The organism is Streptomyces sp. NPDC050738, assembly GCF_040654175.1.
In the GTDB taxonomy this organism is placed as follows: domain Bacteria; phylum Actinomycetota; class Actinomycetes; order Streptomycetales; family Streptomycetaceae; genus Streptomyces.
In genome coordinates this window covers 392102-503820 of the sequence record NZ_JBFAHN010000001.1, presented here as the reverse complement: position 1 = coordinate 503820, position 111719 = coordinate 392102, and the positions used below count along the sequence as shown (strand labels likewise).

The 111719-nt window shown below is 71.1% G+C and carries 103 protein-coding genes and 1 tRNA gene (2 of these 104 running past the window's edge); 41 read left to right on the top strand and 63 right to left on the bottom strand.

Annotated elements, in window-relative coordinates:
- Together AB0H78_RS02395 and AB0H78_RS02390 are read right to left on the bottom strand one after the other, a co-directional pair.
- Positions 1-74 carry the beginning of an FHA domain-containing protein gene (locus AB0H78_RS02395; RefSeq protein WP_363232326.1) on the bottom strand. The gene continues 451 nt to the left of window position 1, outside the view, so the window shows 74 of its 525 coding nt (coding positions 1-74); its start codon is at positions 72-74; its stop codon lies off the left edge, out of view.
- A gap of 10 nt (positions 75-84) precedes the next feature.
- Positions 85-927 carry a DUF3662 and FHA domain-containing protein gene (locus tag AB0H78_RS02390; protein WP_363232325.1) on the bottom strand — a complete coding sequence of 281 codons (843 nt, stop codon included), beginning with the start codon at positions 925-927 and terminating at the stop codon, positions 85-87.
- Positions 928-1233: 306 nt separating this feature from the next.
- Between AB0H78_RS02390 and AB0H78_RS02385 the strand changes: the two genes are divergently transcribed.
- Positions 1234-1316: transfer RNA gene (locus AB0H78_RS02385), tRNA-Leu, on the top strand.
- 113 nt (positions 1317-1429) lie between these two features.
- Here the strand turns inward: AB0H78_RS02385 and AB0H78_RS02380 are convergent.
- Both AB0H78_RS02380 and AB0H78_RS02375 read right to left on the bottom strand, forming a co-directional pair.
- Positions 1430-2194: a polysaccharide deacetylase family protein gene (locus AB0H78_RS02380; protein WP_363232324.1), complete on the bottom strand. Its 765-nt coding sequence runs from the start codon at positions 2192-2194 to the stop codon at positions 1430-1432.
- Positions 2195-2411: 217 nt separating this feature from the next.
- Positions 2412-2849, bottom strand: a complete 438-nt coding sequence (locus AB0H78_RS02375) for a MarR family winged helix-turn-helix transcriptional regulator (protein WP_363232323.1) — start codon at positions 2847-2849, stop codon at positions 2412-2414.
- A 164-nt stretch (positions 2850-3013) separates the two neighbouring features.
- Here AB0H78_RS02375 and AB0H78_RS02370 point away from each other — a divergent pair, with 164 nt between their 5' ends.
- From AB0H78_RS02370 to AB0H78_RS02360, 3 genes are all read left to right on the top strand, one after another.
- Positions 3014-4423: a DUF2252 domain-containing protein gene (locus tag AB0H78_RS02370; RefSeq protein ID WP_363232322.1), complete on the top strand. Its 1410-nt coding sequence runs from the start codon at positions 3014-3016 to the stop codon at positions 4421-4423.
- A gap of 66 nt (positions 4424-4489) precedes the next feature.
- The gene (locus AB0H78_RS02365; RefSeq protein ID WP_363232321.1) at positions 4490-5350 is read left to right on the top strand and encodes a hypothetical protein; all 861 of its coding nucleotides are present in this window, start codon (positions 4490-4492) and stop codon (positions 5348-5350) included.
- Positions 5351-5396: 46 nt separating this feature from the next.
- Positions 5397-5741, top strand: coding sequence for a rhodanese-like domain-containing protein (locus tag AB0H78_RS02360; RefSeq protein ID WP_363232320.1), 345 nt, complete (start codon positions 5397-5399; stop codon positions 5739-5741).
- A 10-nt stretch (positions 5742-5751) separates the two neighbouring features.
- Here AB0H78_RS02360 and AB0H78_RS02355 read toward each other — a convergent pair whose 3' ends face one another.
- The 6 genes from AB0H78_RS02355 to paaA form a co-directional block, all read right to left on the bottom strand.
- Positions 5752-6885, bottom strand: coding sequence for an acyl-CoA dehydrogenase family protein (locus tag AB0H78_RS02355; protein ID WP_363232697.1), 1134 nt, complete (start codon positions 6883-6885; stop codon positions 5752-5754).
- A gap of 92 nt (positions 6886-6977) precedes the next feature.
- A complete protein-coding gene (locus AB0H78_RS02350) occupies positions 6978-8027 on the bottom strand; it encodes a 2Fe-2S iron-sulfur cluster-binding protein (RefSeq protein WP_363232319.1) in 1050 nt (349 codons plus the stop codon).
- Entirely contained in the window at positions 8028-8534 is a 507-nt protein-coding gene (gene paaD, locus AB0H78_RS02345; RefSeq protein WP_363232318.1) for a 1,2-phenylacetyl-CoA epoxidase subunit PaaD, read from the bottom strand.
- Positions 8528-9232 (bottom strand): 1,2-phenylacetyl-CoA epoxidase subunit PaaC, encoded by a 705-nt coding sequence (gene paaC, locus AB0H78_RS02340; protein ID WP_363232317.1) that lies wholly within the window; start codon positions 9230-9232, stop codon positions 8528-8530. Before paaC ends, paaD begins: the two co-directional genes overlap by 7 nt.
- Positions 9229-9516 (bottom strand): 1,2-phenylacetyl-CoA epoxidase subunit PaaB, encoded by a 288-nt coding sequence (gene paaB / locus AB0H78_RS02335; protein ID WP_206962829.1) that lies wholly within the window; start codon positions 9514-9516, stop codon positions 9229-9231. Before paaB ends, paaC begins: the two co-directional genes overlap by 4 nt.
- Positions 9513-10448 carry a 1,2-phenylacetyl-CoA epoxidase subunit PaaA gene (gene paaA / locus AB0H78_RS02330; RefSeq protein ID WP_363232315.1) on the bottom strand — a complete coding sequence of 312 codons (936 nt, stop codon included), beginning with the start codon at positions 10446-10448 and terminating at the stop codon, positions 9513-9515. Before paaA ends, paaB begins: the two co-directional genes overlap by 4 nt.
- 126 nt (positions 10449-10574) lie before the next feature.
- Here paaA and AB0H78_RS02325 point away from each other — a divergent pair, with 126 nt between their 5' ends.
- The 3 genes from AB0H78_RS02325 to AB0H78_RS02315 are packed head-to-tail and all read left to right on the top strand — an operon-like array spanning position 10575 to position 13301.
- The gene (locus AB0H78_RS02325; RefSeq protein ID WP_363232314.1) at positions 10575-11333 is read left to right on the top strand and encodes a DUF5819 family protein; all 759 of its coding nucleotides are present in this window, start codon (positions 10575-10577) and stop codon (positions 11331-11333) included.
- Positions 11330-12514 (top strand): HTTM domain-containing protein, encoded by a 1185-nt coding sequence (locus AB0H78_RS02320; RefSeq protein ID WP_363232313.1) that lies wholly within the window; start codon positions 11330-11332, stop codon positions 12512-12514. Before AB0H78_RS02325 ends, AB0H78_RS02320 begins: the two co-directional genes overlap by 4 nt.
- A gap of 10 nt (positions 12515-12524) precedes the next feature.
- Positions 12525-13301 (top strand): TrmH family RNA methyltransferase, encoded by a 777-nt coding sequence (locus AB0H78_RS02315; protein ID WP_363232312.1) that lies wholly within the window; start codon positions 12525-12527, stop codon positions 13299-13301.
- 28 nt (positions 13302-13329) lie between these two features.
- Here AB0H78_RS02315 and paaN read toward each other — a convergent pair whose 3' ends face one another.
- The gene (paaN, locus tag AB0H78_RS02310) at positions 13330-15012 is read right to left on the bottom strand and encodes a phenylacetic acid degradation protein PaaN (RefSeq protein ID WP_363232310.1); all 1683 of its coding nucleotides are present in this window, start codon (positions 15010-15012) and stop codon (positions 13330-13332) included.
- A gap of 123 nt (positions 15013-15135) precedes the next feature.
- Between paaN and AB0H78_RS02305 the strand changes: the two genes are divergently transcribed.
- Genes AB0H78_RS02305 through AB0H78_RS02295 form a run of 3 tightly spaced genes read left to right on the top strand, consistent with a single transcriptional unit; the run spans position 15136 to position 18033 of the window.
- Positions 15136-16647, top strand: coding sequence for a 3-hydroxyacyl-CoA dehydrogenase (locus tag AB0H78_RS02305; RefSeq protein WP_363232309.1), 1512 nt, complete (start codon positions 15136-15138; stop codon positions 16645-16647).
- Complete coding sequence (locus AB0H78_RS02300; protein WP_363232307.1) at positions 16644-17243, top strand: TetR/AcrR family transcriptional regulator; 600 nt, start codon at positions 16644-16646, stop codon at positions 17241-17243. Before AB0H78_RS02305 ends, AB0H78_RS02300 begins: the two co-directional genes overlap by 4 nt.
- A gap of 34 nt (positions 17244-17277) precedes the next feature.
- Positions 17278-18033 carry a hypothetical protein gene (locus tag AB0H78_RS02295; RefSeq protein WP_363232306.1) on the top strand — a complete coding sequence of 252 codons (756 nt, stop codon included), beginning with the start codon at positions 17278-17280 and terminating at the stop codon, positions 18031-18033.
- Here the strand turns inward: AB0H78_RS02295 and AB0H78_RS02290 are convergent.
- Complete coding sequence (locus AB0H78_RS02290) at positions 18014-18526, bottom strand: Lrp/AsnC family transcriptional regulator (protein ID WP_363232696.1); 513 nt, start codon at positions 18524-18526, stop codon at positions 18014-18016. The two genes, AB0H78_RS02295 and AB0H78_RS02290, sit on opposite strands and share 20 nt — an antisense overlap.
- 187 nt (positions 18527-18713) lie before the next feature.
- Between AB0H78_RS02290 and pdhA (AB0H78_RS02285) the strand changes: the two genes are divergently transcribed.
- The 3 genes from pdhA (AB0H78_RS02285) to AB0H78_RS02275 are packed head-to-tail and all read left to right on the top strand — an operon-like array spanning position 18714 to position 22143.
- Positions 18714-19844, top strand: coding sequence for a pyruvate dehydrogenase (acetyl-transferring) E1 component subunit alpha (pdhA, locus tag AB0H78_RS02285; RefSeq protein ID WP_363232305.1), 1131 nt, complete (start codon positions 18714-18716; stop codon positions 19842-19844).
- Positions 19841-20851 carry an alpha-ketoacid dehydrogenase subunit beta gene (locus AB0H78_RS02280; protein WP_363232304.1) on the top strand — a complete coding sequence of 337 codons (1011 nt, stop codon included), beginning with the start codon at positions 19841-19843 and terminating at the stop codon, positions 20849-20851. Before pdhA (AB0H78_RS02285) ends, AB0H78_RS02280 begins: the two co-directional genes overlap by 4 nt.
- Positions 20851-22143, top strand: a complete 1293-nt coding sequence (locus AB0H78_RS02275; RefSeq protein ID WP_363232303.1) for a dihydrolipoamide acetyltransferase family protein — start codon at positions 20851-20853, stop codon at positions 22141-22143. Before AB0H78_RS02280 ends, AB0H78_RS02275 begins: the two co-directional genes overlap by 1 nt.
- 52 nt (positions 22144-22195) lie before the next feature.
- Here the strand turns inward: AB0H78_RS02275 and AB0H78_RS02270 are convergent, their stop codons facing one another.
- The 10 genes from AB0H78_RS02270 to AB0H78_RS02225 all read right to left on the bottom strand — a co-directional run bounded on the left by AB0H78_RS02270 (position 22196) and on the right by AB0H78_RS02225 (position 33715).
- Positions 22196-23173 (bottom strand): NAD(P)H-quinone oxidoreductase, encoded by a 978-nt coding sequence (locus tag AB0H78_RS02270; protein ID WP_363232302.1) that lies wholly within the window; start codon positions 23171-23173, stop codon positions 22196-22198.
- Between the two features lie 10 nt (positions 23174-23183).
- Entirely contained in the window at positions 23184-24278 is a 1095-nt protein-coding gene (locus AB0H78_RS02265) for a potassium channel family protein (RefSeq protein WP_363232301.1), read from the bottom strand.
- Positions 24275-25591, bottom strand: a complete 1317-nt coding sequence (locus tag AB0H78_RS02260) for a molybdopterin molybdotransferase MoeA (protein ID WP_363232300.1) — start codon at positions 25589-25591, stop codon at positions 24275-24277. Before AB0H78_RS02260 ends, AB0H78_RS02265 begins: the two co-directional genes overlap by 4 nt.
- A complete protein-coding gene (locus AB0H78_RS02255) occupies positions 25588-26442 on the bottom strand; it encodes an NTP transferase domain-containing protein (RefSeq protein ID WP_363232299.1) in 855 nt (284 codons plus the stop codon). The genes AB0H78_RS02260 and AB0H78_RS02255 overlap by 4 nt, the downstream gene beginning before the upstream one ends.
- 76 nt (positions 26443-26518) lie before the next feature.
- On the bottom strand, positions 26519-27076 hold the full coding sequence (locus tag AB0H78_RS02250) for a bacterial proteasome activator family protein (protein WP_363232298.1): 558 nt from the start codon (positions 27074-27076) through the stop codon (positions 26519-26521).
- A 105-nt stretch (positions 27077-27181) separates the two neighbouring features.
- Positions 27182-30046 carry an ABC transporter permease gene (locus AB0H78_RS02245; protein WP_363232297.1) on the bottom strand — a complete coding sequence of 955 codons (2865 nt, stop codon included), beginning with the start codon at positions 30044-30046 and terminating at the stop codon, positions 27182-27184.
- On the bottom strand, positions 30043-30795 hold the full coding sequence (locus tag AB0H78_RS02240) for an ABC transporter ATP-binding protein (RefSeq protein ID WP_363232296.1): 753 nt from the start codon (positions 30793-30795) through the stop codon (positions 30043-30045). The genes AB0H78_RS02245 and AB0H78_RS02240 overlap by 4 nt, the downstream gene beginning before the upstream one ends.
- Before the next feature lie 89 nt (positions 30796-30884).
- Positions 30885-31526: a PadR family transcriptional regulator gene (locus AB0H78_RS02235; protein ID WP_363232295.1), complete on the bottom strand. Its 642-nt coding sequence runs from the start codon at positions 31524-31526 to the stop codon at positions 30885-30887.
- 40 nt (positions 31527-31566) lie between these two features.
- A complete protein-coding gene (locus tag AB0H78_RS02230; RefSeq protein WP_363232294.1) occupies positions 31567-31983 on the bottom strand; it encodes a hypothetical protein in 417 nt (138 codons plus the stop codon).
- 82 nt (positions 31984-32065) lie between these two features.
- The gene (locus tag AB0H78_RS02225) at positions 32066-33715 is read right to left on the bottom strand and encodes a protein kinase (RefSeq protein ID WP_363232293.1); all 1650 of its coding nucleotides are present in this window, start codon (positions 33713-33715) and stop codon (positions 32066-32068) included.
- A 256-nt stretch (positions 33716-33971) separates the two neighbouring features.
- Here AB0H78_RS02225 and AB0H78_RS02220 point away from each other — a divergent pair, with 256 nt between their 5' ends.
- Positions 33972-35474 (top strand): protein kinase, encoded by a 1503-nt coding sequence (locus AB0H78_RS02220; protein WP_363232292.1) that lies wholly within the window; start codon positions 33972-33974, stop codon positions 35472-35474.
- Between the two features lie 4 nt (positions 35475-35478).
- On the opposite strand, the gene AB0H78_RS02215 is transcribed toward AB0H78_RS02220, so the two are convergent.
- From AB0H78_RS02215 to AB0H78_RS02205, 3 genes are all read right to left on the bottom strand, one after another.
- Positions 35479-36483, bottom strand: a complete 1005-nt coding sequence (locus tag AB0H78_RS02215) for a phosphotransferase (protein WP_363232695.1) — start codon at positions 36481-36483, stop codon at positions 35479-35481.
- A gap of 36 nt (positions 36484-36519) precedes the next feature.
- Positions 36520-36939 carry a pyridoxamine 5'-phosphate oxidase family protein gene (locus AB0H78_RS02210; RefSeq protein ID WP_363232291.1) on the bottom strand — a complete coding sequence of 140 codons (420 nt, stop codon included), beginning with the start codon at positions 36937-36939 and terminating at the stop codon, positions 36520-36522.
- A gap of 90 nt (positions 36940-37029) precedes the next feature.
- The gene (locus AB0H78_RS02205) at positions 37030-37689 is read right to left on the bottom strand and encodes a response regulator transcription factor (RefSeq protein WP_363232290.1); all 660 of its coding nucleotides are present in this window, start codon (positions 37687-37689) and stop codon (positions 37030-37032) included.
- Between the two features lie 338 nt (positions 37690-38027).
- Between AB0H78_RS02205 and pdhA (AB0H78_RS02200) the strand changes: the two genes are divergently transcribed.
- From pdhA (AB0H78_RS02200) to AB0H78_RS02175, 6 genes are all read left to right on the top strand, one after another.
- Positions 38028-39185, top strand: coding sequence for a pyruvate dehydrogenase (acetyl-transferring) E1 component subunit alpha (gene pdhA / locus AB0H78_RS02200; protein WP_363232289.1), 1158 nt, complete (start codon positions 38028-38030; stop codon positions 39183-39185).
- Positions 39186-39187: 2 nt separating this feature from the next.
- On the top strand, positions 39188-40168 hold the full coding sequence (locus AB0H78_RS02195) for an alpha-ketoacid dehydrogenase subunit beta (protein WP_363232288.1): 981 nt from the start codon (positions 39188-39190) through the stop codon (positions 40166-40168).
- Between the two features lie 14 nt (positions 40169-40182).
- On the top strand, positions 40183-41568 hold the full coding sequence (locus tag AB0H78_RS02190; protein ID WP_363232287.1) for a dihydrolipoamide acetyltransferase family protein: 1386 nt from the start codon (positions 40183-40185) through the stop codon (positions 41566-41568).
- A 66-nt stretch (positions 41569-41634) separates the two neighbouring features.
- On the top strand, positions 41635-43086 hold the full coding sequence (locus AB0H78_RS02185) for a M1 family metallopeptidase (protein WP_363232286.1): 1452 nt from the start codon (positions 41635-41637) through the stop codon (positions 43084-43086).
- 74 nt (positions 43087-43160) lie between these two features.
- Positions 43161-43814 (top strand): GntR family transcriptional regulator, encoded by a 654-nt coding sequence (locus AB0H78_RS02180; protein WP_363232285.1) that lies wholly within the window; start codon positions 43161-43163, stop codon positions 43812-43814.
- On the top strand, positions 43811-45115 hold the full coding sequence (locus tag AB0H78_RS02175) for an MFS transporter (protein WP_363232284.1): 1305 nt from the start codon (positions 43811-43813) through the stop codon (positions 45113-45115). Before AB0H78_RS02180 ends, AB0H78_RS02175 begins: the two co-directional genes overlap by 4 nt.
- A 27-nt stretch (positions 45116-45142) precedes the next feature.
- On the opposite strand, the gene AB0H78_RS02170 is transcribed toward AB0H78_RS02175, so the two are convergent.
- Positions 45143-45967 (bottom strand): maleylpyruvate isomerase family mycothiol-dependent enzyme, encoded by an 825-nt coding sequence (locus AB0H78_RS02170; protein WP_363232283.1) that lies wholly within the window; start codon positions 45965-45967, stop codon positions 45143-45145.
- A gap of 145 nt (positions 45968-46112) precedes the next feature.
- Between AB0H78_RS02170 and AB0H78_RS02165 the strand changes: the two genes are divergently transcribed.
- Positions 46113-46907, top strand: coding sequence for a carbon-nitrogen family hydrolase (locus AB0H78_RS02165; protein ID WP_363232282.1), 795 nt, complete (start codon positions 46113-46115; stop codon positions 46905-46907).
- Here the strand turns inward: AB0H78_RS02165 and AB0H78_RS02160 are convergent.
- Together AB0H78_RS02160 and AB0H78_RS02155 are read right to left on the bottom strand one after the other, a co-directional pair.
- Complete coding sequence (locus AB0H78_RS02160) at positions 46867-47376, bottom strand: hypothetical protein (protein WP_363232281.1); 510 nt, start codon at positions 47374-47376, stop codon at positions 46867-46869. The genes AB0H78_RS02165 and AB0H78_RS02160 overlap by 41 nt on opposite strands.
- A 113-nt stretch (positions 47377-47489) precedes the next feature.
- On the bottom strand, positions 47490-47999 hold the full coding sequence (locus tag AB0H78_RS02155) for an LURP-one-related family protein (RefSeq protein WP_363232280.1): 510 nt from the start codon (positions 47997-47999) through the stop codon (positions 47490-47492).
- A 75-nt stretch (positions 48000-48074) separates the two neighbouring features.
- Between AB0H78_RS02155 and AB0H78_RS02150 the strand changes: the two genes are divergently transcribed.
- Entirely contained in the window at positions 48075-49865 is a 1791-nt protein-coding gene (locus AB0H78_RS02150; RefSeq protein WP_363232279.1) for an NHL domain-containing thioredoxin family protein, read from the top strand.
- 7 nt (positions 49866-49872) lie between these two features.
- Here AB0H78_RS02150 and AB0H78_RS02145 read toward each other — a convergent pair whose 3' ends face one another.
- The 5 genes from AB0H78_RS02145 to AB0H78_RS02125 form a co-directional block, all read right to left on the bottom strand.
- Positions 49873-50580, bottom strand: coding sequence for a DUF4232 domain-containing protein (locus AB0H78_RS02145; RefSeq protein WP_363232278.1), 708 nt, complete (start codon positions 50578-50580; stop codon positions 49873-49875).
- 89 nt (positions 50581-50669) lie between these two features.
- Complete coding sequence (locus AB0H78_RS02140) at positions 50670-53315, bottom strand: transcriptional regulator (protein WP_363232277.1); 2646 nt, start codon at positions 53313-53315, stop codon at positions 50670-50672.
- A gap of 60 nt (positions 53316-53375) precedes the next feature.
- On the bottom strand, positions 53376-53597 hold the full coding sequence (locus AB0H78_RS02135) for a DUF6458 family protein (RefSeq protein ID WP_363232276.1): 222 nt from the start codon (positions 53595-53597) through the stop codon (positions 53376-53378).
- An 86-nt stretch (positions 53598-53683) separates the two neighbouring features.
- Positions 53684-54979 carry a M18 family aminopeptidase gene (locus AB0H78_RS02130; protein ID WP_363232275.1) on the bottom strand — a complete coding sequence of 432 codons (1296 nt, stop codon included), beginning with the start codon at positions 54977-54979 and terminating at the stop codon, positions 53684-53686.
- 94 nt (positions 54980-55073) lie between these two features.
- Positions 55074-56900, bottom strand: coding sequence for an acyl-CoA dehydrogenase (locus AB0H78_RS02125; RefSeq protein WP_363232274.1), 1827 nt, complete (start codon positions 56898-56900; stop codon positions 55074-55076).
- 123 nt (positions 56901-57023) lie between these two features.
- On the opposite strand from AB0H78_RS02125, the gene AB0H78_RS02120 reads away from it, so the two are divergent.
- From AB0H78_RS02120 to AB0H78_RS02110, 3 genes are all read left to right on the top strand, one after another.
- Positions 57024-57488 (top strand): SseB family protein, encoded by a 465-nt coding sequence (locus tag AB0H78_RS02120; RefSeq protein WP_363232273.1) that lies wholly within the window; start codon positions 57024-57026, stop codon positions 57486-57488.
- Between the two features lie 187 nt (positions 57489-57675).
- A complete protein-coding gene (locus AB0H78_RS02115; protein WP_363232272.1) occupies positions 57676-58638 on the top strand; it encodes a pirin family protein in 963 nt (320 codons plus the stop codon).
- A gap of 105 nt (positions 58639-58743) precedes the next feature.
- Complete coding sequence (locus AB0H78_RS02110) at positions 58744-59826, top strand: AI-2E family transporter (protein WP_363232271.1); 1083 nt, start codon at positions 58744-58746, stop codon at positions 59824-59826.
- Here AB0H78_RS02110 and AB0H78_RS02105 read toward each other — a convergent pair.
- Complete coding sequence (locus AB0H78_RS02105; protein ID WP_363232270.1) at positions 59766-61886, bottom strand: SpoIIE family protein phosphatase; 2121 nt, start codon at positions 61884-61886, stop codon at positions 59766-59768. The two genes, AB0H78_RS02110 and AB0H78_RS02105, sit on opposite strands and share 61 nt — an antisense overlap.
- A 104-nt stretch (positions 61887-61990) precedes the next feature.
- On the opposite strand from AB0H78_RS02105, the gene aspS reads away from it, so the two are divergent.
- Positions 61991-63757, top strand: a complete 1767-nt coding sequence (gene aspS / locus AB0H78_RS02100; RefSeq protein ID WP_363232269.1) for an aspartate--tRNA ligase — start codon at positions 61991-61993, stop codon at positions 63755-63757.
- Between the two features lie 62 nt (positions 63758-63819).
- Here the strand turns inward: aspS and AB0H78_RS02095 are convergent, their stop codons facing one another.
- The 14 genes from AB0H78_RS02095 to AB0H78_RS02030 all read right to left on the bottom strand — a co-directional run bounded on the left by AB0H78_RS02095 (position 63820) and on the right by AB0H78_RS02030 (position 79070).
- Positions 63820-65064, bottom strand: coding sequence for a zinc ribbon domain-containing protein (locus AB0H78_RS02095; RefSeq protein WP_363232268.1), 1245 nt, complete (start codon positions 65062-65064; stop codon positions 63820-63822).
- A 6-nt stretch (positions 65065-65070) separates the two neighbouring features.
- Positions 65071-65646, bottom strand: a complete 576-nt coding sequence (locus AB0H78_RS02090) for a phage tail protein (RefSeq protein WP_363232267.1) — start codon at positions 65644-65646, stop codon at positions 65071-65073.
- Positions 65643-67595: a putative baseplate assembly protein gene (locus AB0H78_RS02085; RefSeq protein WP_363232266.1), complete on the bottom strand. Its 1953-nt coding sequence runs from the start codon at positions 67593-67595 to the stop codon at positions 65643-65645. Before AB0H78_RS02085 ends, AB0H78_RS02090 begins: the two co-directional genes overlap by 4 nt.
- Complete coding sequence (locus tag AB0H78_RS02080; protein WP_363232265.1) at positions 67595-68023, bottom strand: GPW/gp25 family protein; 429 nt, start codon at positions 68021-68023, stop codon at positions 67595-67597. The genes AB0H78_RS02085 and AB0H78_RS02080 overlap by 1 nt, the downstream gene beginning before the upstream one ends.
- Before the next feature lie 21 nt (positions 68024-68044).
- Positions 68045-69949, bottom strand: coding sequence for a VgrG-related protein (locus tag AB0H78_RS02075; RefSeq protein WP_363232264.1), 1905 nt, complete (start codon positions 69947-69949; stop codon positions 68045-68047).
- Complete coding sequence (locus AB0H78_RS02070) at positions 69946-70668, bottom strand: LysM peptidoglycan-binding domain-containing protein (protein ID WP_363232263.1); 723 nt, start codon at positions 70666-70668, stop codon at positions 69946-69948. Before AB0H78_RS02070 ends, AB0H78_RS02075 begins: the two co-directional genes overlap by 4 nt.
- A gap of 1 nt (position 70669) precedes the next feature.
- Positions 70670-71107 (bottom strand): phage tail protein, encoded by a 438-nt coding sequence (locus tag AB0H78_RS02065; RefSeq protein WP_363232262.1) that lies wholly within the window; start codon positions 71105-71107, stop codon positions 70670-70672.
- Between the two features lie 50 nt (positions 71108-71157).
- Positions 71158-71652 carry an extensin gene (locus AB0H78_RS02060; protein ID WP_363232261.1) on the bottom strand — a complete coding sequence of 165 codons (495 nt, stop codon included), beginning with the start codon at positions 71650-71652 and terminating at the stop codon, positions 71158-71160.
- Positions 71653-73922: 2270 nt separating this feature from the next.
- Complete coding sequence (locus AB0H78_RS02055) at positions 73923-74081, bottom strand: DUF6760 family protein (RefSeq protein ID WP_363232259.1); 159 nt, start codon at positions 74079-74081, stop codon at positions 73923-73925.
- Positions 74078-74494, bottom strand: a complete 417-nt coding sequence (locus AB0H78_RS02050; protein ID WP_363232258.1) for a hypothetical protein — start codon at positions 74492-74494, stop codon at positions 74078-74080. The genes AB0H78_RS02055 and AB0H78_RS02050 overlap by 4 nt, the downstream gene beginning before the upstream one ends.
- Positions 74494-74937 (bottom strand): phage tail protein, encoded by a 444-nt coding sequence (locus AB0H78_RS02045; protein ID WP_206968826.1) that lies wholly within the window; start codon positions 74935-74937, stop codon positions 74494-74496. Before AB0H78_RS02045 ends, AB0H78_RS02050 begins: the two co-directional genes overlap by 1 nt.
- A 69-nt stretch (positions 74938-75006) precedes the next feature.
- Positions 75007-76593 carry a phage tail sheath subtilisin-like domain-containing protein gene (locus AB0H78_RS02040; RefSeq protein WP_363232257.1) on the bottom strand — a complete coding sequence of 529 codons (1587 nt, stop codon included), beginning with the start codon at positions 76591-76593 and terminating at the stop codon, positions 75007-75009.
- 42 nt (positions 76594-76635) lie between these two features.
- Positions 76636-77832, bottom strand: coding sequence for a DUF4157 domain-containing protein (locus tag AB0H78_RS02035; RefSeq protein ID WP_363232255.1), 1197 nt, complete (start codon positions 77830-77832; stop codon positions 76636-76638).
- Between the two features lie 152 nt (positions 77833-77984).
- Entirely contained in the window at positions 77985-79070 is a 1086-nt protein-coding gene (locus AB0H78_RS02030) for a hypothetical protein (RefSeq protein ID WP_363232254.1), read from the bottom strand.
- Between the two features lie 218 nt (positions 79071-79288).
- On the opposite strand from AB0H78_RS02030, the gene AB0H78_RS02025 reads away from it, so the two are divergent.
- The 3 genes from AB0H78_RS02025 (at position 79289) to AB0H78_RS02015 (ending at position 84328) form a co-directional block, all read left to right on the top strand.
- Entirely contained in the window at positions 79289-81307 is a 2019-nt protein-coding gene (locus tag AB0H78_RS02025; protein WP_363232253.1) for a BTAD domain-containing putative transcriptional regulator, read from the top strand.
- A 9-nt stretch (positions 81308-81316) separates the two neighbouring features.
- Positions 81317-82882: a peptidoglycan-binding domain-containing protein gene (locus tag AB0H78_RS02020; protein WP_363232252.1), complete on the top strand. Its 1566-nt coding sequence runs from the start codon at positions 81317-81319 to the stop codon at positions 82880-82882.
- A gap of 72 nt (positions 82883-82954) precedes the next feature.
- A complete protein-coding gene (locus AB0H78_RS02015) occupies positions 82955-84328 on the top strand; it encodes a hydrogenase expression protein (protein ID WP_363232251.1) in 1374 nt (457 codons plus the stop codon).
- Positions 84329-84341: 13 nt separating this feature from the next.
- Here AB0H78_RS02015 and AB0H78_RS02010 read toward each other — a convergent pair whose 3' ends face one another.
- The 3 genes from AB0H78_RS02010 to AB0H78_RS02000 are packed head-to-tail and all read right to left on the bottom strand — an operon-like array spanning position 84342 to position 87655.
- Entirely contained in the window at positions 84342-86363 is a 2022-nt protein-coding gene (locus AB0H78_RS02010) for an ATP-binding protein (RefSeq protein WP_363232250.1), read from the bottom strand.
- On the bottom strand, positions 86363-86995 hold the full coding sequence (locus AB0H78_RS02005; RefSeq protein WP_363232249.1) for a DUF4255 domain-containing protein: 633 nt from the start codon (positions 86993-86995) through the stop codon (positions 86363-86365). Before AB0H78_RS02005 ends, AB0H78_RS02010 begins: the two co-directional genes overlap by 1 nt.
- On the bottom strand, positions 86996-87655 hold the full coding sequence (locus tag AB0H78_RS02000) for a response regulator transcription factor (RefSeq protein WP_363232248.1): 660 nt from the start codon (positions 87653-87655) through the stop codon (positions 86996-86998).
- A 167-nt stretch (positions 87656-87822) separates the two neighbouring features.
- Between AB0H78_RS02000 and AB0H78_RS01995 the strand changes: the two genes are divergently transcribed.
- From AB0H78_RS01995 to AB0H78_RS01975, 5 genes are all read left to right on the top strand, one after another.
- A complete protein-coding gene (locus AB0H78_RS01995; RefSeq protein WP_363232247.1) occupies positions 87823-88794 on the top strand; it encodes an intradiol ring-cleavage dioxygenase in 972 nt (323 codons plus the stop codon).
- Between the two features lie 141 nt (positions 88795-88935).
- Positions 88936-89436, top strand: coding sequence for a SigE family RNA polymerase sigma factor (locus AB0H78_RS01990; protein WP_363232246.1), 501 nt, complete (start codon positions 88936-88938; stop codon positions 89434-89436).
- Positions 89429-90130, top strand: a complete 702-nt coding sequence (locus tag AB0H78_RS01985; protein ID WP_363232245.1) for a hypothetical protein — start codon at positions 89429-89431, stop codon at positions 90128-90130. The genes AB0H78_RS01990 and AB0H78_RS01985 overlap by 8 nt, the downstream gene beginning before the upstream one ends.
- On the top strand, positions 90127-90879 hold the full coding sequence (locus AB0H78_RS01980) for a L,D-transpeptidase family protein (protein WP_363232244.1): 753 nt from the start codon (positions 90127-90129) through the stop codon (positions 90877-90879). The genes AB0H78_RS01985 and AB0H78_RS01980 overlap by 4 nt, the downstream gene beginning before the upstream one ends.
- A gap of 77 nt (positions 90880-90956) precedes the next feature.
- Entirely contained in the window at positions 90957-91226 is a 270-nt protein-coding gene (locus tag AB0H78_RS01975) for a DUF1905 domain-containing protein (protein WP_363232243.1), read from the top strand.
- Positions 91227-91288: 62 nt separating this feature from the next.
- Here the strand turns inward: AB0H78_RS01975 and metG are convergent, their stop codons facing one another.
- The 3 genes from metG to AB0H78_RS01960 form a co-directional block, all read right to left on the bottom strand.
- A complete protein-coding gene (metG, locus tag AB0H78_RS01970; protein WP_363232242.1) occupies positions 91289-92896 on the bottom strand; it encodes a methionine--tRNA ligase in 1608 nt (535 codons plus the stop codon).
- Positions 92897-92989: 93 nt separating this feature from the next.
- Positions 92990-94354, bottom strand: a complete 1365-nt coding sequence (locus tag AB0H78_RS01965) for a VWA domain-containing protein (protein WP_363232241.1) — start codon at positions 94352-94354, stop codon at positions 92990-92992.
- A gap of 140 nt (positions 94355-94494) precedes the next feature.
- Positions 94495-94782, bottom strand: coding sequence for a barstar family protein (locus AB0H78_RS01960; protein WP_363232240.1), 288 nt, complete (start codon positions 94780-94782; stop codon positions 94495-94497).
- Positions 94783-94890: 108 nt separating this feature from the next.
- On the opposite strand from AB0H78_RS01960, the gene AB0H78_RS01955 reads away from it, so the two are divergent.
- Entirely contained in the window at positions 94891-97368 is a 2478-nt protein-coding gene (locus AB0H78_RS01955) for an FtsX-like permease family protein (RefSeq protein WP_363232239.1), read from the top strand.
- On the opposite strand, the gene AB0H78_RS01950 is transcribed toward AB0H78_RS01955, so the two are convergent.
- Positions 97328-98281 carry a LysR family transcriptional regulator gene (locus tag AB0H78_RS01950; protein ID WP_363232237.1) on the bottom strand — a complete coding sequence of 318 codons (954 nt, stop codon included), beginning with the start codon at positions 98279-98281 and terminating at the stop codon, positions 97328-97330. The two genes, AB0H78_RS01955 and AB0H78_RS01950, sit on opposite strands and share 41 nt — an antisense overlap.
- 176 nt (positions 98282-98457) lie before the next feature.
- Between AB0H78_RS01950 and snpA the strand changes: the two genes are divergently transcribed.
- Positions 98458-99108, top strand: a complete 651-nt coding sequence (gene snpA, locus AB0H78_RS01945; protein ID WP_363232236.1) for a snapalysin — start codon at positions 98458-98460, stop codon at positions 99106-99108.
- Between the two features lie 6 nt (positions 99109-99114).
- Here snpA and AB0H78_RS01940 read toward each other — a convergent pair whose 3' ends face one another.
- The 5 genes from AB0H78_RS01940 to AB0H78_RS01920 form a co-directional block, all read right to left on the bottom strand.
- Positions 99115-101040: an FUSC family protein gene (locus AB0H78_RS01940; protein WP_363232235.1), complete on the bottom strand. Its 1926-nt coding sequence runs from the start codon at positions 101038-101040 to the stop codon at positions 99115-99117.
- Between the two features lie 10 nt (positions 101041-101050).
- The gene (locus tag AB0H78_RS01935; protein WP_363232234.1) at positions 101051-102082 is read right to left on the bottom strand and encodes an endonuclease/exonuclease/phosphatase family protein; all 1032 of its coding nucleotides are present in this window, start codon (positions 102080-102082) and stop codon (positions 101051-101053) included.
- A gap of 95 nt (positions 102083-102177) precedes the next feature.
- Entirely contained in the window at positions 102178-102654 is a 477-nt protein-coding gene (locus AB0H78_RS01930) for a hypothetical protein (RefSeq protein WP_363232233.1), read from the bottom strand.
- Positions 102651-103169, bottom strand: a complete 519-nt coding sequence (locus tag AB0H78_RS01925; protein WP_363232232.1) for a hypothetical protein — start codon at positions 103167-103169, stop codon at positions 102651-102653. The genes AB0H78_RS01930 and AB0H78_RS01925 overlap by 4 nt, the downstream gene beginning before the upstream one ends.
- A gap of 75 nt (positions 103170-103244) precedes the next feature.
- Positions 103245-104129, bottom strand: a complete 885-nt coding sequence (locus tag AB0H78_RS01920) for a hypothetical protein (protein WP_363232231.1) — start codon at positions 104127-104129, stop codon at positions 103245-103247.
- A 127-nt stretch (positions 104130-104256) separates the two neighbouring features.
- Between AB0H78_RS01920 and AB0H78_RS01915 the strand changes: the two genes are divergently transcribed.
- Positions 104257-104652, top strand: a complete 396-nt coding sequence (locus tag AB0H78_RS01915; protein ID WP_363232230.1) for a hypothetical protein — start codon at positions 104257-104259, stop codon at positions 104650-104652.
- An 88-nt stretch (positions 104653-104740) separates the two neighbouring features.
- Positions 104741-105799 carry a MerR family transcriptional regulator gene (locus tag AB0H78_RS01910; RefSeq protein WP_363232229.1) on the top strand — a complete coding sequence of 353 codons (1059 nt, stop codon included), beginning with the start codon at positions 104741-104743 and terminating at the stop codon, positions 105797-105799.
- Positions 105800-105803: 4 nt separating this feature from the next.
- On the opposite strand, the gene AB0H78_RS01905 is transcribed toward AB0H78_RS01910, so the two are convergent.
- Complete coding sequence (locus AB0H78_RS01905) at positions 105804-107081, bottom strand: hypothetical protein (protein WP_363232228.1); 1278 nt, start codon at positions 107079-107081, stop codon at positions 105804-105806.
- Between the two features lie 120 nt (positions 107082-107201).
- On the opposite strand from AB0H78_RS01905, the gene AB0H78_RS01900 reads away from it, so the two are divergent.
- Positions 107202-107765 carry a GNAT family N-acetyltransferase gene (locus AB0H78_RS01900; RefSeq protein WP_363232227.1) on the top strand — a complete coding sequence of 188 codons (564 nt, stop codon included), beginning with the start codon at positions 107202-107204 and terminating at the stop codon, positions 107763-107765.
- Between the two features lie 12 nt (positions 107766-107777).
- Here the strand turns inward: AB0H78_RS01900 and AB0H78_RS01895 are convergent, their stop codons facing one another.
- Together AB0H78_RS01895 and AB0H78_RS01890 are read right to left on the bottom strand one after the other, a co-directional pair.
- On the bottom strand, positions 107778-108869 hold the full coding sequence (locus AB0H78_RS01895; RefSeq protein WP_363232226.1) for a magnesium and cobalt transport protein CorA: 1092 nt from the start codon (positions 108867-108869) through the stop codon (positions 107778-107780).
- A gap of 47 nt (positions 108870-108916) precedes the next feature.
- Positions 108917-109507, bottom strand: a complete 591-nt coding sequence (locus tag AB0H78_RS01890; protein ID WP_363232225.1) for an acetate uptake transporter — start codon at positions 109505-109507, stop codon at positions 108917-108919.
- A gap of 61 nt (positions 109508-109568) precedes the next feature.
- Here AB0H78_RS01890 and AB0H78_RS01885 point away from each other — a divergent pair, with 61 nt between their 5' ends.
- A complete protein-coding gene (locus tag AB0H78_RS01885) occupies positions 109569-109838 on the top strand; it encodes a hypothetical protein (RefSeq protein ID WP_363232224.1) in 270 nt (89 codons plus the stop codon).
- 192 nt (positions 109839-110030) lie between these two features.
- Positions 110031-111719, top strand: the 5' portion of a protein-coding gene (locus AB0H78_RS01880; protein ID WP_363232223.1) for a VCBS repeat-containing protein. 438 nt of this gene lie beyond the right edge of the window; only the first 1689 of its 2127 coding nucleotides appear in the window; the start codon lies at positions 110031-110033; its stop codon lies off the right edge, out of view.

Sequence of the window (111719 nt, the reverse complement as noted above, 5' to 3'; positions counted from 1 at the left end):
ACGGCCACGATGACGAACAGCCACAGGACGGCCAGGAAACCTAGCCGCATGACCGTCAGGGTCAGCTCTGACATTGCCCCCGCTTCACCCTTCGGCTTGCCTGTAAACGATGGTGGTGTTGCCCACGACGATCCGTGAGCCGTCGCGGAGCGTAGCGCGGGTGGTGTGCTGCCCGTCTACCACGATGCCGTTGGTGGATCCGAGATCCTGGATCGTCGAGGGCGTTCCAACCCGGATTTCGCAGTGCCGGCGCGATACGCCGGGGTCGTCGATCCGCACGTCGGCTTCGGTGGAGCGGCCGAGTACGAGAGTGGGGCGCGAGATCTGGTGGCGGTTGCCGTTGATCTCGATCCAGCGCCGCGTCTGGGCGCTGGGCATGGGGCCCGGGGCGGCCGGACGGCTCGCGGGTGCGGGCCGGTGGGGCACAGGGGCCGCCGGCGGAGGCGCGGCGGGCATCGGCGGGGCCGCGGTGGGCGGGTAGCCGTATCCGCTCGCGGCAGGACGCCGGGGCGCCGCGGCCGGCGGACCGGCGGGCGCGCTCTGCTGGTTGGTGCTGGAGGCGAGTGTGCGGCTGCGGACGCGGTACAGGCCGGTGTCGAGATCGTCGGCCTTCTCGAGGTGGACCTTGATGGGTCCCATGAAGGTGTACCGCTGCTGCTTGGCGTAGTCGCGTACCAGTCCGGAGAGCTCGTCGCCCAGCTGACCCGAGTACGGGCTGAGCCGTTCGAAGTCAGGGGTGGAGAGCTCCACGATGAAGTCGTTGGGTACGACGGTCCGCTCGCGGTTCCAGATCGTGGCGTTGTTGTCGCACTCGCGCTGGAGGGCGCCCGCGATCTCGACAGGCTGGACCTCGGACTTGAACACCTTCGCGAAGGTGCCGTTGACCAGACCTTCGAGGCGTTGCTCGAACTTCTTCAGGACTCCCATGAGGCACCTCCTCCGTCGTTGTCGTCCTCGTACTGCTTACTGATCGTATCCACGCGTCGGGAAATCGGCTGGTTCCCCTTGTCTGCCCAGTGGATGAGTGTCACCTCTCACACGGATCGTAGAGGCGGCTCCTGTCAGTGTCCCGCACAAGCGGCGTACCTAGGAGGAGTGGGGGCGAGAGGAGCTCGTTCCCTGGGTGGGGTCCCCGAAACAACAGATGTGAATCCACCCTGTCCAGCGTGCTAATCTTCCGTTTGTCGCCAGGCGCTCCCACAGCCAGTGAGAGAGCCCCACAGCTTCACTCTTGCGCGAGTGGCGGAACGGCAGACGCGCTGGCTTCAGGTGCCAGTGTCCTTAGGGACGTGGGGGTTCAAATCCCCCCTCGCGCACAACGACTAAACGGTCGTCATCGTGATCACGATGGCGGCCGTTTTGCTGTGCGTTCTTTCTCACTCGAGGCCCCGGCTCGCGCTCGGGGCCCCGGCTCGCACTCGACGAGGGCTCAGCGGACCGGGAAGCCGAAGGTGTAGCCCTGCTCCTTGAGTCGGGGGAGCAGGCGGCGCAGGGCTTCGAGGGTCTGGGCGCGGTCGCCGCCCGCGTCGTGGAAGAGGAGCGTCGGTCCGTTGGGCAGTTCCCGCTCGACGGTGGCGACGATGGCGTCCGTACCCGGGCGCTCGAAGTCCTTGGTGTCCACGTTCCAACCCAGCGGGCGCATGCCCCGGGAGGCGGCGAGCTTGCGGCTGTACGGGGTGAAGGCTCCGCCGGGCGCCCGGTAGTACATCGGCCGTATGCCCCCGGACGCCTTGGTGATCATTCGCTCGGCGTCGAGTATCTGCTGCGACTGGTAGGTCTGGGACTGCTTGTCCATGGCGGTGTTGTGCGAGACCGAGTGGTCGCACAGCCGGTGCCCGTCGGCGACCACCTTTTTCACGAGGTCCGGATGGGCCTGCGCCTGGGTCCCCACCATGCAGAACGTGGCCTTCACTCCGTACTCGCGCAGCACGTCGAGCACTTGTGGGGTCCAGACGGGGTCGGGGCCGTCGTCGATGGTGATGTTGAGGCCGCGCGCCCCCTTGTCCGAGGAGTGCGCGATGGACTCTGCGACCGGCTTGACGGCACTGCTCTGCGCGGCTGCCCTGGGTGGGGTGTCGCTCGCGGTGCCGGCCTGTGCGGTCCACATCGAGGCGCCGGTGGCGAGCAGTGTCACCCCGAGCGCTGCGCCGATCATCTTGCTGTACCAGCCGCGCCCGCCGCCGTGCTGTGCCATGCCCGCCCCTTTTACGCAGTCCCTCGTCGTTCCCCGGTCGTCCTGCGACCAACTGACAGGACGATGCGCAGGGGCCAAGGGATGCGTCTGTTACTGATCAGGGACACTTCCGGGCGAGATTGCACGTGTTTCACGTGAAACATGTGCGGAGTCGGGGCGGTGATGTGGGCTGCTCTGCCGTGCTGCCGTGCTGCCGTGCTGCCGTGCTGCCGTTCTGCTATTCGGCGGAGTTGTAGCGCAGCAGGTATGCGGCGAACCGGTCGAGGTCTTCCTCGCTCCAGTCCGCGAGGCGGTCGTGGACGGCGGCGCGGCGGCTGCTCTGGGTGGTCGCAAGGCTGCTGATACCGGCATCGGTGGCGTGCAGTACCTGGACGCGCTGGTCGTCGGGGTCCGGGCAGCGCTCGACCAGGCCGAGCTTCTCCAGCGTTGCGATCTGCCGGCTCACCGTGGATTTGTCGAGCATGTAGTGGGCTGCGAGGTCGGTGGCTCGGCAGCCCTGTTGATCGTCGATGTGGGCGAGCAGGGTGTACGAGACCAGGGGCAGATCCGGGTGGAGGCGGGCGGCCGTCGCGCGGGCGCGGCGGGCGAACGCGGTGAGTTCACGCTGGATGGTGTCGACGGATGTGTCGCGTGCCCGGGGGTCGCCGCCGGTCATTGAGGTGCCCTTCTCGATATTGGTTGCATAGTACAACTCACCCGAGGGGTTGCCTTGTTTTGCACATTCCGGTGCTTGTCCACAGGGGGCGACGGGTTTTGGTGAGCGGCGGTACGGTCGTGGGCAGTTGATGTTGGGCGGGGTCGTTCGAGGGTGGGGACTTCATGAGCGAGCGCATGCGGGTGCCGGTGGTGGCCGGGTTCGCGAAGAGGGCCATCGAGGCCGATGGGCCGAAGGGGTCGCCCAAGGAGGCGGGCAAGGAGCTCAGGTCGCGGGTGCCCCGGGCCTCCCACGATTCGCTGGTACCGGCACAGGGGCGGCCCGATGCGGTGCAGGCCGTCGCGGAGTCCAACCGGGGCCGTGTGCCGGCGCTCACGCCGATACGGGTGGGTCGGATGGCCGCCACTCCCTTCGCCTTTCTGCGCGGTGCGGCAGGGCTGATGGCTCATGACCTGGTGGGGACACCCGTGACCGGGGTGGGCGCGCAGATATGCGGCGACGCACATGCGGCGAACTTCGGGCTGTACGGCGATGCGCGCGGCCGCCTCGTGATCGACCTGAACGACTTCGACGAGACGGTGGTCGGGCCCTGGGAGTGGGACGTCAAACGGCTGGCCGCCTCACTGGTGCTGGCCGGGCGTGAGGCGGGGGCGGGCGAGGACACCTGCAGGGCCGGGGCGGTCCATGCGGTCGGGGCGTACCGCAGGACCATGCGGCTGCTGGCGAAACTTCCGGCGCTGGATGCGTGGAACGCGATCGCCGACGAAGAGCTTGTCTCGCATGCGGATGCGACGGATCTGCTGGGCACGCTGGAGCGGGTGTCGGAGAAGGCCCGTAAGAACACCAGCGCGCGCTTCGCCGCCAAGGCGACCGAGGAGAGCGGGGACGGCGGGCGCCGCTTCGTGGACGCGGCGCCGGTGCTGCGGCGGGTGCCCGATGCGGAGGCCGCGGCCGTGGCTGGTGCGCTGGAGGAGTATCTGTCCACGCTGTCGCACGACAGGCTGCCGCTGCTCGCCCGCTATGCGATCCACGACGTGGCGTTCCGGGTGGTCGGCACCGGGAGCGTGGGGACGCGGTCGTATGTGGTGCTGCTCCTGGACCACCGGGGCGAGCCTCTGGTGCTGCAGGTGAAGGAGGCGCGCGCCTCGGCGCTGGTGCCGTATCTGCCGGCGGCCGGGTTCCGCATACCCCTGGTGGAGCACGAGGGCCGGCGGGTGGTCCTCGGACAGAAGCGGATGCAGGTGGTCAGCGACATTCTGCTGGGCTGGACGACCGTTCAGGGCAGGCCGTTCCAGGTGAGGCAGTTCAGGAACCGCAAGGGGAGCGTGGACCCGGCCGCGCTCGCGGCCGATCAGGTCGACGACTACGCGCGGATGACCGGGGCGCTGCTCGCCCGGGCCCATGCGCACAGTGCGGACCCGCGGCTGATCGCCGGGTACTGCGGGAAGAGCGAGGAACTGGACGAGGCGGTGGCCGGATTCGCGGTGGCGTACGCGGACCGTACGGAAGCCGATCACGCGGATCTGGTGGCGGCGGTGAGGGACGGGCGGATCGAGGCCGAGCTGGGGGTGTGACGGCGGGCGGCGGACGTCTTGGGTCCTGTTCGGCATGAGCTGTGGGACAGGGCCTAGGCTGGGTGGGTGACGGAGGATGCCACCGGGGGAACGACGACCCGGAACGAGACGGACGGGCAGCAGGCCGGACAGGCCGCTGGGCAGGCCGGCGAGCAGCGGCCCGAGGCGCGGCTGGAGAAGGCGGTGCGCGCGGCCGAGCAGGCGCTGATCGAGTTCGAGATCGCGGTGGAGACCTTCCGGGTGGAGGTGGAGAACTTCTCCCGGCTGCACCATCAGAGACTCGGCCCGATGTACGCACGGCTCGACGAGCTCGATGCGCTGATCGCCGAGGCCAGGGCCACGCGCAGCGGTGACCCGGAGGACCTGCGCAAGGCGCAGGAGGCGCGGGCCATGGTGATGCCGATGCCCGGGATCGAGGAGCTGTTCAACGACTGGCTCGACTCCGACGGGCTGTCGCCCGAGGCGGAGGCGATGCTCAATGAGCAACCGGTCCAGCCGCCCAAGCGCGTGCGGCCCAGCGAGGAGGCACGCAGGCTCTATCGCGAGCTGGCCCGCAGGGCGCACCCCGATCTGGCGCAGGAGGAGACGGAGCGGGAGCGGCGGGAGGAGTTCATCACGCGGGTGAACGCCGCTTACGGGCGCGGGGACGAGCGGTTGCTGCGGGAGCTCGCCGAGGAGTGGGCCGCGGGGCCCGTTCCGCAGGAGGCGCAGCCCAGTGAGAGCGAGGAGCTCTATGCGCGCCTGGAGTGGCTTTCGCGTCGCAAGGAGCTGCTGACGCTGGTCGCCCATGAGTTGGAGGAGAGTGCGATCGGCGCGATGCTGCGGATGGCGCCGGACGATCCGGACCGTCTTCTGGAGGAGATCGCCGAGCAGCTGCTCGGGCAGGTCTCCGAGCGCGAGGCGGAGCTGGCAGGGCTGGTGCAGTAGCGTTCCCGGTGACTTTGTCGGGTACGTACGAGAGAAGGCACTCCTCATGAATTTCGCCGCGCTGCCTCAGGTGGATGTCGCTGCCGTGCCGACCGACGGCCTGGTGCTTGATGTCCGGGAGGACAACGAGTGGGCCGCCGGGCATGTGGAGGGTGCGCTGCACGTCCCGATGAGCGAGTTCGTGGCGCGGTTCGGTGAGGTGACCGAGGCGGTGGCCGACGGGCGGCAGGCCTTTGTGATGTGCCGGGTCGGCGGGCGGTCGGCCCAGGTCACGCAGTACCTGGTGCAGCAGGGCATCGACGCCGTGAACATCGATGGCGGGATGCTGGCCTGGGATGGTGCCGGGCGTCCGATGGTCGCGGAGAGCGGAAGCCCGGCCTTCGTCCTGTGAGGCGGCCGGCCTAGCCGAGCGGGTGGGCGGCCAGGAGATCGCCCAGCGACTCTTCGTGGGCTGCCGCCGGGCCGAGGGAGAGCTCCAGCTGCTTGGCCCAGGCGTGGTAGCGGTGCAGGGGGTAGTCGGTGTCCGCGCCGAAGCCTCCGTGCAGGTGCTGTGCTGTCTGGACCGTGCGGCGTACTCCGTCGGAAGCCCAGATCTTGGCGACCGCGATGTCACCGGACGCGGGGAGCGCACCGGATGCGCCGGTGGAGATGCGCCAGGCCGCCTGCCACAGGGTGACCTCCATGGCGCGGAGGTCGATGTAGCGGTCGGCTGCCTGTACGGCCACCGCTTGGAACGTGGCGACCGGGAAGCCGAACTGCTCGCGTTTGCTGGTGTATTCGCCGGTCATCCGCAGGACGCCTTCGCCCAGACCGAGCGCGAGCGCGCAGGTGCCGGTGGCGAGGACGTTGCGCAGGTACTCCCATGCGCCTTCGCTCTCGATGAGGTCGCGGTGGTCGACGCGTACCGAGTCGAGGTGCACCTCGGCGAAGCGTTCGCCGCTGGTGGAGACCTGGTCGGCGAGGGTGAGGCCGTCCTGCACCCGGGGGACGACGGCGAGGACGGTGTGTCCCTCGGCGGTGTGGGCGGGGATCGCGATGAGGTCCGCAGTCTGGGCCCAGGGGACGCCGGTCTGGACGCCGTCGAGTATCCAGGCGCCGTTCTCCTGGCGGGCTGTGACAGCCAGTTCGGCCGGGTCGTGGCCGGTGCGTCCGTTGGCCCCGACGGTCAGGACGAGCTCGCCGCGGCCGACCGCGGGGAGGATCGCCGCGCTCAACTCGGCCGGTGCGTAGGCCTGTACGGCCATGGCGACCGCGCTGGTCTCCAGGAGCGGTATGCGGGCGAGAACCTTCGCGGACTCGCGCAGGATCAGGCAGAGCGCGATCGCGTCGAGACCCGCGCCGCCGTGTTCGGGGGCCAGGAGAAGGCTCAGCAGGTCGGCGTCGGCGAGCTTGCCCCACAGCGGCCGGTCGAAGTCGTCGGCCACCGCGCCCGGTGTGAGCGCGGGGCTGGGGACCTGGTCGGGTGCCACGCCCGCGAAGACCGCCTTCGCCGCCTCCACGGCCGCCTGCTGTTCCTCGGTGAAGTCGAAGTCCACAGCCCAGTCCTCCCGCAACGCCGATATCTGATGAGGCGTCAGATTAGGGGAAGCGGCCGGGATGTGGAACAGGTACAGCATGGGGAACAGGCTCAGCGGTCGAAGTCCAACTCCACCTCAGGCGTGAGCGGGTGCGACTGGCAGGCCAGTACGTATCCCTCGGTGGTCTCCTCGGGCTCCAGCGCGTAGTTGCGGTCCATCCGGACCTCGCCCGAGACCAGGAAGGCGCGGCATGTTCCGCAGACTCCGCCCTTGCAGGCGTACGGGGCGTCGGCGCGGGCGCGCAGCACCGTCTCCAGGAGCGAATCCCCGTCCCTGACCGGCCAGTTGCCCGACCTGCCGTCGAGCGTCGCGGTCAGCGTGGAGTGCGTCGGGGAGCCGGCCGGCGGCGTCGTGGCGGATGCCGTTCCGTCGTCCACATGGAAGATCTCCTGGTGGATACGGGACCGGGCCACCCCGAGCCCGCGCAGTGCCCGCTCGGCGCCCTGGACCAGGCCGAAGGGGCCGCAGAGGAACCAGCCGTCGATGTCCGCCACCGGCAGCAGCGCAGGCAGCAGGCCGGTCAGCCGCTTCTGGTCGAGACGGCCGGACGGCAGCCCCGACTGCTGATCCTCGCGGGAGAGCGCGGTGACGAGCTGGAAGCGGTCGGGCCAGCGGTCCTTGAGGTCGGCGACCTCGTCCAGGAACATCGTCGATGCGGCACTCCGGTCGCTGCGGATCAGAGTGAAGCCCGACCGGGGCTCGCGCGCCAGCAGGGTGGAGGCGATCGACAGGACCGGCGTGATGCCGCTGCCGCCGACGACTGCCGCGAACTGTCCTGGGCGCGGGGCGAGGACGAAGCGGCCGGTGGGTTCCATGACGTCGACCGTGTCGCCCACGGCCAGTTCCTTGAGCGCGTACGTCGAGAACTCGCCGCCCTCCACCAGCCGGATCCCCACGCGCAGTTCAGGGTCGTCGGTGGCCGGGGCGCAGATGGAGTACGTACGCCGGATCTCCTCGCCGTTCACGATGCGGCGCAGGGCGATGTGCTGGCCGGGCGTATGGCGGAAGGCCTTGCGCAGCTCGGGCCGCACGGCGAAGGTGACGGCCACTGCGTCGTCCGTCAGCTGCTCTACCGCGCTGACCCGGAGCGGATGGAACATCTACAGCTCCTTGAAGTGGTCGAAAGGTTCCCGGCAGGAGGCGCAGCGGCGCAGCGCCTTGCAGGCCGTGGAGGAGAAGCGGCTCAGCAGCTCGGTGTCGGTCGATCCGCAGTGCGGGCAGCGGATGGCGAGGGAGAGCGCGACCGGGCCCGCGGAGTGTCCTGCGGGTCCGCCAGGGCGCGGGGGAGCGATGCCGAACTCCGCCAGCTTGCGTCGGCCCTCCGCGCTGATGTCGTCCGTGGACCACGCCGGGGCGAGCACCGTACGGACCGAGACGTCCGGTATTCCGTGTGCCTTCAGGACCTGCTCGATGTCCGAGCTCATCGCCTCGATCGCGGGGCAGCCCGTGTACGTCGGGGTCAGTTCGACCACGACCTTGCCGGGGCCCAGGACTTCGACCGAACGCAGTACGCCGAGATCCTGGAGGGTCAGCACCGGGAGCTCCGGGTCGGGAACGGAGCCGGCCAGAGCGCGCAGTTCCTCTTCGAGCGGGGTCGTCGTCACCATGTCGCCCCCGGGTGGCTGCGGTGCAGATGCTGCATCTCGGCGAGCATCAGGCCGAAAGGTTCGGTGTGCAGCCCTTGGCGGCCCGCTCCCGCCGACCAGGATCCGGACTGCGGCCCTTCGGGGAGGGTGAGCGTCGCCCGCTCCAGTACCGAGGAGACGCTTGCATGCCAACCGGCCTGCAGGGACTGGACGTCCACCTCGTCCAGCCCTTCGACGGGCTGGAACATCTCGCCGGTGTACCGCCACAGCGCGGCCAGACCCCGCTGCATCCGCTCGTGGCTCTCGGCCGTGCCGTCGCCGAGCCGCAGCGTCCACTGTTCGGCATGGTCGCGGTGGTAGGCGACCTCCTTGACCGCCTTCGCCGCCAGCGGCGCGAATTCCCCGTCTCCGGAGGCCAGTTGTCCGTACAGCAGGTGCTGATAGGTGGAGAAGAAGAGCTGGCGGGCGATGGTGTGCGCGAAGTCGCCGTTCTCCTGCTCGACCAGCTGGAGGTTGCGGAAGGTGCGTTCCTCGCGGAGATAGGCCAGTTCGTCCTCGTCGCCGACGAGCGAGAGGAGGATGCGCGCCTGGCCGAGAAGGTCCAGGGCGATGTTGGCGAGGGCGACTTCCTCCTCCAGTACGGGAGCGTGTCCTGCCCACTCCCCCAGCCGGTGTGAAAGAACCAGGGCGTCGTCGCCCAGTGCCAGAGCAGCGCTCACAGGTGCTGCACCCCCTCCGGGATTTCGTAGAAGGTGGGGTGGCGGTAGGGCTTGTCGCCCGCGGGCTCGAAGAAGGAGTCCTTCTCGTCGGGCGAGGAGGCGGTGACGGCGGTGGACGGCACCACCCAGATCGAGACGCCCTCGCTGCGGCGCGTGTAGAGGTCCCTGGCATTGCGCAGGGCCATCTCCGCGTCCGGGGCGTGCAGGGATCCGGCGTGGGTGTGGGAGAGGCCGCGCCGCGAGCGTACGAACACTTCCCACAGCGGCCAGTCGGTCGCGGTCATGACGCCGTCCCCTCTTTGTGCTCTTGGTGCTTGGCGGCGTACGCGGCAGCCGCGTCCCTGACCCACGCGCCCTCTTCGTGTGCGCGGCGCCGCTGGGTGATGCGCTGTTCGTTGCAGGGGCCGTTGCCCTTGAGGACTTCCTTGAACTCGGTCCAGTCGATCTCGCCGGTGGGCAGCGTCAGGCCCAGGGCTTCGGCCTGGGGGCCGCAGATCTCCACGAAGCGCCGGCGCAGTTCGTCGTTGGAGTGCCGCTTGATCTTCCAGGCCATCGACTGCGCGGAGTGTCCTGATTCCTCGTCGGGCGGGCCGAACATCATCAGTGAGGGCCACCACCAGCGGTCCACCGCGTCCTGCGCCATCGCGTGCTGGGCGGGCGTGCCCCGGCTGAGGGCGAGGAGCAGTTCGTATCCCTGGCGCTGGTGGAAGGACTCCTCCTTGCAGATACGGACCATCGCGCGGGCGTAGGGGCCGTACGAACAGCGGCAGAGCGGGACCTGGTTGGTGATGGCGGCGCCGTCCACGAGCCAGCCGATCGCGCCGACGTCCGCCCAGGTCAGGGTGGGGTAATTGAAGATCGATGAGTACCTCTGGCGGCCGGCGTGGAGCTTGTCGAGAAGCTCCTCGCGGCTGGTGCCCAGCGTTTCGGCGGCGCTGTAGAGGTACAGGCCGTGCCCCGCCTCGTCCTGGACCTTGGCCATCAGGATCGCCTTGCGGCGCAGTGAGGGGGCGCGGGTGATCCAGTTCGCCTCCGGCTGCATGCCGATGATCTCGGAGTGCGCGTGCTGGGCCATCTGCCGGACCAGGGAGGCACGGTAGGCGTCGGGCATCCAGTCGCGCGGTTCGATGCGCTCGTCGGCGGCCACCGCTGCGTCGAATGCCGCCTGACGGTCCGCCTCGTCCGTCCTGTCAGTCCCGTATGCCACTGTTGCCATTGCGGCCCCCTACCGACCGATCGTTCGGTTCATTGACTTCAATGGTGGGGCGGCGGCCCCTAGGGTGTCAACCCTGTGGATGACTGATCGAGTGGCGGACCGGATCGGGGCGGGGCGGGGATGGAAGTGCAGGACGAGAGGGCCGAGGGGTCCGAACGGGCCCGGACGCCCGGCGAGGACGGCCGGGACGGGCATGCGGACCGGGACGGCCAGGCCGGGCGGGACGGCCACGACGGCACCGCAGCGCGCGGCATAGCCGGGCTCTCGCGGCCCTACCAGGCGGTGGCGGCTCTCGCGCTCGCCTGCATCGTGGTCCTCGCCGCGGTCCACCTGGCGATGGTCTTCCTGGCGGTCGCGCCCTCCAACACCGTCTCCAAGGCGCACGGCGCGGAGATCGACGACTGGGTCCTTCCCGAGTTCGAACGCAACTGGAAGCTCTTCGCCCCCAATCCGCTGCAGCAGAACATCGCGGTCCAGGCACGCGCGGAGATCCAGGCCAAGGACGGCAGCGGGCGTGCCACCACCGGCTGGGTCGATCTCTCCGCCAAGGACGCGGCAGCGATCCGCCACAACATCCTCCCCAGCCACACCGATCAGAACGAACTGCGCCGCGGCTGGGATTTCTACGTCAACTCCCACGACGCGGACAACCGGCCCGTCGGCGAGCGCGGCCGGCTCTCCGAGCGCTACATCCGCCGCATCGCGCTCCTGTACCTGGGCGAGCCGAAGTCCGGCGGAACCATCGAGCGCATCCAGATACGGTCGGCGACGGCCTCGGTCGCCGCCCCGCCGTGGAGCACGGAGAAGATCGACACCAAGACCTACTACCGGGCCCTGCCCTGGTGGACGGTCATCCCCGCGGACCGTTCGGAGACCGGCAGATGAGCGCCCCCGACACCCGGGCCGCGCGCGCCCTCCAGAAGATCACCGCCGCCGCCCTCGGCCCGTACCAGAGCGCCGTCGTCCGTATCGGCGTCTCCGCGACCTGGCTGCTCTTCCTGCTCCGTGAGCTCCCCCACCGCCGTGAGCTGTACGGACCCGACGGCCCCTGGGACTGGGGCATGGGGCAGGAGCTTCTCTCCGGCAACCACGCCTTCACCGTGCTGTTGTGGTCGGACTCCATGGCGTGGTTCGAGGTCGTGTACGCCCTCGCCGTGCTGTCGAGCCTGCTGCTGCTGCTCGGCTGGCGGACCCGAGCCATGTCGGTGCTCTTCATGGTCGGGGTGCTGTCCCTGCAGAATCGGTCCATCTTCATGGGCGACGGCGGGGACAACGTCATCCATCTGATGGCCATCTATCTGGTCCTCACCCGCTGCGCCCAGGTCTGGTCGCTGGACGCGCGGCGGGCGGCGCGGCGGGCGCCCGGTGCCCCCGACCTGGTGGGACCGGCGCTGTGGGTGGTCCTGGGGTCCGTCCTGCTGGCAGGGACGGCGCTGGGCGAGCTCGGCTCGCAGGTGTGGCTGGTGGTGCTGTTCTGGCTGCTGTGGATCGCACAGGGCCTGTGGTGGGCCGTATGCCGATACGCGCCGGACGAGCCGCGCACGCTGGCGGACGTCATCGGCAATCTGGCGCACAACGCCACGATGGTCGTGATCATGGCGGAGGTCTGTCTGGTCTACTCCTCGGCCGGCTGGTACAAGATCCAGGGTTCCCGCTGGCAGGACGGCACCGCGCTCTACTACCCGCTGAAACTGGACTACTTCACGCCCTGGCCGGGGCTGTCCTCGCTGCTCGCGACCAGCGGTGTGATCGTGATGCTTCTGACGTACGGCACCGTGATCGTGCAGGTCGCCTTCCCGTTCACGCTCTTCAACCGGCGGGTCAAGAACGTCCTGCTGGTCATGATGATGCTGGAGCACGCGGGCATCGCGCTCCTGCTCGGGCTGCCGTTCTTCTCGATGGCGATGATCGCGGCTGACGCGGTGTTCCTGCCGACGGTCTTCCTGGTCTGGCTCGGTGAGCGGGCCGGGCGGGTGGTCGCCCGCCCGAAGGCGGTGTTGCCGGGTCCTCGGCAGGCCGCCGACGCCGAGGAATCCGAAGCGGTCCTGCCGGGGGCCCGCACGTAGGCTTCGGTCCGTGAGTGCGGATGCGGCGGTACGGGAGTGGCGGGTGCGGGCCGGACAGGGCGCGATCCTGCTCGACGGCTTCCACGCCGTCAAGCACGCGGTGCGGTTCGGGGCGGAGCTGCCGATGGCGCTCGCCGCCGACAAGAAGGCCGTACTGGCCCTCGCCGATCAGCTCGCGCCCGATGTGCGTGACGCGCTCGATGCGCTGGTGGTGGAGACCGACGAGGCGGCGCTGCGCGGACTGGTGCCCCGGCTGCACCCGACGGGCGTGGCGGCTCTCGCGGTACGCCCCGACCGCGCGGCCCAGCTCGCGGTGCTGGCCCGCAGGCCGCGCACCTCGCCCGTCGTCGTACTGGACGAGCCGCGCAACCTGGGCAATGCGGGAGCGGTGATCCGGCTCGCGGCCGGTTTCGGGGCGACCGGGGTGGTGACCACGGGCGACCTCGATCCCTGGCATCCGACCGTGGTGCGGGGTGGCGCCGGTCTGCACTTTGCCACGGCCGTGGAGCGGATGGCGGTGGCCGAGCTGCCGCCGGGACCCGTCTACGCGCTGGATGCCGAGGGGGAGGACATCCGCGACGTCGTTCTGCCCGACGACGCGGTGCTCGCCTTCGGATCGGAACGGTCGGGACTCTCGGCGGAACTGCGCGCGCGGACCGACCGCTTGGTGTCCCTGCCGATGCGGGCGCAGGTCTCCAGCTACAACCTGGCGACGAGTGTGGGCATGACGCTCTTCCACTGGTCGTCGACCGGGTCGGGCGGGCGCCGCGGCCCCGGTCGGGTCTGAGACCGCGGCACCGCCTTTTCCGTACGCGTCATGCCTGCCTGCGGACCTCCACCACCCGGAAGCGGTTGGCCACGAAAGCCCCGTCGCACAATGCGGAGTTGGCCGCCGGATTGCCGCCCGAACCGTGGAAGTCGGAGAAGGCCGCGGTCTGGTTCACGTACACCCCGCCCGTGAGGTTGAGGGAGAGCTGGGCCGACTCCTCCAGGCAGACCTCCTCGACGGCACGCTCGACGTCCGTCGAGGTCGTGTACGCCCCCACTGTCATCGCGCCCTTCTCGCGCACCGTGCGGCGCAGCAGTTCGAGGGCGCTCGCCGTGGAGTCCATCGCCACCGCGAAGGCGACCGGACCGAAGCACTCGGTGAGATAGGCCGCCTCGGCGTCGGTCGACTCCCAGTACTTCTGCGCGCCGTCCAGCTTGACGAGGACCGGCGTGCGGACGACCGCGTCCGGGAAGTCCGGATGCGTGATCTCCCGGGAAGGGAGGGCCACTTCGCCCAGTGCCGATGCCGCCTCGAGCCGAGCCTTCACCTCCGGGTTGACCAGGGCGCCGAGCAGTGCGTTCGCCCGGGCGTCGTCTCCGAGGAGCCCGCCCACCGCGCCCGCGAGGTCGGCGACCACCTCGTCGTACGACTTGGGGCCGGCGTCCGTGGTGATGCCGTCCCGGGGGATCAGGAAGTTCTGCGGGGTGGTGCACATCTGGCCGCTGTAGAGCGAGAGCGAGAAGGAGAGGTTGGAGAGCATCCCCTTGTAGTTGTCGGTGGAGTCGATGACGACGGTGTTGACGCCGGCCTTCTCCGTATAGACCTGCGCCTGACGGGCGTTGGTCTCCAGCCAGTCGCCGAACGCGGTCGAGCCCGTGTAGTCGATGATCTTGATTTCGGGGCGCAGCGCGAGCGTCTTGGCGATGCCCTCGCCCGGTCGCTCGGCGGCGAGGCAGACCAGGTTCGGGTCGAAGCCCTGCTCGGCGAGGACATCCCTGGCGATCTGGACGGTGAGCGCCAGCGGCAGCACCGCGCGCGGGTGCGGCTTGACCAGGACCGGGTTCCCGGTGGCGAGCGAGGCGAAGAGTCCCGGGTAGCCGTTCCAGGTGGGGAAGGTGTTGCAGCCGATCATCAGGGAGATGCCGCGTCCTGCCGCGGTGAAGGTCTTGCGGAGTTCGAGCGGGTCCCGCTTGCCCTGCGGCTTCGCCCAGTCGGTCACCAGCGGGGTCCGCGTCTGCTCGGCGTAGGCGTACGCCACCGCCTCCAGGCCGCGGTCCTGTGCGTGGGGCCCGCCCGCCTGGAACGCCATCATGAAGGCCTGGCCGCTGGTGTGCATCACCGCGTGCGCGATCTCAGGCGTACGCGCACTGATGCGCGCCAGGATCTCCAGACAGACCAGGGCCCTGGCCTCGGGTCCCGCCTCGCGCCAGGCGCCCATGCCGGCCCGCATCGCCGGGAGCAGGACCTCCAGGTCGGGGTGCGGGTAGGTGACGCCCAACTCCGTTCCGTACGGGGAGACTTCACCGCCCACCCAGTCGTCCGTCCCCGGCTGGCCCAGGTCGATCCGGCTGCCGAGCAGGGCGTCGAAGGCCGCCTTGCCGTCGCCCTCGTACGCCTTGGGGTGCTCGGGATGCGGCGACCAGTACGCACGCGTACGGATCGCATCCAGGGCCTGGTCGAGCGTGGGCCGGTGGGATTCGGTCAGAGCGGTCAGATCGGTCAGCGGCATTGCGGGCCAACTCCTCGCTGAGCTGGGCAGGGACGGGCGGTCACAGCTAGAGTAACCGAACGATCGGTCGGGACAAGGGGGTCCGTCAAACCTGTGGACAACTCGGTAGGGGAGGATCTCCGTATGACCATCGCCATCGATCAGCACCGCACCGTCGCCGTCGTCGGCACCGGCACCATGGGCCAGGGCATCGCCCAGGTCGCCCTCGTCGCCGGGCACCCCGTGCGCCTCTACGACGCTCTGCCCGGCCGCGCCGAAGAGGCCGCGACCGCCATCGCGGCGCGACTGGACCGGCTGGTCGAGAAGGGGCGTCTGACCGCCGCCGACCGGGACGCGGCCCGCGCCCGGCTGCTGCCCGCGGCCGAGCTCGCGGAGCTCGCCGACGCCGCCCTCGTCATCGAGGCGGTGCTCGAACAACTTCCCGTGAAGCAGGAGCTGTTCACCGCCCTCGAAGAGATCGTCGACGAGAGCTGTCTGCTGGCCACCAACACCTCGTCCCTCTCTGTCACCGCCGTCGCGGGCGCGCTGCGCACCCCCGCCCGCTTCGTCGGCCTGCACTTCTTCAACCCGGCCCCGCTCCTCCCCCTCGTCGAGGTCGTCTCGGGTTTCGCGACCTCCGAGGAGTCCGCCGCAGCCGCGTACGAGACCGCGAAGGCCTGGGGCAAGACGCCTGTCCGGTGCACCGACACCCCCGGCTTCATCGTCAACCGCATCGCCCGCCCGTTCTACGCCGAGGCCTTCGCGGTCCACGAGGAGCGGGCCGCCGACCCCGCCACGATCGACGCCGTCCTGCGCGAGTGCGGCGGTTTCAAGATGGGCCCCTTCGAGCTCACCGACCTCATCGGCCAGGACGTGAACGAGGCCGTCACCCGGTCCGTCTGGGACGCCTTCTTCCAGGACCCCAAGTTCCGCCCCTCGCTCGCCCAGCGCCGCCTGGTGGAGTCCGGCCGGCTCGGGCGCAAGTCGGGCCACGGCTGGTTCCCGTACGAGAAGGGTGCTGCGCAGCCCGTCCCGCACACGGCCCCGCCCGAGCAGGCCCCCGCAGCCGTCACCGTCGTCGGAGACCTCGGTCCCGCCCGCGAGCTGACCGCGATGATGGAGGAGGCGGGCATCGAGGTGAAGTCCGTCGAGACCGGTGGCCCGTACATCGCGCTCCCCTCCGACGGGCAGCTCGTGCCCGCCGACGGCCGTACGTCCGTCGAGTACACCGACGTCGTCTACTTCGACCTCGCCCTCGACTACAGGGGCGCGACCCGCATCGCCCTCTCCGCCTCCGATGACACCTCAGTAGAAGCCCTCGCGGAAGCCGTCGGCCTCTTCCAGAAGCTCGGCAAGGACGTCAGCGTGATCGGCGACGTACCGGGGATGATCGTCGCCCGTACGGTCGCCATGCTGATCGACCTCACCGCCGACGCCGTCGCCAAGGGTGTCGCCTCCGCCGAGGACATCGACACCGCGATGCGCCTGGGCGTCAACTACCCCCTCGGGCCTGTGGAATGGAACAGGCGGCTCGGCAAGGACTGGGCCTACGACCTGCTGCACCTGATGGACGAGCGCTGCCCGACCGGGCGCTACGCCCCCTCTCTCGCCCTGTTCCGCCAGGGTTACGGAGCCGACGAAGAGGCCGCCTCATGACCACCCCCAAGAGAGACACGTACACCCCCGAGACCCTCCTCACCGTCGCCGTGGCCGTCTTCAACGAGCGAGGATACGACGGCACGTCGATGGAGCACCTCTCCAAGGCCGCCGGTATCTCCAAGTCCTCGATCTATCACCACGTCGCCGGCAAGGAGGAGCTCCTGCGCCGCGCGGTGAGCCGTGCCATCGACGGGCTCTTCGGAGTGCTGGACGAGGAGGGTGCGGCGCAGGGGCGTGCGATGGAGCGCATGGAGTACGTCACGCGCCGTACGGTCGAGGTGCTGATGGCTGAACTGCCGTACGTCACGCTGCTGCTGCGCGTACGTGGCAATACGAGGACCGAGCGCTGGGCGATGGAACGGCGCCGCGAGTTCGACCAGCGGGTCTCGGATCTGATGAAGGCGGCAGCCGCCGACGGCGATCTCCGCTCTGACGTGGACATTCGTCTTGCGACGCGGCTGTTGTTCGGGATGGTGAACTCGCTGGTCGAGTGGTACCGGCCGCACCCGGACGGCGGCGTGGAGGCGGACCAACTGGCCGAGACCGTGGTCCGCCTCGCCTTCGACGGGCTGCGGGCGGCGCCGGGCCGTTGACCGCTCGCACCGATCGCGATCATGATCCTGCGTCATGGTCGCTGTCGTACGTCTTCATGCCCTGATCTGTGCCGGAGTGCTGCTCGCGGGCGCCTCGCTGACCGCCTGCGGGGGAAGCGACGGCAAGGACTCCGCGCAACCGAGCGCGTCCGCTTCCGCAGCGGCGGACTTCGGTTGCCTCACCCCTGCCGAGGCGAAGACGGGATCCGTCTCCTTCAAGAGCAAGGGCGCCGAGTCCACGGACACGGCCGGCTTCCTGACGGGCCAGGGCACCACCGGGATCCTCCTCGCCCACCAGGCCGACGGCGACGTCTGCCAGTGGGTGGCCAAGGCCAGGGAGCTGGGCAAGAGCGGCTATCGCGTCCTCGCCGTCAACTCCACGGGCTCCGAGGTGCCCGAACTGGTCGGCGCCGCCGCCTACTTGCGCAGCAAGGGGGTGACGAAGCTGCTCCTGATGGGCGCGTCCAAGGGCGGCACTGCCGTCGTCGAGGCGGCCACCGTGCTCAAGCCGAAGCCGGACGCGGTCGTCTCGCTGTCCGGGCCCACGCTGTACGGCGACATGGATGCCGCGAAGGCCGCTCCCCGGCTGACCTCGCCGGTGCTCTACATGGCGGGCGAGGGCGACACCGAGTTCGCGCAGGCGGCCCAGGAGCTGCACAAGGCGAGCAAGAAGGCCCCGGAGAACAAGCTCTACGACCTCAAGGGCGTCTCGCAGCACGGGGTTTCGCTGCTCGACGACCCGAAGAACTGGGCGACGGTGCAGGCCTTCCTCAAGAAGTACGGCTCGTAGGGTCCGGCGGGGCGGCGCCCGGGTCCAGATCCGTCTCCTCGAAGACCAGCAGAGTGCGCGTGGACAGCACCTCCGGTATCGACTGCAGCTTGGTCAGCACGAGCTCGCGCAGCGCCCGGTTGTCCGCGCTGTGCACCAGCAGCAGTACGTCGAAATCGCCGCTGACCAGGGCGATATGGGCCGCACCGGGGAGCTCCTGGAGCTGGCGGCGCACCGTGCGCCAGGAGTTCTGGACGATCTTCAGGGTGATGTACGCGGAGGAGCCCTGGCCTGCGCGTTCATGGTTGACCCGGGCGCTGAAGCCCCGGATCACCCCGTCGTCGATGAGCCGGTTGATCCGGGCGTAGGCGTTGGCGCGTGAGACGTGGACGGACTCGGCCACGGAGCGGATCGAGGCGCGGCCGTCGCTCTGCAGCATCCGCAGGATGGAGCGGTCGATCGCGTCGAGCGGCCGCGCGGGAGCCGCATCGGCGGCCTTTTCCGCGTCGGCCATTTGTTCATCTGCCACGTCCCCCCGCCTCCTTACCATGGACGACCTGCCTCTATCTCAGGCTGTGGAGAACCGTTTGTCCACAGGCTGGAGGTGCCTGTAGCCAAAATGCGCTCTCGACCGAACAATCGGTAGGTGAGGCGCATCACATTTCGCTGCGCCTTCCCGCTCCCACGAGGAGGTGTCCGACATGACGGTCCAAGAGCTGCCCGGTGCAGCCGCAGTGTCGTCCGGCTATCCGGCATTCACGTTCCGCACCGACCCCGCACCGCTGCTCCCGGACCCCGAGCCGTACCGGGTGCTCGGTCTCGGTACGGATTCCCCGCTCGACCCCGATCTCATGCGCCGGCTGTACGAGGGCATGGTGCGCGGCCGCCGGTACAACGCCCAGGCGACCGCCCTCACCAAACAGGGCAGGCTCGCCGTCTACCCCTCCTCCACCGGTCAGGAGGCCTGCGAGATCGCGGCCGCGCTGGTCCTCCAGGAGCAGGACTGGCTCTTCCCGAGCTACCGCGACACCCTGGCGGCCGTCGCGCGCGGCCTGGACCCCGTGGAGGCCCTGACCCTGCTGCGGGGCGACTGGCACACCGGGTACGACCCGCGGGAGCACCGGATCGCCCCGCTCTGCACACCGCTCGCCACCCAGCTCCCCCATGCGGTGGGCCTCGCGCACGCCGCCCGGCTGGCCGGGGACGACGTGGTGGCGCTGGCCATGGTCGGTGACGGCGGGACCAGCGAGGGCGATTTCCACGAGGCGCTGAACTTCGCCGCCGTCTGGCAGGCCCCGGTCGTCTTCCTCGTACAGAACAACGGCTTCGCGATCTCCGTGCCGCTGGCCAAGCAGACCGCGGCCCCCTCCCTGGCCCACAAGGCCGTCGGGTACGGAATGCCGGGCCGGCTGGTCGACGGGAACGACGCGGCGGCGGTGCACGAGGTGCTGAGCGAGGCGATGCTCCGGGCCAGGTCCGGCGGCGGTCCGACGCTGGTCGAGGCGGTGACGTACCGCATGGAAGCCCATACGAACGCCGACGACGCGACCCGCTACCGCGGCGACGCGGAGGTCGAGGCCTGGCGCGCACACGACCCGCTCGCCCTGCTGGAGCGGGAGCTGACGGGACGCGGGCTGCTCGACGAAGAGGCGATACAGGCCGTGCGCGAGGGCGCCGAGACGATGGCGGCGGATCTGCGGGCGCGGATGAACGCCGACCCGGTGCTCGACCCGGCGGACCTCTTCGCGCAGGTCTACGCGGAACAGACCACCCAGCTGCGGGAGCAGGCCGAACTGCTCCGCACCGAACTCGAAGCCGAGGCGGAACGATGAGCACGGCGACCACAGCGGCGCGCACGACGCCGGCCGGACCCGCCACCATGGCGCAGGCCCTGCAGCGTGCGATGCGCGACGCGATGGCCGAGGACCCTCGGGTGCATGTGCTCGGGGAGGACGTCGGGACGCTGGGCGGTGTCTTCCGGGTCACCGACGGGCTCGCCAAGGAGTTCGGCGAGGACCGGTGCACCGACACCCCGCTCGCCGAGGCGGGGATCCTGGGGACGGCCGTGGGCATGGCGATGTACGGGCTGCGGCCGGTCGTCGAGATGCAGTTCGACGCGTTCGCGTACCCGGCCTTCGAGCAGCTCATCAGCCATGTCGCGAAGATGCGCAACCGCACGCGTGGCGCGATGCCGCTGCCGATCGTGGTGCGGGTGCCGTACGGGGGCGGGATCGGCGGTGTGGAGCACCACAGCGACTCCTCCGAGGCTTACTACATGGCGACCCCGGGACTCCAGGTCGTCGCCCCGGCCACGGTCGCCGACGCCTATGGGCTGCTGCGAGAGGCCATCGCCTGCGACGACCCGGTGGTCTTCCTGGAGCCCAAGCGGCTCTACTGGTCGAAGGCCGACTGGTCGCCGCACCCCGTCGAGCCCATCGGCAGGGCGGTCGTCCGGCGCACCGGACGCAGCGCCACGCTCATCACGTACGGACCCTCCCTGCCGGTCTGCCTGGAGGCGGCCGAGGCGGCCAAGGAGGAGGGCTGGGACCTGGAGGTCGTCGACCTGCGGTCCCTGGTGCCCTTCGACGACGAGACGGTCTGTGCCTCGGTACGGCGCACGGGCCGGGCGGTCGTGGTCCATGAGTCGGCCGGTTTCGGGGGTCCTGGCGGGGAGATAGCCGCGCGGGTCACCGAGCGGTGCTTCCACCACCTGGAGGCGCCCGTGCTGAGGGTCGCCGGATTCGACATCCCCTACCCGCCGCCGATGCTGGAGCGGCACCATCTGCCGGGTGTGGACAGGGTCCTGGACGCGGTGGCGCGACTGCAGTGGGAGGCCTGATGCCACAGGTACTGGAATTCCGGCTGCCCGACCTCGGCGAGGGGCTGACCGAGGCGGAGATCGTGCGCTGGCTGGTGGCGGTGGGCGATGTGGTGGCCATCGATCAGCCGGTGGTCGAGGTCGAGACGGCGAAGGCGCTGGTCGAGGTGCCGTGCCCGTACGGAGGCGTGGTGACGGCCCGCTTCGGCGAGGAGGGGTCGGAACTCCCGGTCGGCTCGCCCCTGTTGACGGTCGCCGTGGGTTCGCAGGAGGAATCCCCGGACCCGGACGGCGGTTCCTCCGGCGACGACTCCTCGGGGAACGTCCTGGTGGGGTACGGCACGGGGTCGCCTGCGGCGCGCAGGCGGCGTATCAGGCCGGCCGCCGCCCAGGCCCCGACCGCTCCGGCCCCGGCCCCGACCGCCCTGGCTCGGGCAGGGACGGTGAGTGCCGCGTCCGTGCGGACCGCCCCGGCGGCAGCCGGCGCGGGCCCGATCCCGGTGATATCTCCCCTTGTGCGCCGCCTCGCCCGCGAGAACGCCCTCGATCTGCGGGAGTTGACGGGTTCAGGCCCCGAGGGGCTGATCCTGCGCTCCGACGTCGAGCAGGCGATACGGCGCCCCGACCCGTCCCGTATCCCTCTGCGGGGCGTACGCGGCGCCGTCGCCGACAAGCTCTCCCGCAGCCGGCATGAGATACCGGACGCGACGTGCTGGGTGGACGCGGACGCGACCGAGTTGATGGCGGTGCGGGCGGCGATGAACGCGGCCGGCTCCCCCAAGATCTCGGTCCTGGCCCTGCTCGCCCGCATCTGCACGGCCGCGCTCGCCCGCTTCCCCGAGCTCAACTCCACCGTGGACACGGCGGCCAGGGAGATCGTCCGCCTGCCCTCCGTCCACCTGGGCTTCGCGGCCCAGACGCAGCGCGGTCTGGTCGTGCCGGTGGTCCGGGACGCGGGCGGCCGCAGCACGGAATCGCTCAACGAGGAGTTCGGGCGCCTGACGGAGGCGGCCAGGGAGGGCGCGCTCACCCCCGCCGACCTGACCGGCGGCACCTTCACCCTGAACAACTACGGGGTGTTCGGCGTCGACGGCTCCACGCCGATCATCAACCACCCGGAGGCCGCGATGCTCGGGGTCGGACGGATCGTGCCCAAGCCATGGGTGCATGGCGGCGAACTCGCCGTCCGGCAGGTGGTCCAGCTGTCGCTGACCTTCGACCACCGGGTGTGCGACGGGGGAACGGCGGGCGGCTTCCTCCGCTACGTGGCCGACTGCGTCGAACAGCCGGCGGTGCTCCTGCGGGGGCTCTAGAAGGCGACCGCGGGTCCCGCCGCGAACGTACAGCGGGACCCGCGTCGTACCTCTACGCCCTGAGCAGGATCTTGCCCACGTGCGTGCCCGTGTCCAGGGCGCGGTGGGCCTCCGCGGCCTGGGACAGGGGCAGCTCCTGGTCCACGACCGGGCGTACGCGGCCCGCCGGGATCAGCGGCCAGACATGTTCCCGTACGGCGGCGACGATGGCCGCCTTCTCCCCCAGCGGCCGGGCCCGCAGCGAGGTGGCCGTCACGGCCGCCCGCTTCGCCATCAGCGCCCCGAGGTTCAACTGGCCCTTCACACCGCCCTGCATCCCGATGATCGCGAGGCGTCCGCTGAGTGCCAGGGCGGCCACGTTCCGCTCCAGGTACTTCGCCCCGACGATGTCGAGGATGACGTCCGCCCCGGCCCCGTCGGTGGCCTTGTGGATCTCCTCCACGAAGTCCTGTGCGCGGTAGTCGATGAGGATGTCCGCACCGAGCTCGGCGCACCGGGCGAGCTTGTCAGGCCCGCCCGCGGTGACGGCCACCCGCGCACCGATCGCCTTGGCCAGCTGGATCGCCATGGTGCCGATGCCGCTCGCGCCGCCGTGCACCAACAGGGTCTCGCCGGGCCGCAGATGGGCCACCATGAAGACGTTCGACCACACCGTGCACACGACCTCGGGCAGCGCCGCAGCCATGGCCAGGTCGACCCCGTCCGGCACGGGCAGCAGCTGCCCCACCGGGACCGCCACCTGCTCGGCGTACCCGCCACCGCTCAGCAGCGCGCACACCTCGTCGCCGACCGCCCATCCCGCGACGCCGGAACCGAGCGCCGTGATGCGCCCCGAGCACTCCAGGCCGGGATAGGGGGAGGCGCCGGGCGGCGGCTCGTAGAAGCCCTGCCGCTGCAGCACATCGGCACGGTTGACGGCCGCGGCCACCACCTCGACGAGGACTTCGCCCTCGCCGGGCACGACATCGGGGACTTCGGTCCAGACAAGCGCCTCGGGACCGCCGGGCTCGGGGATCGTGATCGCATGCATGCCCGCGAGGCTACTCCCGGCCGCCTGCCCCGTGCTCGACGGCTCCGGCCGCCGCCGACACCCGCACGATCGCGATCAGCCGGTCCATGGCCTGCAGGGGGCTCGCCTCGGGGCTGTCGTACCCCAGGAGCCGGTGCCCGCGCTTCACGGTCACCACCAGGTCCTCGACTTCCCGGACGTGTCTGCCGACCTCGGGCTTGCGCACCGGCCGCTCGACCAGGTCGAGGCCGCTGCCCTGCTGGATCAGGTCCTCCATCACCGTGCCCGCGCTGGGGCTGAGAACGGACAGACCCAGCAGCCGGCCCGCCGCGCTGGCGCTCGTGATCACCGCGTCCGCACCGGACTGCTTCAGCAGCGGTGCGTTCTCCTCCTCGCGGACCGCGGCCACGATCTTGGCGCCCCGGTTGAGCTGGCGTGCCGTCAGCGTGACCAGCACGGCGGTGTCGTCGCGCTGGGTGGCGATGACGATCTGGCGGGCCCGCTGCAATTCGGCCCGCAGGAGTACGTCGCTGCGCGTGGCGTCTCCGACCACTCCGACGAACCCGTCCGCGTTCGCCGCCTCGATGACCTTCGGGCTGGGGTCGACGACGACGATCTGTTCCTTCTTCAGGCCCGTCGCGCACAGGGTCTGGATCGCCGAGCGGCCCTTGGTGCCGAAGCCGATGACGACGGTGTGGTCACGCAACTGGGTCCTCCAGCGTTTCAGCCGGAACTCCTCCCGGGTCCGCTCCGTGAGGACCTCGAGAGTGGTGCCGACCAGGATGATCAGGAACAGCACGCGCAGCGGCGTGATCAGCAGGATGTTCGCCAGCCGGGCGGTGTCGCTGTACGGGACGATGTCGCCGTAGCCCGTGGTGGAGAGGGTGACCGTCGCGTAGTAGAACGCGTCGAGCAGGTCGACCTTGCCGTCGGCGTTGTCGTGGTAGCCGGAGCGGTCGAGCCAGACGATCATCGCGGTGCTCACCAGGACGAGCAGCGCGATCACTACGCGCCTGGCGACCTGGCGCATCGGGCGCTCGACGACGCGTCGCGGGAGCTTCACGCGCCGCGTGGTCAGGCCCTCGCCGACCGGGCGGTCGAGGGCGTCGTGGCCGGAAAGTTTCACGTGAAACACTCCCCGGTCCACGGCAGATCGATGACGGCCAGCTCCTGGCCGGCCCGCGCACCGCCCGGCGGGACGACGGCGAGCCCGTCCGCGCCCGCCATTCCCCGGAGCATCGCGGGCCCGTTGAAGTGCAGTGGCACGGCTTCGTCCCCGTGGTGCACGACGGGGACGAGGCGGGTGTCGTGCGGGTGGCCGTGCACCGCGTCCCGTACTGCCGAGGTGTACGGCACCGGGGCTTCGCGCCCGGAGAGCGTACGCAACAGGGGCTCGGCCAGGGTGAGCAGGCCCGAGACCGCTGCGAGGGGGTTGCCGGGCAGGCCCACGAGGTGGCGCCCGGGTGCGAGGCGGGCCAGCAGCATCGGGTGGCCGGGGCGTACGGCGACACCGTCGACCAGGAGCTCCGCGCCTGCCTTGCGCAGGGTCGGGTGGACGTGGTCGACGGGGCCCGAAGCGGTGCCGCCGGTGGTCACGACCAGGTCGGCCTCGGAGGTCGTCACGGCCTTGTGGAGTGCGCGCGCGTCGTCGCCCAGACGACGGGTGGCGGTGACCTCGGCGCCCAGCGAACGCAGCCAGGGCCCGATCATCGGCCCCAGTGCGTCGCGGATCAGCCCGTCGTGCGGAAGCCCCTCGGCCAGCAACTCGTCACCCAGGACGAGGACTTCGACGGTGGGGCGGGGGACGGTGAGCAGCGTGTCGTACCCGGCGGCCGCGGCGAGGCCCAGCACGGCGGGGGTCACCAGCGAGGCCGTGGGCAGCAGATGGTCGCCGGAGCGGCACTCCTGACCGCGCGGGCGGATGTCCTGACCGGTGACGACGTCGCGCAGGGCGTACAGCTGACGCCCGGCCTCGTCGGTGCGGGCGTGCTCGGAGCGGATGACGGCGGTGGCGTCGGCCGGGATGCGGGCACCGGTGGCGATGCGTACGGCCTCCCCGTCGGGGAGCGGGCCGGGCGCGGCACGTCCGGCGAGGATGCTGTCCTGCCGGATCTGCCAGGGGCCCGGACCCGCCACGGCCCAGCCGTCCATCGCGGAGGTGTCGAAGGACGGCAGGTCGGTCAGCGCGGTGAGGGGCTCGGCGAGGATCTGCCCGAGGGCGTCGTCGAGCGGGGTGCGCCGGGTCCGTACGGGCGTGGAGCGGCCGGCCTGCGCGGCGCGGGCGCGGGCCTCGGGCCAGGGGGTGGCCCGGTGGCGCTCGGGCGCGGCCCGGTGGCGCTCGGAGGAGGCCGGCTGCGGCAGGGCGGGCGGCGGCGCCGTGTTCACCAGGGCGAGGGCCTCGTCGACACCGTCGTCCTGGAGGCCTTGTGCGTCGCTCATCCGGCCTCGTTCGCTTCTGCCGCCCACTGGTTGGCGAGGGCCGCGGCCTTGCGGGCCGCCTCGGCGACGGCTTCGGGGCCGTCCTTCTCGGCCTTGGCCGCCGCGTATCCCACCAGGAAGGTGGTCAGTGGAGCGGCGGGCCTGGCGACACCGTGTGCGGCATCGCGGGCCAGGTCGAGGAGGACGCCGGTGTCGACGTCGAGCTCGATGCCGAGTTCGGCCTTGACTGCGGTGATCCATTCATCCAGCACGTGTCCATGCTCCCTGATGCGGGCCCTTGCCGTGGCGATGTCCTCCCAGGTGTCGCAGTCGAAGGACGCGAGGGACGTGGCAGGGTCGGCGGCGACGCGGGCGAGGTCGAGTTCGGCGGTGAGCAGCCGGAGGGGCAGGCCCGAGAGGGCGCCGTGCTCGGCGGCGAGAAGCGCCAGTTCACGGCGGAGAGGCTCCGCGCGGTAGGCGGCGACGAGGGGTTGGTCGCGGCCGCCCGGGTCCGTGAGCAGGGCGGCTTCCTGTCTGCCGCCGTCGAGCGCGGCGAGCAGCGTCGTCACGGTCTGCTCGTCCAGGAAGGGCAGATCCGCGGAGAGCACGAGGAGCAGGTCGGCGCGGGTGGCGCGGACACCGGCGTCCAGTGCGGCCAACGGGCCGCCGCCCGGCGGGTCTTCACGTACCCAGAGCACAGCTCGTGCGGTCGTACGCCGGTCGCCGACCACGACGGTCGATCGCGCCCCGGAACAGGCCGCGAGCACCCGGTCGAGCAGGGCGCGGCCGCCGACGGTGAGCCCGGGTTTGTCGGCCCCGCCGAGCCGTCTGGCCGCTCCGCCTGCGAGAACGACGGCGTCGTAGGTGGTCATCCGGTGAGTATGGGGTGCCGAAGGGGCGGGGGGAACGGGGCAGCGCCCGCTGTTCCTCCCGCCCCTGGCGTCGTCTCTAGAGGTACGGCCCCGAGCGGACCGCTCCGTGGCCGTCGTCATCGTCGTCGTCGTGACCGCCCGTGCCGGGGGGCAGTGCGCGGCGCATCTGTTCCAGCTGGGCCCGTGCCGCCATCTGCTGGGCGAACAGGGCCGTCTGGATGCCGTGGAAGAGGCCTTCGAGCCAGCCCACCAACTGGGCCTGCGCGATGCGCAGTTCGGACTCGGAGGGGATCGCCTCGTCGGTGAAGGGGAGGGAGAGGCGTTCCAGTTCCTCGACGAGCTCGGGGGCGAGACCGTCCTCCAGCTCCTTCACCGAACTGGCGTGGATGTTCTTGAGGCGGACCCTGCTCGCCTCGTCCAGAGGAGCCGCACGGACTTCCTCGAGAAGTTGCTTGATCATGCTGCCGATGCGCATGACCTTCGCGGGCTGTTCGACCATCTCTGTCACTGGGACCTCGCGCGACTCGTCACCACTGCCGGTCCCGCCGCCGAGCGCCATCCCGTCCTGTCCCACCACTAGGACCTGCGGGTGCTCCTGCGACCGTTCCGACCGTTCACTCCTCGGCATCTCCATGCCGTCATTCTCTCGTACACCTGACTCACCTGACGGTGTGCCCCCGTACGAGGGTGATCCACCCTCGTACGGGGGCACAGGAGGCCCGGGATCCGGTCGTACGGGTCAGACGGCCGCCCGCCGGGACAGTGCCCCGTTCGAGCGCGTGACCAGCGCCGCCAGCAGCGCCGCGCCCAGCGGGACGGCGATGAGCAGCGCGGCCAGGGTGGCCCAGGGGACGACGACGGGGACGTACGGAATCGGGTTCGACCCGCCGTATCCCTGGTCGAGCATGTCCTGGTAGAAGCCCATCTCCTGGCGCTTCTCGGTGAACCTCAGCCCGATCGCGGGCAGGACGCCGGCCGCCGAGCCGAGCACCACACCCATCACGGCCACCACCCCGCACTGGAATCCGCTGAGGGTACGGCGCACCCTGGGTGCCGCTCCCACCGCGGCGAGCGTCTTGAGGTCGGCCTCGGCGTCCGCCTGGGCGAGGCCGGTGGCGATGCCCGCGGCGCCGATCGTGATGAGTCCGGCGAAGATGGTCAGCGCCAGCAGGACGATGTTGCTCTCGGCGGTGTAGCCCTCCTCGATGTGCAGGTTGATCTCGGCGCCGATCTGGTCGATGTCGCTGTCCAGACGCTGCTTCTGGGCGCTGCCGGGCATCTGGTCGGTCGTGAAGTACGCACCGAACGGGACCGTGGTGAGGCCCGCGGCCTTCGCCGTGGACGGCGGCATGATCAGGGAGACGCCGTAGGTCCTGGGGGATCCCGACGCCTGGTGTGCGGCGAAGGACTTGATCGCACCGGGGGCGTCCTTGCCTTTGGACGCGGCTTCGTCGGCGGCCTTGGGGTCGGTGATCAGACGGACGTCGATCGTGCCCCGCGAGGTGAGGCTGGGCTTGTCGAAGGAGACGATCTTCCCCTCGGACAGGGCCTGTTCCGACGCCGGATCGTTGATGCCCAGCACCTTCAGCAGCTTCGCGTCGGCGACCAACAGACCGTTGTCGACCTCAAGCATGCCGTCGTTCGTGCGCAGGCAGCGCCAGTCCTTGCTGAGCTTGCGGCGCTCCTCCACGCTGAACTTCGCCGAGGGATCCGTGCCGTCCGCGGACGGGGCGTACAGCGGGCAGACGTTGGCCTTGGGCACGGCGACCTCATAGCGTCCGCAGCCCGGCGCATCGCTGTACGACTCGCAGGTCACCTTCCCGACGACGACCCGGTCCACATCGGCCCGTACATCCACCGGCAGGTCCTTCTGCACCGCGTTGCGCACCTGCGGCACATCGCGCCCACCGGCCTCGGAGGAGGTCACGGCGACCGCACCGTAGGGCAGCGTGGCCGTGTAGGCGGCCTTCTGCTGGGCCTCGCTGCTCGCCGTGTACGTCGCCACCGCGACCGTGCCCGCGACGGCGGCCAGCACCGCGGCCACCGCGGGAGCCGTACGGCCCCGGTTGCGTACAGCGTCGCGCAGCGCCAGCCGCGGGGAGAGCGGCAGGATGCTGCCGGCCCGGCCGAAGAGGCCGACCAGGGCCGGGGTGAGTGCGACCACGCCCAGTTCGGCGACAGCGCTGCCGCCCCCGACGATCAGCGAGGAGCTGGACATCGTGGATCCGTACAGGGCGATCGCCGCACCGAGGAGGACCGCGATCAGGCCGAGCGCCGGCAGTACGCGGTTGGAGCGGCGCACCCCGCGACGGCCGGTGAGCGAGGCGAGGACGGTCTCGCGGGACGAGGTGATGGCGGGCACGACCGCCGCCATCAGGCCGGTGAAGACGGCGAGCAGCCCGATGCCGAGGAGTTCCAGCGGCCGTACGTCGAAGCTGCCGAAGCGCTTGCCGATGTAGTCCTCCAGCAGCGGCTGGAGCGCGAAGGTGAGCAGGAGGCCGAGGACGGTTCCCACGACCGCGGCCGCGATGCCGATCACCAGACCGCCGGAGAGCACGATGGCCCGGATGTGCCTGCGCTCACCGCCGTTGGCGCCCACGAGGCCGAGCTGACGGCGCGAGCGCCGGGCGCCGACCGCGAACGCGGGGCCTGCGAGCAGGCAGATCTCCAGGATGGCCAGGCCCACGATGGTGGCGAAGGCCGCGACCAGCTCGGCCTTGGCGGCGTTGCTGCTTTCGTAGCTGCTCCAGTCGGGCTTCTGGAACAGCGGCACCTCGGAGCGGGCGGGCGGGTTCAGGGCCACCAGTCGCGAGGTGACCATCGCGCCCTTGGTGTTGGCCTCCTTGACCATGTTCCACGTGAAACCACCGGCCACGGTGACCAGTTGAGTGGTGCTCTTGTCCGACGTGGGCAGATCGACCGCCTTGAGCGCCTTGTTGAGCGGGTCGATGAAGGTGCCGGGAAGCGCGTTGATCTGATCGGTCTTGAGCTCGCTGGGCAGTTCGTAGGCGCCGACGATCGTGTACTTCGTGCCTTCCACCCCGCGTACGGAAAGCAACGATCCGACATCCAGCCCGCTGGACTTCAGGAACTGGGTGGTCGCGGCGACCTCGCCGGCCTTCTCGGGGAAGCGGCCGTCGGTGAGGCTCATGATGCCCTTGGCCATCGGGTCCGTGGCCTTCAGCTCACGGATGTCCGCGTACAGCAGCCCGTGCGTGGTGCGGAACTTGCCCGAACTCGTCGAATCCTCAAGGGTTTTGGCCCCTGCCGGGATGATCTTGGAGAGATCGGTCTTTCCCTCGGGCCAGGAATCGCCGTCCTTGATGTCCTTCGCCGGCTGGTTCTGATTTCCGTCGGGGTCCTGGAAGAGGGCGACGCCGCCCATCTCCGGGTCACGTACCCGCGCATCGGCCCGCCCCAGGGACCGGTCCATGGCCTGCTCGGTGGAGAGGTCGGAACTGCGCAGGGTCAGATCGGCGGCGCTCACGCCGAGGATCGGCAGCGCGATCATGGCGAGGACGAGGAAGCTGCGTCCCTTGTAGCGCCAGGCGTCGCGGCGGGCGATACGGATCGCGGCGCGCCAGGAGTGGAACCAACGGTTCACAGTTCGGCCGCCTGGCCGGTCAGGAGCGATTCGGCGTCGCTGCGCACGGTCTGGTCGACGACGCCGCCGTCGCGGAGGAAGACCACCCGGTCCGCCCAGGCCGCGAAGCGCGGCTCGTGCGTGACGAGGACCCCGGCCGCTCCGCCGTCGCAGCGGGCACGCAGCAGGGCCAGTACGGATTCACCGGTCTCGGAGTCCAGCGCACCGGTCGGCTCGTCCGCGAGCACGAGGCGCCGGTCGCCGACCAGGGCGCGGGCGATGGCGATGCGCTGCTGCTGGCCTCCGGACATCTCGTCGGGGAAGCGGTCGGCGAGGTGCGCCAGGTCCATCTCCTCGAGTGACGCCATGGCTTCGGTACGGGCCTTGCGCGCCGATACGCCGTCGAGTTCACGCGGCAGGGCGACGTTCTCCGCGGCGGTGAGCGCGGGGATGAGGTTGTAGTCCTGGAACACGTAACCGATGGAGCGCCTGCGCAGCGCGGCGAGCACCTTGCGGCTCGACGTGGTGATGTCGGTCCCCTCGACGATCACCTGACCCGAGGTCGGGTTGTCGAGGCCGCCCGCGATGGTGAGCAGGCTGGACTTCCCGGAGCCGGACGGGCCCATGACGGCGACGAGTTCACCGGGGAAGACATCGAGGTTGATACCGCGCAGGGCGTGCACCTCGGTGGCGCCGCTGCCGTGCACGCGGGTCAGTTCCTTCAGCTGCAGCACCGGCTGCCGGGGCGGCTGTGTCGGGTGGTCGGACATGGTGAGGGGTCCCCCCTGGACGTGCGGACGTACGGACGGAAGAGCGGCCGGCGCTCAGCGGTGAGCGGTCGACGGCCGGTGGTGAGCGGTCAGCGGCCGGTGGTGCGGGGCGCCGTGGAGGCGGCGGATGGTGCGGCCGCCGTGCGGTCGGCGTTCTGCCCCGTCCCCCGCGCGACCGCCGCCGAGAGCCTGATCAGCCGCGCCTCGCAGTGGTCGAGCCAGCGGGCCTCGGCCTCGGTCTGGAAGATCAGCTGTTCCAGGACGAGCAGCCAGGCCACGTCGTCGCGTTCCTGTGTGCCCGCGGCACCGGCCTTCTCGATGGCGGTGAGGGCCTGGGATTTGAGCCGGGTGTAGTCCTGCATCGCCTTCACGGTGTGATGGCGCTGGGACTGGATGACCCCGCGGATGTCCACGCCGGGTGCCCCGACGGCCATCGCGAGCTTGATCGACAGCTCGTCGCGGGCCGGGCTGGTGCGGTCGACGGGTGCCTCGTACCAGTTCTTCAGCTCCTGGCGGCCGTCGTCGGTGATGGCGTACAGCGCGTGGCCGGCCTCGTCCACGCCCTCCTGCACGACCATCCCGTCGCGCTCCAGACGGTTGAGGGTCGTATAGACCTGTCCGACGTTGAGGGGCCAGGTGGCACCGGTGCGCGACTCGAATTCGCTGCGGAGCCGGGAGCCGTAGCGAGGGCCCCGCTCAAGGAGGGCGAGGAGCCCGTGGCGGATCGACATACTGAGTATGTATACCGAGTATGTCGGGGAAAGCAAGCCTCTACGGCCTGCGCAGGCGCATCCCGAGGAAGCCCAAACCGAGACCCACCAGGGCAAGTCCGCCCCCCAGCACCTCGACGCGGATCTCCAGTGGAGTCGGCCCGGAAACGGCCTGGGCTGCGGGCTTCCTGGCGGCCGCGGCGGGGGTGTGCGAAGGGCGGGGGCTGGGAGGCGGGGGCGGCTGGATTTCTTCGGCGAGGGGGACCGGATCAGGGATGTCGGTCGGTGCCCCGAAAGGGTTCGGCCCGCGTCCCGGCAGCGCCCGGCCCGCCCCGGCGGCCGATCCGGCCAGTGAGGGGCCGGGCGAAACGGTGGATGCGGCGCTGGGCGACGCGCTCTGCGGGCGGGGCGCCGCGGGTTCGTCGGCGTACACCGAGGCAGGCAGGGACAGCACGGCCAGCGCCACCAGAGCGATCATGCAGCCAGCGTCACATCTGACAAGAAGTCCGGCATCCCGGGCGCATCGGTCGGTGGTCCGGCCGGCGGTACGGCCCCGGGGGTCAGGCCGGGTTGCCGGTGGAGACCTTCACGTAGAAGATCGCGCCCTTCGGGGGAACGGCGGTCGCGTAGGAGGGGGACTGCTCGATCACGATGCCCTCCCCCTCCGCGTTCTCGTCGATCGGCTCTTCCTTGATCGTCCAGCCCGCGGCATAGGCACAGGCCTTCACGGACTCGATGTCCTTGTAGAGGAAGTTCGGCGCGGTGACCTTCTTCGGGTCCAGGCCGTCCTCAGGCGCGTCCGAGCAGTCCGTGGAGTCGATCGTCCTGGAGCGGTCCGGGCCCTTGTGCCCCGCCACCGCGGCGCTGCTGGAGCTGCCGTCGCTCGGCGAATTGCCGGTGTCGTCCGGCTTGTTCATCTGGATCGCCGCGATCACGCCGCCTATCGCGAGAAGCGCCACCGCGATCGCGCCCACGATCAGCGGCATGTTCTTCCTGCCGCCGCCGGCAGAGCCCGTCGAGCCGGTCGAAGTCACCGGCCCCTGGGGCGAGATGGTGTACGGAGGCGGGGTCTGCATGCCGTACTGCTGGGCCGGCGGGGTCTGGTAGCCCTGCTGCTGTTGCGGATAGCCGTAGCTCGGCGGGGCGGGCGTCTGGGCCGCGTAGGGCGACGGGGTCGGGATCGGACCGGGCTGGTACGGCGTCTGTACGGCACCCTGCTGCGGCATCGAGGGCATCGGGGCGCTCACCGGCGGGAAGACGGCCGAACCCACCCCCGAGCCGCTGTTCGCCGGCGGGCTGCCCACCACGACCGAAGGAGCGGCGCCCGTCTGCCCGGACGACATCACCCGCGCGCACTCGTCACCCATCGCCGCGGCGCTCGGGAAACGCTCGTTCGGGTTCTTCTTCAGCGCGCGGGCGACCAGGGCGTCGACCGCGGGAGGAACCGACCTGTTGATCGACGAAGGAGCGACGGGCTCCTCCTGGACGTGCGCGTAGGCGATGGCGAGCGCGGAGTCCGCGTCGAACGGCAGCCGCCCGGTCAGCAGTTGGAAGAGCATGATCCCGACCGAATACAGATCGGAACGGGCGTCCACGGCCCGGCCCAGCGCCTGCTCGGGCGAGAGGTACTGCGGAGTGCCGACGACCATGCCGGTCTGCGTCATCGAGGTGACGCCCGACTGCATGGCGCGCGCGATGCCAAAGTCCATGACCTTGACGGTCCCGCGCTTGTTCAGCATGACGTTGCCGGGCTTGATGTCCCGGTGGACCAGGCCCATTTCATGGCTGGCCTCCAGCGCCGCCAGCACATCGAAGGTGATCTTCAGGGCCTTGTCCGCGGGCATCGCGCCGTACTGCGTGATGTCCGCCTGGAGCACCGAACCGAGCGGCTGGCCCTCCACGTACTCCATGACGATGTACGGCATCGGGCCCTCGCCCAGCACGTCCTCGCCGGTGTCGAAGACCGAGACGATGTTGGTGTGCGAGAGCTTGGCGACGGCCTGCGCCTCGCGCCGGAATCTCTCACGGAAGGACTGCTCGCGGCCCAGTTCGGTGTGGAGCGTCTTGATCGCGACCTGGCGGTCCAGCGCGGAGTCGTACGCCAGGTACACCGACGCCATGCCGCCCTCGCCGAGGAGGTCGCGGAGCTGGTAGCGGCCGCCCGCGACCGAACCGCCCGCATAGCGGCCGTGTGCGCCGTCCTGGCTCATGACTGTGCGTCCCCCTGGGCTGCGGATCTTCCGTTGTACCGGGCAAGTCTGCCCGAGGGCACTGACACGTCAAGCCGGATGCCCGTTCCGTGACCGTAAGGGAAGAGAAAGCACCGGGAATTTGCATGGGTACAGCGGGAACCGGTTTGATGACCGGTCATTCCCGAACCGGCCCTTCCGGACGAGCCTGTAGCGTGACGAGGCAAAGTACCCGAGGACCACCCGCTGACGCGGACCCTAACGACGGCGAGGACTGATGGCACCCGAATCCGAGGCAAACGGCGGCGGTATGCCGGACGCGCCGGAGAACTGGGGGATCGGCGGGCTGGTCGGCGACGGCCGCTACCGCCTCACCCACCGTCTCGGACGCGGCGGCATGGCCGAGGTCTTCGCCGCCGAGGACGTACGGCTCGGCCGGACCGTGGCGGTGAAGCTGCTCCGCTCCGATCTGGCCGAAGACCCGGTCTCCAAGGCCCGGTTCACCCGCGAGGCGCAGTCGGTCGCGGGCCTCAACCACCATGCGGTGGTCGCCGTGTACGACTCCGGCGAGGACCACTGGGGCGGCAACACCGTTCCGTACATCGTGATGGAGCTGGTCGAGGGCCGCACCATCCGCGACCTGCTGCTCAACGCGGAGGCCCCGCCCCCCGAGCAGGCGCTGATCATCGTCTCCGGTGTGCTGGAGGCGCTCGCCTACTCGCACCAGCACGGCATCGTGCACCGCGACATCAAGCCGGCGAACGTCATCATCACGCACAGCGGTGCGGTGAAGGTGATGGACTTCGGCATCGCACGCGCCCTGCACGGCGCGCAGTCGACGATGACCCAGACCGGCATGGTCATGGGCACGCCGCAGTACCTCTCCCCCGAGCAGGCACTCGGCAAGGCCGTCGACCACCGCTCCGACCTGTACGCCACGGGCTGTCTGCTGTACGAACTGCTCGCGCTGCGGCCCCCGTTCACCGGTGAGACCCCGCTCTCGGTGGTCTACCAGCACGTCCAGGACATCCCGCTGCCGCCTTCGCAGGCCTCCGACGCGGTACCGCCGGAACTCGACGGCCTGGTCATGCGTTCTCTGGCCAAGGACCCCGACGACCGCTTCCAGAGCGCCGAGGAGATGCGCGGCCTGGTCGCGTACTCCCTGCAGATGCTCCAGCAGCAGGGTGGCCACACCGGCACCTGGAACACCGGTCCCGTCGCCGTGCCCGAGGGCACTCCTCCCATGGGCAGCACGGCGGCGACGGCGATGCTCGGCCAGAACCAGTACAGCGACACTTCGCAGAGCCCGATCCTGCCGCCGATGAACCCCGACGACGGCGGGTACGACGGCACGGGCGGCCCGCGCAAGAACAACCGCGCCTGGATGTGGGTGGTCGCGTTCCTCGCCGTGGCCGCGATCGGTGTGGGCATCGCCTTCGCCCTGGACGGCCTCGGCGGCGACGGCGGCGGTACGGACCCGACCAAGTCGCCGTCCGTCACCGCGTCCCAGTCGGAGGAGACGCAGGACACCCCGTCGGACACCACGTCCGAGGACCCCTCCACGGAGGACACCTCGACGGGCGACCAGACCGACGAGCCCAGCTACACCCCGTCTCCGACGCCGACGCCGAGCGACACCCCGACGACCGAGGGACCGTCCGAGACCCCGTCGGAGACGCCGCCGACGGACGACCCGACGACGAAGGAACCCACCAAGGAGCCCCCGACGACTCCGGCCGACACGGGCCAGCCCGGGGGAAGCAGTACCCCCACCCCCTGACCCGTCACCCCGCGAATGCCTCGCACACCGCCTCGTATTCGCGCGTCCACCACACCGCCAGGGCCGATGCCGCAGGAAACTGCGCGTCGGCCCTGCGGTCGTGCAACTGGTAGCGCCAGCGCAGTATCCAGAAGTCGTTGAGCCGTTCCCACCACACCCGGTGCACCGCGGCCGCGAGTTCCCCCGCGTCCGCCCCCGCGGCCTGTCGGTAGGCGCGCGCATAGGCCCGTACCTTCGCCAGCTCCAGCTCCCCCGTGGGCCGTACGAAGAAGATCACCGCGGCCCGCACCGCCTCCTCCGCGCGCGGCTGCACCGCGAGGCGGTCCCAGTCGACGATCGCCGCGGGCTCGGCATCCTGGTAGAGCAGATTCAGCGGATGGAAGTCCCCGTGCACCCAGCCCCCGCCGCCGCCGGCCGGCGGCCGCCGGTGCGCGTGGCGCTCCAGCAGGGACCGGCGCTCGGACAGCCGGTGTTCGGCCAGCTCGTCGAAGGCGTCCCGGGGGGAGCGCCCGCGCGCGAGCCCGAGCAGCTCCTCGATCAGGGCGAAGGAGTCCGCCGGGTCGGCGCTCTCGTGGGTCGCCGGAGGCTCGGCCTCCATCACCCGCTCGAGGCAGATGTGTACGAGACCGAGCAGCGACCCGAGGTGCCGCGATCCCCCCGCCGTGAGCTGCGCACCGTCGCGGTGGCGTCCCTCGATCCAGGGGTGCAGGGCGTAGCAGCGTCCGCCGATCACCGCGACGGTCGATCCTTCCGCGTCCGCCACCGGAGGCGCGACCGGGACCCCGAGCCGGCCCAGCCGCTGGGTGGCACGGTGCTGGCGTGCGATGGCGTCGGGGTCGCCGTCGAGGTGGTGCTTGAGGAAGTAGTCGCCACGGGTGGTGGCGAGCCGGTAGCCGCGGTTCAGCAGGCCCTGGGCGACCGGTTCGCAGGAGAGCGGGTCGCCGGCGGACGCGTAGCGGCGCAGCAGGGTGCCCACGGGGGGTGCGGAGGGCTCCACGGAAGTCGGCAGGGTGTCAGATGAGCGCGGCACCCGCCAGATGTTAGATCACGCAGCGTGGCGAACCGCTCGCGGTCGGGCGTACTGCAGCTCGTCGATGTTCACGAACTGCGGGACGATCCGCAGGTGGACCGGATCGAACGGCTCGCCGTTGACCTCGACCGGGGCGGGCTCGAAGAGCGCGAGCTCCTCGTCGGTCGGCACGGTCGCCTCGGCGGTTCCGGTGAACTGCACGGACCACAGCCCGGGCTCCCCGAGCCCCAGATTGTCGGCGGCGTAGGTCACCACGCTGCCCACGCAGGCCACGTGATGGCCGAGGCCCGCGTGCATCCGCAGGACGACTTCGCCGTCGGCGGTCACGATGTGGCGGGCTATGGCGAGGAAAGGGAGCGCTCGCATGCTGGTCGCCACCCGGCCGTAGGTGACACGGCGGAGCAGTGACAGGGCGCGGAGTTCCTCGGTGGACATGTTCTCCACTCTGCGCCGCCGACAGGTGGCCGCAAAAGGGGCGGCCGCCCTGACGAATCGGGACGTAAGTCCCGAATAATCCAGCGTTTGTCAGTGCTTCTCCGCCTGAATGCGCGCCACATAGGCCGCGGCCTGCGAGCGCCGTTCCATGCCCAGCTTGGAGAGCAGGCTGGAAACGTAATTCTTGATCGTTTTCTCGGCGAGATGCAGCCGCTCGCCGATGACCCTGTTGGTCAGTCCCTCGCCGATCAGATCGAGGATCTTCCGCTCCTGATCGGTGAGGTTGGAGAGCCGGTCGTCGCCCTTGGCCTTGCCGCCGTCGCGCAGCCGCTCCAGCACCCGGGCGGTGGCGACCGGGTCGAGCAGGGACTTGCCCGCGGCCACGTCCCGGACCGCGTTCAGCAGCTCATTGCCGCGGATCGCCTTGAGCACGTACCCCGAGGCTCCGGCCATGATCGCGTCGAAGAGGGCCTCGTCGTCGGCGAAGGAGGTCAGCATCAGGCATTTGATCGACTCGTCCTGGGAGCGGATCTCGCGGCAGACCTCGACTCCGCTCCCGTCGGGCAGCCGTACGTCGAGAACAGCGACGTCCGGCCGGGTCGCAGGGATCCTGACCAGGGCATCTGCGGCCGTACCGGCCTCGCCGACGACCTGGATGTCGTCCTCGGACGAGAGCAGCTCATGGACTCCACGACGCACCACTTCATGGTCGTCAAGGAGAAATACATGGATTTTTCCGTCTTCGCGCACGGGGTCAGTGTCACATACGAACTCTTCCCGTGCCCGGGGTGAGCGGGATAACGTGCCCCTGTTCCGGCTCCCTGTCAGGCTGTGACCAGTGCTCTGACCAGCGGCTGATTGCCCTTTTCTCGATTTACTTGGAAATCCAAGCAAAATCGCAGGTCAAATGGGGTTTCGCAGTTCCGCAGAACACTGGGTAACGTGCTTTTGACAGGATGCTCGCCGGGGCACCTGTCACGCCTGTTCCCGGCCGCTCCGCACCCACCCCGTGCGGGGGCCGAGGACAACAGGCGAGCCGCACTGGTCACCGGCGAACCCGGGGACCGGACCGACGGAGGAGCACGCACGTGACCGTGGAGAGCACTGCCGCGCGTAAGCCGCGACGCAGCAGCAGCAAGCGCGCAAGCAGCGCAGCCGCCAAGCCGCCACAGAGTTCCGAGCCCCAGCTGGTACAGCTGCTGACGCCCGAGGGCGAGCGCGTACAGCACCCTGATTTCGACGTGGAGCTGACCCACGACGAACTGCGCGGCCTGTATCGGGACATGGTCCTGACCCGCCGCTTCGACGCCGAGGCCACGAGCCTCCAGCGCCAGGGCGAACTGGGTCTGTGGGCCTCGCTGCTCGGCCAGGAGGCCGCGCAGATCGGCTCCGGCCGGGCCACCCGTGAGGACGACTACGTCTTCCCGACCTACCGCGAGCACGGCGTCGCCTGGTGCCGCGGGGTCGACCCGACCAATCTTCTGGGCATGTTCCGCGGCGTGAACCACGGCGGCTGGGACCCCAATACCAACAACTTCCACCTCTACACGATCGTCATCGGCTCGCAGACGCTGCACGCGACCGGTTACGCGATGGGTGTGGCCAAGGACGGCGCGGACTCCGCGGTCGTCGCGTACTTCGGCGACGGAGCATCGAGCCAGGGCGACGTACTGGAGTCCTTCAACTTCGCGGCGGTCTACAACGCCCCGGTCGTGTTCTTCTGCCAGAACAACCAGTGGGCGATCTCCGAGCCGACCGAGAAGCAGATGCGGGTGCCGCTCTACCGCCGCGCCGAGGGCTTCGGCTTCCCCGGCGTACGGGTCGACGGCAATGACGTGCTGGCCTGCCTGGCCGTCACCAAGTCCGCGCTGGAGCGGGCCCGCCGGGGCGAGGGACCCACGCTGATCGAGGCGTTCACGTACCGGATGGGTGCGCACACCACCTCCGACGACCCCTCCAAGTACCGCTCGGACGACGAGCGCGTCGCCTGGGAGGCCAAGGACCCGATCCTCAGGCTCCGGCGCTATCTGGAGGCCGAAGGAGCCGCCGACCAGGCGTACTTCGACGAGCTCGAGGCCGAGAGCGAGGCCATGGGCAAGCGGGTGCGCGAGGCGGTACGGGCGATGCCCGACCCCGAGGTGATGGCGATCTTCGAGAACACCCACGCGGACGGCCATGCACTGGTCGACGAGGAGCGCGCGCAGTTCGCCGCTTACCAGGCGTCCTTCGCAGAGGAGGGCAACTGATCATGGCCGCAACCAAGATGCCGATCGCCAAGGCGATCAACGAGTCGCTGCGCAAGGCGATGGAGAACGACCCCAAGGTCCTCATCATGGGCGAGGACGTCGGCCGCCTCGGCGGTGTCTTCCGCGTCACCGACGGCCTCCACAAGGACTTCGGCGACGGCCGCGTCATCGACACCCCGCTCGCCGAGTCCGGCATCGTCGGCACCGCGATCGGGCTGGCGCTGCGCGGTTACCGGCCCGTCGTGGAGATCCAGTTCGACGGCTTCGTCTTCCCCGCGTACGACCAGATCGTCACGCAGCTCGCGAAGATGCACGCCCGCGCGCTCGGCAAGATCAAGCTCCCCGTCGTCATCCGCATCCCGTACGGCGGCGGCATCGGCGCCGTCGAGCACCACAGCGAGTCGCCCGAGGCGCTCTTCGCGCACGTCGCGGGCCTCAAGGTCGTCTCGCCGTCCAACTCCTCGGACGCGTACTGGATGATGCAGCAGGCCATCCAGAGCGACGACCCGATCATTTTCTTCGAGCCCAAGCGGCGCTACTGGGACAAGGGCGAGGTCGACGTCGAGGCCATCCCCTCCCCGCTGCACAAGGCGCAGGTCGCCCGCGAGGGCACCGACCTGACGCTCGTCGCGTACGGACCGATGGTGAAGGTCTGCCTGGAGGCGGCCGCCGCGGCGCAGGAGGAGGGCAAGTCCCTGGAGGTCGTGGACCTGCGCTCCATGTCGCCCATCGACTTCGACACCATCCAGACGTCGGTGGAGAAGACGCGGCGCCTGGTCGTCGTGCACGAGGCTCCGGTCTTCCTGGGTACGGGTGCGGAGATCGCCGCCCGGATCACCGAGCGGAGCTTCTACCACCTGGAGGCGCCTGTGCTGCGGGTCGGCGGGTATCACACGCCGTATCCGCCGGCGCGTCTGGAAGAGGAGTACCTGCCGGGCCTGGACCGGGTGCTCGACACCGTCGACCGCTCGCTTGCGTACTGAGGAGCGCCGTGACCATGACTGCTGAGAACGCAACCCGCTTCCGCGAGTTCAAGATGCCCGACGTGGGCGAGGGACTGACCGAGGCGGAGATCCTCAAGTGGTACGTCGCGCCGGGTGACACGGTGACCGACGGCCAGGTGGTGTGCGAGGTCGAGACGGCGAAGGCGGCCGTCGAACTCCCCATCCCCTTCGACGGGGTGGTGCACGAGCTGCGCTTCCCCGAGGGCACGACGGTGGACGTCGGCGAGGTGATCATTTCGGTGGACGTGGCGCCGGGGTCCTCGGAGCCGGCCGCCGTATCGCTGCCGGAGCCCGCCGCCGAGCCGGAGCCGGAGGCGGAGGCGAAGCCCGCGGGCCGTCAGCCGGTGCTCGTCGGATACGGCGTCGCGGAGTCCTCGACCAAGCGCCGCGCCCGCAAGGACACTTCCGCCGAGACCGAGAGCGCCCCCGAGGGCACGTACTACTCGAACGGCAGCGCGCCGGCCGCGAACCGGCCGCTCGCCAAGCCCCCGGTGCGCAAGCTCGCCAAGGACCTGGGGATCGACCTGGCGACCGTCACGCCCACCGGGCCCGACGGTGTCGTGACCCGGGCGGATGTGCACGCTGCGGCGGCGCCGGCTGCCGTGCAGGCAGTCGCTCCGGTCGCGACGCCGGCTGCGGCTCCGGTGGCTCCGGCGGCTTCGTCCGCGGGCGACGTTTCACGTGAAACACGCATTCCCGTCAAGGGAGTTCGCAAGGCCATCGCCCAGGCCATGGTCGGCAGCGCCTTCACCGCGCCGCACGTCACCGAGTTCATCACGCTCGATGTCACCCGGACGATGAGGCTGGTCGCCGACCTCAAGGAGGACAAGGAACTCGCGGGTCTGCGCGTGAACCCCCTCCTGATCATCGCCAAGGCGCTCCTGGTCGCCATCAAGCGCAACCCGGACGTCAACGCGGCCTGGGACGAGGCGAACCAGGAGATCGTGCAGAAGCACTATGTGAACCTGGGCATCGCCGCGGCCACCCCCCGCGGCCTGATCGTCCCGAACATCAAGGACGCGCACGCCAAGACGCTGCCCGAACTGGCCGCGTCCCTGGGCGAGCTGGTCTCCACGGCGCGCGAGGGCAAGACGTCCCCCGCCGCCATGCAGGGCGGCACCGTCACCATCACCAACGTCGGTGTCTTCGGCATCGACACCGGTACGCCCATTCTCAACCCGGGCGAGTCCGCGATCCTGGCGGTCGGCGCGATCAAGCTCCAGCCCTGGGTCCACAAGGGCAAGGTCAAGGCCCGCCAGGTCACCACGCTGGCGCTCTCCTTCGACCACCGGCTGGTCGACGGCGAGTTGGGCTCCAAGGTGCTGGCCGATGTCGCGGCCATCCTGGAGCAGCCGAAGCGCCTCATCACCTGGGCATAAAGGGCGAACCCCGCGACGGAGGACTCTCCGTCGCGGGGGCCGCTCGCCGTGCGCCATGATGCGCGCATGCGTGAACCTCACAGACGTTTCATAGCCGGGGTCCTGTCTCTCGGCCTCGCCGCGGCCTGCGCGGCCTGCTCCCCCGACGACACCCCCGCGGCGGACGCCAAGCCCGCGAAGAAGGCCTCGCCCTCGGCAACTCCCGTACACGGGACGCCGGGTGCGACCGGCCTTAAGGACTCGATCTACCCGTCGTCAGGCAACGGCGGTTATGACGCGCTCCATTACGACCTGGCCCTGTCCGTCGTGCCCAAGAGCGCCAAGGTCCTGACCGCCACCAGCACCATGACGGCGAAGGCCACACAGAACCTCTCGCGCTTCAGCCTCGACCTCTCCGGGCTCGTCGTCGCCTCGGTCACGGTCGACGGCAAGCAGGCGGCCTTCGCCCGCGCCGGTACGGAACTGACCGTCACCCCCGCCCAGGCTCTTGCCCGGGATGCCGAGTTCAAGGTCGTCGTCACGTACAGCGGCAGCCCCAAGAGCCTCAAGCGCAAGGGCGAGACCGAGGAGGGCTGGCTCACCACGGACGACGGCGCCCTGGTGATGGGCGAGCCGCTCGGCGCGATGACCTGGTACCCGGTCAACGACACCGTCCAGGACCCGGCGACGTACGACATCGCGCTGACCGTGCCGAAGGGGCTGACGGGTGTCTCAGTCGGCACCCTCGCGGGCAGGGACACCAACGGCTCCACGTCCACCTTCCGCTGGCACGACGAGGATCCGACCATCCCGTATCTGGTGACGGTCGCCGTCGGGAAGTTCACGCTCACCACGGCGAGGACGAAGTCCGGGATCCCGGTGGTCAACGCCATCGACCCCCGGCAGAGCGCCAAGGGCCGCGCCTTCGTGGCCAAGATCCCCGAGGTCATCGCCTGGGAGGAGAAGCGCTTCGGCCCCTACCCCTTCCACTCGGCCGGCGCGATCGTCGACCACGACCCGAAGCTGGGGGTCGCCCTGGAGACGATCGGCCGGCCGCTCTACGGCCAGGCGATGGACCCGTCGGTGATGGTGCACGAGTACGCGCACATGTGGTTCGGGGACTCGGTCAGGCTCACCGACTGGTCGGACATCTGGCTGAACGAGGGCTTCGCGACCTACGCGGAGTGGCTGTGGAGCGAGGACCACGGAGAGGCCTCGGCGCAGGAGTGGTTCGACCACCTCTACGCGATCAAGGCGAGCGACAAGCTGTGGTCGTACCCGCCGGGCAAGGTGGTCAAGGGCAGCCAGACCTTCGGGGTGCCCGTCTACTACCGGGGCGCGATGGTCCTCCACCAGGTACGGAAGGCCGTCGGCGACAAGGCGTTCTTCCGGATCCTGAAGTCCTGGACCGCCGAGCGGAAGGGGACGTCCGCGACGACGGCGGAGTTCATCGCGCTCTGCGAGAAGACCTCGGGCAAGAAGCTGGACAAGATCTTCGACAACTGGCTCTATAAAAAGGGCAAACCGTCCTATAGCTGACACGGCGTACGGGTCCGCGTCCGTATCGCGGACCCGTACTTCTGGTGCACCTCTGTTGTATCTATGCTGTCCGCATGCCTGCCGCCCCTGCCAAGCAGCCGCCCGCTGCCGACCGTGTCTACACACACATCAAGCAAGCCGTGCTCGACCGCCGCTACGAGGGCGGCACCCTCCTCACCGAGGGCGATCTCGCCGAGGCCGTCGGCGTCTCCCGCACCCCCGTGCGCGAGGCCCTGCTCCGACTGGAGGTCGAAGGGCTGATCAAGCTCTACCCGAAGAAGGGCGCGCTCGTCCTCGCCGTCTCCGCGCAGGAGATCGCCGACGTGGTCGAAACCCGGCTGCTGGTCGAGGAGTTCGCCGTACGCAAGGCCGCGAACCCCAGCCCGGTCCTGATCGCCCGCCTCGAAGAGCTCCTGGAGCAGCAGAAGCAGCAGGCCGCCGCAGGCGACCTGGCCGAGGTGTCCGTCACCGACCGCTGCTTCCACGCCGAGATCGTGCGCAGCGCGGGCAACCAGATCCTCTCCCGTCTCTACGACCAGCTGCGCGACCGGCAGTTGAGGATGGGCGTGGCGATCATGTACGCCAACCCCGACCGCATCGCCAAGAACATCGCCGAGCACACGGAGATCCTCGACGCGCTGCGCGCAGGTGACACCGAGGCCGCCGTCACCGTCGTGCACCGGCATGTGGGATGGGTGCGGAATCTGGCCCGGGGTGACGTGCGATGAGCGCCTCCACCACGACGACCCTGCCCGGAGATCCGCCGGGCGGCCGGCGCGCGGCCGCGATGTGGGGGATCGGCGTCGCGGTCTACTTCGTCGCCGTCATCTTCCGCACCAGCCTGGGCGTCGCCGGCCTGGACGCCGCCGACCGCTTCCACGTCAACGCCTCGGCGCTCTCCACCTTCTCCATACTCCAGCTGCTCGTGTACGCGGGCATGCAGATACCCGTCGGCCTGCTCGTCGACCGCCTGGGCGCCAAGCGGGTGCTGACCTTCGGGGTCGTGCTCTTCACGCTCGGCCAGCTGGGCTTCGCCTTCTCGCCCTCGTACGGAATGGCCCTCGCATCCCGCGCCCTGCTCGGCTGCGGCGACGCGATGACGTTCATCAGCGTGCTGCGGCTCGGCACCCGCTGGTTCCCGGCCCGGCGCGGACCGCTCGTCGCGCAGCTCGCCGGACTGGTCGGGATGGCGGGCAATCTCGTCTCGACCGTGGTGATCTCCCGGGCGCTGGGCGACCTCGGCTGGAGGACGACCTTCGCGGGCAGCGCCCTGGCGGGCGTCGTGGTCCTGGTCCTGCTGGTCCTTTTCCTGAAGGACCACCCCGAGGGGCACGAGCCGCCGCCGGCGCAGCACGCGGGTTCGGTGTACGTACGGAAGATGATCGCCGCCGCCTGGCGGGAGCCCGGCACCCGGCTCGGGATGTGGGTGCACTTCACCACCCAGTTCCCCGCGATGTTCTTCCTGCTGCTGTGGGGGATGCCCTTCCTGGTGGAGGCCCAGGGCCTCTCGGAGGCGACCGCGGGCGAACTGCTCACGCTGGTCGTGCTCTCCAACATGGTGGTGGGCCTGGTCTACGGACAGATCATCGCGCGCCACCACGCGGCACGGCTGCCGATCGCGCTGACCACGGTCGCGGCGACGGCGCTGACCTGGGCGCTCACGCTCTCGTACCCCGGTGAACACGCCCCGATGTGGCTGCTGGTGATGCTCTGCACCGTGCTCGGCGCCTGTGGTCCCGCCTCGATGATCGGCTTCGATTTCGCCCGCCCGGCCAATCCGCCGGAGCGCCAGGGCACCGCATCGGGGATCGTCAACATGGGCGGCTTCATCGCCTCGATGACGACGCTGCTGGTGGTCGGTGTGCTGCTCGACGCCACCGGCGACAACTACCGGATCGCCTTCTCCTGCGTCTTCGTCCTGCAGGCGGCCGGCCTCACCCAGATCCTGCGGCTGCGCTCCCGCTCGGCGCGCAGGGAGCGGGAGCATCTGGCGCCGAGCCGGGTGGAGGCGGTCCACGTCCCGGTGTGAGACGCAGCCCTGTGTGAGGAAGGGGAGTTACGGCGTCACGGCGAACTCGCGCAGGATGGCCGCGGCCAGGTCCTGGTCGCCCTCGGCCTTGATCCGGTCCGCGACCGCCGCGGCCCGCACCCGGCCCGTGGCGAGACGGAAGTAGGTCTCCCAGTCCATGACGATGGTGGCGAGCGGGCCCAGCGAAGGAGCACCGTCGACCGTGCCGTGGCCGTCCGCGTCGATCCGTACGGTCCGCATGAACTCGACCGGGCCGTGGATGTCGAAGACGACCGCCGAGTTCGGGGGCGCGCCCGCGTCCTTGGCGACCACCTTCGGCAGCACGGCGAGGAAGTTGTCGCGCGCGACGTAGGCGCCGGGGGAGTCGAGATTGCCGGGCCTGTTGAGCGCGGTGCGCAGATCCTGCTCGTGCACCCAGATGTCGAACGCCCGCATGCGCAGGGCGAGTTCGAGCGTGGTCTCGGCGCCGAGGGGCGCGCGGACCTTGGTCTCGGGCTGGCGGTTCTCGTTCCGCAGCTGCCGTGCGCGGCGGATGATCGTGTACTCGAGATCCGCGGTCATCTCGGGGCCCGTGTGGTGGCGGCGCACGTCGACCTGCATCTCCATGTACCGCTGGTGCTCGGTCTGTACGTGGTAGAGGTCGCGCGGCAGGGTGTGGATGGGGCGCGGGTCGCCCAGCTGTTCGCATTCGACGCCGATGATGTGCGAGACGATGTCGCGGATCGACCAGCCGGGGCACGGGGTCGCGCGGTTCCATTCGCCTTCGACGAGCGGTCCCACCAGCTCGGATATCGCTTCGATCGAGTGGGTCCAGGCGTCGGCATAGGGCTGGAGGCTTGGGTGGACGGTCAACGGGACCCCTCGGAGCGGTGTTCTGCGGTACGTGGGCTTGGGTGTCTGAGCGCTTAAGCTACGCTGCCCAGCGGCACCCCGGCAGTGCTTTGGTGTGACGATCGTAGGCCCGCGTTGACGGCTCGAATGCCAGGACGGTGGTACTGTGCGCGCCTCTCTCATCCAGATCGATGTAAACCCGGACGAATCCTCCAATTCCCGTAGGCAGCGCGTCGCTTCACTGGTGCGGGGTCAAGCGGGCGCCGATCTCGTCGTCCTCCCGGAGCTCTGGCCTGTCGGCGCCTTCGCCTTCGAGACCTTCGCCGACGAGGCCGAGCCGCTGGGGGGCCCGACGTACGAGGCGATGTCCAAGGCGGCGTCCGACGCGGGGGTCTGGCTGCACGCCGGCTCCATCGTCGAGCGTGACCCACTGGGCCCCCTCTACAACACCTCGCTGGTCTTCTCCCCCGACGGCGAGCTCGCCCGTACGTACCGGAAGATCCACCGCTTCGGCTTCGACCAGGGCGAGGCCGTCCTGATGGGCGCGGGCGACGAGCTCGTGACCGTCGCGCTGCCGGCGACCACCCTCGCCCTGGCCACCTGCTACGACCTCCGCTTCCCCGAGCTCTTCCGCGCACTCACCGATGCGGGCGCCGAGATGTTCGTGATCCCGGCGGGCTGGCCCGAGCGCCGTCGCGCGCACTGGTCCCTGCTCGCCCGGGCCCGCGCCGTCGAGAACCAGGCATACGTCCTGGCCTGCGGCACCGCGGGCACGCACGCCGGTGTCGAGCAGGCGGGCCACTCGGTCGTCGTCGACCCCTGGGGCGAAGTGCTGGCCGAGGCGGGCTCCGGCGAAGAGGTGCTGACCGTCGAGCTCGACCCGGCCAGGACCGCCGCGACCAGGGAGCAGTTCCCCGCCCTCAAGGACCGCCTGCTCGGCCTGGATCCGCCCCGCCGCTGAGGCTGTCCCCTGGGCCGTCACCCTCTTGGTCTCCGCGGATCGCGGATGCCCCAGCCCGGTGTCCGGCCACCGAGATGTAGCCGCGGGCCGCGCCGCCGGTGAAGGAGACCGCCTTGCCGGGCTTGCTGTACGCGGAGACCTTGCCGAGCCCGAGGCCTTTGGGGGCCAGGTCGACGAGGCCGGAGCCGCCGCCCTGCGTCTCCGGGGCCTTGGGGGTGGTCGGGTAGGCGGCCTCGAAGAGCCGGGCGTCGACCACATTGCCGAGACCGCGGACCCGGGCCTGCCAGGCGTCAGCCTGGACGCCGTCGTCGGTCTCGACGACAGTGCCCCAGGCCTCGTTCTTCGGGTCCGTGATGGGCGCCGAAGCCGAATGCGCGGCGCCGGCGGCCGAGATGGCCGCCGCGAGAGCGAGTCCGCCTGCCGTGATGGCACGCAGACCCGTGGTGCGCCATGCGTTGAGCTTGCTCATGGCCACCCACTCCTTCCTTACGGTGATCGGCCGAGAAGTCGGCCACTGTCCGTAAGCGGAACATCGCGCTCTGTGATGCGCATGCGGGGGGTGCCATCCGGGTAAGCGCCGCGTCAGCCTTCGCCGTGGCCCACGCGCCCGTCCGATTTCTCCGCCATGTGGATCACGCAGACCGCGACGGCGATCATCAGCGCGATGTCCGTGTCCTCGCGGACCACGTCCACGGCGTACGTCTCGCGCACCCGGAACCACTTGCGCGAGACGAGCGCCAGCAGCTCGTCGTCGTACTCGATCTTGAACTCGCGGTCGAAGATCTTCCCGCTGACGTCGAGCTCGGTGCCTTCGTTGAGCTTCACGCGGTAGTGGTCGCGCAGCAGCGAGAACTTCTTCTTGCGGATGGTCGCGAGCTCCTCGTCGTCCCGTTCGAGGGTCATCGCGTCGCGGATGGAGAGCATCTTCTCCTTGATGGTGATCAGCGACCGTCCCGACCGGTCCTTGATCTCCAGGGTGTCCCTGATCCGCAGGACCTTGCCGTCGACGAAGAACGCCTTGTCGCCGTTCTGGTCCTCGATCCAGTAGTCGTCACCGATGTCGAAGAGCTTGTCGCGCACGAGGAATTTCATGGGGCCAGGCTTACCCCGTTGTGGGCGGTTCGCACCCTGCGCACACGTGTTCCGGCGGAGTGGCAAGCTTGAACCATGAACGATGCGACCTCCGCCCCCCGCCGTGCCCGTGTCCGCGCCCCCGAGCTTGTCGGCAAGGGCGGTTGGCTGAACACGGGCGGCACCTCCTACACCCTCGCCGACCTGCGAGGACGCATCGTCATTCTCGATTTCTGGACCTTCTGCTGCATCAACTGCCTGCATGTTCTCGACGAGCTGCGCGAGCTGGAGCAGAAGCACAGCGACACGGTCGTGATCATCGGCGTCCACTCGCCGAAGTTCGTGCACGAGGCCGAGCACGCAGCGGTGGTGGACGCCGTCGAGCGCTACAACGTGCACCACCCGGTCCTCGACGACCCCGAGCTCGCCACCTGGAAGCAGTACGCGGTCCGCGCCTGGCCCACGCTCGTCGTGATCGACCCCGAGGGGTACGTCGTCGCGCAGCACGCCGGCGAGGGGCATGCGCACGCCATCGAGAAGCTGGTCGAGGAGCTGGAGGCCGAGCACGGCGCGAAGGGGACGCTGCGGCGCGGGGACGGTCCGTACGTGGCGCCCGAGCCCGTCGCCACCGATCTGCGTTTCCCCGGCAAGGCGCTGCTCCTGGAGAGCGGCAACTTCCTGGTCTCCGACTCGACCCGCCATCAGCTCGTCGAGCTCGCGGCCGACGGTGAGAGCGTCGTACGGCGCATCGGCGGCGAAGGCGTCTTCAACGAGCCGCAGGGGCTCGCGCTGCTTCCCGGCGGGAAGATCGCGGTCGCCGACACGGTGAACCACGCCATCCGTACGTACGACCCGGCCACCGGAGAGATCGCGCTGATCGCGGGCACCGGCAAGCAGTGGTGGCAGGGGGCGCCGACCTCGGGGCCCGCCCTGGAGGTCGCCCTCTCCTCGCCGTGGGACGTCGCCTGGTTCGGCGGGCGGCTGTGGATCGCGATGGCGGGCGTGCACCAGCTGTGGACGTACGACCCGGAGAGCGGGAGCGTCGAGGTCGCGGCAGGGACCACCAACGAGGGGCTGCTCGACGGCCCGGGCGTCGAGGCCTGGTTCGCCCAGCCCTCGGGGCTCGAAGCCGCCGGGGACCGGCTCTGGGTCGCCGACTCCGAGACGTCCGCGCTGCGGTACGTCGACCTGGACGGGGCCGTGCACACCGCCGTCGGCACGGGCCTCTTCGACTTCGGGCACCGGGACGGGGCCGCCGACCAGGCGCTGCTCCAGCACCCGCTCGGGGTCACGGCGCTGCCCGACGGCTCGGTCGCCGTCTCGGACACGTACAACCACGCGCTGCGCCGCTACGACCCGGCGACCGGTGAAGTGACCACGCTGGCCACGGACTTGAGGGAGCCCTCCGATGCGGTGCTCGTCGGCGACGACATCGTCGTCGTGGAGTCCGCGCGCCACCGGCTGACCCGGCTGCGGCTTCCCGAGGAGGCGGTCCGGGTCGAGTCCGTCGCCCACCGCACCCAGCGGGCGGCGACCGAAGTGGCCCCGGGGAAGCTGGAGTTGGACGTCATCTTCCAGGCGCCCGCCGGCCAGAAGCTCGACACGCGCTACGGCCCGTCGACCCGGCTGCTCGTCTCCTCGACCCCGCCGGAACTGCTGCTCTCGGGGGAGGGCACGGACACCGACCTGGCCAGGACGCTGGAGCTGAATCCCGATATCGCCGAAGGCGTGCTGCATGTCTCCGCGATGGCCGCGTCCTGCGACGACGACCCGGAGAACGAGTACCCGGCCTGCCACATGCACCAGCAGGACTGGGGCGTCCCCGTCCGCGTGAGCGCGGACGGGGTGACTCGGCTGCCGCTGGTGCTGGCCGGGATGGACGCTTAGAAGGCGCTCAGAAGTCGAAGGGCTTGACGGTGTTCCAGGAGTAGACCTCGATGCCGTCGGCCGAGTCGGCGTAGTACGCCTTGCCGGTCTTGAGGGTGACGAGCTTCGCGGAGTCGTCCGAGTTGTTCATGTAGAGCGACATCCGGATCGAGTCGAAGCTCAGGTCGCTCGTGCCCTCGGGGAAGAGCTCCAGCGCCGCGTAGGCGTGCTTGCCCGGCTTCAGCGTCAGCGGCTGGGCGGGCTGGGAGTCCTTCTTCGAGTGCGGTACGTCGCCGTTGGCCGCGCCCGGGGTGACGATCGGGAACTTCTGCAGGGTGCAGGAGGAGCCGGTGTTGTTGGTCGCCGTGATCAGGATGTGGTCGCCCTGCTGACCGGCGTTCTTGTGCACCGTGCTGTACGTGAGGGCGCCGACCGTGCACTCGGCGGTCTTCTTCGCCGTCGTACCGCCGCCGGTGGTGGAGCCGGTCGTGGAACCGCCCGTGGAACCGGTTGTGGAGCCCTTGCTCTTGGAGGACGTCTGGGCGGCGGTCTTCCCCGTCGAGGTGTCCGTGCCGCCCGATGCCGGCTTCGACGCCGTGTCCGTGCCGGTCTGCGGAGCGGAGGCGCTGCCGGCGTCCTTGGTGGGGCTGTCGCTGCCGCCGCAGGCGGTCAGGCCGAGCGAGAGGGCGGCGACTGCGGCGGCGGCCAGGACGGTGTTCTTGCGGAAGCTGCGCATGGTGTATCTCCCCGTTTGCGGTGATCGGTGCACGTTTTCGGTGTTGAGTACAGCTTCACCGTGCCCGCTGCCGTCGCGCTTGCGTACCGCTAACGATTCGCTGGCAGCCGCGCCAGCTGTTCCTTCGCCTCCGCCGCACCCTCGGTGTAGCCAGCCGATTCCGCGGCCCGGATCGCCTGTTTCAGCTGGTCGGCGGCTTCTTCCGGACGTCCGGTCCCGGCCAGTGCCTGCCCGCGGGTGATCCTCAGCTGGACCTGCCCGATCACCGCGTCGGGCGGCAGCAGTTCATCCGCACGAAGGGTGTGCGCGAGCGCGGCCTCGTACGCCTGCGTCCGGAGACAGTGCCGCGCCAGATGCTGGAGGGTGAGCACCTGGGTGGCGGGATGGCCGGTCCGCACGGCGAGCGAGACCGCGTGCGACATCAGCAGCCCGGCGCGTTCGTGCGCGCCGGTGCCGTCCAGGACCACCGCGAGATTGACGTGGGCGATCGCCTCGCTGATCGCATCGCCTGCCTGCGCGGCCAGTTCGGGCGCCTTCTCCAGGTGTACGAGGGCTTCCGCGTCCCTGCCCTCCTCGTGCAGCACCCAGCCGAGCAGCGCCCGCGCCCGCGACTGCGCGTCGAGGTCGCCCACGTGCTCGGCCGAGGCGAGCCCGGCCTCCAGGACGGGCGTCCAGCCGTCGCGTACGCGCCACAGGACCAGCGGCCACTGCAGCAGCGCGAGCCGCCAGGCCCGGTCGTGCAGACCGAGCGAGACGGCGGCGGCGATGGCGCCCTCCAGGGCGGGGCGTTCGGCCTCGTACCAGGCGAGGGCGGCCGCCCGGTCCTCGAACTCCCTTACCGCGGCGGGCCGCAGGGCGTCGGCGGGCAGGGTGCAGCAGGGCTGGGAGCCCGGTTCGGCGGCGGCGTCGGCGGCGAGCCCGGTGTGGAGGTAGTGGTCCAGCAGGCGGGGCAGGCCCTCGGGGTCGGCTTCGGGGGCGAGCGAGCGGGCGTAGAGGCGTACGAGATCGTGCAGCGTCCAGCGGCCCGGCACCGGCTCGGTGAGGAGATGGGCGGCGGTCAGGCGCCCCAGATCGGCGGAGGCCTGGGCGGGCGAGGTCCCGGCGAGCGCGCCCGCCGCGAACCGGTCCAGGTCGGGGCCGGTGTGCAGGCCGAGCGCGCGGAACATCCGGGCGGCGGACTCGGGGAGCTCCTGCACGGTGAGGCGCAGGGCCGCGGAGACTCCGGTGTCCTCGATGTCCAGGAGCGCCAACCGGCCCTGCTCGTCGGCCAGTTCGTCGGCCATCGCCTGCAGCGTCCACTCGGGCCGCTCGGCGAGGCGGGCCGCCGTCACACGCAGGGCGAGCGGCAGTCCGTCGCAGAGCGCGGCCAGCCGGTCGGCGGCGAGCGGCTCGGCCGCGACCCGCTCCTCGCCCAGTACGGCCGCGAGGAGCGCCCCCGCGTCGGACGCCGGAAGGTGCCCGAGCGGCACCGGACGCGCCGCGTCGGAGGCGATGAGCCCGCCGAGCCGGTCGCGGCTGGTGACCAGCGTCGCGCAGCGGTCGCCGCCGGGCAGCAGCGGCCGCACCTGCTCGGAGGAGCGCGCGTTGTCGAGTACGACGAGGAGCCTGCGGCCTCCGGTGAGGAGCCGGAAGAGCGCGCCCATCGCTTCCGCGCCGTCCGGTATCCGGGGCAGCGGGGTGCCGAGCGCGAGCAGGAACTCCCTTAGTACGGCGGTGACTTCGGCGGCCTGGGTGTCGCTGAAGCCGCGCAGGTCGGCGAAGAGGCGCCCGTCGGGGAAGTCGGCGCGCCGCTCGTGCGCCCAGTGCACGGCGAAGGCGGACTTGCCGACCCCGGCGGGCCCGGTGACCAGGCAGACGGGGGCGTCGCCCGCGCCGACCGCCCGGGACAGCACGGCCAGTTCGGAGCCGCGCCCGGTGAAGCCGCGCGGCGGCCGGGGCAGCAGCTCGGGGGCGGGGGTCTCGGCGGTGGGGGCCGGGCGCTTCTCGGGGCCCGGTTCGGCGGCGCGCAGGATCGTCGCGTACGCCTCGCTGAGCGTCTCGCCCGGGTCGACGCCGAGCTCCTCGGCGAGCAGCCGCCGGGTGCGGTGGTACCAGTCCATGGCGTCCGACTGCCGCCCCGAGCGGCCGAGCGCCAGCATCAGGGCTGCCGCCAGGGATTCGCGCAGCGGGTGGGTGACGGCCTCGGTCCGCAGGACGGCGGCGGCCCGCGCATGTTCGCCGAGCTGTCCGTACGCGGCGGCCAGGGCTTCGACCGAGGCCAGCCGCAGCTCTTCCAGGCCGTTGGCCGCCGCCTCCAGGGGCCGGCTCCGCACGGTGCCGGTGAGCGCGGGCCCCTGCCAGACGGAGAGCGCCTCGCGCAGCATCTGCACGGCGTCGGCGGGCTGGCGCTGCACCCGGGCGAGCGCGACGAGCTCCTCGAAGCGGTGGGCGTCCACCAGCGATTCGGGCATCCGCAGGATGTACGCGGCACCCTGGGTGGCGAGCTCCACCCCGTACGCCTCCGCGCCGTGCTCGGCGAGCACGGCGCGCAGCCGTGAGACGTGTCCCTGCAGGACGGTCTTGGAGTGGGTGGGCGGCTCGTCCTCCCACAGCGCGGCGGTCAACTGCTCCACCCGCACCGCGGTGTTGGGCCGCAGCGCCAGCATCGCGAGGAGGCTGGAGCGCTTGGCGGGCCCGAGGGGTATGTCACCGTTCTCCGTCGCGACGGCGACGGAGCCGAGCAGTCGGAACTCCACGGATGACTCCCCTTTTATCCCCGGCCCCAAAGGATCGAGGATACGCGGAGTACGCGGAGGTCAGATGCCGTGCCGGCGTTCCTCCTCGACCAGCGTGGACTGTGTGGCGACCGGCGGACGCCGGCGGCGCAGCACGCTCGTGTAGACGCAGATGCCGATGAATCCGACCAGCATCATGATCAGGCCGACCACGTCGAGATTGACGCTCTGGACCTTCCAGTCCGTGGCGAAGGTCAGGATGGCCCCGACCGTGACCAGGAGAATGCAGCCTCCCAGGCCCATGTGACATCGCCTCCAGGGTTGATTGGCTGTGACGGGCTACGGCTGCGGGTACCCCGGCCCGCAACAGCCAATCAACCCAGTGGAGTTCAGGCTTCCAGGAATGCCACCAGCGCGTTCGCCAGCAGATACGGGTCGTCCGCCCCGCACAGCTCGCGCGCGCTGTGCATGGAGAGGATCGCGACGCCGATGTCGACGGTCCTGATCCCGTGGCGCGCGGCGGTGATCGGGCCGATGGTCGTCCCGCACGGCATGGCGTTGTTGGAGACGAAGTTCTGCATCGGGACGCCGGCCTTCTCGCAGGCCTCGGCGAAGACGGCCCGGCCGCTGCCGTCGGTGGCGTACCGCATGTTCACGTTGACCTTGAGGATCGGTCCGCCGTTGGCGCGCGGGTGGTGCGTCGGGTCGTGGCGCTCGCTGTAGTTGGGGTGCACGGCGTGGCCGGTGTCGGAGGACAGGCAGACGGTCCCGGCGAAGGCGCGGGCCTTGTCCTCGTACGCACCTCCGCGGGCGAAGACGGACCGCTCCAGGACGTTGCCGAGGAGCGGGCCGTCGGCGCCGGTGTCGGACTGCGAGCCGTTCTCCTCGTGGTCGAAGGCGGCGAGCACGGGGATGAAGTCGAGTGCCTTGCCCGAGGAGGCGACGGCGGCCAGCGCGGCGGTGCCCGCGTGCACGGAGAGCAGGTTGTCCATGCGCGGGCCTGCGAGCAGTTCCTTGTCGCGGCCGAGGTAGGAGGGTGCCTCGATGGAGTGGACCATCAGGTCCCAGCCGGTCACGTCGTCGGCGGCGACGCCCGCCTCCTGGGCGACGTAGGCGATGAGGTCGCCCTCGTGCACCTCGCCCAGACCCCAGATCGGCTGCATGTGGCGCTGCTTGTCGAGCTTGAGGCCGTCGGTGTTGGCCGTCCGGTCCAGGTGCACGGCGAGCTGGGGCACGCGCAGCAGCGCGCGGTCGATGTTGACCAGGCGGTACGAGCCGTCGCGCAGCGTCAGCCGCCCGGAGAGGCCGAGGTCGCGGTCGAGCCAGGTGTTGAGCAGTGTCCCGCCGTAGATCTCCACGGCCACCTGCCGCCAGCCCGCCGTGCCCATGTCGGGCTGGGGCTTCACGCGGAGGTTGGGGGAGTCGGTGTGGGCACCGACGATGCGGAAGGGGGTGTGAGCCTCGGCGCCCTCGGGGACGTACCAGGCGATGATCGCGCCGCCGCGCAGGACGAACTTGCCGCCGCTGGAGGCATCCCAGGCGTCGGTCTCGGCTACCTGACGGAAGCCGGCCTTCTCCAGCCGCTCCGCGGCGTTCGCCACGGCGTGGTACGGCGACGGGCTGGCCGCCAGGAAGGACATCAGGTCGTCGGTGTGTCCGCGGTCGAAGCGGGGCGGTGTGCTCATGGCTTCCACCCTAGCCACGACCGCCGACAGGCCGTACGGGCAGCGGGTGTGACGCAGCCCGCCCCCAGGCCAGGGGGCGGGCTGCGCAGCGGTACTAGAAGGCCGCCTCGTCCAGCTCCATCAGGGAGTTGTCGACCGTCTCGGCCAGCGCACGCGCGGCTCCGACGCCCGGCAGCACGTTCGTGGCGAAGAACTTCGCGGCCGCGATCTTGCCCTGGTAGAAGGCGATGTCCTTCTGCGAGGCCGAGGGGAGCTTCTCGGCGGCCACGGCCGCACCCTTGAGCAGCAGGTACGCGACGACGACATCGCCCGAAGCCATCAGCAGGCGGGTCGTGTTGAGGCCCACCTTGTAGATGTTCTTGACGTCCTCGCCGGTCGCGGTCAGGTCGGTGATCATCGTGCCGACGATCGCCTCCAGGTCCACGGCCGCCTTGGCGAGCTGCTCGCGCGCCTCGCCGAGCTCCTCGCCGCCGGTGCCGACCGCGAGGAACTTCTTGATCTCCTCGGACAGCATGTTCAGCGACGCGCCCTGGTCGCGGACGATCTTCCGGAAGAAGAAGTCCTGGCCCTGGATGGCGGTCGTGCCCTCGTAGAGGGTGTCGATCTTGGCGTCGCGGATGTACTGCTCGATCGGGTACTCCTGCAGGTAGCCGGAGCCTCCGAAGGTCTGCAGGGACTGGGCGAGCTGCTCGTAGGACTTCTCCGAGCCGTAGCCCTTCACGATCGGCAGGAGCAGGTCGTTGAGGCCGTGCAGCGCCTTGGCGTCCTCGCCCGCGGCCTCCTTCTCCTGGATCGCGTCCTGGACGGTGGCGGTGTAGAGCACCAGCGAGCGCATGCCCTCGGCGTACGCCTTCTGGGTCATCAACGAGCGGCGTACGTCCGGGTGGTGAGTGATCGTCACCTTCGGGGCGGCCTTGTCCATGAACTCGGCGAGGTCGGGGCCCTGGACGCGCTCCTTGGCGTACTCCAGCGCGTTCAGGTAGCCCGTCGAGAGCGTCGCGATGGCCTTCGTGCCGACCATCATCCGCGCGAACTCGATGATCCGGAACATCTGGCGGATGCCCTCGTGCTTGTCGCCGACCAGCCAGCCGACGGCCGGGTGCTGGTCGCCGAAGGTCATCTCGCAGGTGTTGGAGGCCTTGAGGCCCATCTTGTGCTCGACGTTGGTGGCGTAGGCGCCGTTGCGCTCGCCCAGCTCACCGGTCTCGAAGTCGAAATTGAACTTCGGGACCATGAAGAGGGAGAGGCCCTTGGTGCCAGGGCCCGCACCTTCCGGCCGCGCCAGCACGTAGTGAATGATGTTCTCGGACATGTCGTGCTCGCCCGAGGTGATGAAGCGCTTCACACCCTCGATGTGCCAGGAGCCGTCCGCCTGCTCCACAGCCTTCGTGCGGCCCGCGCCGACGTCCGAACCCGCGTCGGGCTCGGTGAGCACCATCGTCGAGCCCCACTGCTTCTCCACAGCGATCTCGGCGATCTTCTTCTGTACGTCATTGCCCTCCTCGTAGAGGATCCCGGCGAAGGCCGGGCCCGAGGAGTACATCCAGATCGCCGGGTTCGAGCCCAGGATCAGCTCGGCGAAACCCCAGATCAGGGAGCGCGGGGAGGTCGTGCCGCCGATCTCCTCGGGCAGGCCGAGCCGCCAGTACTCGGAGTCCATGAAGGTCTGGTAGCTCTTCTTGAAGGCCGCGGGGACCGGCGCCGTGTTGGTCTCCGGGTCGAAGACCGGCGGGTTGCGGTCGGCGTCCGCGAAGGAGTCGGCGAAGTCCTTCTCGGCGAGACGCGCGATCTCGTCGAGGATCGACTTGGCGGTCTCGACGTCCATCTCGGCGAACGGGCCGCTGCCGTACGTGCTGTCGCGACCGAGCACCTCGAACAGGTTGAACTCGATGTCGCGGAGATTCGACTTGTAGTGCCCCATGGCAACGGCCCTCTCGTGACGCATACCTATGACCAATACCGGTTAGTAGCTACGATGATGCTACCCGTCAGTAATAAGACGCAACCCCGCAAGGCCCATATGTGGCGCACTACTCTTGCGCGTATGTACGGCTACGACCAGACCCAGGGTGCTCAACAGCAACAGCAGTACGCCCAGCCGCAGCAGCAGCAGCCCGGCTACGGCGATCAGCCGCTGTACCCCGAGCCGTCCCCGCCGTCCCTGGCCGAAGCGGTCCGCGCCTTCACCACCGGGTCGCTCTCCATCGAGGACTTCCAGCAGATCTTCGCGACGTCGAAGGTCTACTGCCCGCGCGGCGACAACCCCGGATTCCTGGCCCTGCACAACACCCAGCAGCCGGTGATCCCGATGTTCACCTCGCTCAAGGAGCTGCGCAGGTACGCCGGCAAGGAGTCCAAGTACTTCGTGATCACCGGCGCCGAGGTCATCGACCTGCTGCCCACCGGCTACGGCTTCGTCCTGGACATGGAGGGCGAGCACCGGATGGTGTTCGACGCGAAGGCCGTCGAGCAGATGGTCGACTTCGCGATGCGCCGTATGTACGGCTGACCAGGGCCGCAGCCCGCAGAGCTTCCCGACCGGGGCCCGTACCGCAGTGGCGGTACGGGCCCCGGTCGTGTGCCAGGACGCGGGTCCGGGGCGCGGGTCCGGGGCGCGCCGGAATAACGCCGCACTTGCAGAATGTTCACCGTTCAACTACTTTGGGAGCTGAGCATCCCGTAAGAGGAGGGCCACCATGCCTGCCGTAACCGTCGAGAACCCGTTGACCCTGCCGCGTGTGACCGCACCGGAGGGTTCCGTAGCGCGCCCCGTGCTTGCCGTGACCACGGCGCCGGGTGGATTCGAGGGCGAGGGCTTCCCGGTGCGCCGCGCCTTCGCGGGGATCAACTACCAGCACCTCGATCCGTTCATCATGATGGACCAGATGGGTGAGGTGGAGTACGCGCCGGGAGAGCCCAAGGGCACGCCCTGGCACCCGCACCGCGGCTTCGAGACCGTCACGTATCTGATCGACGGCACCTTCATCCACCAGGACAGCCATGGTGGCGGCGGCACGATCAACGACGGCGACACCCAGTGGATGACCGCGGGCTCGGGACTGCTGCACATCGAGGCGCCGCCGGAGTCGCTGGTCGTCTCGGGCGGGCTCTTCCACGGCCTCCAGCTGTGGGTGAACCTCCCGGCCGCCGACAAGATGATGGCGCCCAGGTACCAGGACATCCGCGGCGGTGAAGTGCAGCTGCTCGCCTCCGCCGACGGCGGTGCGCTGCTGCGGGTCATCGCGGGATCGCTCGACGGCCATGAGGGCCCGGGCGTCACGCACACCCCGATCACGATGATCCACGCGACGGTCCGGCCCGGTGCGGAGGTCACGCTGCCCTGGCGCGAGGACTTCAACGGTCTTGCGTACGTCATGGCCGGGCGCGGGTCGGTAGGCACCGACCGGCGGCCCGTCCACACCGGGCAGACCGCGGTGTTCGGGGCCGGGTCCTCGCTGACCGTCCGGGCGGACGAGCAGCAGGACGCGAAGAGTCCTGACCTGGAGATCGTGCTGCTCGGCGGGCGGCCCATCCGTGAGCCGATGGCGCACTACGGCCCGTTCGTGATGAATTCGCGGGCGGAGCTGCAGCAGGCGTTCGACGACTACCAGGCCGGCCGCCTGGGCGTCATCCCGACGGAGCGCGTGCCGCACACCTGAGTGGCGACGGGGGTTTCGGGGGCTTCTGCCCCCGGGCGCCCGCTCCGTCACCCCTGCAGACCCTGCTGAGGGGCCGTCAGGCCGCCCCCGTGGTCGGCTTGGTGTGTGAACTCCCTTCTCCCTGAAACCGCCCGCCGCACCGCCGCCTGGTGCGTGGTGGTCCTGCTGGTGACCGGGGTCGCGGCCGTCGGGGTCTGGCTGTGCATCGTCTTCCAGTCCGCCGTCACACCCGTGCTGCTCGCGCTGCTCGGCACCGCTCTCCTGGGGCCCGTGCACGGCTGGCTGGTCCGGCGGAAGGTCAACCGCGCGCTCGCCTCCGCGCTGACCTGCGTCGCGCTCGTCGCCGTCGTCGGTGGGACCGGGTACGTCGTCGTGGCCGCCCTCATCGACACCGGTGACCAGATCGTCTCCTCGCTCAGCGACGCCGGGGACTGGATCAAGGAACACTTCGGGATCGACCAGGCCGCCGACCTCGGCTCCGCCGCCGACAGCGCCAAGAGCCTGATCTCCAAGTGGGGCGCGAGCGCCTTCAGCGGGGTGATCGCGGGGATCTCCATCCTTGCCTCGCTGCTGGCCACCTCCGTGCTCGCCCTGCTGCTGATGTTCTTCTTCCTGAAGGACTCGGACCGGGCCGCCGGCCTCGCGCAGACCATCGCCCCCGGCCGCCTCGGCGAGACCCTGGAGGCCATGGGGCGGCGGGCCTTCGAGGCCGTCGAGGGCTTTATGCGCGGGACGACGATCATCGCCCTCATCGACGCCGTCTGCATCACCGTCGGGCTGCTGATCCTGCGGGTGCCCGGCGCGGTCGGGCTCGGCGCGCTGGTCTTCGTCACCGCGTACATCCCCTACCTCGGCGCGACCCTCTCCGGCGCGGTCGCCGTGCTGGTCGCGCTGGCCGACCGGGGCTGGGTGATCGGACTCTGGACGCTGGGCGTGATCCTCGCCGTACAGCAGCTGGAGGGGAATGTGCTCCAGCCGATGATCCAGTCACGGCATGTGCAGATGCACCCGGCCATGGTGATGCTCGCCATCACCATGGGGGCGTCCGTCGCCGGGATCCTGGGGATGCTGCTCGCGGTGCCGGTGCTCGCCGCGGCCTTCGGGATCATCGGGGAACTGAGGAATCCCTACGGCTCGGAGGGCCCGGCCCCCGCGGAGCTGTCCTCGGACCCCGGCTCCGATTCGTAGATCTCGAACCAGATCGACTTGCCGGCGCCCCGCGGATCGACCCCCCACGCGTCCGCCAGCATCTCCATCAGCACCAGACCGCGCCCCGAGGACGCCATCTCGCCGGGGCGCCGCTTGTGCGGCAGCTCGTCGCTGGCGTCCGCGACCTCCACGCGCAGCCGCCGCGAGCCCGCCTCGCCCGTCGCCGCCGCGACCAGCGCCGCGTCGCCGTCCGTGTGGACCAGGACGTTGGTGACCATCTCGGAGACCATCAGCTCGGCGGAGTCGACCTGCTCGGGGTCGGCCCAGTCGTGGAGGAGTTCGCGCAGCTGCCTGCGGGCCTCGGCGATCCGCTCCGGCTGGGCCTGGGCGACGGTGAGCGCGGTACGGCGCACCGCGAGCCGTGTCTCGGTGTCCCGGGAGAGCAGCAGGACCGCGATGTCGTCCTCGCGGCGGTCCGCGAGTGGGCCGATCGTGTGATGCGAGGTGGGGCCGATCACGCCCTGGACCAGGGCGTCGGCCATCTTCTCCAGGGAGCCCTCCGCGTACTCCTCCATGATCGGGCGGAGCCGGTCCCAGCCGGTGGCCCAGTCGTGCCCGCCGGTCTCGATGAGGCCGTCCGTGCAGAACATCAGGGCCTCCCCGGGCTGCAGGGAGATACGGGTCGTGGGGTAGTCCGTGTCCTCCTCGATGCCCAGGGGGAGGCCGCCCGCCGTGGGGTGGAGCATCGGGGTGCCGTCGGCGGTGATCAGGACCGGGTCGGGGTGGCCGGCGCGTGCGACGTCCAGGGTTCCCGCGACCGGGTCGACCTCGGCGTACAGGCAGGTCGCGAAGCGCGGGCCCATGAAGTCCGTGTCGTCGTGGGCGTCGGTGAGACCGGTCAGGAAGCGGCCCGCCCGGGAGAGGACGGCGTCGGGGCTGTGGCCCTCCGAGGCGTACGCCCGCAGCGCGATCCGCAGCTGGCCCATCACGCCGGCCGCCCGTACGTCATGGCCCTGTACGTCGCCGATGACCAGCGCGACGCGGCCGTTGGGCAGCGGGATCATGTCGTACCAGTCGCCGCCGACCTGCAGCCCGCCGCCCGTCGGGACATAGCGTGCCGCGACCGTCATCCCCGGGATCTCGGGCCCGAGCGTCGGCATCATGGTCCGCTGCAGCCCCAGCGACAGCTCGCGCTCCGACTCCGTGACCACGGCCCTGGCGAGCGCCTGCGCCAGCATCCTGGCCACGGTGGTGAGCACCGAGCGCTCATCCGGGGAGAAGGAGACCGGGTGCTTGAACGCCGCCATCCAGGCGCCCATCGTGCGGCCCGCGACGACCAGCGGCAGGAACGCCCAGGACTGGCGGTGGAAGACCTGCGCGAGGGGCCAGGCGGCGCTGTAGCGGCGCTCGTACTCCTCCGGTGTCGGCAGATAGATGGCCCGTCCGGTGCGCGCCACCTCGGCCGCCGGATAGTCGGTGTCCAGCGTCATGTCGGAGAAGGGGCCGTCGGCGCCCGGGTTGTGCCCGTGGTGGCCGATGATCGTGAGCCGGTCGCCCTCCACGCCGAAGACCGCGAGTCCGTCCGGTGAGAAACCGGGCATCGAGAGGGATACGGCGACCCGGAGCACCTCGGAGGTCGAGCGGGCCTCGGCGAGCGCACGGCCCGCGTCCAGCAGGAACGCCTCGCGGGAGCGGCGCCAGTCGCCGGTGATGCGGGCCCGGCCGCCGGTGGTGCCCGGCTGGGGCTCGACGACCTCCTGGATGGTGCCGACACCCACGTACACGTCTGCGGTCTGGCCTATGAGCTGGGGCTTCGAGCGGCTGCGTACCGTACGGAGCACGTGCCCGGCCTCGTCCACGACGCGCAGCCGGACCTCGGCGAGCGTGTCCTCGGCGATGGAGAGGTTCACGACCCCGCGCATCTCGTTCCAGTCGACGGGGTGGAAGCGCGAGCGCACGAGGGACTCAGCGTGCGGGGACTGGCCCGCGGGCAGCCCGAGCAGCCGGGCCGCCTCGTCGTCCATGGTGACGAAACCGGCCGAGCTGTCCCACCGCCACACTCCGGTGGCGATGCTGGCCAGTACATCCTCAGTGCGCATTGCCCCACTTTATTCCGGACGAGGCAGTTGGGCAGGGGCCGGTACCCTGGGGTGGTTGATTCCCGCCTGTCTCGCGAAGAATCTCGCGAAGAATTGGATGAACGATGCAGCATCGGTACAGGTCCCACACGTGCGGCGAGCTCCGCGCCTCCGACGTCGGCAGCGACGTCCGGCTGAGCGGCTGGCTGCACAATCGCCGAGACCTGGGCGGCATCCTCTTCATCGATCTCCGTGACCACTACGGCATCACCCAGCTTGTCGCCCGTCCCGGCACCCCCGGCAACGAGGCCCTGGCGAAGCTGACCAAGGAGACCGTCGTACGGATCGACGGCAAGGTCTCCGCCCGTGGCGCGGACAACGTCAACGGCGAGCTGCCGACCGGCGAGGTCGAGATCGAGGTCGGCGAGGTCGAGATCCTCGGCGAGGCCGCCCCGCTGCCCTTCACGATCAACGCCGAGGACGGCGTGAACGAGGAGCGCCGCCTGGAGTACCGCTTCCTGGACCTGCGCCGCGAGCGCATGCACCGCAACATCATGCTGCGGTCCTCCGTCATCGCCTCGATCCGCTCGAAGATGGTCGCGCTCGGCTTCAACGAGATGGCGACGCCGATCCTCACGGCGACCTCCCCCGAGGGCGCCCGCGACTTCGTCGTCCCGTCCCGGCTGAACCCCGGCAAGTTCTACGCGCTGCCGCAGGCCCCGCAGCAGTTCAAGCAGCTGCTGATGATCTCCGGCTTCGACCGCTACTTCCAGATCGCGCCCTGCTTCCGCGACGAGGACGCCCGCGCCGACCGCTCGCCGGGCGAGTTCTACCAGCTCGACGTCGAGATGAGCTTCGTCGAGCAGGAAGACGTCTTCCAGCCGATCGAGAAGCTGATGACGGAGATCTTCACGGAGTTCGGCAACGGCCGTGAGGTCACCTCGCCCTTCCCGCGCATCCCGTTCCGCGAGTCGATGCTGAAGTACGGCAACGACAAGCCCGACCTGCGCGCCAAGCTGGAGCTGGTCGACGTCACGGACGTCTTCGCGGACTCGGGCTTCAAGGCGTTCGCGGGCAAGCACGTGCGCGCGCTGCCCGTCCCGGACACCGCCTCGCAGTCCCGGAAGTTCTTCGACGGCCTCGGCGACTACGCGGTCTCGCTCGGCGCGAAGGGCCTGGCCTGGGTGCGGGTCGGCGACGACGGCGCGCTCGCGGGTCCGATCGCCAAGTTCCTCACCGAGGACGACATCAAGGCGCTGACCGAGCGCCTGGAGCTGAAGCCGGGCCACGCGGTCTTCTTCGGCGCGGGCGAGTTCGGCGAGGTCTCCAAGATCATGTCGGGCGTCCGGGTGGAGGCCGCCAAGCGTGCGGGCCACTTCGAAGAGGGCGTCTTCCGCTTCTGCTGGATCGTCGACTTCCCGATGTACGAGAAGGACGAGGAGACCGGCAAGATCGACTTCTCGCACAACCCCTTCTCGATGCCCCAGGGCGGCCTCGCCGACCTGGAGGAGAAGGACCCGCTCGACATCCTGGCCTTCCAGTACGACATCGTCTGCAACGGCATCGAGCTGTCGTCGGGCGCGATCCGTAACCACGAGCCCGACCTGATGCTCAAGGCCTTCGAGATCGCCGGCTACGACCGCGAGACCGTCGAGCACGAGTTCGCGGGCATGCTGCGCGCCTTCCGCCTCGGCGCCCCGCCGCACGGCGGCATCGCCCCGGGCGTGGACCGTATCGTCATGCTCCTCGCGGACGAGCCCAACATCCGCGAGACGATCGCCTTCCCGCTCAACGGCAACGCGCAGGACCTGATGATGGGCGCGCCCACGACCCTCGACGAGACGCGGCTGCGCGAGCTGAACATCCAGCTGCGCAAGCCGGTCGAGAAGTAGCAGCCGCCGTACGCGGAGAAGCTCCCGGCCCGGGTCATGGGGCCGGGAGCTTCTGCGTGCCGTCAGGCCTTGGAGCCGCCGAAGAACTCCAGCTCCGCGATGGCCACTTGCTTGTCCGCGCCCGCGCCGTAGGCCGAGCGCAGCACCAGACGTACGGTCACCGCTCCCTTGACCCGCAGGTCCACGCGCTGGGCGCCGCCGTCGTCGATGCGCTTGCGGGAGGTGTGGATCTTTCCGCTCGAATCCGTCACCACCAGGTCGAACTCCTGGGGGCGTGCCTGCGAGACCGCCTGCCCCGACACCGCCGAAGTGCCCGGCGTGATCACCATGTTGAGCAGATCGGTGGGCTGGCCGAAGGTGGCCTCGACGTACTGGCCGGCCGAGTCGTTCGCGTACCCCGTGCCCCACCAGGTGTTGGAGTAGCTGTCGAAGGCCTGCTTCGCGTCGTGCCCCTTCGCGGCGTGCGACGCCTTCCAGGCGGTCGGGTGCACGGCGACCCGCTTGGCGAAGTGGTCCTGGACGGCGCGGGCGGCGGGCGGGCCGCCGACGATCCCGCCGACGGCCACCGCGACAACCGCCACCGCCACCAGGGCCCGTGCGATCCACCGGCGCCTGTCCCGGTGCAGCCGGGGGCGCTGGCCTGCGTACGGGCCTTCGGCCGTGGACGCGTCCTGCGGTGCGAGGGGGGTGGCGCAGCTGCGGCAGAAGTGCCGGTGCGGGGGGTTGGGGGTCGCGCAGGCCGGGCACGGGGCGCCGTTGACGGGCTGCGGGGCCGTCTGCCCGGTGCGTACCTGCGGGCGGGCCGCGTCGGGCCGGCCAGGGAGCACGCCGCCGGGCGGGGTCGCGGCGTACGGCGACGATTCGGGTACGGGGACGAGCAGCGCGTGGGCGGTGCTCTGCGGGCGCGGCGGCTCCACCACCGGGGGCCGCGGGACGGTGGCCTCGGGGTCCGCGGGGCCCGGGGCGCCGGCGACGTCGAAGGAGGACGTGGCCGGGCCGAACGTGCCGTGCGCCGGGCCGTGTTGGGCCACCGAAGGGGGCGTGGGGACCCCGGCCGGGGGTGTGGGGGCGGATGCGCGCGGGTCGTCCGGGGGCGGCGGGGCGAGGTCGCTGCGCGACGGGCGCTTGAGGGTCACCGTGTGCTGCGGGGACTCGGCTTCGGGGGCGGCGGGGGCGGCGGCGCCCTGGGCGTCCCAGCGCAGGAACGCACCGCACGCGTCGCAGAAGGACTGGCCGACCCGGGTGGCCGGCGTCGAGCAGTCGGGGCAGCGTACGGCGCCCGGGGAGGAGGCAGGGGTGTCGGACATCGGCGGTCAGGTTCCTTCGGGCGCAGGGATGGTGGAGGTCACCTCGGCCGTGAAGGGGAGGTGGGCGGGGCGGGCCGCCGCGACGACGGTCCGCAGCCGGTGCTGGTCGATCGAGCCGGGGTTGTGGACCCGCAGGGCGACGTGCAGACCGGCGCGCGGGGCGCCGGGGAAGGCGCCGAGGGGCCGCTCCGAGTAGGTGGCGCCGCCGCTCTCGGTGATCTCGGGGCGCACGCCGAAGGCCAGTTGGACCGTGAGTTCAAGGCCCCGGCGGGTGCCGCGCAGCCGGTGCAGGGACACCGCGGTCGCCACGGCGTGGCGGCGCACGGGCAGCGGCTCGGTGCCTTCGAGCTCGGTGCCGACCCATTCGGTGAGCCAGTCGAGGAAGTCCTCGGGGGCGAGAGCGGGCGTGAAGTACGCCTCCAGTGAGTCCAGGACGGTGAAGAGCGGTGCCAGGACGGTGTCGAGACCGGCGACGAAGCGCAGGGCGAAGTCGTCGTCGGCGTAGACGGCGGGCAGCTGGTCGGCGATCGGATGCGCGGAGAGCAGCCCGGGGACCGTGCCCCGCCGGGAGGTGCCGGTCATCGGGCCTCGATCACGCGGACGCGGTGGTCGAAGGGGAACAGCAGGGCGGACGGGGAGAGTTCGATGCGGTCGGTCGACTCGCCGCGCCGTCCGGTGAGCGGGTCGGCGGGGTGCAGGAGCACCTCGTCGACGAGCTCCACGCCGGGCACGCGCTGGAGCGCGGCGAAGATCTCACCGGCGCGCAGCGGCCGGCCGAAGGGCCAGCCGTCGTGGTGGGCGCCGCCCGTCAGCGGGTCGAGGTAGGAGTAGAGGGCGTCCAGGGCCTCGGCCTGGACGGTCTCGGCCTGGGCGGCGCGGAAGGCGTGCAGGGTCGCGACGACCGTGACGCCCTGGTAGTACGGCGGCCCCACTGCCAGGCGTGTGCCCAACGGCCGCCGCTCGTCCAGGAATTGGGTGACCCGGTTCAGCAACTCCTTGCCGGGGACGAGCTGTTCGAAGCGGATACGGCCGCCACGGTCGGGGACGGCCTGCGGGACGACCAGGACCCGTACGGCGTTCTCGCCCTGCTCGGCGGCGTCCGCCGCGAGGCAGGCGATGCGGGCGGTCTCGGGGGCCGCCCTGCGCGCCAGCTCCTCGTAGTCCCGCGCGGTCACGGCCCGTTCCTGGGCGCGCAGGGTGATCGGGGCGCGCGTCTTGGCCTCCTCGACGCTCTCGCCGTCGACGCCGCCGCGCGCCGCCTCCCGGTTCTCGACGCGGGCGATGTACGGGATGGAGCTGCGCAGCACCTGGATCATGCCGCGCGCGACATTGCCGCCGCGCCCGCCGCCGGTGCCGTACAGCGCGGCCCGTATCGCGGCGCCCTTGTCGGGCACCGCCCCGAACTGCCGCAGAGTGCCGTCGGGTTGGCGTACCGCAGGGCCGAAGGCGATCTCGCCCGTCGCCGCGTCCAGCGTGAAGTGGTGGCTCTGCGCTCCGGAGGAGGAGAAGTCGGAGACCGCCTCCCACTCCTCCCAGCCCTCGCCCGCCGACACCTGGAGCCGCAGCGCGGGGGTTGCGACGACCGGGGCGTGGGCCAGGCGCAGCCGCTGTCCGGGCACGCCCTGCGAGTCGCCGAGGGACTCGTCGCGTACGGAATCGGAGTGCGCGGCCCGCGTCGTACCACCGATGGTGAAGGCGGACGCGCCGCGCACCGTGGGCGATGCGCTGTAGAACGGCTGGCCCTGCACGGCCTCGACGACCCGGCAGCGCAGCCAGCCCGCGTCCGTACGACCCATGCGGGACACGGCGTGCCCGGCCGGGATGTGCAGGACGGCTTCGCCGGGCCGGTTGAGGCCGCCCGTGGTGTCCTCGGCGACCTCGCACGCGGCCCAGCCCTCGGCCGTCCACGCCTCCCAGACCAGCGGCGGCTGGCGGGGGTCGACGCCGACGCCGTCGACCTGGCTCTCCAGGCGCAGTACGGCCGCGCAGTGCGGGACGGCGGCGCTCAGCCCGAAGTAGAGGGTGTCGCCGGGGAGCGGGGCGGCCGAGAAGGCGGGGACGTCGTTGCCCGCGAGGACGTCCTGCGAGCGGTCCTCGGGGGCGGCGCCCGACGGCTGGCGCAGCACGGCGAGGAGTTCGCAGGGGATGACGGTCAGCGGTTCGGTGGTGGCGAAGACGACCGCCTCCTCCGACTCGGTGCGGCCGGTGGCCACCTCCGTACCGGACGGCAGCACGACCGGCTCGGGCTGCGGCGCGGACAGCCAGAAGGTGACGTCCGTACGGGCGGCTGCGGGCGGGAAGAGCGTGATGCCGAGCAGGTCCAGGAAGGCCAACTGGTTCTTCTCCGGAACCCTGTTGAGCCGGTAGACGATCTGGTCGGCCATGTGCGCGACGGCCTCGATGAGCGTGACACCGGGGTCGGAGACGTTGTGATCGCTCCACTCGGGGCAGCGCTGCTGGACATAGCGCTTGGCGTCGTCGACGAACTGCTGAAAGCGCCGGTCGTCGAGATGGGGGGCGGGCAGTGCCATCACAGGTCGCTTTCGGTATCCGCCGGGCCGCCGGCCTCGGACGGGATGACGTAGAAGGGGAAGACGAGATTGCGCGGGTTGTTGGTGCCGCGCACCGAATAGCGGATGTCGATGTGCAGGACGGTCGGCTCGTCGGGTGCGGGGGTGACCGTCACCTCGGCGACGTCGATACGGGGCTCCCAGCGCTCCAGGGAGATCAGCACCTCGTTGCGGATGCGTCCGGCGGTCGCGTCGTTGACGGGAGCGAACACCAAGTCGTGGACTGCGCAGCCGAATTCGGGACGCATCGGGCGCTCGCCCGGCGCGGTGGCCAGGACCAGGCGCATCGACTCCTCGATCTCCCGGTCGCGGTGGGACAGCGCGATGGCACCGCCCGGGTCGGTGCGCATCGGGAAGGACCAGCCGGCCCCGACGAAGTGCTCGCTCATGTCTGATTTCCTCTGCCGGCTCTAGAAGGGGATGCCGTTGCGCAGGACGGCGGGGGCGGTGAGCAGCACGGTGGAGGGCGAGGTGACGGTGACCGGGCCCGCCGACTTGATCCCGGCGGTGCCGACGGCGTTGATCTCGGCCGCGCCCGCGGCGTTGACGTTGACCGCGCCTCCGGCGGTGAGGTTGAGGGCACCGCCCGCTTCCACGCCGAACTTCGCGCCCGCCTTGATGTCGACGCCGAGGCCCGCGGTCAGCGTCAGCAGGCCCCCCGCCCTGAGCGAGAGGTCACCGCCGGACTTGATCTCGACCTTGCGGGCGCCGCTGATCGTCACCTCTCCGGTGGAGCTGATGGTGAGGGTGGTGCGGGCCTCGTTGAGCTGGACGGTGAGCTTGCCCTCGCCGGTCTGCAGCAGGATGCCGCTGTTGCGCCGGGTCGTCGCGCCGTCCTCGATGACCTCCACGGTGTGGCCGCTGCGGGCGGTCATCGCACGCCAGTTGATCTGCCCGTTCGTCGGGTCGACGTGTGGGATGCCGTTGGGTTCGCGCGGGGGTTTGTCGACGCCGTTGTAGAGCCCGGCGAGGACGTACGGGTGCTCGAGCGATCCCCGGTCGAAGGCGCACAGCACCTCGTCGTTGACCTCCGGCAGGAGCAGGCCGCCGCCCTTGGTGCCGCCGAACTGGGCGACCCTGCACCAGTCGCTCTCGTACGTCGCCGACAGCCAGGGGAAGCGGAGGCGGACCCGGCCCAGCTTCAGGGGGTCCTTGGTGTTGGTGACGAGGGCGACGGCGACGCCCGGCATGGGCGGCGCGGTGTCCTGGCCGCCGGAGGCGAGCCCGTACAGCGAACGGAACTGCCGCCCCGAGACGGTCAGCCAGGTCGTGAACTGCTCGCCGGAGGCGAAGACATGACGTACGCCGGTCGCCGTGTACTTGCCCTCGAAGGGGAAGCCCGCGCCCTTCACGGCGACGGGGCGGCCGGGCGCGAGGGAGGGGTTCCCGGTGACGGCCACCTCCAGCTCGGCGAACGAACCGCTGACGTCGTCGGCGAGGGCCTTCGCGGCGTGGCTGACCTCGGACTGGGTGGTGTACGGGATGTGGGTTGCGGTGAGCTCGGCCTTGCCGAAGGGGGCAGCGAGTTGGGCCGGGGTGATGTCCGCGGAGATGTCCGGGCTGGTCGTCGCCGAGGCGGGCGCGGAGAGCTGCTGGCGGGTGCGCATGTTCCAGCCGCGTACGTTCACCTTCCCGACCTGGCCGGCGGCGGTCACCGTGGCGCGGCTGTGCAGGGTGTTGTGGCCGAACTCCAGGACGTAGGGGCTCTGTTTGGCCGGGGTGGTGTCGGCGGGTGCGGAGGCCGCTTTGGGGAGGGCGGCGAAGTTGAGCTTGCCCTTGTTGTCGAAGGAGAGGCGTACGTCGTTCTGCGCGGCGAGGCGCGAGAGGAAGTCCCAGTCGGTGGTGTTGGGCTGGGTGGCCAGGTCGTACACGGTGGGCGTCGAGTCGACCTTGCCGAGGGAGAGCTTGTTGAGCCCGGCGAGTTTGCGCACGATGTCGGACGCGGTCATGTTCGGGTATCCGGCGACACGGCGGTTGCGGAGCAGGCGGTGGCCGGGATCGTAGCCGCGTACGACGAGATGGCGGCCGGTGGCCGGGTCCGCGTCCACTTCGAGTGCGGTCACCTCGCCGGTCAGCATCGGGTCGCCCTTGCGGCCGTCCGTGAAGGGGGACAGGACCGCTTTCGCACCTACCTTGATCTGCGGGAACTTCTCCGTGATCCGGCCGTCCTTGTCGCTGAACGTCAGCTGGAAGGCGGCGGGGACATTCACGCTCGCGTCGACCCACCCCTCGACGAGGAGTACGGCGAGCGCGTCGGTGAGGACGGCGCCGCCCAGCTCGACATGGAGGACGGTGGTGAAGGTCTTCTCGCTCATTCGGTGGCCTCTGTCGATGCGGGCAGCAGGAGTTCGGTGCCGGGGCGCAGCCGCATCGGGTCGTCGATGGCATTGGCTTCGGCGATGACCCGCCAGCGCGTGGCGTCGCCGTACTCGCGCCAGGCGAGCGAGGCGAGGGTGTCGCCCGCGACGGTGCGGGTGACGCGGCGGGCGGAGAGTGCGCCGGAGGTGGGGTTCTGGCCCTTGGTGCCGGTGGAGATCTCGGTGAGGGAGATCGAGCAATTGGCCCTGAGGGGCACGCCGTTGGGGCTGAAGAGGGTGTAGGTGGCGTTGACGCTCGTGACGTACGCGACGAGCTCGACGGTGGAGAAGGACCCCCACTCGAACTTCACCCAGGGCGGTGAGGGCGCCTTGGAGGAGACGCTCTGCTCGGTCACCTCGCAGCAGGAGAGGAGGAGTTCGACCTGCTTCTGGACGGTGGTGGAGCTGGGCGTCGCGGAGGCGTCGAGGAAGACGTCGAGTTGGAGGGCGGCCGGCTGGGCGCCGGTGAACTTCGGCGGGGCGCCCCGGGTGTACGCGACGGCGGGCGCGGTGTGCCAGCTCGCGGAGCGGCCGAGCTGCACCTGGGAGGGATTGAACTGGAACTTGACCACGCCGATCGTGCCGCCCATCGAGCCGCCGAGGTCGGTGGGCGGATGACGGATGGAGAGCGAGGCCCGGGAGAGGCCTGCGGCCTTCCCGCCGGTGGGCGCCGCCATCTCAGACACCCCCCGCGTCGGTGAAACCGTGGTGGGTGATCTCCAGGACCTCGGTGGCCACGGCGGGGTTGGACGGGTCGAGGGTCGGCCCCTGCCAGCGGACCGGCAGCACCTCGATGAGCCCCCACTGCGCCACGACCGAACCGTCGGCGCGCAGGGCGGCGATCTGGGCGGTGGGCCGGGTGATGCCGGTGGCCAGGGAGGAGATCCAGGCCGCGACCTTGGTGGTGTCGGGGGTGAGGGGGCGGGTGAGGCGGATGTTGGAGAAGGAGACCCGGGTGGGGAGCTGCCAGACGAACCCGTTGTTGCCACCCTCCTGGTGCTCGTGGATCTCGACCTCGGAGGCGAGACCGTCGCAGCCGTTGAACAGGCCGAGGTCCTGGCCGTCGATGGTCAGCTTGAAGAAGACGGTGGTTCCGGGGTCAAGGGTGGTGGGCATGGATTCCGGTTCTCTCGGGGTCGCGCGGGGTGGCTTGTGCGGAGGTTCGCTCAGCGGTCGCGGAGACGGCCGACGCGTTCGCGGTCGCTGCGGAGTTCTGCGCGCAGGAGGCGGGACAGGGGCGCCACCAAACGGCGGGCGAGGGCGTCGAGTTCGGCGGGGGCGTCGGGCTCCGTGGAGGCACGCGGCGTGTGGGCCGCTGCGGGCGGGGGCGCCTGCGCGGACCGCTGGACGGGCTGGGCGCGGGGTGCGGGGGCCGCGGGTGCGGGGGCGGGTGTGGGTGTCGTACGGCGCTGAACTGTGGGCATCAGGGGCTGTACGGGGCGGGGCAGGGCCGCGGCGGGGAGGGACAGGGGCGCGGCGGGGGCGGTCCGCAGGGGGACCACGGGCCGGGGCGCGGCGTTGGTGACGCGCTGGAGGGGGGCCGGGGTCGGGGCCTGAGTGGTGGGCGTACCGGAGGTCTGTTCCCGGGCGCGGAGGGGGCGGGCGGACGCGAGCGGGCTGCCAAGGGGGGCGCGCTGCAGGGGTGGTGCGGGGAGGAACACGGTCCGGGTGGGGGCGGGCGCCGGTACGGGAGCTGGTTCCGCGACAGGCGTGGGTATCTGGTCCTGGGCAGAGCGCTGTACGGCCGGTGCTGCTGCCGGTGACAGGGGTGACGGCTGAACGGGCGCTGGTGCAGCGGTGGTTGCGGTGATCGGCGCACCGATCGGGGAGCGGGGCCGGTCGCCTCGGGGCGCGGCCGGGCGTTGTACGGACGGGGTGGGCGCAGGGGGCGGGGTGAGGGGTGCGCCTATCGGGGGACGGTTGCGGGCGGGTGCGGACGCGGGTGCCGGCGCGGATCCGGCGGCGGGCGCGTCACGCCGCACGCGTCGTACGACCGGCCTGCGTTGTACCGCCGGGGATGGAGCGGGGACCCCCGAACCGGTCGGGGGAACCGGCTCGGGGGCGTTCTGGGGTGCCGGTTCCCGCGGTGCGGAGACCGGAGCCGGGGCGGCAGGCGGGCGCACCGGCCCGACGGGGTCCAGCCGCCGCGCGGGCTCCGCGAGCACTCGGGGCGCGGAGAGGAGCGCGGGGCGGCGCGGGGCGGCGGGGGAAGAGGCGCGCTGGATCGCCGGGGCCGGTGGCCGGGCACCGGCCGCGCGGGGCGGTTCGGATACGGGTGGCGTGGACTGCGACCCCGGAGCCGCGCCCCGGGGCGGCGGAAGGGCGCGCGCAGTCTCTGACCCGATGAGTGCAGTCGGGGTTGAGCGCGGGGCCGCTCCGGGCGCGGAGGTCGGCGCAACCGCCGCAGGCGATACGGGAGTTGCAGCCGGATCGGAGGCCGCTGGCGATCCCGGTGTCGGCCTGCCGGCAGGAGCGGCGGCTCGCTGCACCGGGGGTGCCGTGTGCGGTGCAGGGGTCGTCGGGGCCGAGCCCGGCATCACACGCGCGCCGGGCATCGTGGTCGCGGTCCGTGCGGGGTCCGGTGCGGTCGGTGTTGCCCCGGTGGGCGAAGGGCTTGCGGGGGAAGCCGGTTGTGCGGGTCCCGGACCTGCGCCCGGCATGGTGGCTCGCTGCACCGATGGCGTCGTACTCGCGCGGGGTGTGACAGCGGTGGTCCGTACGGGGTCCGGGGCGGGCGGTGTTGCTACGGCCTGCGCGCTGGTGCGCGGCACCGGGGATGTCGTGCCGGTGCGCGAAGGGCGTACGGGGGAAGCCGGTTGCGCGGGTGCCGAGGTTGCGCCCGGCGTCGCAATCGCGCGGGGCGTCACGGCGGTGGCCCGGACGGGGTCCGGTGCGGTCGGGGTTGCTCCGGTGGCCGAGCGGCTTGCGGGGGAGGCCGGTTGTGCGGGTCCCGGAGCTGCGCCCGGTGCCGGTTCGGTGGCGGGCGTGGCGGTCCGCCGCACCGGCGGTGTCGCCTTCCCGCCCGGCGTCGCGGTCGCTGTCCGTCCGGCATCCGGTGCGGTGGTCCGCTGTACCGGTGGTGCCGCGCTGGTGGCCGAGGGGCTTGCGGGGGAGGCCGGTTGTGCGGGCGCCGGGGCCGCGTCGCGTTCCGGTTCGGCGGCGGGCGTGGCGGTCCGGCGCACCGGCGGTGTCGCCTTCCCGCCCGGCCTCGCGGTCGCTGTCCGTCCGGCATCCGGTGCGGTGGTCCGCTGTACCGGTGGTGCCGCGCTGGTGGCCGAGGGGCTTGTGGGGGCCGCCGGTTGTGCGGGTGCGGTAGTCGGGGATCCCCCCTGCGCCGGAGCGCTGTCGGGCATGGCCGTCCGCCGCACCGGCGCCGTCGCACGCGCACCGGGCGTGCCGGTCGTAGGGCGTACGGGATCCGGGCCCGGCATGGTCGGGCCGTCGCCGGGCGCGGTGGCCCGCTGCACCAGCGGTGTCGCGTCGGAGGTGGTCCGCCCTACCGCCGGCCTCGCGGGCGCCGCCCGTACCGCGTCCGGTGCGGCAGCACGCTGCACCGCCAACCCCGGGTCGGGCGCCGCTTCCCCGGCCCCCGCCGCCCCCGCCACCGGCAGCCGAAGCGCCGGGAGGGCGAGTCCGGTCGGGCGGCCGGCCACCGGCACCAGGACGTCGCGGAGCAGGCCCCCGGGGGCCGAGTCGCTCACCGTATGGCCCAATCCCCGGGAGAACGCCAGGGGTTGGTGTGCCGCCAGCGAGCCCGCGAAGCCGGGGTCCGCCGTCACGCGGGGGGAGCCCAGCACCCGCTGGACCGCGGGCGCCGCCGCCCAGCCGCCGTCAGCGGCAGCCGGGGGCGCTTCCGCTTCCGCCTCCGGCTGCGGAGCAGCACCACGCCGGCCGCGTCCGCCGAATCCGAACAGGCCCATCCCCGCTCACCTCACCTTTCCCCTTCGGCCCGCTCCACCAGCGCGGCCGCCCGCCGTACGTACGCACGCCGGTCGGCGTGTTCGAGATCCAGTACGGAGTCCATGTCCCAGTGGAAGTGGTAGGCCAGGTACGCGGTCTCCTCCTCGATCCGGTCGGCCGCGTACGTCACGATTCCCCCAGGCGGCTCCCGGCCAGCTCGACCTCGAAGGACTCCTCGCAGTGCGGGCAGGCGACCGCGGCCCGCGTGTGCCCTTCCGCGTTGATCTGCCGGTAGAAGTCCTGCAGGAACGCCAGGTCGGAGGCGAACATGTTCTCCACCGTGCCGTCGTGCACGTCCGCCAGCGTGCCGAGCCGCGTGATCACGCGCCCCAGCAGCACCACCGACAGATAGGCGGGGTTGTCCCGCACGCGTACGTCCCGCAGCGGCACCAGCTCGTCGCGGGCCGTCGCGAGCCGCATCGCACCGCTGCGGTGCACCGTGCCGGACTCGTCGACGTACCCCCTCGGAAGCTCGAACTCGAACTCCGTGCGCAGAGGTTCACGCACCGCGGGCGCTGTCCCCGCCGGGCCTTCGCGCCGCATTACTCGATGACCAGCTCTTCGAAGGTGATGGTGATCTGCTCGGTCAGCGCGGCGGCGTCGCCGGCCTTGAGCGAGCTGATCTCGACCTTCGAGCACCAGGCGTTGCGCATGTGGTAGCGCTTCACCGGGTTCTGCTGCGAGTCCATCATCACGATGGTGGCGTTCTTGCGGGCGGAGCCGATGTCACCCTCCACCGACTTCTTGATCCAGTCGCTGAACTCGGTCTCCTGCGTGGCGCCGCGGGTCACCGTGCACTCGCCGGACTTCTGCGCGCCGGGCAGCTTGGCGATGACGTGCTTGCCGCTGGAGGTGACCTGCTTGCTCTCGATGACGTCCTGCTCGACGACGAGCGAGCTGACCTCCTGCAGGTACTCGACCATCACGCCGTCGATCTGGATGCCGAAGTTGTTCGTGGTGAGCGAGTCACCGGGCTTGAGGGCCATGTCGCCTTACTCCTTGGGTTCTTGTGCGTACGACGGGCGGGCTGGACGGGCGGGCTGACGGAACGCCGACTACTCCTCCAGCTCCCCGCCACCGCCCGAGAACTGCGCCAGCCGGAACACCACGAACTCGGCGGGCTTGACCGGCGCGATGCCGATCTCGCAGACCACCCGGCCCAGGTCCACCGACTCCACCGGATTGGTCTCGGCGTCGCACTTCACGTAGAAGGCGTCCTCGGGCCGCTGCCCGAAGAGCGCGCCCGAGCGCCACTCGGTGACCAGGAAGGCGGAGATGTTGCGGCGGATACGGGCCCACAGCGCCTGGTCGTTCGGCTCGAAGACCACCCACTGGGTGCCGAGGAGTATCGACTCCTCCAGGTAGTTGAAGTAGCGGCGTACGTTCAGGTAGCGCCACGCCGGGTCGGACGCGAGCGTCCGGGCGCCCCAGACGCGGATGCCGCGGCCGGGGAAGGCGCGGATGCAGTTGACGCCGACGGGGTTGAGGAGGTCCTGCTCGCCGCGCGTGATCTGCAGCTCCAGGTCCACCGCACCGCGCACGATCTCGTTGGCGGGGGCCTTGTGTACGCCGCGCTCGGCGTCGCTGCGGGCCCAGATGCCGGCCATGTGCCCGGACGGCGGGACGACCTGGGTCTGGCCGCTGGAGGGGTCGAAGACCTTCACCCAGGGGTAGTACAGGGCGGCGTAGTTGGAGTCGTAACCCGCCACCTCCATGCGCCACTTGCGGATGTCGCGGGCGTTGAGTCCGGGCGGCGGGTCGAGTACGGCCATGCGGTCGCCCATCAGCTCGCAGTGCGCGACGAGCGCGAGCTGGACGGCCTTGACCTGCTCCAGGTCGATGAGCCCCTGCTGGAAGGCGGACATCAGGTCGGGTACGGCGACCATGTTGATCTCGTCGTACGCCTCAAGGCCGCCGAAGCCGGTGCGGTCGGAGGAGTCGCCGATGAACTGGGTGGGCTCGATACGGGCGAGCTGCCCGCCCGCGGCCGGGGCGGCGGCCGGGGCCGTGACGGGCGGGGTCAGGGTGACGGACTGCGCGTCCGGCTTGGCCAACTGCCCACCCGCCACGGCCTCTTCGAGGAGGATCGTCTTGGAGCGCTGCTTGACCTGCGAGACGACGTAGTTGCGTGCGCTCTTCTTCGCGCTGACGTCGAAGTTCTCGACGATGTTCTCGCCGTCCTTGACGACGAGCTTGAACCGGTCGCCGCCGCCTTCCCCGTCCGTGTCCTGCACCTCGACGGTGAGCGCCCCGCCGTTGGCGGACCCGGCGACCAGCGCGGCCACCTTGAACGCCCCGAGGGAGACGGCCTCACCGGCGGTCAGCGCGGCCGGTGCGGGGGCCGAACCCGCCGCCGCGTCGGTGCCCGAGGCGCCCGCGGTGCCGCCGACCCGTACGACATAGGCGGCGGAACCGCCGTTGTTGAAGAAGCCGTACACCGAGTGCGCCAGGTAGTACCCGTCGCTGAAGTCCCCGAACTCGGCCACGTACTGGGACCAGTTGGTGACCAGCGTCGGCTCGTTGAGCGGCCCGGCGGGCGCGAGGCCGACGAAGGCGGCGACGGAGGTGCCGACGCCCTCGATGGGTCGGGAGCCGCTGGCTACTTCTTCGACGTAGACGCCGGGGGACAGATACGTGGGCATGGGGCTGAGCTCCAGTTCGCTTGGTTGGGGTGAGCCAGTGGCTCAGATCAGTGGCTCGATCGGCTTGGTGCGCCGCTGGTCCCTCGTGGCCTGGTCACCGGCCCAGACGGCACGGTTCGGGTCCAGGCCCACCCCCGGGCCGTGCGCGGTGCAGGCGGCGACGATCGGTGCGAGGAAGTCGCTGTTCAGCTCGGCGGTGGTGACGACGGGTGTTCCGCCCGGCACGCTGCTGCGCTTGCGCACGATGAAGTCGTAGACCTTCTCCAGCTCCTCCGACCGCGGCGTGATGCTGCCCTCTTGGTCGAAGTTGAGGTCGGCCCCACTGCTTCCGGGGTCGTCCATCCTGGTTTCGGGCCTCGGGCCCAGGACCAGGTTCGCCGGAACGTTCTTCAGCGCCTTCGACACGGCGTTGAGGCTGCCTGCGGTCGACGTGAATGCGGTCGCCGCGACCGGCCTCAAAGTGCTGACCACCGAGGCGAGTTGGGCGGCGTCGAGCCAGGAGGCGAATTCGGCGAGGTCCGACTTGGGCACGATGTGGTGCAGCGTGTTGATGAGCGGGTCGAGCGGCGCGAGTGCCTTCTGCGCGGCCAGCGCGTTCTTCGTGGGGGTGTTCTTCCAGTCCGGGGCCCGCTGGACGGCGCCCGCACCGCCTTCCGGCGCGGACTCCAGTCGCTGTACGGGGTCCGGGGCCTGCCCCGAGAGCGCCCGTACCGCGTTCGCCTCCGCGTCCCGCTCGAAGCGGTCCGAGGGGTCCGAGACCTTGAGCCCCGAGCCGTTGTCGGTCCCCGCCACCGGGCCCTGGCGCTGCTGGATGACGTGCGTCAGCTCGTGGGCGAGGGTGTGGCGGTCGGCGCCGCCCTCGCCGATCACCACATGGCTGCCCGAGGTGTACGCACGGGCACCCACCTCGGCCGCCGATGCCTTCGCGGCCGCATCCGTGTGCAGGCGTACGTCGGAGAAGTCGGCGCCCAGCCGGGACTCCATGTCGGTCCGTACGGACTCGTCCAGGGGCGTGCCCGCCGAGCGCAGCACATCGGGCACGGTGGACCGCTGGACCGAGGCCGCCAACGCGGCATTGCCGGCCGCCCTCTGGAGTACGGCCGCCGCCGCCGGATTCAGCCGGCCCGTGTCGGCCAGGCGGGCCGCCGCCTCGGCGGTGGACAGCGCGTCACGGCTGGTCAGGCTCGCGTCCGCCGGCCGGTCCGTGCGGGAATCCGGCTTCTTGTCCTGTGCTCGCACGTCGTGCCCCTCCCCCATAGGTCATGCCTTCGTACGCGTACCTGTCCCGACTCTCCGGCAGGGCGCGGGACGGGAACAGGGAGAAAGGGGCGCGGGTGAGGGCAACGGGGGCTGCCCCAACGGACACGGGCTCCGGCCGTGCTCAGCCGTGCTCAGCCGTGCTGCTCCCGCGCGTACGCGGTGTTCTGCTCGGTCAGCGTCGCCGCGAAGGACTGGGCGGATTCGGCCGGTCCGTACATGGCGAAGTAGCCGAGTGACTTTCCGTGCTGGACCACCGACTGGGAGTCGGCGGCCGTCTCGTAGGTCAGGGTGTCGCCGCCGTCGCGCATGATCACGGCGGCGAAGTGGTTGTTCCAGCCATCGTCGAGTGCGGTGTCGAACTTGATGTAGTGGTTCTGGCCGACCTGCGGTTCGGGCCGTACGCGGCTCAGTGCGGTCGGGTCGGCTCCGAGCAGCTGGGCGGCGGCCGCCTTGCAGTCGTTGGGCAGCGAGATCAACAGCTCGTCGGGGGAGCCCTCCTGGCGGCGCATCTCGGGGAGCCGCTCGCTGAACCACTGGTTGAAGCCATGCATGAACGCGAGGATGTTCGCGGGGGTGCGCTCCTTGGACATCGCCATGAAGTGCGGGTCGGCCATCGCGGCCGGCGCCCCCATCGCGTCGAGCGCCAGCCGGCTGACCTCGCCGTACAGGTCCACCGCCTCTGCCGCCCCTGCCTTGCGCACCTTCGCGGCGAGGGCGGCCACCCTCAGCGCCAGGGCGGGGAGGCGGGTGAGGTCCGCGTACTCCGTGCGCTTGTCGGCCCGCGTGCGCGGCGAATCGCCGTCCACGGGTTCGTACGCTGTCTCGACCTGCTCGTTGTGAGGGACGCGGCCGCGCGAGATGTACACCGGCAGGACGCGGAAGAGCGTGCCGCCCCCAGGGGCCTCGACGGACTCTCCGCGCTCCAGCGTGATCGGCGCATGCGCCTGGTGCAGGCTCAGCCGCGCGTCCTTGAAGAGGGCGTCCGAGGCATAGGCCTCGTACTTGCCCTTCAGGGCGATCGCACCCTGCGCGGACAGCTTGGTGAACCCCCCGGCTTCGGGGCCGGCGGAGTACCGCTGCACCGCCCTCGTCACGGCGGCATTTCCGGCCGTGCGCTGAAGTGCGGCCAGCGCGCTGTGCGGTGGGGCGGCGGGCGTCCCGGCGGCCCGGTTCGCGGACCGCTGCGGCGGCGCACTCTGCCGGTCGTGCGCGTGCACCGTGCCTCCAGGCGTCGTGGACGCCCACCGTCTCCGCCCGCATACGGAGGGCGCAAGTGCCCGTATGCCACCACCGGGGGCAGACGCGCTGACCGTTCGGGCAGCAAGGACCCGGCAAAGGATGTCCGGAAAGCGCCTTCGGGGCGCGGGGCAGGCATGCCACGGCTGTGACAATCGGAACCACAAGGGTGGTTGTGCACCTCTTCAGGGCAGAAGGCATGATCATTCGGGCAGGCGCGGGTATGGCGGGCCGGGAAGAAACAGAGGCGGGCGTGATGAGTTCCGGCGAGGCCGATACCGGCGAGCGGACCCGGGGGCTGCGCTTCCGGGTGCTCGGTCCCCTCGTGGGCGAACGGGACGGACAGGCACTTGCCCTCGGTCCTCCACAGCAACGCGCCCTGCTCGCCGTCCTTCTGCTGAGCGAAGGCCGCCCCGTCTCCCTCGCCAAGCTGCTCGACGCCCTGTGGGGCGAGCAGCTGCCGACGCGGGCCGTGGGGATTCTCCGTACGTATGTATCCCGACTCCGTGCCCTCCTCGAACCGGACCGCACCCCCCGCGCACCGGCCACCGTCCTGGTGTCGGAGGGCGGCGGCTATGCCCTGCGGCTGCCCGCCGCCGCACTGGACACCACCGTCCTCGACGCACGGCTGCGGACCGCCGCCGATCTTCGTGCGCGCGGTGAAATCGCCGCCGCACACAGGGAGTTGGAGCAGTCTCTGGCCATGTGGTCGGGCACGCCGCTGAGCGGACTGCCCGGGCCGTACGCCCAGCGGCAGCGCGAGCGGCTGACCGAGCTGTGGCGGAGCGCGCGCGAGGACCACTTCCAGTGCGCGCTGGAGCTGGACCGGCACGCCGAATCGGTGGCGGCCCTGCGCTCCTTCGCCGCCGAGCATCCGCTGCGGGAGCGCAGCCAGGCGCTGCTGATGCGGGCGCTGCACCGCGCGGGCCGCCAGACGGAGGCCTTCGGTGTGTACGCGGCTGCCTGCCGGTCCCTGGACGCGGAGCTCGGTGTCGGACCGGGCGCCGAACTGCGCGCCGCGCACACGCGGTTACTGCAACCGGACCCTCCGCGCGAACCGACCGCGCGCGTGCCCCGACAGCCCACGGCAGGTCCGGCGCCTGCTCAACTCCCCGCTGACATACCGGACTTCACGGGTCGCCATGAGCTGTCCGCGCGCCTCGCCGAGCTGCTGCACGATGCCGCCACCCGCCAGGTGATGGCCGTCTCGGTACTCACCGGACTGGGCGGTGTGGGCAAGACCGCACTCGCGCTGCATGCCTCGCACCGTGCACGCGCGGACTTCCCCGACGGACAGCTCTATGTGGATCTGCGCGGTGGCATCGCCGGGGCCCCCGACACCCCCGCCGTGCTCGCCCATCTCCTGTGGTCGCTCGGGGTCCCCGCACCAGACGTACCGGACGGGACAGAGCGCCGCGCCGCGCTCTACCGCTCCCTGCTCGCAGGCCGGCGCATGCTCGTCGTACTCGACGATGTCCGCGACGCCGCGCAGGTCAGGCCGCTGCTGCCCGGCGTCGGCGGCTGCGCCGTGATCGTCACCAGCCGTTCCCGCGCCATAGAGCTGCCCGGCGCCCGCGTCTTCCCCGTCGACACCATGAACGAGCAGGAGGCACTCGGCCTGCTCGCCGCGGTCGTCGGCCGCGAAAGGGTCGCCGCCGAACCGGTCCACGCCCGCGAACTGGTCGCCGCCTGCGGCAGACTGCCCTTGGCCGTACGCATGGCGGGCACGCGCCTGGCGGTCAGGCGCGGCTGGGCGCTCGCCGACATGACGGCCCGCCTGCGCGAGGAGCAGCGCCGCCCGGCCGAACCGAGGGCGGGCGGAGTCGGCGTGGAGGCGGCGTTCCGGCGCTGCTACGAGCGGCTCGCGCCTTGCCCGGCCCGGGCGTTGAGGCGCGTCGCCGCCGCCGGGGTCACGGTCATAGGGCGGTCGAGCGCGGCGGCCCTGATCGGCATCGGGGAGCAGGAGGCGCGCGAGGTCATGGACAGCCTGGTCGACGCCGGACTCCTGGAGGAACACGGCGTTGACAGCTACCGCTGCCACGATCTCGTACGCCTCTTCGCCCGCCAGCGTCCCGGCCGCCAGGCCGGTCCGGCCGGACGGGCGGCCGCACTCTCGGAGCTGTTCCGTACGGCCCCCGCAAGCGGGGTCAGAAGCGCACCGCGGACTGCCCATGCGCCGGTACCTTGGGGCAACTGTGCAGGTGGTGGGCGCGTCTAGCCTGCACACATGACCTTATGGACGTCTCTGGACCCGACCACCATGGACGTCGAACCCGGCGCATCGGCCACGGCTCGTCTGCGGGTGCGCAACACCGGTGACACGGTGGAGGAGTACCGGCTCTCCGTCGTCGGCGCACCCGCCGGCTGGACGCGCATCGAGCCCGAGACGCTGCGGCTCTACCCCGGCGCGGAGTCGGCCGCCGAGATCATCTTCGCCCCGCCGCGCTCGCCCGACACCCCTGCGGGCCCCGCTCCGTACGGAATCCGCGTCGAGCCGCGCGAGAGCCCCGAACTGCGTGACGTGGTCGAGGGGCAGCTCACCGTGGGCCGGTTCGCGGAGATACGTGCCGAGCTGCTTCCCCCGACCTTGGTGGGACGGCTGCGCGGGCATGCGCGGATCGCCGTGGACAACCTCGGCAACACTCCGCTGACCGCCTCGCTCTCGGCGCGCGACGCCTCGGCCCAACTCCTCTACGACGTCCAGCCGTTGGCGATCCAGGCGGCCCCCGGCCGGGCGGCCTTCGCGCGGCTGACCGTACGGCCGCAGCGCATACGGTGGACGGGGCAGCCCCAGCCGCACCAGCTGACGGTCGCCGTGCGCCGCTCCGGCGACACCGACGCGTACGACGTCAGCGGCACCTTCGAGCAGCGGCCGGTCTTCCCGCGCTGGGTCATCGCCGTGGGCGGACTGCTGGCCACGGCGGGCGTCGCGTTCGCCGTGCTGTGGCTCGGTTTCTCGCCGAAGTTCGGCAGTGCGGCGGGGGAGGCCAGGGCGGCGGTCTCCGGCAAGCCCGTGGCGCAGGGCGGTGAGAGCGGACTCCCCGCGGCACCCACGCCGACCCCCACGGGTGACGGCGATTCCAGTACGGACGCGGGGGCGGGCGGCTCCGACGGAGGCGCGGGGGCGGGCACGGGCTCGGGCTCGGGCTCCGGAGCTGACAAGTCCTCCGCCCCGGCCCCCGGTTCCGCGAAGAAGCCCGCGGGCCCGCCCTGGAAGCCCGGCTACCAGCCGGACATCGTGGTCGAATTCGCCCAGCGCAGACTCGCCGCCATGTCGTCCTCCAACCCCTGCCGCCTCACCGGCACCTGGACCCCCGGAGTCATCGACACCACCACCGAGAAATCTCTCGTCTGCTACCAGAAGGCGGTCGAGACGGACGGCCGGAACACCGGCCACAACACCGCCCAGATCACCGCCACCGACCCCATCGGCACCCTCGGCCGTGCCACGCTCACCTCGCTCTGGGCACAGAGCGTCGACTGGAGGAAGGTCCAGCCCGGAGCGGACAACTTCCAGGTCACGCAGGTGCTCGCCGCCTTCTGGTGGGCCTCCCAGGCGGGCATCAGCGACGACGATCTCGTACGCGACCGGGCCTACGCCCAGCAGGGCGTCGCGTACTGGAAGAGCGGCGGGACCACCATCGCCGCCAGCCGGTACGACACCTCCATGCAGGACAAGATCAAGCAGTACCAGGCGTCCGTCCACCTCAAGGCCACGGGCGTCGTGGATGCGGCGACGGTGCGGGCGATGGTCGGCGGCAGCGTGAACAAGCCCGGTGTGGCAGGCCGTTAGCGCACCTGACCTGCCCCCGCGGCTGCCCCGAAGGCCCTCCCGGGGGCGGCCGCGCACCGGTTGACTTCCCGCGTGAGTATGTGGAGTTCATTGGAGCCCGACGCGACCTCCGTGGAGCCGGGAGCAAGCGCGAGTGTGCGGCTGCGGCTGCGCAACACCGGGGACACCGTCGAGGAGTACCGGCTGACCGTGGCCGGTGGGGCAAGCGGTTGGGCTCGAGTGGAACCGGAGATGCTGCGGCTGTATCCGGGCGGCGAGGGCACGGCCGAGATCACCTTCACGCCGCCGAGGACTCCGGACGTCGAGGCAGGGCCCGTGCCGTTCGGGCTGCGGATCGTGCCGCACGAGCACCCGCAGACGGCTGAGGTCGTCGAAGGCCGGGTGACGGTGGGCCCCTTCACGCAGGTCCACGCCGAGCTCGTGCCCCGTACCGTACGAGGCCGCTTCCGCGGCCGGGGCCACGTCGTGGTCGACAACCTCGGCAACCGGCCGCTCACCGCGGCCTTCTCCGGGCGCAAGAACGGCGACGCCTTCACGGCGGAGACCACACCGGCGGCGGTGCAGCCCGCCCCCGGCCGGGCCGGCTTCGCCGATCTGGAGCTGCGGCCCGCCCGGGTCAACTGGTTCGGGACCGTGAAGGAGCACTCCTTCACCGTCACGGTGGGCGCTCCGGGTTCGGAGCAGCCGGGCGAGCTGACCGGCACCTGGATCCAGCCTCCGGTCGTCCCGCGCTGGCTGCTGTCGATCCTCGCGGCGCTGGTCGCGGTGGCCGTCGTACTGGTGGCGCTGTGGTTCCGGCACGATCCGGGGGTGAAGTCCCAGGCGACCGCGAAGGCCGCGGCGCTTCCCAGCGCGCTGCCCTCGCCCTCCCTGTCGGCCGCACCGAGTCCCACCCAGCAGACGCCGTCTCCGTCGGCCTCGGCCGGAGGCGGGGGTGAGCCGTCGAAGAAGGCCGCGGGCAAGCCGAAGCCGAAGAGCAACGCCGACGAGCCGCGCACCCTGCGCAGCCACGCCAACAACCTGCCGTTCCTCGATGTCTTCCAGGGCAGGACCGACGACGGCACCAAGGTGACCACGGCCGGCTGGTCGGGCGAGAACACCGGCAAGAACCAGTGGTGGACCGTCCACCGGTTCGACGACGGCACGGTCGCCCTGTCGCCGGGCAACGCCCTGAACAGCGTTCTCAACTCCAAGAAGGAGGACGACACCGTCCAGATCTGGTCGGTCGACCCCGTGCAGCTCCGTACGGGCGGTCTCCCGGCCAATGAGCGGTGGCGGCTGAAGAAGATGTCCGACGGGTACGTGGAGATCATCAGCGCCGAGGACGGCAAGTGCCTCACCGACATGACGACGGGTGACGCGCCGGCGAAGGTCCTGGACTGCCCGGGCTCGGAATCCGACGGCAACTACGTCTTCCAGGCCTGGAAGTTCGGCAGCACCCCGTAGAGGTCCAGATCCCTCAGGGCGCCCACGGCGCGGCGTCCCCCACCACGAGCCGCCCCATCTTCACGTACTCGCGCCGGGCACCGGCCCGTACGTCCGCGTCTGTGAGGGGGCCGCCGCGGCCGGCCGCCAGATATCCGGCGGTGACGGCCGCCGAGCGGATCGCACCACCAGACAGCTCGAACTCTTTCGCGCACACGGCCAGTTCGTCGTCGAGGCCGTCCGTCTGCGGCACCCCGGCCAGGCAGGAGCGCCACAGCGCGAGCCTCAGCTCCACGTCGGGGAAGGGAAAGTCGACGACGAGGTCGAGCCTGCGGGTGAACGCCTCGTCCAGATTGGCCCGCAGGTTGGTGGTCAGTACGGCGACGCCCTCGAACGCCTCCAGGCGCTGCAGCAGATACGCGCTCTCCAGGTTGGCGTACCGGTCGTGCGAACTCCTGACCTCCGAGCGCTTGCCGAAGACCGCGTCCGCCTCGTCGAAGAGCAGCACCGCGTCCGTGCGGTCGGCCTCGGCGAAGATCCGCTCCAGGTTCTTCTCGGTCTCCCCGATGTACTTGTCGACGACCGCCGACAGGTCGACCACATACAGATCCAGGCCGAGTTCACCGGCGACGACCTCGGCGGACAGCGTCTTCCCGGTCCCCGACTCCCCGGCGAACAGCGCGACCACACCCTGCCCGCGCCCGCCGCCGGTGCGCAGTTTCCACTGGCCGAGGACGGTGGACCGATTGCGCACCCGGCCCGCCAACTCCTTGAGCAGGCCCAGGGGTTCAGGGGGCAGCACCAGATCGCCGAAACCGACGGCCGGCCGCACCCGCCGTGCGTGCCGGTCGAGTGCGGGTGCGGACAACAGCCGCGCACTGTTCTGCAGATGTACGGAACCCAGCGGCTCCCCCTCGAACGCGGCCAGCGCGACGGCGGCACGCGCCGCCCGCCGCACCTGCCCGGCACCGAGCCGGTAGGGGGCGACGGCCTGCGCGAGCTCCGCGTCCCCCATCGTCCCCAACTGATCTGAAGCAACGTCCAGTTCGGCCCGCCACAGGCTCACCGGGTCCTGCCGGACCTCCTGCAACGCCTCCACGGCGAGCACCCCGGCATCCGGGGCCCAGGCCGGGTCGTAGGCGCCGGTTCCGGCGAACACCACCGTCAGATCGTCCACCGCCAGCGCCCGCACCAGGTCCTCGGGCCGCTCCGGCAGCGGCTCCACCACGATGGCCGTCCCGGCCCCGCGCAGCCGCGCTTCCCGTACCAACGCCCGTGCGACACCGGGGTCCTCCTGACCCGCGCCGGCCGGCCGGTGGCGCAGCACGGCACGTCCCGCTCCGCGCAGTGCCCGGGCCACGGCGTCGGCACCGCCGTCGCCCTGCCCGTCCCGCAGATGTACGCGCACAGCCTCCGGCCCCGCGATCCGCGCGGCGACCGTGCGGGGAGGACCGGCCGTGGCGTCGTCGCCCGCACTCTCCAGGACCACCCCCGCCGCGCGCAGCCCGGCATCCAGGGTGTCGTCCCCCAGCAGATGGGCCACCACACGCTCGGGAACCCTCAACTGCCGTCCGGGCAGCGGCCGTTCTTCTTCCTCGACCACGAGCAGCCCGCCCGCCAGGAGCGGGGCGCCGGGGTGGAAGCGCCCGCGCGCCACGGGTTCGTACGCGGCGGAGCCTGCCAGCGTGAGCGCCAGGTCGACGGTGGCCCGCCGCCGCCCGACATCGTCGTTGAGGTATCCGTACAGCGGCTCGAAGGAGCGGTGGACATCGGGCGCCAGCGCGGCGAGCAGGATCGCCACATCGAGCGCGCCGAGCCCGAACCGCTCGGCCAGCCCCACCACCCGGTCGTCGCTCCCACCCGTACACCTGGCCCATGCCCCGGCCGGGGCATGGGCGCGCTCCCCCGGCTCCGCGGCCAGCCGCCGGGCGGTCTCCTCGCTCACGTACAGACCCCGCAGCGGATCGCCCGCCGTCGGATCGTCCGCGCTCCGGGCCTCCACCAGCGCGGCCGCCTCCTGGCGCAGTCCCGCCAGCCGTTCGAGCAACGCCCGCACTACTTCCCGCCGTTCCTGGTCCGCCGCAGCATCCGCGGCTGGGAGTCGGCAGGTGTCCCGTCGCGCCCGCGCACCGAGACCGCCGCACCCTCCGTCACCGGCGGGGCCACGTCGTACACGGGTGTCACCGGGAACGGCGTCGTGATCACCACGTCCAGCGAGGGCTTGAGGTCGCCGCCCAGCGCGGACCAGATGTCGGCGAGCGAGCGCGACTCCGCGGGCGGCACGGCGACGGTCATCGGGACCAGCACCTCCAGGTCCTTCAGGACCGGGGGCAGCGTCTCGACCGGAAGGAACTCGTGCGGCAGCAGACACGCCAACGCCCCCGACAGCAGCCGGTGTTCGTCCTCGGTCCGTGCGGTCCACGCCGTGAGGAGGTACGAGAGCCGGAACCACCGGGGCGGCTGTCGCCTGCGGACGACCACACCCCGGGCATCGCGCTCGGCGTACGCACCGCGCTCGCGGCGGTCCACGTCCTCGCGGATGTCGTAGAGATAGGCGTTGAGGGTGGGGGTGTTGCGGCGGGCCGCCCAGTCGCGGGTCGGCGTCTCGAAGACCACCTCGCCCGTCCCTTCGGGCAGCGCTCCGCCGCGCAGGACGCGGCGCAGGGCCTCGTCGATCTCGTGGATCATCTAGATGTATCCCTCGCGCAGCGCATACGCCACGGCATGCGCGCGATTGGTCAGCTGCAGCCGCGTCATCAGCGCGTGCAGGATGTTCTTCACGGTCCGCTCGGAGTAGGCGAGCTTCTCGGATATCTGCCGGGTGTCGAGCCCTTCCGCGATCAGCCGCACGACGTCCACTTCGCGGGCCGCCATGCCGAACAGCGGCAGCGCCCGCCCGGGTCCGCCGGCCTCGCCCGCCGTGGCGGACCGCCGCAGCTGACCGACCTGGACCAGCAGCCTGCTGATCAGGTCGGGCGGCAGCTCGCCCTCGCCGCGCGCCGCGCTGTGCACCGCCTTGAGCAGGCGCTGCCCGGTGGCCTGGTGACGCCAGAGGATGGCCCGTACGCCGTACTCGACCACCTTCAGCAGCTCCGGCTCGCGCAACTCCCTGACCACAAGGACCACTCGCTGGTCTCCGCCGCGCGCGATCCGTCTCAGCTCGGTGGCCGAGGCCTCGTCCACCTGGTCGACGAGCGCCACGGCGACCGTCTCCGCCGTCTCAGGAACGGGGGCGTCGGGCGATTCGATGAGCCGTATCGTCGGCTCGTGCCGGAGGTGGCTGATCGCTCCGGAACGGCTCAGCGGATCGGTTCCGTGGACGGTGACCGTGACGCGTTGCGCGAGCATGTGTGCGGGCTTTCCCTTCTGTACGTGACGAAGGATTCAGCCTGCATGCGTTCGATCAACATCCGATTGATGTGCGATCAACGGAACATGTCGGCGTTCTCATCTTTCTCACAATCCACAGCCCTTTCTCATGTCCCTGACAGCTCGGCTCCCTACCGTCCTGGCCCATGACTGAAGCTCAAGGACCTCTGCACAAAAGGGATATGACGCGACGTCGGGCGATCGTCGCAGGCGGGGCGGCCGTGGCCGCGGTGGGAATCGGCGGTGCGATCGTCACCACCGCATCCGCGTCCGAGGAGCCCGCGGCGAAGGGAAAGGACAAAGGAAAGAACCCTCCCGGTGAGGCCTGTTACAAACTCACCGCGGAGACCACGGAAGGCCCGTACTACATCGACGCCGACAAGATCCGCAGGAACATCACCGAGGACAAGGAGGGAATCCCCTTCGCCCTCCGCATCAAGGTCATCGACGCGGAGAGCTGCAAGCCGCTGCGGCACGCGGCCGTCGACATCTGGCACTGCGACGCAATCGGCATCTACTCCGGTTACGAGGAGGCCTCCCAGGGAGGTGGCGGTGGCGGCGGCACGCCCCCGAGCGGATCCCCCACCGACGCGCCCAGCGGCACCCCCACCGACACCCCGACGGGCACCCCGCCCACCGGCGGCCCCGGTGGCGGTGGCGGCGGCAAGACGGACCCCACCGACGAGAACCGCTACCTCCGTGGCACCTGGCTCACCGACCGCGACGGCTTCGTCGACTTCAGGACCGTCTTCCCGGGCTGGTACCGGGGACGGGCCGTGCACATCCACACCAAGGTGCACGTCGGCGGCACGATGACCGACGCCGGCTACGAGGGCGGGCACACCTGCCACACCGGCCAGTTCTTCTTCGACGAGGCCTCGGTCCTCGCCTCCGCAGAGGTCGAGCCGTACGCGACGAACACCGCCGAGCGCACCACCCTCACCGAGGACACGATCTACGACCAGAGCGGCGTGACGGGCGGCCTGCTCAGGCTCCGCTACGACAAGGCAAAGATCGTCCGGGGCGTGCAGGCCTCGATCACGGTGGGCGTGGACCCGGACGACACCCAGGACGGCGAGGACTGGACGACGTCCACCGCTTCACCTTCCGCCTCCTGACGGAGCTCCCCCCATGGGAGTCGGCCCCCGGAACCGAAAGGTCCCGGGGGCCTTCTTCCATGCTGCTGCGGATCGCGGGCAACCTGAACGGCACCCCACCGCGTTCCACAGGCGTGGGAGACCGGACAGGACGGCGAGGACATGACGAGTGGCGGCGACTTCGAGGAGTTTGTCGCTGCCCGGGGCCCGCGGCTGCTGCGGACGGCCTGGCTGCTGACGGGCGACGCGCATCTCGCGGAGGACCTGCTGCAGACCGCGCTCGCCAAGGTGTGGCCGAAGTGGTCACGCATAGCGCGGGACCACCCCGAGGCGTATGTGCGCAAGGTGCTCGTCACCACGCACACCTCCTGGTGGCGCAGACACTGGCGCGGCGAGGTGCCGACGGGCGAACTGCCGGAGAGATCCGGGGCTGCCGACCCGTACGCGGACGTCGACCTGGAGCAGTCCCTGGCCGCCGCGGTCCGTACGCTCCCCGTCCGTCAGCGCGCCGTGATCGTGCTGCGCTACTTCGAGGACCTGAGCGTCGAGGAGACGGCGGCCACCCTGGGCTGCGCACCCGGCACGGTCAAGAGCCAGGCGTCGAAGGCGCTGCGCACCCTGCGCGCCGCGCTCCCCGCCAGGGTGGAGGAGCTCCATGACTGAGGATCCGTACGAGCAGGACCCGTACGAGCAGGACCCGTACGAGAACGAGCTGCGCGTCCTCCTGGAGCGCACCGTCCCCCAAATCCCGGCGCCGACCGACCGGTTGATGTCGGTACGCAACCGGGTCGCACGCCGTCGCACCCGCCGGGCCGCGGGAGCGGCAGCTTGCGCCGTGGCCGCAGTGGCGCTCACCATCACGCTGCTGCCCACCGGCCCGACGGCTGTGCTCCCGGCCGCACCGCCGACCCGGCCGCCCACGCCCGCGTACGGCGCGGTGCACTTCCCCGGCCTGGGCGGTCTCGCGCTCCCGCTGCCTGCGGGCTGGCAGTCGGGGACGGCGGGGGGTCTGCCCGTCGCCGCGTCCCAGCCCCTGCCGGTCCGCACCCTGCGGTCGGGCAACGGCCTGCTCACGCTGACCGCGATCAACAGCGGCCTGCAGAAGAAGGTCAGGAACCCACCCCTTCTCAGCGACATGAGCACGCTGTCGAAGGCGTGCAGGCTCCTCGGTGGGACCAGGGAGTACTACGGCCTGGTCGGCAGCCCGGCCGCCGCCAAGGTCGTCGAAGTCGACCTCTGTGTCTCCGCCGGATCCGCCCGGCTGGTCGCCGAGGTCCGTGCCGCCGTGGCGCAGGCGGTCTTCCCCGCGCCCACCGAGATGCCGACCCTCGGCAACACCCCGGAAGCAGCAAGATGAACAACCGACCCATGTTCCTGACCGCGACGGCGCTCCTCCTCACCGCGCTCACCGCCGCCTGCGCCGCGCAGCCTCCCGCGCCCGCGTCCCCCGCCCGACCCACCGAGGTCGCCGCGGCGGGCCACGCGGGCCGCTCGGCCCCCGAGCCCGAACTGCCGCGCGACATACCGTCGTTGGGTCCGAAGACACGTCACCTGATCCCGGCGTCGGCCCGCCAGGTGGTGGTGACGAGTGGCGAGTCCGCCGACTCCAACCGCTCCACGGTCACCCTGTACGTACGCGACGCGGCCGGCGGCTGGTCCCCGGCCTCGGACCCCTGGCCCGCGCACAACGCCCTGAAGGGCTGGACCGCCGACCATCACGCGGGCGACCTGCACTCCCCGACGGGCGTCTTCACCCTCACCGACGCGGGCGGCCACCGGGCCAACCCGGGCACCCGTCTCCCGTACGACACAGGACCGGCCTTCGTGGCGCGCGGCAGCGGCTTCCACGGGGAGTCCCTGGCGGGCGCCTTCGACTACGTGGTGGCCATCGACTACAACCGGAAACCAGGAACCACCCCGCTCGACTGGACCCGCCCGATGGGCGCGTCCCGAGGGGGTGGCGTCTGGTTCCACGTGGACCACGGAGGCCCCACGCACGGCTGCGTATCGCTGCCGGAGGCCCGGATGAAGGAGCTCCTGCGCTGGCTGGACCCGTCGAAGAGGCCGGTCGTGGTGATGGGGGACGCGGCGTCGCTGGCGCGCTAGCGGAGCGGGGCCGGCCGGACCGGTAGATGAGTTTTCGCCGCCGGTCCCGTCCTACCTGTCGACGAGAGGAAGCCAGGATGGACAAGCAATTCACCGCGACCCTGCAGAAGAGCCCCAGCAAGGGTGGCTGGACCTATGTCGTCTGGCCCGAGTCGGCCGCGTACTTCGGGACCCGGGGGCTGGTGAAGATCCGGGGGACGATCGACGGGCATCCGTTCCGCGCCTCGTTCATGGCGCTGGGCGACGGCACGCACAAGCTGCCCGTGAAGGCCGAGGTCCGCAAGGCGATCGGCAAGGGCGAGGGGGACACCGTGACGGTCGTCCTCCAGGAGCGGCTGGCCGACTGACCTGGGCGAACGCGGAGGGGCCCGGACCGATGTGCTCGGTCCGGGCCCCTCCGTAGCCGTACCTACGCGGCCGGCTTCTCCTCCAGGCGCGGGAACAGCACCGCGCCCTTCGTCACCGTCGCACCCGCGGGGAGCTGGCCCCACGAGCCCGCGTCCTGCACCGGCTGGGCGGCCAGGGCGCCCAGGACGGGCTCCGCGCCCAGGGAGTCCCAGAGGGCCTGGGACGTCTCGGGCATGATCGAGTTCAGCAGGACCGCCACGCCTCGCAGCGACTCGGCCGCCGTGTAGAGGATCGTCGCCAGGCGGGCCTGGCCCTCGTCGGAGGTGTCCTTGGCGACCTTCCAGGGCTCCTGCTCCGTGATGTAGCCGTTGACCTGCTTCACGAAGTCGAAGATCGCCAGGATGCCGGCCTGGAAGTCCAGCTCCTCGCCGATCAGACGGTCCGCCGAGGCGACCGCCCTCGCGAGACCGTCCTGGACCGCCTTCTCCGCCTCGCCGTCGGCCGCCGAAGCGGGCAGCGCGCCGCCGAAGTACTTGCCGACCATCGCGGCGACCCGGGAGGCCAGGTTGCCGTAGTCGTTGGCGAGCTCGGAGGTGTAGCGGGCCGAGAAGTCCTCCCAGGAGAAGGAGCCGTCGGCGCCGAAGGCGATGGCACGCAGGAAGTACCAGCGGTACGCGTCCACGCCGAAGTGCGAGGTCAGGTCCTGCGGCTTGATGCCCGTCAGGTTCGACTTCGACATCTTCTCGCCGCCGACCATCAGCCAGCCGTTGGCCGCGACCTTGCCGGGGACCGGCAGGCCCTGCGCCATCAGCATCGCGGGCCAGATCACCGCGTGGAAGCGCAGGATGTCCTTGCCGACCAGGTGCACGTTGGCGGGGAAGGTCTCGTCGAACTTCTCCTGGTTGGCGCCGTAGCCGACCGCCGTCGCGTAGTTCAGGAGCGCGTCGACCCAGACGTAGATGACGTGCTTGTCGTCCCACGGGACCGGGACGCCCCAGTCGAAGGTCGAGCGCGAGATCGAGAGGTCCTGCAGGCCCTGCTTGACGAAGTTCACGACCTCGTTGCGGGCCGACTCCGGCTGGATGAAGCCCGGGTTCGCCTCGTAGAACTCAAGGAGCTTCGGGCCGTAGGCGGAGAGCTTGAAGAAGTAGTTCTCCTCCTTGAGGATCTCCACCGGCTTCTTGTGGACGGGGCACAGCTTCGTGCCGTCCTCCGCCTCGATCAGGTCGCCGGGGAGCTTGTACTCCTCGCAGCCCACGCAGTACGGGCCTTCGTAGCCGCCCTTGTAGACCTCGTCCTTGTCGTAGAGGTCCTGGACGAACTCCTGCACGCGGTCCGTGTGACGCTTCTCCGTCGTGCGGATGAAGTCGTCGTTCGCGATGTTCAGGTGCTCCCAGAGGGGCTTCCATGCTTCCTCGACGAGCTTGTCGCACCACTCCTGCGGTGTGACGTTGTTCGCCTCGGCCGTGCGCATGATCTTCTGACCGTGCTCGTCCGTGCCGGTGAGGTACCACACCTTCTCGCCGCGCTGACGGTGCCAGCGCGTGAGCACGTCCCCTGCAACGGTCGTGTAGGCGTGGCCCAGGTGAGGAGCGTCGTTTACGTAATAGATGGGGGTCGAGACGTAGAACGCCTTCGCCCCCTGCTTCTCGGATCCAGTGGCCGCCATGGTCGAAATCCTAACGGCCCGCCAGTGATCCACTCACACCGTTATCGCTGGTGCGAGTGGATCAGGCGGTTGCGGCTCCGGTTGCGGCTCCGGTTACGGGCGGGCTGCCAGCCACGACGGGAAGGCGGCGAGGAGGCCCTCGTAGACCTCCGCGTCCGACAGTTCGCGCGGGGACGGGCCCGCGTGGAAGAAGGCGGCGTGCGGCGTCGCCTCGTCCTCGTCGATCTTGCGCAGCAGGTCGAAGCCCTTGGCGTCGTGCTCGCCGAAAGCGACGAACTGCCAGAAGAAGGGCTTGTCGGCCACGTCCGCGAGGGCCTGGACCGCCGGGCCCTTGGTGTCCGGGGGGCCGTCCGTCTGGAAGACCACCAGGGCGGGGGCCGAGGGGTCGTCGGACTTCTCGTGGAGCGCGACGATCTCCTCGATCGCGCGGTGGTAGCTGGTGCGGCCCATGCGGCCCGCCTCCGCGTGCAGCTCGTCGATCTTGTTCTCGTACGCGTCGAGGGTCAGCTCGCCGGTCCCGTCGATGTCCGTGGAGAAGAGGACGACCGGGACGGTGGCCTTCGGGTCGAGGTGCGCGGAGAGACCGAGGGTCTGCTCGGCGAGCGCCTGGGCGCTGCCGTCCTTGTAGAAGGCGCGCATCGAGAAGGAGCGGTCCAGGACCAGGTAGACGGTGGCGCGGGCGCCGGTCGCCTCGGACTGCTTGAGCGCCGCGCCGGCCGCCTTGTACGCGGTGACCAGCTCGGGGGCCTTGCCCTTCACCTTGGCGAGCGTGAGGGCGGGCTTCCCGGCGGGGGCGGCCGCGGCTGCGGGCTCGGGGGCGAGCTCGGGCTCGGGCTCGGCGGCCACCTCGGCTTCGGCTTCGGCTGCCACGGCGGGCTCGGGGGTGGCCTCGGGCTCTGCGGCGGCCACCGGCTCCGGGGTCGCCTTCGGCTCCGGGGCGGCCTTCGGCTTGCGGGCCGCCCTCGGCTTCGCGGCCGCCTTGGGCTTGGCCGCGGCTGCGGGCTCGGGGGTCGCCTCGGGGGTGGGCTCGGCTTCCGGCTCGGCGGCGGCCACCGGCTCGGGCTCGGCTGCGGGCTCGGGCTCCGGCTCGGCCACCGGCTCCGGCTTCGGCTCCGTACGCGGTTCGGGGAGGTCCGCCACCGGGGCCGCGACTTCCTTCTCCGGTACGGGCGTTGACGCCTCCGCACGCGGCACCGGGACCTCGGCCTCCGGCGACGTACGCGTGGACGGGGCCGGGTTGTCGAAGGCCGCAGCCACCAAGTCGTCCGCGAGGCTGGGCTTCGCCGTCGGGGCCGCCTTCGCCTTCGACGTCGGCGTGCGCTCCGACTGCGCCGGAACGGAAGGTGACGTCGGCGCCGCCGGCGCCTCGCGCTCAGGCTCCACGGCGGCAGCCGTCGGCTCGGCGTACTCCCCCTGGTCGCGTCCAAACACCTTGCGCAGCAAGCTCCGAATGCCCATGGGCGAGACCTTTCGCATGAGTCGAGTGCGAGTTACGTCCGCGCCGGCGGGAGCAGATCCCAGGCCAGGGCGGACACGTAAGGTTAGCGACCGCGCTCCGTGATCATCGGGAGGGTCAGGCTTAGGGCTGAGGTGCCGGGTTACGGCTCCAGTTCCAGCCGCGCCGAGTCCGTCTCCGCGAACACCCCGGCCAGCCGCACCCCGTCCGCGTTCCCCGGCGCGAACAGGCCCGTGGGCGTGGCCCGTACGACGAGGACCTCGTGCGCGTCGATCACCTCCGAGACGCCCCGCGTCCCGATCGTGTCCCACCACGCGTCGAGGTTCCGCCCGAACCAGTCCGGGAGCCCGCAGGGCGCGGCCACCGCGTCCCAGAAGTCGTCCAGCGACGCGAGAGGCAGCGGGCGCAGGTCCACCACGAGGGAGCTCATGGCTGCGGATCGTACCCAGTGGGCTCGGGGGTATCGGGGGTATACCCCCCTACAAGTCGGCGGCGCACCCCATGGGGCGACGCGCCCGCGCTCCGTAGCGTCGGAGGCATGTTGACACTGGCTCTGCGCACGCTGCGCTTCCGCAAGGGCGGCTTCGTCGCCACCTTTGTGGCGCTCTTCTTCGGTACGGCGATCGTGGTGGCCTGTGGCGGGCTCCTGGAGACCGGGATCCGCAACAACGTGCCGCCCGAGCGGCTCGCGGGCGCGTCCGCCGTCGTCGTGGGCGACCGCGACTACGAACTGCATCCGGGCAGCGAGGACGACAGCGACAAGGCGATCGCGGCCGAGGAGGTCCCGGTGGGGGCCGGGGTCGCGGACAGGCTGCGGGCCGTGGCCGGTGTCGAGAAGGTCGTCGAGGACGTGAGCGTCCCGGCAAGTGTGCTCGTACGCGGGGGAGTTGACGCCGAAGGCCACTCCTGGGCCTCCGCCTCCCTCGCCCCGCACGGGCTCAGCGCCGGGCACGCCCCCACCGGCGACCGCCAGGTCGTGCTCGACGCGGGGGCCGCCAGGACCGCCGGGCTCCGGGTCGGGGACAGCGTCCGGATCGCGGCCCACGGCGGCTCGGCCCCGTACGAGATCAGCGGGATCCTCGGCGAGCTCCGGGAGCCCGCGCTCTTCTTCAGCGACGCGCAGGCGCTGCGGCTGGCCGGCGGCCCCGCGCACATCGCGGCACTCGCGGTCGTCGCACGGGACGGCGCCGACCTGGGCCCGGCCCTGGACGGAACCGGATCCGGAGCCAAGCTCCTCACCGGCGACGACCGCGGCTTCGCCGAGGAGCCCCAGGCCGTCGTCGGCAAGAGCGATCTCGTCTCGCTCTCCGCCGTCTTCGGCGGCATGGCGGTGATGGTCGCCCTCTTCGTCACCGCTTCCACCATGGCGCTCTCCGCCGCCCAGCGGCAGCGCGAGACCGCCCTGATGCGGGCCGTCGGGGCCACCCCGCGCCAGCTGCGCCGCATGCTGCTCATCGAGACGCTGATCGTCGCGATCGGCGCCGCGCTCCTCGCCTGGCTGCCGGGTCAGTGGCTCGGCAGCGCGCTCTTCGAGCGGCTGGCGGACGCCGGGATCACCTCCCGGCACGTGGAGTTCGCCTCGGGGTGGATCCCGCTCGCCGCCGCGGGAGGCGCCGTCCTCCTGACCGCCGTCGGAGCCGGTCTCGTCGCCGGACACCGTGCGATCAAGGTCAGGCCGACCGAGGCGCTCGCCGAAGCGGCGGTGCAGCAGCGCTGGTTCGGCTGGGTGCGCGGCATCTTCGCCTTCCTCTTCCTGGCGGGGGCCGGCGCGCTCTCCATCGTGACCTGGACCGTGATGGACGGGCCCATGGCCGCGAGCACCGCGGGCCCCACCGTCATCTGCGCCGCCATCGGCCTCGCGCTGATCTCCCCCGCGCTGACCAAGGTCTGCGCCTTCCTCCTGGACCGTCCCGTACGGGCCTTCACCGGCACCGGCGGCTATCTCGCGATGCTCAACTCCCGCGCCCGTACGCTCGCCGTGGCCGCCGCCGTCACCCCGATCATGCTGGCCAGCGGGGTCGCCACCGCGAACCTCTATCTCCAGACGACGCAGACCGCGGTCACCGAGAAGGCGTTCACCGCCGACCTGCACGCCGACGCGGTCCTGACCTCCGCGGCGGGCACGGTCGCCCCCGGCCTCGCGGAGCGGGTCCGTGCGCTGCCGGGGGTCGCGGCGGCCGGCGCGTACGTCGCCAGCACCGGCTTCATCGAGAAGCCGGACGGCCGCGGCGCCGAGACCGGCGAGGACGGGCTGCCGCTGCGGGGCGTCGATGCGCGGGGCACGGGCCTGACCTCGGCCGACACCTCACAGCTGCGCGGCAACACGGTGGTACTGCCGCGCGACACCGGTCACCGCGTCGGCGAGGACATCACGCTGCGGCTCGGCGACAACAGCACGGCGCAGGTCAGGGTCGTCGGGACGTACGACGGCGAAGCGGCCCTCCTGCCCGTCGCGCTGCTCGCCCCGCACACCACGGGCGCGCTGCCGCAGCAGATCCTCGTACGGGCGAAGACCGGCGCCGACATCCGCCCCGAGCTGCGCCGACTCGCCGCCGAGCAGCCCGGGTTGCAGGCCGCCGACCGTGACGCGCTGATCTCCGCGAACGCCGAGGACACCGCGACCCAGGCGTGGATCAACTACCTGATGGTCGGGATGATCGTCGCGTACACCGCCATCGCCGTCGTCAACAGCCTGGTGACGGCGGTCCGCGGGCGGCGCAGGGAGTTCGGGCTGCAGCGGCTGTCCGGGGCGACGTCGGGGCAGATCCTGCGGATGGTGACCATCGAGTCGCTGGTGGTCGCGACGATCGGGATCCTGCTCGGCATGGTGGCCGCGGCATCGACGCTGGTGCCCTTCGCGCACGTGGCCGCCGATTCGCTGCTGCCTTCGGGCCCGGTGTGGATCCTGGCCGGGGTCGTCGCATCCGCGCTGGTCCTGGCACTGGGCGCGAGCCTGGTCCCGGCCTGGCGGGTGCTCAGGGAGCGGCCGGTGGTGGCGGCGCAGGGGCAGGGGTGAGGGCGGGGTCGGGCAGTTCGGTGCAGGCCTCCTCGTACGCCGCCGCCAACTCCTCGTAAGCCACGTCGAGTACGGCATCCACCGCACCCGCGCGCCCCGCCACCATCAGCCGTACGGCAAGGGGATCGCCGAGCAGCGGGCGCACCACCACGTCGTGGCGCGGGCGTGACGTCGGCTGGCAGGGCGCGACCACCTCGCCGGTGGCCACCAGCTGGAAGGCGGTGAGGTAATCGCCGTGCAGCATCCGGGGGTTGATCCCGGCGGCCTGCAGCACCCGCCGCAGCCCGTCCGCCTCGCCGTCCACCGTCGGGTCGACCATCCACCGGTCGCCGGCCAGGTCCGCCAGGTCGACGGCCGGGTGCGCGGCTGCGGGGTGGGTCGGCGCGAGGGACACGTACTGCGGCTCGCGCTCGACGAGCACCCGTACGTCCAGACCCTCCGGCCGCCGCAGCGGAGAGCCCTCCACCTCGTGTACGAAGGCGACATCGAGCTCCCCGGCCGCCACCAGCCCCAGCAGGGCGGTGGCCGACACGTCCATGTGCAGGGAGGTCTCCGTCTCGGGGAGACGGGTTCTGAGGCGCCGCAGCCACAGCGGGATCGCCCGGTTCGCCGTCGAGCCGATCCGCAGCCGGGGACCCGCCGCACGCGCCGCCGCCGACCGCGCCTCGGTCACCAGCGCCCGCATCTCGGCCACCAGCGGGCGGGCCCGGGTGAGGACCGAGCGGCCCAGCGGGGTGGGGTGGCAGCCGGTGCGGGTCCGGGAGAAGAGCAGGCCGCCGAGGGCGTTCTCGATGCGGCGGAGCTGGGTGGTCAGAGAGGGCTGGCTCACCCCGAGGGTGCGCGCGGCCCTGTGCAGGGAGCCGGTGTCGGCGATGGCGCACAAGGCGCGGAGGTGCCTCACCTCGAGGTCCATGCACGGGAGCGTAGGACGGTCCCAGCAGTCGCACCAGCGGGCCAAATCCCCCCTGATAGAACGAAGTTATCGCCAGTCGGCATTATTCACCCGGGTCCCGCGCGCCCCACACTCACCGGTACCGAACCGTTCACCCAAGCGAACACAGTTCGCCGGACGAGTAGGAAACCCCCCACATGAAGCACCGCAACACCGCACTCTCCGCAGTCATGGGCCTCGGTCTCGCCGCGGCTCTCGGCACGGCGATCCCGGCTCAGGCGGCCCCCCACACCGCCACCGCCGCCCAGTTCGTCGGCTCCGACCACGGATCGGCCGGCACCAAGGCCTTCTTCGAAGCGGTCATGAAGTCGGTCGCCGAGAAGCAGGCGGCCCACCCCGGCGCCGCATCCGTCACCGTCGTCTACGACGCCTCCCAGGCGCCGAGCTTCCAGAGCGAGATATCGGCCTCGGCCCAGATCTGGAACTCATCGGTCTCCAACGTCAAGCTCCAGTCGGGCTCGGGCGGCGGCGACTTCTCGTACCGCGAGGGGAACGACCCACAGGGCTCGTACGCCTCCACCGACGGCCACGGCAGCGGCTACATCTTTCTCGACTACGCACAGAACCAGGAGTACAGCTCGACGCGCGTCGTCGCCCACGAGACCGGCCACGTCCTCGGCCTCCCCGACCACTACGAGGGCCCCTGCAGCGAGCTGATGTCGGGCGGCGGCCCCGGCCCGTCCTGCACCAACCCGAACCCGGACGCCCAGGAGCGGTCGAACGTCGACTCCCTCTGGCAGAACGGTTTCGCCAAGGCGCTGCACAAGGCGGTGGCCGCGCAGCGGTAGCTCACATCAGGGCTGCGGCGACGCGATGGCCCGCGCCGCCGTGACCTCCTGCCTCAGCGGGGCGAGGACCCCTTCCTCGTCCCCGCCGAGGTGGGTGACCACCTCCACCAGGGTCTCGCTGGAGCGCAGGCCCTCCGCCAACTCCCGCAGCTGGGAGGCGATTTCATCCGTCTCGTACGGCTGCGGGCCCTGCGCCCCGTGACTGACGCGGACCCGGGCTGCCGTCGTGGCGTCCACGATCCGCTCGACGGCCACGACCAGGGGCCACCAGGCCGCCGCCCGCCTCCCCGTGGGCGGCGGCTCGGTCAGTGCGCGCTGGAACTCCGATCGGACGGCGGAGAGATCGCGGTAGAGGCGGCGGCGCAGTCTGACGCGGACCATCTGGTCCACGGACGCGGTGAACGCGCACTCCACATAGCGCGCGGTGTCGGCGACCGCGTCCGCGAGCCGGTCGCCGATGCGGGTGTGCCAGCTCTCGGGCCAGAGCAGATATCCGGCGACGAGCGCGATCGCGCAGCCGATGAGGCTGTCGAGCAGCCGGGGCAGGACCAGGCCGAACCCCATCTGGTTGAGCTGGTCGGAGAGCAACAGGATGACCGGGGTGATGGCGGCGGTCTGGAAGGCGTACCCCTTCGCGGAGAACGCCGGGATGAGCGCGGCGAGCACCACCATCACGGGCACGTCCCACCAGCCGCGCGGCACCGCCGCGAGCACGACCGCGGCGACGACCAGGCCGGCCGCCGTGCCCAGCGCGCGCAGCACCGCCCGTGAGAAGACCGAGCCGAAGTCGGGCTTCAGGACGAAGGTCACGGTGAGGGCGACCCAGTAGGAGCGCGGTACCGGGACCAGCGACACCAGGGCCTGGGCGAGCCCGATGCAGAGCGCGAGGCGCAGTCCGTACCGCCAGGAGGCCTCCGACAGCAGGACGTTGCGGGCCGCGCGCCGGGCGCGCACGCGCAGTGCGGCGGGGCGGCCGAGGCGGTCCGCGTCGTCGGCGGCGTACGGCTCGGGACCGCCGTCGTGCACGACAGCGGCCGCGTGCCGCAGCGCCGACTCGACCGCACGGTCGGCGGGGCCCTGCGGCTCGGGCAGCTCCGGCACGGTGCCATCGGTCCGGTCCTCGGACACGGCGGAGGCCAAGTCCCGTACTGCGGCTGCGATTTCGGGCCGCCGCGAGGCCTTCCCGTACAGATGCGCAGCCGCTGCCGACTCCACCAGCGGGATGACCACATTGAGCTGGGCGAGCAGGCGCACCAGCGAACCGCTGCGCCCGTGCTGGCGGGTGCGCCTGGCGAGGATGAGGTCATAGGCCGTGTCGAGGGACTTGGTGACGTCCCTGCGGCGTTCTGGGTACGCGTCCGTCCCTGCGGCGGCGAAGAGCGCGGCCACGCTGCGGTACGTCGCCGCGACCGCCTCCCGCTCCGGCAGCCGCCCCCGCCACGGCCACCCCAGCAGGGCCAGTACCAGTACCAGCACCCCTCCGAGCGTCAGCAGCAGCGGCGCCTTCCACCAGGGCCCCGGCATCGGGAGCCCGGCCCCCACCACCGAGTTGAGCAGGAGCAGCAGCCCCGAGACGGACGCCACCGCCCCGATGGTCGACATCATTCCGGAGACCATCGCGATGAGCGTCAGCACGCCGACGGCGACCCACCCGTGCCCGAAGACCTGCGTCCCCGCCATGACCCCGATCGCCCCGAAGCACTGCGGTACGGCGATGTTGAGGATCCGCATCCGGTACGCGTCGGCGGTGTCGCCGATGACCCCCGACAGCGCACCCATCGAGACGAGCGCCCCGTACACGACCTGCCCGGTGGCGAGCCCGACGGCGAGCGGCGCCGCCATGGCGATGGAGGCACGGACGACGGCGGCCCAGGGGATGGGCGCGGGCTGCGGTCGCAGGCCTCTGAGCAGCCACGCGGGGGGAGTGAGCATGGTCGACAAACTACGTCCTGGCGTGCAGCTCCAGTTGGACGACAAGCCCCCGGTGGTCGGAGCCCGGCAGCGTGACGAAGCGCGCCTCGCGCACCTGGAAGTCCTTGGTCACCAGCACATGGTCGATCTGCGTGCGCAGGATCCGCCCGTCCTCCGCCGGCCACGACCACGTACGCGACTTCCCGGCGAGCCGCGCGCTGTCGTTCAGCTTCCCGTCGTCGAGCACGGCACGGAACGCGGCATGGTCCTGCGAGGCGTTGAAGTCCCCGGCCACGATGGTGGGCTGGTCCGGCGCGGCGGCCGCGAAGTCGCGCACCGTGCCCACCTCGCGCTGCCAGAGCGGCACCTGGCCGGGCAGCGGCGGCATGGGATGGGCGAGCTGCAGCCGTACGGAGACCCCGTGGATCTCGGCCACCGCGCCCGGCATGGCCATCTCCGACTCCAGCGTCGCGGTGTCCTTCAGCGGGAAGGCCGACAGGATCGCGGACCCTTCCGAGCCGTCCTTGCGCACCACGTTGCGGTACGGGTACTGGCTGCGCGGCAGATCGGTGGCGAGGGCGTCCGCGCAGACGAAGGCGCACTCCTCGACGAACACGATGTCCGGCTTCTCGCTGCGGATGGTGGAGAGAAGCCCATCAGTGGCCCGCCCGAACTGCAGGTTCGCGGTGAGGACCTTGACGTGTCGCAGCAGCGGGCCGCGCGGCTGGACGGCGCCCGCGCCGGGACCGTACGGCCGCAGGAACCAGCCGAGCGCGCCGAGCACCAGGACCGCCCAGGCGACCCCGGTCCACCACCGGGCGAGACCGGCGAGCAGCAGGGCGAATCCGGTGGGGGCCAGGAGCCACGGCAGGAACGCCAGGATCTGCGGTACGGGGGTCACCGCATCGGTGTCGGCGGCCCGGCACCCCACCACGATGCTGACCGCGAGCAGGGTCAGCCCGGCCAGCCATGCGAGGAGCATCCGCCACCACTTCCGCCGCGAGGGCGGCAGGCCCGCGTCCAGTTCCGTGTCCGCTGTGCCCGGTCTCCCCAAACTGCCCACAGCGTCCAAGGGACGACCAACCCCTCACTCGGCTCAACCGACCAGATGCCCGGATCCTCCCTCAAAGACGGGTCCGGGCGTCCCCTGGTTGCCCATTAATGACGCAAAGCCTGTCCCACCTCGGCCGTGGCGTCGCCGCCGAGGTCCCGATTGCTGCGGGCCGTACCGGACTTGGACTTGCCCGCTTCGACGCCGTCGATGTTCATGACGGTGACGTCGAGCAGATTTCCGCCCTTGTCCTTGAAGTTGACCGTGACCGTGTAGTCGGCGGTCTTGTCGGTGCTGTTGGTCGCGGTGAGCTCCACTGTCGACCGGTCGCCGTCGGTCTTCGTGTCACCGGCCTTCACATCGCCCTTGGCGTCGGCGCCGTCCTTGATCTCGGCCATCTTCGACGACGCGGCGGCGGTCGCGGAGGCAACTGCCTCGCCGGCCTTGGCCGTTGCGCTGGCCACGGCGTCCTTGGCCTTGGAGGCGGCGGAGCTCGGGGTGTCGTCGCTGCCGCAGGCGGTGGCGGAGAGCGCGAGGAGAGCGGCGACGGCGAGGGCGCCTGCGGTACGGGCGGTCTTCTTCATGCCTGGGGTCCTGACTCGGTCGGCTTGGTGGGCGGGTTCCAGGCGGGCTGGTCCGGGGCGGGCGGGGCCGGAGGGGCCTGCGGCGCCTGCGGGGCGCCGGCACTGGGCTTCACCGGCTGGTCGGTGGCGAGCGCCCAGACGATGAAGACCCCGATCGCGATGCTGATCAGTGCCCACAGCGGCTGGTACGGCAGGAACATGAACTGCAGCAGGATGGTCAGCGAGGCAAGCCCGATGCCCACGAAACGCGCCCACTCCTGGTCCAGGAGGATGCCGACACCGGTGAGGGCCACCAGGAGGCCGAGCACCACGTGGATCCAGCCCCAGCTGGTCAGCGAGAAGGCGTAGATGTAGTCGCCGACCCGGGTGTAGACGTCGTCGCGGTGGATGGCGACCAGGCCTTGGAGGAAGCCCATGATGCCTTCCACCACCATCAGGACCCCGGCGAACACCGTTCCGCCCGCGGCCCACGCCGAACCGGAACTGCTGGGCGGCTGCGCTGACTGTTGGCTCATGGTGGACCCTCCTGGGACGCGTCGAGCAGTGCCCTCCCCATGCTGCGCGTACCGGTGCATACGTGGATGAATTTATTAGGCCGTCAGATGAGCCCGGTCCGGCGGCCGCACCGCCTCGCCAGGCGGCTGCGTACGATTCCGCAGCCGGCCGGTGAGCCACGCCGCGAGCACCACGGCGACCCCGAGCGCCAGCGTCACCCACCCCGCCGTCCGCAGGAACGCGGTCAGCGCGTCGTACACCGCTCCGGCCGCCGCCCGGTCCACGTCAGCGGGCAGGTCGTCCAGCGCGAGCGGCCGGGCGACGGCGACACCGACGAGCAGCAGTACGGCGCCCAGCGCGGTCGCGACGCCCAGCCAGGTCACCGCCCGTCGGCGGCGTCCCGCGCCCGCGACGAGCACGGCGAGCGCCGCCAGCACGAGCGTGAGCACCGGCAGCCAGACCCCGGCGATCCGCAGCCAGCGGTAGCTGTCGCGCAGCTCGCCGAGCTTGTCCGAGGTCATGACGGTGACCTCGGTGTGCTCGACGGGGATGTTGTCCGCGAACGGCACACCCTGGTCGGTCAGCTCCTGCTTCACGCGCTCCGTCACCGGCGCCAGATCGATGACGACGTCGTCGCCGTTCCCGCTGCTCAGCGCCTTGTCGACGGCGGCGTGCGCGACCCGGTTGACGGTGTTCCAGGCGGTCTGGAAGGCGTCGGATCCGGCGAAGGACAGCACGGCCTGGCGGACCAGGTCCTGGACGCCCGACTGGATCGGCCCGGCGTCGATGTTCTTCATGACCTCGTCGGTGACCCGGTCGGCGACCGCGTTCTGCACGGCGGTGTCGCCGGCGAGCGGCGCCATGGCGGCCACATAGCGGTCCGTGTCGCCGACCTCCGCGCTCGCCCAGACCGAGAGCGCGCTCAGCGGAACGAGCAGAAAGATCAGTGCGGTCAGGGCAGCGGAGAGGAGGCGGCGCATCCCTCCAGGGGAGTGCCCCGCGGTGACGGGCGCGAGCCGGGCGCCCTGTCCGTACTCCGTCCGAGTTGCCGTACGCCGCCCGCGGGTGTGCCCTGGAGTGAGGGGGCGAGCGGAAGGGACCCCACCCATGGCTGCACATGCGGCGGTACCGCCACGGCGACAGCGCGTCGACCCGCACGCGGGCGCGGTGGCCTGGCCGATCTTCGTGATCCTCGGAGCGGCCTACGGCTTCTGGGCCGCGTTCAACCTCCGCGACGGAGGCCCCGTCACCGGAGGCCAGATCGCGGTCGGCTTCATCGCGGGCGGCTCCCTCACGATCCTGTCCGTACTGCTCTACCTCTTCCAGGACCGCCTCCCGCGCGAGCTGCGCGCAGGCGCCTACGGGGTGCTCGTCGGCTGTGCGCTCGGCTTCCTGTACGCACAGACCGGGGCCAGCATCCTGCGCTCGGTCGGGCTGGGAGCGGCGCTCGGCGCGGCGGCAGCGGCGGCGATGTTCTACATCTTCTACACGCGCGAGGACTGACCGCACAGGGCGGGCAGCGGGCGTGCTTGTAGGTTGACCTTCCTCCCGGGGGAAGCCCCAGCATCGGCGGGGACGGAGGAGGGAAGCCATGGAGCTGCTGACCATCGGGGCGTTCGCCCGCGCATCGCGGCTGTCCGCGAAGGCGCTGCGACGCTACGACGAGCTCGGCCTGCTCCCGCCCGCCCGCACCGACCCGTACACCGGCTACCGCTACTACACGGCGGCGCAGCTGGAGCGCGCCAGGCTGGTCGCCTGGCTGCGGCGGATCGGGATGCCGCTGGCCCGGATCGGCGAGGTGTGCGACGCGGACGCGTCGGACGCGGCCGATCTGGTGCGGGCGTACTGGGCGCAGGTGGAGGCCGAGACGGAGGCCAGACGTGACCTGGCGACCTTCCTCATCGATCAACTGATCGGGAAGGAAACCGACATGAGCACTGCACCGACCCTGGGGATCCGCTACGCGGCCCTCACCGATGCCGGCCTGGTCCGCGCGTCGAACCAGGACACGGCCTACGCGGGATCGCGCCTGCTGGCCGTGGCCGACGGCTACGGCAGCGGCGGAACCACCGCCGGCGAGGCAGCCGTCAACGCGCTCAAGGTGCTGGAGGCGGCCGGGGCGAAGGTCATCCGCGCCGGGGACCTCCTCAACGCGCTGGGCGACGCGGTGGACGCCGCGCACCGCGAGGCGGCGGGCCTCCAGGACTCCGGCACCACCCTCACCGCGATGCTCTGGACCGGCTCACAGCTGGCCCTGGTCCACATCGGGGACAGCAGGGCGTACGTCCTGCGCGACGGCGCGCTCTTCCAGATCACGCACGACCACACCATGGTCCAGGCGATGATCGACGAGGGCACGCTCACACCGGACGAAGCCCGCTCCCACCCCCAACGCACGCTGCTGCTCAGGGCGTTGGGCACGGAAGGGCCGCCGTCCCCCGACCTGAAGCTGTACGACGCCGAGGCCGGCGACCGCTACCTCCTGTGCTCCGACGGCCTCTCCACGGTGGTCCCGGACGCGGACGTCGAACGGACCCTGGGCGCGAGCACCGACCCGGACGAGACGGTCCGGGCCCTGATCGCGCTGGCACATGAGGCGGGCGCCCCGGACAACGTGGCCTGCGTGGTGGCGGACGTCGTCACCCTGTAGCGCCTCAGGCAGCGGGACCGGCGGCAGCGGGCGGAGCCACCGGTCCCGCCGTGTCCGCCGGGTCCGCGGCCAGGAATTCCACGACCGCGAGCGCCAGCAGCGTGAGCAGCGCGATCACCAGCACGACGAGCCCGGTCGGGCGGCTCCACACCAGGAAGACGACGACCGCGACGGCCACGACACCCCAGTTCAGCCAGGTCCGCTTGGTGCGCACCCAGCGCCCGGCCGCACCCGTGTCCACACCGGCCGCACCGCGTACGGCACCGATCCCGCCCGTCCACATCTCGCGGGCCCGCACCGCCCACCGGCCAGGACCGGTCAGCCAGGCGCCCAGCGCGACGACCGCGCCGAGCACGGCCACCATGCGCACCGACGTACGCAGGAACTGCACCACGGTGTCGAAGATCGCGGCGGCGGCGGGCTCGGAGACCGTGTCGGGGAGCTTGTCGAGATAGATGGAGCGGCCGATCACCAGACCGAGCCCCAGGACCAGCGCACCACCCCCCACCAGCAGCGCGGCGGTGATCGCCGCACGCCGCTTCCGTACAGCGAGAAGCACCCCGCCCACGGCGAGCAGCACGGCCAGCACGGGCAGCCAGACCCCCGCGATCTGCAGCAGCCTGAACCCGGTGCGGGCCTTGCCCACCGCGTCCGAGTCCACGACGGTGAAGCTCGTGTGCACCTCGGGGATCTTCGAGGCGAGGCCGAGCCCGTTGTCGACCAGCCGGTCCTTGACCTGGTCGATCACCGGCGCCAGGTCGATGGTGACCTTGTTGCCCTTGTCGCTGGTCAGGGCCTTGTCGACGGCCTTGTGCGCGGCCCGGTTGAGCGCGGTCCAGATCGTGGCGAAGGCATCGCTCGACACGAACCTCTCCACAATGCTGTGGACGAAGTTCGTCAGCCCGGAGGTGAGCGGCTTGCCCACCTGCTTAATGAGGATGTCGAGCTTGGGCCGGTCGTCGGGCGCCACCTCGGCGAGCAGATCGTTGACGTCGATCTGCTCCATGACGGCGGTGGTGACCCGGTTGCTCACGCCGGCCTGGATGTCCGGATTGGACGCGAGCGGCGCCATCGTCGCCACATAGCGGTCCGTGTCGCCGATCTCGTCGCTCGTCCAGACGGCGACCGCCGCGAGGGGCGTGAGGACCGCGGCGATCAGGATCAGGACGACGGCGAAGGCCGAGCGCACCCGGTGGCGGGGCTGCTTCGGCCGCTCCAGCTCGGCGACCCTGGCCCGCAGCCGTACCAGCTCGGTGTCTTCTGCCTCGTTGTTCGCCGTCATGTCCCCAGGGGACGGCATCGGCGCGCCTCCCGCACGCCGGAGCACGCCGTACGGATGCTGCCACCTATCCCTGCTCGCATCGCACTGCGACGATGGGAGAGGAACGAGGGGGAGGGACCCATGGCAGCAGAGGTCTTCATGCGGCGGCTGACCCGCTGGCAGGCGGAACAGCAGCGGGAGGCCGTCGCCGATACGTACGTCGAGGCGTACCGGCGGGCACCGGGTGAGGAGTACCACGACCGGCAGGCGTTCCTGCGGCGGTTCGCCGAGGACATGCAGCGCCCGGGCTTCGACATGATGGTCGCCGACGGGCACGATCTCGCGGGCTGCGCCTATGGGTACGTACTGGAGCGCGACGGCGAGATCTGGCACGGCTTCAGGGGCGGACTCCCGCCGGGCATAGAGGAGTCGACCGCCTCGGGCCATGTCTTCGTCCTCGCGGAGCTGATGGTGCTGCCCGCCTTCCGGCGCCGCAAGATCGCCACGCGCCTCGTCGACCAGCTGCTGATCCGCACCAGGGCGACGCTGGTCGCGGCCCTGGTGGAACCGGCGAACGTGCCGGTGCGCAGCGCGCTGCGGGAGTGGGGCTGGGCGCGGTTCGGCGACGTACAGCCCGATGGGCAGGGGACGCAGGTCCCGCTGCTGTACGAGGCATGGAGCCGGCCGGTGGCGCACGCGGCCTGAGCAACGGGCCGTCTACAGCCAGCCGTTGCGCCGGAATCCCCGGTGGATGACGAAGCACGACACGGCGATCAGGACCAGCACCATGGCATAGCCGTACTTCCAGTGCGTCTCCGGCATGTGGTCGAAGTTCATGCCGTACACCCCGCACACCATGGTCGGCACGGCGACGATCGAGGCCCAGGCGGTGATCTTCCGCATGTCCTCGTTCTGCGCGACGGTCACCTGGGCCAGATGCGCCTGGAGTATGGAATCGAGCAGCGCGTCGTACGACGCGAGCTGCTCGGTGATGCGCGCGAGACGCCCCGCGATGTCGCGGAAGTACGCCTGGATGTCGGGGCCGATCAGCGGCATCGGCTGCGAGACGATCTTCTGCAGCGGCCGGTCGAGCGGGGCCACCGCCCGCTTGAACTCCATGAGTTCGCGCTTGAGCTGGTAGATGCTGCCCGCGTCGGCGGTGCGCCCGGCGGCCTGCGCGAAGACCGCGGTCTCGACCCCGTCGATGTCGTCCTGGACGGCGTCCGCGACGTCCGCGTACCCCTCGATGACGAGGTCGGCGATGGCGTGCAGGACGGCGGCGGGCCCCTTCGCGAGCTGCTCGGGCGAGGCTTCGAGCCCTTCGCGCAGCGGGCCGAGCGACCCGTGGCGCCCGCGCCGCACGGTGATCACGAAATCGGCCCCCGCGAAGACGACGACCTCCCCGGTGTCGACGACCTCGCTGCTGGTGGTCAGCTGCTCGTGCTCCACGTACCCGACGGTCTTGAAGACGGCGAAGAGCGTCCCGTCGTACGAGTCGATCTTGGGCCGGGGGTGCGGCCGCAGCGCATCTTCGACCGACAGCGGGTGCAGCCCGAACAGCTCGGCGAGGTCGGTGAGTTCGGCCTCCTCGGGCTCGTGCAGCCCGATCCAGACGAACCCCTGGCCGGCCTTGCGCACGCGCCGTATCGCCTCCTCGGCGGGGCAGTCGCCGGGCTGCCGCTCGCCGTCCTGGTAGACGACACAGTTGACGACCGCGCTGCCCAGGGGCGAGCGCGCGGGGTGGCTGAGGTCGACCGTGCGGTGGTACGCCCGGCGCATCACGCGGCGGAGATTGCTGATGAGCGGCATCCGGGCAGTGTGCCACCGGGCGGCCCCGCGGTGTCGGGGCGGGGGCGTCAGCCGACAGGGATGATCTTGCGGCCGCGGGTCTCGTTGACGACGCCCGCGAAGGACGCGTACCAGGCGAGGAACGCGGTGAGCAGGCCGAGCCAGCCGCCGATGCGGGTGAGGGCGGTGCTCTCGCAGAACGCGCCCAGCGCGAGGAAGAGGAAGGTGAGGGTCAGTGCCGCGAAGACGGCGAGGGTGGCCTTGTCGAGCGTGGTCGCGGCCACGGTCATGTACAGGGTGAAGATGAACCAGGCGATGAGGAAGAGCCCGGTGGCGACATGCGTGTGCGCCGGGTCGAGCCCGGGGACGACGAACTTCACGTACCCCGCGAAGGCCATCCAGAAGGCCCCGTACGAGGTGAAGGCGGTCAGCCCGAAGGTGTTGCCGCGCTTGAACTCCAGCAGCCCGGCGGCGAACTGCGCGAGCCCCCCGTAGAACAGCGCGAGCGGCAGCACCTCCGCTTCGAGGGCGGAGTCGCCGATCACGCCGGAGTTGAACATGGACAGACAGAAGGTGGTGAGGGCGAAGGCGGCGAGGCCGAGCGGGGCGGGGTTCGCGAGGGGCGGGGCCGCAGCGCCCTTATCTTCCGAATTGTCCATAAAGGGATGCTCTCACCCCGGGCCCCGGCCCGCAGGGCATGACGCCTCGTACGATCGCCGCATGAAGCCACAGCCCCGCACGGGCGGCCCCAAGGGCCACCCCGCCAAGCCGAAGAAGCCCCCGCGCCGCATCCGCCCGGCGACGGCGGTCTTCCTGGCGATCGCGGCGGTGCTCTACGCGGCGGCGATCGTCTGGCCGCTGGCGGTCGGCGCGCGGACCTGGATGTGGGTGGACGTGATCGTCTTCCCCTTCCTCGCCCTGATCGCGTACGCGGTGATCCTCGGCGACAGCACGGACGACGGATCGCTCCCCAACAGCCCTTTCGGCTAAGGCGTGTTGCCTCGTGAGGCGGCAGGGGAAGAAAGCGCTGTCAGTGGTCGTTGATACGGTCGTAGAGTTGCGTGTGTCAGGGGGGAGCGCAGGCCGGGGGGCCGCACGATTTCACTTCACAGGACGATTCGCGCCGCGCGCATCGTCTCCCCGCCTCACACGCCATGGGCATAGATCTGGGGAGATTCTTTGTTGCGCAAGAGCAAGATCAGGTTCATCTCGGCGGCACTCATACCGACTCTGACCCTGGGCGCCGTGGGTGCGGGAGCCGCCACCGCCCTCGTCACCGCGTCGTCGGCAGCTGCGGCCACGGCCGGAGAGCGGCTGTGGGACACGCCCGCACCGCTGACGAAGGCGGGAGAGGCCAACTCCGTCAAGGACGTGAAGACCACTACGGACGGCACTGCCGTCATGGTGTGGGTTCGTACCCTGGGCAAGGACCGGGAGGAACTGTGGTCCGCCACCCGCCCGGCCGACGCCACCGCCTGGAACGCTCCGGTCCGCGTGGACGACACGCAGAACAGTGGTGTGTACGACGTCGACCTGACCGTCGGCAAGGACGGCTCGGCGACCGTGGCCTGGGAGCTCTACGGTTCGTCCGGTTACACCTACAGCACGGCGTCGCTCGCAGCCGGTGCCGCCGCATGGACAGTCGACGGGGAGATCCCGGGCGTGGACTCGCCCGGTCTGCTCGCGGCGGCGAGTGGCCCCGGCGGCAGCCTTGTCGCGGTCTGGTCCACCTACGGCGAGGGTGCTGTGCCGAAGGGGACATACGTCTTCGAGCGCACCGCACCCGGCGCCGCCTGGTCGGCGCCCGTCAAGCTCGCCGATGACCCCGTTCTGGAGTTGGCGGTCACTGTCGCGGGCGACGGCAGGGCGACCATTGCCTGGGACTACAACGCGCTGACCGTGGTGAGCCGGGCCCCAGGCAGCGACACGTGGAGTGCGCCCGTCGAGGTCAAGAAGTCGGGGCTTCTGTCCCGTGTGACGCTCCAATCGTCCGTCTCCGGCGCAACCCTGCTGAGCTGGTCGAATCCCTCCAGCCTCGGCGACGACTACAGCTTCTCGTACCGTCCTGCGGGCAGCGAGCAGTGGGGCGCACCCGAGACGACTCCAGCCGGCTCGTACCCGGATGACAGCGGTGCGCCGGTGCTCGACCAGAACGGCGAAGTGACGATGGCGTGGCAAGGCACTTCCACGTCAAGCCTCAGCACCGCCACCCGATCGGCATCCGGGACCTGGTCGGCGACGCAGAACCTGGCCGAGTCCGCGGTGAACCAGGTCTGGTCGCCGAGCATCGGTGCCGACGGCACGGTCACGCTCCTGTGGACCAATAGCGAGGGGCAGCTGACGTCCTCCCACCGTGCTCTCGGCGGCAGTTGGACGTCGCCCGTGCTCGTCGGCCGCACCGATGCCGACCGCAAGGGCTTCAGCGCAAGCGGCAATGACGGCCGGGCCTTCGCCGTCTGGAACCGGAATACCGCTACCGAGGGCGACACAGCCGTCCAGCAGGTGTGGGCGACGGCCACCGGGTCCCGGGATCCCGCCACTCCGTCCAAGCGCCGTGACTACGTGGGCAATGACGGCTTCCCCGACCTGTACGCACGTGGAACCGACGGCTCCCTCGTCGTCTACCAGGGCAAAGCCTCCGGTGTCGTGTCCGCGAAGGCCGACGGCGGAACCTGGCCGGACACGTCCACCGTCATCCCCTTCGGAGATCTGAACGGTGACGGGACGAACGACACGCTCGTGACCGACACGGCGGGTGATCTGTACCGCTACACCCCCGTGCGCTCCAAGCCTGTGTCCCCCGACGCCCCCTCCACCCGGATCGGCACGGGTTGGCAGGGCTACGACGGACTCACCTACTCGGGCGACTTC

Excerpts from the sequence above, each read along its gene's own strand:
- AB0H78_RS02390 (WP_363232325.1), bottom strand. The coding sequence starts at position 927 with ATGGGAGTCCTGAAGAAGTTCGAGCAACGCCTCGAAGGTCTGGTCAAC.
- AB0H78_RS02380 (WP_363232324.1), bottom strand. The coding sequence starts at position 2,194 with ATGGCACAGCACGGCGGCGGGCGCGGCTGGTACAGCAAGATGATCGGC.
- AB0H78_RS02375 (WP_363232323.1), bottom strand. The coding sequence starts at position 2,849 with ATGACCGGCGGCGACCCCCGGGCACGCGACACATCCGTCGACACCATC.
- AB0H78_RS02370 (WP_363232322.1), top strand. The coding sequence starts at position 3,014 with ATGAGCGAGCGCATGCGGGTGCCGGTGGTGGCCGGGTTCGCGAAGAGG.
- AB0H78_RS02360 (WP_363232320.1), top strand. The coding sequence starts at position 5,397 with ATGAATTTCGCCGCGCTGCCTCAGGTGGATGTCGCTGCCGTGCCGACC.
- AB0H78_RS02350 (WP_363232319.1), bottom strand. The coding sequence starts at position 8,027 with ATGTTCCATCCGCTCCGGGTCAGCGCGGTAGAGCAGCTGACGGACGAC.
- paaD (WP_363232318.1), bottom strand. The coding sequence starts at position 8,534 with ATGGTGACGACGACCCCGCTCGAAGAGGAACTGCGCGCTCTGGCCGGC.
- paaB (WP_206962829.1), bottom strand. The coding sequence starts at position 9,516 with ATGACCGCGACCGACTGGCCGCTGTGGGAAGTGTTCGTACGCTCGCGG.
- paaA (WP_363232315.1), bottom strand. The coding sequence starts at position 10,448 with ATGGCAACAGTGGCATACGGGACTGACAGGACGGACGAGGCGGACCGT.
- AB0H78_RS02320 (WP_363232313.1), top strand. The coding sequence starts at position 11,330 with ATGAGCGCCCCCGACACCCGGGCCGCGCGCGCCCTCCAGAAGATCACC.
- paaN (WP_363232310.1), bottom strand. The coding sequence starts at position 15,012 with ATGCCGCTGACCGATCTGACCGCTCTGACCGAATCCCACCGGCCCACG.
- AB0H78_RS02305 (WP_363232309.1), top strand. The coding sequence starts at position 15,136 with ATGACCATCGCCATCGATCAGCACCGCACCGTCGCCGTCGTCGGCACC.
- AB0H78_RS02300 (WP_363232307.1), top strand. The coding sequence starts at position 16,644 with ATGACCACCCCCAAGAGAGACACGTACACCCCCGAGACCCTCCTCACC.
- AB0H78_RS02295 (WP_363232306.1), top strand. The coding sequence starts at position 17,278 with ATGGTCGCTGTCGTACGTCTTCATGCCCTGATCTGTGCCGGAGTGCTG.
- AB0H78_RS02290 (WP_363232696.1), bottom strand. The coding sequence starts at position 18,526 with ATGGCCGACGCGGAAAAGGCCGCCGATGCGGCTCCCGCGCGGCCGCTC.
- pdhA (WP_363232305.1), top strand. The coding sequence starts at position 18,714 with ATGACGGTCCAAGAGCTGCCCGGTGCAGCCGCAGTGTCGTCCGGCTAT.
- AB0H78_RS02280 (WP_363232304.1), top strand. The coding sequence starts at position 19,841 with ATGAGCACGGCGACCACAGCGGCGCGCACGACGCCGGCCGGACCCGCC.
- AB0H78_RS02275 (WP_363232303.1), top strand. The coding sequence starts at position 20,851 with ATGCCACAGGTACTGGAATTCCGGCTGCCCGACCTCGGCGAGGGGCTG.
- AB0H78_RS02270 (WP_363232302.1), bottom strand. The coding sequence starts at position 23,173 with ATGCATGCGATCACGATCCCCGAGCCCGGCGGTCCCGAGGCGCTTGTC.
- AB0H78_RS02260 (WP_363232300.1), bottom strand. The coding sequence starts at position 25,591 with ATGAGCGACGCACAAGGCCTCCAGGACGACGGTGTCGACGAGGCCCTC.
- AB0H78_RS02255 (WP_363232299.1), bottom strand. The coding sequence starts at position 26,442 with ATGACCACCTACGACGCCGTCGTTCTCGCAGGCGGAGCGGCCAGACGG.
- AB0H78_RS02250 (WP_363232298.1), bottom strand. The coding sequence starts at position 27,076 with ATGGAGATGCCGAGGAGTGAACGGTCGGAACGGTCGCAGGAGCACCCG.
- AB0H78_RS02240 (WP_363232296.1), bottom strand. The coding sequence starts at position 30,795 with ATGTCCGACCACCCGACACAGCCGCCCCGGCAGCCGGTGCTGCAGCTG.
- AB0H78_RS02235 (WP_363232295.1), bottom strand. The coding sequence starts at position 31,526 with ATGTCGATCCGCCACGGGCTCCTCGCCCTCCTTGAGCGGGGCCCTCGC.
- AB0H78_RS02230 (WP_363232294.1), bottom strand. The coding sequence starts at position 31,983 with ATGATCGCTCTGGTGGCGCTGGCCGTGCTGTCCCTGCCTGCCTCGGTG.
- AB0H78_RS02225 (WP_363232293.1), bottom strand. The coding sequence starts at position 33,715 with ATGAGCCAGGACGGCGCACACGGCCGCTATGCGGGCGGTTCGGTCGCG.
- AB0H78_RS02220 (WP_363232292.1), top strand. The coding sequence starts at position 33,972 with ATGGCACCCGAATCCGAGGCAAACGGCGGCGGTATGCCGGACGCGCCG.
- AB0H78_RS02210 (WP_363232291.1), bottom strand. The coding sequence starts at position 36,939 with ATGTCCACCGAGGAACTCCGCGCCCTGTCACTGCTCCGCCGTGTCACC.
- AB0H78_RS02195 (WP_363232288.1), top strand. The coding sequence starts at position 39,188 with ATGGCCGCAACCAAGATGCCGATCGCCAAGGCGATCAACGAGTCGCTG.
- AB0H78_RS02190 (WP_363232287.1), top strand. The coding sequence starts at position 40,183 with ATGACTGCTGAGAACGCAACCCGCTTCCGCGAGTTCAAGATGCCCGAC.
- AB0H78_RS02185 (WP_363232286.1), top strand. The coding sequence starts at position 41,635 with ATGCGTGAACCTCACAGACGTTTCATAGCCGGGGTCCTGTCTCTCGGC.
- AB0H78_RS02180 (WP_363232285.1), top strand. The coding sequence starts at position 43,161 with ATGCCTGCCGCCCCTGCCAAGCAGCCGCCCGCTGCCGACCGTGTCTAC.
- AB0H78_RS02175 (WP_363232284.1), top strand. The coding sequence starts at position 43,811 with ATGAGCGCCTCCACCACGACGACCCTGCCCGGAGATCCGCCGGGCGGC.
- AB0H78_RS02160 (WP_363232281.1), bottom strand. The coding sequence starts at position 47,376 with ATGAGCAAGCTCAACGCATGGCGCACCACGGGTCTGCGTGCCATCACG.
- AB0H78_RS02155 (WP_363232280.1), bottom strand. The coding sequence starts at position 47,999 with ATGAAATTCCTCGTGCGCGACAAGCTCTTCGACATCGGTGACGACTAC.
- AB0H78_RS02150 (WP_363232279.1), top strand. The coding sequence starts at position 48,075 with ATGAACGATGCGACCTCCGCCCCCCGCCGTGCCCGTGTCCGCGCCCCC.
- AB0H78_RS02145 (WP_363232278.1), bottom strand. The coding sequence starts at position 50,580 with ATGCGCAGCTTCCGCAAGAACACCGTCCTGGCCGCCGCCGCAGTCGCC.
- AB0H78_RS02135 (WP_363232276.1), bottom strand. The coding sequence starts at position 53,597 with ATGGGCCTGGGAGGCTGCATTCTCCTGGTCACGGTCGGGGCCATCCTG.
- AB0H78_RS02130 (WP_363232275.1), bottom strand. The coding sequence starts at position 54,979 with ATGAGCACACCGCCCCGCTTCGACCGCGGACACACCGACGACCTGATG.
- AB0H78_RS02125 (WP_363232274.1), bottom strand. The coding sequence starts at position 56,900 with ATGGGGCACTACAAGTCGAATCTCCGCGACATCGAGTTCAACCTGTTC.
- AB0H78_RS02120 (WP_363232273.1), top strand. The coding sequence starts at position 57,024 with ATGTACGGCTACGACCAGACCCAGGGTGCTCAACAGCAACAGCAGTAC.
- AB0H78_RS02115 (WP_363232272.1), top strand. The coding sequence starts at position 57,676 with ATGCCTGCCGTAACCGTCGAGAACCCGTTGACCCTGCCGCGTGTGACC.
- AB0H78_RS02105 (WP_363232270.1), bottom strand. The coding sequence starts at position 61,886 with ATGCGCACTGAGGATGTACTGGCCAGCATCGCCACCGGAGTGTGGCGG.
- aspS (WP_363232269.1), top strand. The coding sequence starts at position 61,991 with ATGCAGCATCGGTACAGGTCCCACACGTGCGGCGAGCTCCGCGCCTCC.
- AB0H78_RS02095 (WP_363232268.1), bottom strand. The coding sequence starts at position 65,064 with ATGTCCGACACCCCTGCCTCCTCCCCGGGCGCCGTACGCTGCCCCGAC.
- AB0H78_RS02090 (WP_363232267.1), bottom strand. The coding sequence starts at position 65,646 with ATGACCGGCACCTCCCGGCGGGGCACGGTCCCCGGGCTGCTCTCCGCG.
- AB0H78_RS02085 (WP_363232266.1), bottom strand. The coding sequence starts at position 67,595 with ATGGCACTGCCCGCCCCCCATCTCGACGACCGGCGCTTTCAGCAGTTC.
- AB0H78_RS02080 (WP_363232265.1), bottom strand. The coding sequence starts at position 68,023 with ATGAGCGAGCACTTCGTCGGGGCCGGCTGGTCCTTCCCGATGCGCACC.
- AB0H78_RS02075 (WP_363232264.1), bottom strand. The coding sequence starts at position 69,949 with ATGAGCGAGAAGACCTTCACCACCGTCCTCCATGTCGAGCTGGGCGGC.
- AB0H78_RS02070 (WP_363232263.1), bottom strand. The coding sequence starts at position 70,668 with ATGGCGGCGCCCACCGGCGGGAAGGCCGCAGGCCTCTCCCGGGCCTCG.
- AB0H78_RS02065 (WP_363232262.1), bottom strand. The coding sequence starts at position 71,107 with ATGCCCACCACCCTTGACCCCGGAACCACCGTCTTCTTCAAGCTGACC.
- AB0H78_RS02050 (WP_363232258.1), bottom strand. The coding sequence starts at position 74,494 with ATGCGGCGCGAAGGCCCGGCGGGGACAGCGCCCGCGGTGCGTGAACCT.
- AB0H78_RS02045 (WP_206968826.1), bottom strand. The coding sequence starts at position 74,937 with ATGGCCCTCAAGCCCGGTGACTCGCTCACCACGAACAACTTCGGCATC.
- AB0H78_RS02040 (WP_363232257.1), bottom strand. The coding sequence starts at position 76,593 with ATGCCCACGTATCTGTCCCCCGGCGTCTACGTCGAAGAAGTAGCCAGC.
- AB0H78_RS02025 (WP_363232253.1), top strand. The coding sequence starts at position 79,289 with ATGATCATTCGGGCAGGCGCGGGTATGGCGGGCCGGGAAGAAACAGAG.
- AB0H78_RS02020 (WP_363232252.1), top strand. The coding sequence starts at position 81,317 with ATGACCTTATGGACGTCTCTGGACCCGACCACCATGGACGTCGAACCC.
- AB0H78_RS02005 (WP_363232249.1), bottom strand. The coding sequence starts at position 86,995 with ATGATCCACGAGATCGACGAGGCCCTGCGCCGCGTCCTGCGCGGCGGA.
- AB0H78_RS02000 (WP_363232248.1), bottom strand. The coding sequence starts at position 87,655 with ATGCTCGCGCAACGCGTCACGGTCACCGTCCACGGAACCGATCCGCTG.
- AB0H78_RS01995 (WP_363232247.1), top strand. The coding sequence starts at position 87,823 with ATGACTGAAGCTCAAGGACCTCTGCACAAAAGGGATATGACGCGACGT.
- AB0H78_RS01990 (WP_363232246.1), top strand. The coding sequence starts at position 88,936 with ATGACGAGTGGCGGCGACTTCGAGGAGTTTGTCGCTGCCCGGGGCCCG.
- AB0H78_RS01985 (WP_363232245.1), top strand. The coding sequence starts at position 89,429 with ATGACTGAGGATCCGTACGAGCAGGACCCGTACGAGCAGGACCCGTAC.
- AB0H78_RS01980 (WP_363232244.1), top strand. The coding sequence starts at position 90,127 with ATGAACAACCGACCCATGTTCCTGACCGCGACGGCGCTCCTCCTCACC.
- AB0H78_RS01975 (WP_363232243.1), top strand. The coding sequence starts at position 90,957 with ATGGACAAGCAATTCACCGCGACCCTGCAGAAGAGCCCCAGCAAGGGT.
- metG (WP_363232242.1), bottom strand. The coding sequence starts at position 92,896 with ATGGCGGCCACTGGATCCGAGAAGCAGGGGGCGAAGGCGTTCTACGTC.
- AB0H78_RS01965 (WP_363232241.1), bottom strand. The coding sequence starts at position 94,354 with ATGGGCATTCGGAGCTTGCTGCGCAAGGTGTTTGGACGCGACCAGGGG.
- AB0H78_RS01960 (WP_363232240.1), bottom strand. The coding sequence starts at position 94,782 with ATGAGCTCCCTCGTGGTGGACCTGCGCCCGCTGCCTCTCGCGTCGCTG.
- AB0H78_RS01955 (WP_363232239.1), top strand. The coding sequence starts at position 94,891 with ATGTTGACACTGGCTCTGCGCACGCTGCGCTTCCGCAAGGGCGGCTTC.
- AB0H78_RS01950 (WP_363232237.1), bottom strand. The coding sequence starts at position 98,281 with ATGGACCTCGAGGTGAGGCACCTCCGCGCCTTGTGCGCCATCGCCGAC.
- snpA (WP_363232236.1), top strand. The coding sequence starts at position 98,458 with ATGAAGCACCGCAACACCGCACTCTCCGCAGTCATGGGCCTCGGTCTC.
- AB0H78_RS01940 (WP_363232235.1), bottom strand. The coding sequence starts at position 101,040 with ATGCTCACTCCCCCCGCGTGGCTGCTCAGAGGCCTGCGACCGCAGCCC.
- AB0H78_RS01930 (WP_363232233.1), bottom strand. The coding sequence starts at position 102,654 with ATGAAGAAGACCGCCCGTACCGCAGGCGCCCTCGCCGTCGCCGCTCTC.
- AB0H78_RS01925 (WP_363232232.1), bottom strand. The coding sequence starts at position 103,169 with ATGAGCCAACAGTCAGCGCAGCCGCCCAGCAGTTCCGGTTCGGCGTGG.
- AB0H78_RS01920 (WP_363232231.1), bottom strand. The coding sequence starts at position 104,129 with ATGCGCCGCCTCCTCTCCGCTGCCCTGACCGCACTGATCTTTCTGCTC.
- AB0H78_RS01915 (WP_363232230.1), top strand. The coding sequence starts at position 104,257 with ATGGCTGCACATGCGGCGGTACCGCCACGGCGACAGCGCGTCGACCCG.
- AB0H78_RS01910 (WP_363232229.1), top strand. The coding sequence starts at position 104,741 with ATGGAGCTGCTGACCATCGGGGCGTTCGCCCGCGCATCGCGGCTGTCC.
- AB0H78_RS01905 (WP_363232228.1), bottom strand. The coding sequence starts at position 107,081 with ATGACGGCGAACAACGAGGCAGAAGACACCGAGCTGGTACGGCTGCGG.
- AB0H78_RS01900 (WP_363232227.1), top strand. The coding sequence starts at position 107,202 with ATGGCAGCAGAGGTCTTCATGCGGCGGCTGACCCGCTGGCAGGCGGAA.
- AB0H78_RS01895 (WP_363232226.1), bottom strand. The coding sequence starts at position 108,869 with ATGCCGCTCATCAGCAATCTCCGCCGCGTGATGCGCCGGGCGTACCAC.
- AB0H78_RS01890 (WP_363232225.1), bottom strand. The coding sequence starts at position 109,507 with ATGGACAATTCGGAAGATAAGGGCGCTGCGGCCCCGCCCCTCGCGAAC.
- AB0H78_RS01885 (WP_363232224.1), top strand. The coding sequence starts at position 109,569 with ATGAAGCCACAGCCCCGCACGGGCGGCCCCAAGGGCCACCCCGCCAAG.